The sequence below is a fragment of the Desulfosporosinus shakirovi genome (genome assembly GCF_020595055.1).
GTDB lineage: Bacteria > Bacillota > Desulfitobacteriia > Desulfitobacteriales > Desulfitobacteriaceae > Desulfosporosinus > Desulfosporosinus shakirovi.
Map to the genome: position 1 here is coordinate 1 of NZ_JAJDOO010000005.1, position 115,343 is coordinate 115,343.

Here is a 115,343-nt window from a genome sequence, read left to right on the forward strand (position 1 = left end):
CTCTTAACTTATATACAATTTTGGAGTTAAACGACAACTAACTTGACAAACGCCGTTAATGTAAAAATAACGTTAAAAATCCGACCCTTTTTTATTAAGGGGTCGGATATGCTTTTATAAATAATTAAGTTTTTGTTAAAGCTTAAATTTAACAACGGCATTCATCAGTCTTTCTCCAAGCTGAGCTAAGGCTTCTGCAGATTGACTTACTGATACCATTGTGGCAGCTTGTTCCTCTGAAGTTGCAGCAACCTCTTGTGTACTGGCAGCCGCTTGCTGAGCAGTAACACCAATGTTTTCGGCTGTTTTGACCGCTGCGGAGGTCCCACTGGCCATTTGATGTGAAGCTTCAGTAATCAGCTGAATTTGTTCAACAACTTTGTTAACTTCTTCTACAATGGTTCGGAAGGAATTCCCGGCTAAATTAACTGCTTCAACCCCTGCAGCAACTTCAACCTTCCCTTTATCCATCACTCCAACAGCATGTTCCGCCTCTCGCTGGATATTTTCAATGAGAGTTGCAATCTCAACAGTAGAAGCTGAGGACTGTTCCGCCAATTTACGCACTTCTTCAGCGACAACTGCAAATCCTCGTCCTTGGTCTCCCGCCCTAGCGGCCTCAATTGCTGCATTAAGAGCTAATAAATTAGTCTGATCGGCAATTCCTCTGATCACGTCAACAATTTGCCCAATTTGTTTTGATTCATCACCCAACCGAGAAATTACTTCGGCTGACTGAGCTGAAACCTCCCGAACTGCTTCTATTTTTTGCACTGCATTTTCCGATTGAAGCGCTCCCAATTCCGCCGCCTGAGCTGTCTTTTCGCTACTTTGACTAACCGTCTCAGCATTTTCTGCGACTTGTTGAGCATTAGCCGACAATTGGTCAATGACTTTTACAATATCCCCTATAGAAACCGCTGTATTCGTTGAACCCGCTGCAACTTGACCAAGCGTTTCAGCAACTTGCTCACTTGATGCTGTAGCTTGTTCTGAGGCAGCCGACAATTCCTCACTGGTTGCAGCCACACTCTCTGACTGTGTTAGAACTTCTCCAATAACTGCTCTTAAAGATTGCACCATCTCACCGACAGCGATAGATAATATACCGATTTCGTCTTTATTCTTAATCTCTGGAACCTCAACGTTCAAGTCCCCATCTGCTACAGATTGTGCAACCTGTGTCACTGCAACAAGAGGGCGGCTTATATGTCGGGCAAGCATAATTGCTAAAACTGCCCCAACAATTAAAGCAAGTATCACGAAAATCATAAGAAGCCTTACTACAGAGTTTTTCGTAGTCTGAGCATGATGAGTAGCTTCTGCCCCTCCATCGTCCATATAGACCATCTGAGCTTCCATATCTTTAAGCAACTGCTCAAAACTAGCCTTGCTTGTTTGAGTCAATATGGGTCTAGCCTCAACATCTTTACCTTCTTGAGTTAACATCCAAACCTTCTCAGCATCCTCTATGTAGGCATTAAATGATTTTCTCATTTTCTCACTGCTTGCTTTTCCATCAACAGATGTTACATAGTTATTATACTCAGCAAAATCCAACTCCCATTTCGCTTTCGCTATTACAAATTGGTTTTTATAGTCTAGAAAGGCTTGGGCTTCTGAACGCATCAGAAATCCCCCCATAAGATAGCGTCGGGTGTCTTCTGTATCCTCAATCACCACTGCTAAGGCACTAGTCGCTTTTAGCCAATGCCCCCCTAAATCTTCTGCTTCAAGATTGATCTTATAGACACCATAGTAACCCACGCCCCCTACAAGTAAGGTTAACAGTAAGACTACAAAAAAACCTGACAATAATTTAATTCGGACCCCATAGCTTATATTAGACTTTGGGTTGGCAAGCTTAGTATCCATATCATCGCCTCATTTTCCTTTTAATCTAGATTGTATTATATTTCAACAAAAAAGGATAATATCCTCTATTCTTAAGTAATTAAAACGGCTTTTTAAGTCTCTTAATTAACTTTATAATTATAATAGATAATAGTCTCTATTTCAGCGTTAGTACAATTACATAAAAAAGGTGATTCCCAGGGGAACCACACTTTAATTGATTGTCGGTGCATCCTTCTATCTCTCATCCATCTTAAGGTAACTTCGTCTGGGAGCTACACTTTTGTAAGCTGGTCTAATAATCTTTCCACTGTTAGCAATTTCTTCGATGCGATGCGCACTCCAACCAACGATTCTGGAAATTGCAAAAATCGGTGTAAACATTTCCAGTGGGATATTAAGCATTTTATATACAAAACCCGAGTAGAAATCAACATTGGCGCTTACAGTTTTATACATTGTATTGAATTTTGAAATAACCTGAGGCGCTAAGTTCTCAACCTTGGCATAGAGCTTAAATTCATCTTCCAGTCCCTTTTCTTGAGCCAGTTGAGAGACATACCCTTTAAGAATTACTGTCCTCGGATCCGATATTGAGTATACAGCATGTCCAATTCCATAGATTAAGCCAGTACGATCAAAGGCGTCCTTGGAGAGGATGCGGGTAAGGTATTGCTCTATCTCCTCGTCATCCTCCCAATCCTTCAATTTTTCTTTCATATCATCAAACATTTGAACAACTTTAATATTGGCTCCTCCATGTCGCGGCCCTTTAAGTGCTCCAATCGCTGCCGCCATAGTTGAATAGGTATCCGTGCCGGTAGAAGTAACAACATGAGTGACAAATGAAGAGTTATTCCCGCCACCATGCTCAGCATGAAGAACGAGTGCCAGATCCAGCAATGTTGCCTCTAACTGAGTATAACTGCTATCCGGTCTCAACATAGCCAGGATGTTCTCGGCAATGCTTAAATCGGCCCGGGGACTATGGATATAAAGACTTTGGCTTCCATGGTAATGGCTTAAGGCATGATATCCGTAAACTGCCAAGGATGGAAAACAAGCTACCAGCCTTAGGCATTGCTTTAAAACATTTTGCATAGATGTATCATCTGGATTTTCGTCAAAGGAATATAATGCTAATACACTTCTTGCCAGCGTGTTCATAATATCTTTGCTTGGTGCCTTTAGGATAACATCGCGAGTGAAATCTTCCGGAAGTCTTTGATACTGTGAAAGGAGTAGTTTAAATTCCTTTTGTGCGTTCAGATCTGGTAAATTTCCAAAAAGCAACAAGTAGGCTGTCTCTTCAAACCCATAGCGATTATCTTCAATAAAACCCCTTACGATATCTCTGATGTCTATACCTCGATATATTAAACGTCCTGGGACAGAAACCTTTTCCTCTTCATCCATAATATACGAATGGACCTCACCGATCTCTGTTAAGCCAACAAGTACCCCTTTTCCATCTAAATCACGCAACCCCCGCTTTACTTCGTATTTCCGATATAATTCAGGTTTAATAAAACCACTTTCTTCAGCCATTCTGCTTAACTTGGTCAAAGTATTCTCTTCAGACAGGTTCATGTTAACATAATTCATATAATCTCCCTTTCTAGAGTTATTTAATATCTTAAGTGCCTATCGTAATATAGTCATTGTGGATTCTGTATTATAATATACAAGGTTATCCTCAATGCCTATTCTAGCCCCTGAGCCGCTTGAACTATAACCCATTTATAGGTTCACGTAAACTCCGCATGTTAAGACAGCTTTCTTATTGGAAAGCAAATGAATTTTCCGCTTAATTAATTAATATATATTAACTAAATAACATGTTCAGACTAAGGGGGAAAGTATGTCTTGGAACTTTAAAAATTGGAATTGGTCAGGCTCCGTTGTCACAATATCCACTCTGATCTTTGCCTTCGTTTCTCTGATTTCTGTATATATTTCTGTTACGACCTGGAAAATACAGCGTGAAGCGGCACGTCCATATTTAACCTTTATCGAATCTCCTTCACTTCATTTTACAAAGGAATCAAGTTTTGAATTCGAATTCAAATTTAAGAACGTTGGAACCCATCCAGCAACAACTCTTTCAAGCAGGACCACAGTTTTTGAGCAACAGTTGTTACAAAAGCCCATTCTTATTGACGATTATACCGTTGTAAATGATATTCCCAGGGATACAACCACAAGTTTACTTCTCAGCCTCAAAGACAAAATATCAGACGAAACCAATATCCATCCCCATTTTATCATCATCAGCCTAAGCTATGCTGATCCTATTGTTCATAAATCCTATAAACAAACAATTTATCTTAAATGGGCCGGTGTTATTGCAGGAAGACAACAACCTCTAATTCACGTCGAAATTAGTGAGAAAGAAAACATTTTAAAGTATTTAAATACCCACCACTTACTTAAGTGACCTTAAATTAAGAAAAACCCCGACTATTGTCAAAGGTCCCAGCCAGTTAAACCTATAGATTGCAAAGCAAAGCTAGATCATGTCATTGTTTCCTCCCTTTCAACGCTTACGAAGTTAGCTGACGGATTCGGATTAAAAAGGAACCCTACCTTCGCAAATTTGAAAACACATCGCGAAGGATTCACTCAGGAATTGGTTTCTCCGCATCAATAATTGAATTAAGCGATAGAGAACTATATAGTTTCGATTTTCTTAGAATAAATTGAATTTTATCATACTTTATTCGATCTAGTCAATTGCAAGATTTAGATCTTCTGTCTATCTTTAGGCAGAAGATCTTACATCCCAAATGAATTGCGTAAAAGATCCGGACGTAAGACCCCAGCATGAAAAGAATGCCCACTATTCAAGTTACATAACCATACCTCGGCAGGGCTAAATACCAAGGGATCGATGTTATAGAAGTCCCCATATTCCTCAAATATTTCTATAAAAGGCCGTTCATATTCCCGAGAAAAACAGAACGGAATTTGGTTTACTAACGAATCTAAGGTTTCATCATTATCTTTAAGATTATAAAGTACTGTAGAACCATAAAAGATCCCATCATTTGACCTTCCCAAAGCATTGAGGTTACTGCGTGCAACAGGAGGAAGCGGACAAGTTCCCCAGCCGGAATCTATCCTTTCTGAATCATACCCCAGTACAGCAAGCTTAGATAAACCCGTTTCCAAGGCCCGTGCAGCTATCTGAACTGAACCCGCCAGAGACGCGGTTGGAGCTGCCAAAATATAGAGATCCTTAGGCTCACACCCTAATTCTTCTACTAAGTATTGGACTGTCTCCGCAGTTGGGAGCTCCTCACTTTCCAGACACATAACAGCCATCTTTGAATAATCTTCGTAACCAGTCCTGTCATACAGAATGCCCTGATGAATAATGGCACGCCCCGGTCCGGAACCCATCGCTGTTAAATCGCCATTTTGGATGGGCCAGCCAGCATATTGAGACGCCAAGCAAGCTTGAACCGGATGAGCTGTAACAACCTCAACCGTTGGCCAGCGAAACCCGCTAAAGTCTAACCAATGTATTTTAACCTGTGCCAACCCGCCGAGGCAGACTGCAGCAAACAAGACGCCAGCTTCCCAACTGCCTTGTACCTGAACTCCGCAGTCTATTACAGTTACCTCATTTTGCTTTTTGACCCCAACCCTTAGAAGTTTTCTCTTTTGGATGAATTTGTTAACTAAAGGAAATGCTTGCCGGTTTGGACTCAGTTTGGATTGTTGTATATTTGGAAACGACATGCTATTCTTCCTTTTCTATCATTCTCTTAACATGCCTTTATCTTATCCCTTTTTAGTACATTTTATATAAATTCACCCTCTCGAATTAGCGATTGATCTCCAATTATAAATGAAGGACTCTTAATAAAATACGTCAACTCATTCATTAAATCTATATAAATTTCTTTATCTGAATATTTCCCATTGCAATCAAACATAAGCCTCACAAGCGGACGCGTAGGGAAATTGGTCGGCACAGCAACAACTACACCCATTTCCCCAGTATTTAAGGTTACCAAAGTATCTTTAGGATAAAGATTTAAAGAATTACGAAATGCAGTGACCACTATTGGATTAAAATCGTTTTCCATGGTTAAAATCATTTCAAGAGCATGATAAGGTGGAAGTGCTTTACGGTAAGGTCGATCTGCCGTTAGAGCATCATAAACATCTGCTATCGCAATAATTTGGGCATCAAGAAGGATTCGTGATCCACTAATTCCATCGGGATATCCATTACCACTCCACCGTTCATGATGCAGTCTTACCGAATTTAATATAATTGGCGAAACATCTGTATTATGCAACATTTTCTCTCCCTCAATAGGATGCCGCTTAATAATGATCAATTCCTTTTTAGTTAATAACCCAGGTTTATTTAAAATTTCACAGGGTACTTTAATCTTCCCAATATCATGAAGGATTGCCCCCATTGCCAGATACCTTAGGCCTTGCCCCTGATAGCCTAATTTACTTGCAATTATTATAGAGAGGATAGCAACATTAACTGCATGTACAAAAGTACAGTAGTCATGTTCTTTTAAACTAGCCAAATCCACTCGCAGAGAATCATTATCTATGCACATCCATTTACCGTTTATTTCCCTAATAATCAACTCTATAAGAACCATCGTTTGGGCTATTTGCTCCGATGTAATGAGCCCAGTATCATGATAAATACTCCATATTGAACCTACAATGTCAAAATAAAGATCTCTTGAAAAAGTCTTTAACTCAGTACCGGATGAATTGACATGATCTTTCTCAGATATTAAAGTGTAAACCTCACTTCTTCCCAATCGTTCCCTGATCCTATCTGTTATTAGCTGCCCTCTTGTTAATAAAAGAAGACCACTGGTATCAAACAAATCCACAGGTGCCAGTTTCTGTAAAAATAATCCTGGTGGTAGTTTTTCAAGAACTACATTCATAGAATACCTCCAGATCCATGCAAAGCTACCTTAGAAACTAAAAATTATAACTTTCAGCCACAACATGCTATTAGTCCCTGCAATGTTGATCTATCCCAAGCTCGCTCCTGCTAAAGTTTCCTGAACAGTTTTAAGCAAAACATTTAAGTCCAGAGGCTTACTTATAAAATTTTGCACACCAAAACATCGCGCGAGGTCCTCCAAATCAGTTTCTGCACTTATCATAATTACTGGAATATCCTTAGCCAGATCATCCTGGCTAAGTTGAGATAATACTTGAAGCCCTGTCATTGCCGGCATTCTTTGATCTAATAGAATAAGAGATGGGCGGTTTAATGAGAGCGCAAGATTCAGACATTCCGAGCCACTAGCCACTGCTTTTACGTTATAGCCTGATTCCTCTAAAACCTTATGGATAAGAAGTCTGACCCCAAATTGGTCATCGACAACTAAAATATATCCCGACAATTTGCTTCCTCCTATCTATTAAATATTCATTCTTTAACTGCTGGACTTATTATCGCTACACATTACAGACTACTAATTTCATATTGTATAACTATATGTCGCCTTTTTCAACATAATTAAGTACACACAGTCGGTAAGATGTTTGTGGCGACTAACATAAAATTGGAGGGAGAGGTGATAGTGTGTCTAACAATATTCAAGAGGTTGCTGGAAAAAATATACGCTTATTCCGCCAGACAAAGGGCCTCACACAAGAAAAACTTGCTGAACTGGTTAACGTCAGTAGTTCCTATATAGGTTATCTGGAACGCGGTCTCCGAGCTCCTTCACTAGACCTATTAGCAAGAATAGGCATCGCCCTAGAAGTTGAGCCTACTGTTTTGCTCTATACTACTTCAGCTGATTCTGATCCAACACTCAAAAAGCTCAATGCTCTCTTGGCTGGGAAAAATCCTAAATCAATTAATTTTCTATATGAAGTAGCCATGGCCTATTTCGTTTCTACCAGTGAGTCGGCTTGAACACTTATGTTACCCTTTATCATAATCTCGTAATGTTAAAACCAAGTCACTTAGGTATTTATGCCTCCAGAAAGTATTGAACAATAGGAGGTGATACTTTTCTGACTAGTACACAAAAAAACCCCGGTTTTTCTAACCGGGGCCTCAATATCACGACTAATCACATTAAATTTTCAATTCACCATCAAAGGTTGAAATAGTTTTGTATAAATCAGGTCGACGATCTCGAAAAATCCCCCACTCAAGTCGTTGAATCTCTAGCTGTTCCAAATCAAATTCAGCAACAAGCACGGTTTCTTCTGTACGGCCAGCTTCAATAACTTTATTCCCTTGCGGACCCGCAATAAAGGAAGATCCATAGAACGTGATATTGGAATCATCGTCCTCCTCAACTCCGATTCTGTTAGAAGCAATTACTGGAATTAGGTTTGCTGCCGCATGCCCAAGCATACAGGTCTGCCAATGTTCTTTGGAGTCAATCAATCCATCTTGGGGCTCTGAACCAATAGCTGTCGGATAAAAAAGCAACTCAGCACCCATCAGAGCCATACATCGGGCAGCTTCAGGATACCATTGATCCCAACAGACTCCGACACCAATTTTGCCAAAACGCGTATTCCAGACTTTAAAACCTGTATCTCCTGGATTAAAATAGAACTTTTCTTCATACCCCGGGCCATCTGGAATATGACTCTTGCGATACTTTCCCAGCACCTCTCCATTAGCATCAATGACGGCCAGAGAGTTATAACGGGCATAGTTTTTTTTCTCATAGAAGCTGATCGGCAACACTACCTGAAGCTCTACAGCTACCTTTTTAAAGTGCTTTACCGCTTGATTCTGCTCTAGCTCTGTGGCATAGGTATAATACTTAGATTTTTCTTTTTGACAGAAATACGGGGTTTCAAACAACTCTTGCAACAAGATAATCTGAGCACCCTTTGCAGCAGCTTCCCTTACTAAGAGGTCCGCCTTAGCAATGTTTTCTTCGATACTCTCAGTACAACTCATCTGAGTAGCCGCAACTTTGACGTTTCTCACATTTGATTCCTCCTCGCTGGCATCTGTTGAGTTGCACAATGAACATTTCCGCCCTCTCGAATAAGCCCCATTCCATTAACTGGACGGATCCGCCTTTCAGGAAATGTTTGGCTCAACATTTGTACCGCTAACTCATCAGACACTTTTGCCTTTCCTCCGAAAATCGGCAGAATAATTCCTTCATTAACAAAGTAAAAGTTTAAATAACTCAAGGTTAAACGTTCATTAGAAACCGGATCATACATTTTAGGAGGTTGTTGAATAGGTATAATTTCAAAGGACCTTCCTTTGGCGTCCGTCTCCTTTTTTAATATTTCAAGGTTCTCCTTGGTGATCCTATAATTTTCATCCTTAGGATCATCACAAATCTGAAGCAGAATTTTACCCGGAGCTGCAAAGCAGGCAAGATTATCTACATGCCCATCAGTCTCATCCCCATCCAGTCCTTTTTTTAACCAGACCACTTTCTGGATATTGAGAAATCTCTTTAACTCAACTTCAATCTGTCCTCTTGTTAAGTCAGGGTTGCGATTTGGATTTAAGAGACACTGCTCAGTAGTCAGCAGTGTACCTTCTCCATCCACATGGAAGGAGCCTCCTTCCATAACCAGAGGGGCATCAAATCGTTTTACTCCGACATGATCTAAGATTTTCGTGGCTACAAGATCGTCTAAATCCCACGGGGAGTATTTGCCGCCCCAAGCATTAAACTTCCAATTAACCCCTGCCACATCCCCACCATCACTGACAAGAAATGTAGGTCCATTATCCCTCAGCCACGCATCATTATGCTCAATAGTCAAGAGTTCAATCTGTTCACCATGAAATATGCTTGAAAACTTCCCCAAATCCTCTGAACTCACCAAGACCGTTACCTGCTCAAATTCAGCTATTGCTTGAATAATCTCTATATAGCCCTTGCAAACAGCATCATAATCCTCAGGGTAACACATAGAGGCTTTTATTGGCCATGAAATAAAGGTACGCCCATGCTTGATCCACTCCGGCGGCATCTTATAGTTTAACTTAATTGGATACAACATTTATAATCCCTCATATTCTAAATTTGTAACTTTTAGCATTCTGCCTCAACACTATACTGAATATAGCCTTTACAACCCGGTTTTGGCAATACTATTTTCAGAATCATAATTTGTAATTCTTGCTGTTGTCTCAGTATCAGAAATATAATGAAGCTTCCTGTCAAAATTACGCATAGATCTTTATACATATTTCACTCATATCAAGCAATTTATTCGCATTTAAAAACTGTCAAGCATTATAAATACGAATTCAGTCACCTTTTGATACAAATGACAAACTCAAATCAAAAAAGCACCTACAGGCTAAACGCTCTTTTGAAGTGTCCAGTCTATAGGCACCGGTTAATATTCTTACGTACTCTCTTTATTCATGTGTATTGATCGTTCATTTACCAAGTCTCTTCTGAATCAATCATTCTTATCTTTGCAATGAATTTTCCGGTTTAACCTTTTTAGTTTCAGATTTATGATTAACTGAAAGAGTCATATAGCATAATCCATACCCTAAAACCGAAAAACAGATAGCAGTTAGCAGAAAATCTAATCCTTCCATACGAGCCCCTCTCTTTCAATTAACCATTTTTAAGACGGTAACGAAGCGTTTGATAACTTTGAGCAACAGCATGTACCACTGAACGGCAACGTCCACGTCTAGACTTACCGCTCAGTTATCCAACTATCGTCATGGATCAGGCCTTGATACCAGACTCGTTGGAACAACTCCCCCTTTTAAGGAAGTTCTCTCTATATATTCTAAACTAATTGTCTTGAATATATATAAACAATTTATTAACAAACTATAAACTATTTTCTCCTAATCAATGTTATATTTGTTTCCTAGTATATAGCAAAGAAATCCCCCATTGATTCATGCACTGCACAAATCAATGGGGGATTTCTTTGCTCAAATGACTTATAATCTTTCATACTCACCATTCGAAGTTAAATATTGGATATCAATACACCCATAGTACTCCCCATACATATCCAGCGGATCAAATCCACTCTTGCGAGTGCAATCATCTGAATATCCGATATAGTAGACTTCTTGATCGTGGTCTCGCATACGGAATATATACTGGGGTTCAGCTTCAAACTTCTTAACAAGCCGTTCAAATTCCTCTGTACCCTTTTTGGCCTCTGAGCTGAAGTACTCAGTAAAAATCTTCTTTTCAAGACAATTTTCAGTAATTTTGAACATATAAAAACAACCTCTCATTTATAATTCGATTAATTATATAATAACAAAATTTTCAGCCGCTTCCAACTCACTTTACATTTGATAACCCACTGACCGAAGCTCAGAAGTTGCTGCCCAATCCACACCTTCCTTAAATAGGACGACTCCATAATCCTGCTTGGCCTTGCTGGCAGAAATAACTCCATTTAAGAAATCTTGCCATACACTCTCAGGGGCTCTCCGCCAAGGATCTCCCCACCCTCCACCGCCTGAGGAAACTACTGTAAGTACGGTCCCCTTCGGCAACAAACGCGCACTCTCTTTACTTGCCAGAGAAATTTTTTCTCCGTCTAATGTTGCCAATTCAACACGGGTTAAACTTCCGGGTTGCCCTGAAGCTGTACCAAACGGAGGAACCTTCATCCCATCCCCAAACATCACAATATTTGTGGGTTCACCATTAAACTGTATGCTATAACGAATTCCTGGTCCCCCGCGCCACATGCCCGCTCCTGCGCTATCGATTTCGATTTCATGGCACAAGGTTAAATGCGGGTATTGGATTTCATTGGCTTCTATGTTTGGTGCACGAACTCCCCCATAGTTCGACAATGGAGCCATATAAGGATAACCATCCCTTCCCGCTATTCCCCCGCCTGAACCCAAGGCACAAAAAGCAAATCCCACATAAAATTCTTGATTGCGAGGGTCGATTCCATAAAACGATGGACCGCAATAACGTCCAAAACCAGCAGGCAATCGCTCACCTGCTACGGAGTCTAATGCTTGGAATATAGCACTAATAATTTCACTTGCCGGAGTCAGTGTACTTAACGTTACTGGCGCCGGATCATGAGGATTAACTAAACTGCCCTCAGGTAAAAGAACCTTTATCGCTCGAAAAGCTCCACTGTTTCGAGGAATATCAGGACCAAGCGCCCAAAGCGCACCAATCCAAGCGGCAGTTGTACTTGTTACCAATGCTGAGTTGACAAAGCCTTTGACTTGAGGATCAGTGCCCTCAAAATCCAGCATCATTTCCTCTCCTTTAATCTTAACTGTCACCTTGATTTTAATGGGATTTGTTTGAAATCCATCATCATCCACCCACTCTACGCCCGTATAATCACCATCTGGCATACCCTTAATTGCTTGACGCGTGAGTCTTTCGGCATGATCCAGAAGATATCCCACTGCCCCTTTTATCCGAGTAGGAGAGTAGTTAGAGAGCAACTCTCTTAAACGAACAACTCCAATCTTGTTAGCACCTATTTGGGCCCATAAATCATTTTGAAGCATGTGCGGATTTCTGACATTTTGAGTGATCAGATCCATAACCTCATTAAAGACCTGCCCTTTGCTTACAAGTTTAATCGGCGGAATACGCAGTCCCTCCTGAAAAATCTCAGTTGCTTTGGCATTATAACTACCAGCAACAGATCCTCCGATATCTCCGTGATGGGCCCTGCTGACACAGTAGAAAAGGACCTCTCCCTCCACAACTAACGGGGTAATAATACCAATATCCGGGAGATGGTTTCCTCCGTGATAAGGATCATTGATGATAAAGACATCTCCCTCTTCAACGTGCCCCGAGTATTTACGAATCACTTCTTTAATGCTAAACGTGCCAGCGGCAGCTAAAATCGGTATGCCATTAATCTGAGAGACTAAATCTCCATCCCCGTTACATATGCCACAGGCAAAATCACAAGCCTCCGCAAAGATAGGTGAACGAGACGACCGCTCTAAGGCGTAGCCCATTTCTTTAGTAATCGTATCCATACGGTTAGCAATCACTGCCCGTTCAATAACTTCATCCAACTTGGCATTCATAGTTAACGTCCATCCTTTCCTATCTCAATAATTAAATTTCTCACCTGATCAAGTTCAGCCTGCCAATTTTCGTCTATTAAAATCGTTGTATACTCTTTTATTATTATAGCGGGACCCTGCAAACGCATTCCCATCCCTAAATCTTGCCAACGAAAAATCTTAACATCCTGAAAAGCTCCCTGCAAATAGACTGAGTGTACTTCATTTGTTTTTGATAAGGTTGTACTCTTTTCATATATTTGAAGATCTTTAGTGTTGCCCCAACCAGCCCTTAGACTTAATCTGCTCTGAAGTGATCTCTCCTTCTCCTGAGCCAGCAACCGAAGATTAACCAGCATCAGAGACTTCTCAGGCTGACTGTAACCATATAGCCTCTGGTGAGCTTCATGAAACCCCTTATCTAACTGTTGCCAAACTTCTTGATCAGTTGCATCGCCCAGGATGGCAACGTTAATTTCATGATGTTGATCGGAGTACTTTAAGTCAGCCGACCAAACATAGTCGCGTTGATCTGCACTCACCCCTAACCGAGACAGCTCTTGATCCGCCTGAGATTGCAACTCTAGTATGCCTTGGTTCCAGCTTAGGATGGGCACTTCGCCTAACACTTCATAGAGGCTGCGCAAGACTTCAAGCTGAAAACGAGCGTGATGCAATCCTTGAGCACAAAAAACAGGCGCCAGTTCCGGAACCACAACTTGTTGTATCCCAACTCTCTCAGCTAAGGCAGTCGCAAATAGAGGTAACGCACCACCAACAGCCGCTAAAACAAAGGAACGAGGGTCATACCCCTTTTTAACAGTCATCAAGTACACAGCATCCGACATTAAAGAAAGTGCAACTTGATAAATAGCATAGGCTGCTTCTGAAACAGATAAACCTAAAGGGTGAGCAACCTTCTTTTCAACCGCCTCACAGGCTAATTCTTTATCCAATGACATACGTCCGCCTAAAAAATCCGAACCATCCAGTAACCCCATGATCAACGCTGCATCCGTAATCGTCGGCTCTTGACCACCTAGTCCGTAACAAGCAGGCCCGGGATTAGCACCTGCCGAATGGGGACCAACCCGAAGCATTCCTCCTTTGTCCAACCAAGCAATACTTCCCCCGCCTGCCCCAACAGTATGGATATCTAACATTGGAAGTTGGACAGGATATCCAGCGATCTCCGCCTGAGGAGTCACCTCCATTTTACCTTGCCTGATTAAGGAAACATCAAAACTGGTCCCTCCCATATCTCCCACCACTAATTCAGAAAATTCCTGTTCACGGGCCAGAGCCCACCCTCCCTTTACTCCTCCGGCCGGACCGGAAAAAAGAGTGTGCACGGCTCGCTTACTAGCTTGTAACAGATCAGTTAGACCACCATTATTTTGGGCAATTAAAATGGGTACTTGAAGACCCTTATCACGCAAATGAGACCTTAGATCTTGTAAATAGTTACTCAAGACAGGACTTAAACGTGCATTTAACACCGTCGTCGTGGTCCGTTCGTATTCTCCCAGTTGAGAAGAGAGTTCGGATGAAAGGGTAACGAAAACTTCAGGTGAAAACGCTTGCAAATCCTCTTTAAACATTAATTCATGTTCAGGATTACGACAAGCAAAGAGCAAACAAACTGCCACAGATTCTACTCCTTCTTGACGCAAAAACCCGGCAATTTCCTTTATTTGTGCTCTATCTGCTGCCTTAATCGACATCCCCAGGTAATCCATTCGTTCCCGCAAGCCAATACGCAGATGACGGGGAACTAGAACCGGAGACAGAGCAACGCGAAAATCCCATTGCTCTGCCAAACGAGAACGCCGCAATTCTAAAGCATCTCGAAACCCCTCCGTCGTTATTAGAGCAGTTTTAGCTCCCTGCCCCTGAAGCAAGGCGTTAATCCCAACCGTGGTTCCATGAATGAATTTATCCGTTAGCTCAAGGAATTCTTCTAGAGATAAGTCAAACCTCTTCGCCAACTCAGTCAAGCCCCGTATAATTGGCTCCAGAGGATTTTCATGACTTGAAGGAACCTTCGCAGTAAAAGTCGCTCCTTGTCGATCCCGAACAATAAAATCTGCAAAGGTTCCGCCTACGTCAACTGAAATTTCGAACATGGTATCCCTCTTCTTTCAATAACTTAAAGCTTATTATTAGAGTAAAATTGTCAATATCCCTCTCAGAAATGATTGTTCTGGGAAAGGACCTAATTCATCTTTACACCTTCTCTATAGCCCGAAAGCCCCCATGAAACGACGGATTTTCTGTTGCACTTCAGCCGACATTTCTACTGTAGGTGCAAACCCTTCAAGTGGCTTAGTTGCATCAATCCCCATCTTAGCAGTGCGACTTAAGTTATCACTTGAGGGATCAAGCGTGCATCCCATACCCATATGCTGAGGAATGATGGTCACGCCCCTGTCTGCTTGAAGTCGGGTTGCCATGGCCCATAGAACCTGTCGTTCATCGAAGACGTCTACGTCTTCATCCACCACGACCACCATTTTAAGATTATGGTCCACTGAAAAAGCAGTAAAGATAGCTTGCTGAGCCTGCCCCTCTGCAATCTTCTTCATAGAAATATAACAGTGAAATAATCCACAGGCAGAGATTGGCGCATGAACGCTCTTAACATTTGGAAGGGTTCTGTTCAAAGCATTTAGTACATCTCCCTCACGTTGCACTCCCACAATCGTAATATGTTCCGAACTCATACCGGGTGTAATGTCCTGAAACAGGGGCTTTGTACGATATTGAATCCCCTTAACTTTAAACACGTTTTCTGTACTGCGATAACATGCATAATTAGTGAACTCTGCAAAGGGACCTTCGGATTCTCGTTCTCCTGCTACAATTTCCCCTTCTATGACCACCTCAGCATAGGCCGGAACCATTAGATCCACGGTCTTACAGCGAGCAACCTCCAGAGGAGCCCCGAATAACCCCCCCATGGCTGCGAATTTACCCAGATCGTAGGGAATTAAGGCCATCGACCCCATAGAAATATTCGGATGAATACCCAGGACAATAGTCGCTTCCAGCGATTTTCCCAGTTCTTCTGAGCGGCGAAAATACTCCCATAAGCGTTGGCGAGAGTGGAGACTAATCCCCAACTTATCTTTCCCTTTAAGCTGCATCCGGTGATAACCTGCAGTATCTGCACCTGTCAAGGGATCTTTGGCAATGACCAATCCCGCAGTAATGTAGGGTCCGGCATCAATAGGAAAGTGCGTCAAGATAGGAAGTTTATACAAATCAACCTCTGAGCCTACAAAAGCATTCTCTCGAAACGGAGCTTCATCCACCTCCACTGGTTCAATCCGCTGATTAATTCGTTTGGAAAATTCAGCAGCCAGATCGTTAGGATGAACACCCATCGCTAAAGCCAAACGCTCGCGAGGAGCTAGAACATTTGTCACAACCGAAATTTCATGCCCTTTAACATTTTCGAAAATCGTTAACGGATAACGTCGGGCCTTCTCTAATTCCATAATCAAGGTGCTAATTTCATACATTGGGTCAATCTCTTCTTTGACATGAACAACCTCCAAGGGGTTTTGCTGCTTGACTCGTTCAATAAACGACCTCAAATCTTGCTCCAACATTTACGCCTCCTAAAAAATAATTGTCCCTTAATTTCACGGCCCTATTGAGTTAATCCACTTTTTCGCAATCCATCAACAAGCTTCAGTAAATAATGCAAGCTTATCGGACATCTGAGGATCTGTCTTCTGAATCGATAACACCTCCGAAACATAGTTCAAAAAATTAGTTCTAATCTTTGCAACCCCTTATAAAGAAAGCGTAATAAAGAAAAAAGACGATAGAAAAAGCCCACAGTCATATAGACTGGGGGCTTTGCCATCGTCCACCAAAGCCTGGTCAAAACAGGCTCATCTTAATTACAGGCAGGTCTTCTGGCTCAAAGATCATCATTACCGTACGCCTTCCCAGCCGAAACCAGTGGCCAATGTACGGAACTCCCTTCTTACAGTGGTGGGTCCGCTCAGGTTAAAACCTGATTCCCTATTCTCCCTATTGGGCACCTGTAATCGTTTTTACCAACCCGATTAATTATCAGGTTATAACATTTATAACCATTTCGACGTCTAATCTTTATTTCCTGCTAATTAACAAAATTTTTGTTATATTCCATGTCGATGTTTGTGTTTCTAACGTCCCATAAAATTCACAAGGCCTTTAGTCCTATTTATGATGAACCAAAGCTAAATTCATCAAATTCTGCTGATTTTTATGGTATAATCTACATAACTTCATAAAAGAAAGGGTGGACCTTCTGAAAAAGCTCATTTTATCTGTCATAACTTCGCTTGCATTTGCCTTATGCACGCCTTTTATAACCCAAGCAAGCCCCTTGGCTTTCTCAACTGAACGTATTGCCGGACAAGACAGAGTTGAAACTGCTCTTAAAATATCTCAAAAAGGATGGGACTCAGCTCTAACGGTTATTTTATGTGAATACAACGACTATCCAGATTCTATCGCAGCGACCCCTTTTGCCGTAAACTTAAATGCACCCATCTTACTTACTAAAGGAGACTCGATTGACCCACGCGTAGTCAAAGAACTGCAGCGATTATCGCCGGATAAAGTTATTCTTCTGGGAGGTACTGCTTGTCTACAGCCTGCAATTGAAAAAGAACTTGAAGGTCTGTCACTGCGATGGGATCGAATTGGGGGAATAGATCGTTATGAAACGTCGGTTCTTCTTGCCAAACAATTATATAGTGATTCTATGATTCTTGCCAATGGCGATAATTTCCCTGATGCTTTATCAGCAGCAACTTTTGCTGGTATAAAGCAAATCCCTATCATCCTTACATCAACCACTCTTCCTGCTTCTGTCATTCAATACTATCAAGAAACTGCACCAAAGCACTTGTTTGTTATCGGAGGCGAAGTCGTTGTTCCTACTAAAGAATTAACCGAGAATAACTTTACCATTGAAACCCGTTTAGGGGGCTACGATCGTTACGAGACAAACGCCAAAGTCGTTTCGTTTATGAAAGATACCTACCAGTCCAATGACCTTTTCTTAGCATCTGGCATCACATTTCCAGACGCTGTAGCCGGAACCGTTCTTGCTTCAAAGTCTAATGCACCCCTTTTACTTACAGAAAAAGACGATATTCCATCCGCGGTTTATAGCATCATGCGCGAACATATGAAAGTTGAACCCCCAACCCAGGACTCAAACTCAAGCAATGGTACTAATAGTTCTCTAAATCAAGGAAAAGTCACTGCTTCCGGGGGCTTAAACCTCAGAGAGACTCCCTCCTCCACGGGGAACGTGCTTATCACCATTCCGGCAGCGGCGACTATCGACCTAATCGAAAAGCAAGACCAATGGTATAAAACGACTTATCAATCGAAAACAGGTTGGGTTTCTGCTGATTATCTAACCGTAACATCGAAAATGGGAGTCATCAGCGCCTCAGGAGGCTTAAACCTAAGAGACACGCCCTCTTCCAGCGGAAGCATGCTTGTTACCATACCAAAAGATACATCCGTTGAGATTATTGATCAACAAGGTCAATGGTACAAAACAACCTATCAATCGAAAACAGGATGGATTTCTGCTGATTATGTAACACTTTCACTGACAAATGCCGAAAAACCTACACCTACTACACCTACTACGCCTGCTGCACCCATAGATTTAAGTGTCAATGGTCAAGTTTACATTTTAGGTGGAACAGGTATAATTAGCTCTTACGCTCAAACTATTATCGAAGGAAAAGTTTCATCAAACTATACGGAAAATCTTAAAGCCTTCCCTTCTCTCCCCTCAGAAATCAAACAACCAACTGATCCCTCACAGGGGGACGATGACATCACCCCTCCTGCTGATAATCCTCCCCCAGTGACAACCTATGATCCTTCAAAGGAAGTTCTCATCAATCCTTTTGAGGGAATCCCTGCTCAAGCATTATCGGGTAAAACGATTATGATAGATCCCGGACACGGCGGACCGGATAAGGGAGCAAGCGGCCCAACTCCAACTTACGAAAAAAACAACACCTTAGCTATAGCCATGGCCTTAAACGATACCTTAAAACAGGCTGGAGCAACCGTTATCTTCACCCGAGACAGGGATGTCTCTCTCTGTACAAACACTACCTACTCAGAAGTTGAGGACCTCCAAGGTCGAGTAAATTTAGCCAATCAATCGAAGGCAGACTTGTTTATAAGCATTCATAATGATGCGAGTCTTAACACAAATGTTCAAGGCACTTCAACTTATTATTCTGAAGATAATCCAAGGCACTATGAGAGTCAACATCTTGCAGTTAGCATTCAATCTGCTGTTATCGACACTATCAAAACAAACAACCGCGGACCGAAACAATCAGGTTTCTATGTTTTGCGCAATACGACTATGCCTTCAATCTTGCTTGAAACAGCCTTCATATCCAATCCCTATGAAGAAGCAAGATTACAAAATCCGACCTTCCAAAAAAATGTTGCCGGCGCCATCTTTATTGGTATCTATAACTATTATAAAAACCCCCTGCCTGAAGCTTAAGCTTCTAAATAATTTATAGACTCTTTCAACCAGACTTCCTGCCTCGAGGCTTCGGTGGCGAGAGCTTCTCGATTTCGTATATAACCTTATAAAAAGAACGTGGTGTCTCGCATCAACCTGCGTAACACCACGTTCTTTTTATTCTTCATGAGTAGACGCTATTCTTATGAACATTAGCTTGGGTTTACTCCATTGATCTTCTGCTTCAATGCACCGCATTACTTACTGATCTTTTGCCGGGACAGGCCCTCGCGAAAGAGCAATCTTACCAGTGCGGACTATTTCAATAATGCCATGATCATCTTCTAAGACTTGACAGAGGGCATCAATCTTTGTTTCATCCCCTGAAAGTTCGATAACCATCGTTTCCCTGTTAACATCAACGATACTTGCTCGAAAAATCTCCACTATATTAATGATATCTGAACGTGTCGCAGCACTTGCCTTGACCTTAATCAAGGCCAATTCTCGTTGAATAGACTCTACTGCTGTAAGGTCACTGATTTTTATGACATCTATTAATTTTGACAACTGATTAACTACTTGTTCCTGTTCGATTTCATTCCCCTCAACCACAATCGTAATCCTGGTGGTATCGGGTTCTTCAGTGTAACCAGCCGCGATACTTTCAATATTAAATGCTCTTCGGCTAATAAGTCCGGAAATATGAGTTAAAACTCCCGGTTTATTTTCTACTAATACAGCAAGTGTATGCTTCATTCCTCTGTTCCTCCCATCATCATCTGATCTAGACATGCACCTGCCGGAACCATAGGCAATACATCTAACACTTCCGGGATCCGAATGTCCACGACTACCGGACCAGGAATCGCCAACGCTTGTTCCAGAACTTTTTCCAGCTCCTCAGGCTTAGTCACTCTCAGACCAGCTACACCCATCGCTTCGGCCAATTTAACGAAATCAGTCGTTGACCCTTTCAAACTCGTATGCGAATAGCGTCCACCGTAAAACATTCTCTGCCATTGAGCAACCATTCCTAAACACTGATTATTAAAGATAAGGACTTTAACCGGGAAATTATACTCTGCAACAGCTGCTAACTCCTGACAATTCATCATGATTCCACCATCACCGACGAAGAGGATAACTGGTCTATCCGGCAAACTACATTGTGCACCTAAAGCAGCCGGCAGACCATAGCCCATTGTCCCAAGCCCGCCTGACGTGAGCAATGAGCGGGGATTTTTAAAGCCGTAGAATTGCGCAACCCACATCTGGTGTTGGCCTACGTCCGTAACAATTACAGCATCACCTTGAGTCAACTGACTAACCTTTTCGACCACTGCTTGCGGCATAACAACATCTGAGCCTTGTTCGTAGGTCAAAGGCTTTTCTTGATGCCAGTTACGCACTTTCTCCAGCCAAGGTCGAACTTGTTCTGTTAGGTCGGCAGAGACATTCTTAACTTGTTGAGACAGGGCAGGAATTGACCATCTCATATCCCCGACGACGCGCAAGTGTGCTAAAACATTTTTATTGATTTCGGCTGGATCGATGTCAAAATGGATAATTTTAGCTTTCGCAGCAAACTCACTAAGGAGCCCAGTCACTCTGTCATCAAAACGAACCCCAATTCCAATAAGCAAATCACATTCCGTTGTAGCCATATTCGCTGCATAAGTTCCATGCATTCCAACCATGCCTAAAAATTGAGGGTGTTCATTGGGTACACATCCTAAACCCATCAATGTGGAAATAACCGGAAACCCGCTCTGTTCGATTAAAGCTTTTAACTCCTCCGATGAATCAGATAGATTGACCCCGCCACCAACAAAAATCAGAGGCTTCCGTGCTAACTTCATTTCAGCAAAGACCTTATCGATCATTCCAGAATCGCCTTCACACATAGGGCGATAGCCACGCAACTTAACCTCATTGGGATATTGGTAATCAAAAGAAGCTGCAAAGACATCTTTAGCAATATCAACAACCACCGGCCCCGGTCTTCCTGTTCGCGCAATATGAAAGGCTTCTTTAAGTGCCCCCGGTAAATCCTCAACCTTCTTTACCAAATAATTGTGCTTAGTAATAGGGGTTGTGATCCCCCGAATATCTGCTTCTTGAAAGGAATCTCTACCAATCAGAGGAACTGAAACTTGACCCGTAATAGCCACTAAAGGAATAGAATCCATGTAGGCTGTGGCAATTCCTGTTATGAGATTTGTTGCCCCCGGTCCGGAGGTTGCGATAACAACCCCGACTTTACCGGTAGCCCTTGCATAGCCGTCAGCCGCATGGACCGATCCTTGCTCATGTTTAGTGAGTATATGCCTAAAGTCGGCTTGGTACAAAGCATCATAAAGCGTCAGCACTGCCCCGCCGGGATAGCCGAACACTACATCAACGTTTTCATTTTTTAGGGATTCTATAATTGCCTCTGCTCCTGTCATTCTCAAATCAGTAACCCTCACTTTCTTTTCCCATAACAAATCTATCAAATAATCGTCACCTTTGAACGATTTGACCAAACTATCCTTTCATCCAATCGTGAGACTCCCAATTCTGCAAGTTGGAGTGGTCTCCCACCCGAAGTCTCGATGTTCAACTTTAGTTGAATGAGTTCACTTAACATCAGTTGAATGTAAACACAAAACTACATTCCATTTTCAAGAGGAACAAACGCCTTAGAGTGCTACTTGGCAACTGCACCTATTCCCAATTATAGCATAAAAAGTTGCACTATAGAGAGGACTGCGACACGACCATTGTTATGATATTCATAATTTTTTAATTTAAATATTTGAGGCACGTAAATGTTTATACAACTACAACCCTTTGATTATTTATCTATTCCTAGATCTGTTTCAACATAGCGTGCGATGAAGGTGCCCATAACCAACGCCCATACCGGGGCACTAATATTAAAGATCGTAATATTAGATACGGCAATGACAAAAGTAAATGCAGCACTCAATTTCATCGTTGGTTTGGATAAACCTACGGATAAGCTGTTTCCAAATACACCAATTAGGGCGAAACCCACAAGTATAGAAACAAACGCTGAAGGCAAGGCCTGAATCCAAGGGACCAGCTTCCAGGCAAATAGTCCGAACAAAAGGATGATAATCCCTGAGACGACCGCTCCCATATAACGTTTCTTCTGCGGACCTGCCTCTTCATCCGAACAAATCGCTGTCATCATTCCGGCTACATTAGCCGATTGTCCTCCAAAGAAACTGGTAATAATCGAAAAAATACCACTTAAAGCTATAATACGATTTATGGGAGGGCGATAATCATTCTGTTCTAAGGCCCCAATCCCAACCGCCGCATCATTACTCAAAATAAGCAGAGCAAGGGGGATCGAAACGGAAAGGAAGCTTAAGGGTTCAAAAATCGGATATTGAGGCGTGGGAAAAATAAATGATGATGCCAAAGCACTACTATTCAACGGCTGTGTTATAAGCAACAAGGTAAATCCTGTAAAAATAGCTGCAACCATTGGCGGAATCCGCTTATTCCATTTGCTAAAGATAAGGAATGCTACAAGAGATACTCCGCCAACCAGTGGGAGTTGGTGGATAGAAGTTGCGAAAGTTACCATGTACTTTGTAATCATTCCCGCCAGCATCACAGAAATGATTTGTTTGGGGACATATTCGAGCAGTTTCGAAAAAACACCCAAATAGCCAATCATTAGCATCAACAGCCCTGCAAAAATATAGGAACCGATAAGCTGATGATATGTAAATTGGGTTGTTACGGTTGCTAGAAAGGCAACCCCAGTAATAGAGTGGGCACCAACAATCGGCATACGATAATACAGGGGGATCAGAATACTATAAAGCCCACCGAAGACATAGACAGAAAACATCCAAAGAATAGTCTGGTTCATTGTAAAGTTACCCTTAGATGCGGCTTCTAGAATAATGACTGGTGGACCAGTTATGGCTAAGAGACCGGATGCAATTCCTGCAACAAAATTTTTATAATTCAAATCTCCTAAAGTTCTCATGTATTAATCTCCTATTGTTTTTTCGACAATCATAAGGATTTTTTTAATTTCTCCACTAGGGGAATATCCGCAGGAGCAAACTCATATAAGTCTAATTCATACGAATGAGCCCAAGCGATTTGGCTGTGCACTTTCAGCGTGAAGTTTCCAGAAATCCACTTACACCAAAAAGCCATTAGTTTGATGCCTCCAGTTTGATACGTATAAATACTCTCACCAAAGAAATTCAAAACGTCTATCTCAACGTCTAATTCTTCGTTAATCTCACGTTTCAAGCATTCTTGCAGACTCTCACCAGGTTCAATTTTACCACCCGGGAACTCCCATTTGCCTGCTAATTTATCATTATCTGCCCGTTGAGCAATCAGGACCTGATCGTTCTCCACGATAATTGCTGCTGTTACTTCTCTCATGATCGTTGTCTCAACCTTTCTAATGTCTGACGATTGTCATCTAATCCTCAAGGAACTTGACCAGTAACAGATTAATTATACTATCTGACCAGACCTCCATTTGTATTTTCATCATGAAATACAAAAATCCTGCATCAATCGCACTAATCTTTACATTTATTGCATGTATTATTGTTTTCCTAAGGGAACTCGTCCGGCTAGGGCTGAACATCGAGTCTTCCGTGGCGGACTCTACCCCCTCCGAAGCAGAGCACGAGGACCCACTCCCACTTGAATAAGAGGGAGTCTTAGGATCGGATTCAATTCTCCCATCGAGTAAAACTTTATTCCAGTAAATAATAGTTGTCATGGCAACTTTTTAATAGTATATTTATTTTGTCAGTAAAACCATTATAGTTGTGCCAATTGTTAAGTTATTTCCGGAATAATAACCATGAGGAGGGGGCCCGATGCCTAGAGCTAATTCCCTGGCAAATGATCGTATATGGGATAAAACTTTCTTTCTAATTCTATCTGTGTCATTTCTAATGTTTCTGTCAATGTATATGCTGTTGCCAACCCTCCCTTTATATGCTCAAACCCTTGGGGGTAACGAAACAATAGCAGGAACAATCGTTGGAATCTTTACGCTTTCCGCAGTCTTAGTACGCCCATGGTTTGGAAATTTGCTTGACCGAAAGGGTCGAAGAATGATTCTTATCATTGGGGTTAGTATTTTCCTAATTTCCGTACTTGCCTACAACCTTGCCTTTACTATTATTAGTTTACTTGCACTAAGAGTAGTTCACGGCATTGGATGGGGTGCCTCCACTACCGCCACTGGAACAATGGCATCAGATGTTATACCGGCTTCCAGGCGAGCTGAAGGAATGGGTTATTACGGAATTGCTGCCACAATCGCCATGTCCCTCGGGCCGGCTTTAGGACTATACTTAATCAAGTACAGCAATTACTCCGTTTTATTCACAAGCTCAGCGATTTTGGCCGGCCTAGGATTAGTAGGTTCCTTTTTTATTAATTATGAATTACCCCGAATAAAAACTCAGTCAGAAAATAAATCACCCGTTGTAAAAGGTGTAATCTTAGAGAAAACCGCCTTGCCTCCAGCCTTAGTTTTGTTCTTTATCACCCTTACCTACGGTGGAATAATAACCTTTTTGCCTTTATATGCAGACTCCCGCGGAGTAAAGAACATCGGCATCTTCTTTACTGTCTACGCCTTGGTCTTATTATTCAGCCGCCCACTCATCGGAAAACTGGCAGATCGGTATGGTGTTCGTAAATTTCTGGTTCCTGGAATATTATTGATAGGTATCGCTTTACTTTTGTTAGTTAAGGCATCTTCCTTGCCGATGTTTCTACTGGTAGCTGTTTTTTACGGCCTTGGCTTTGGAACGGTACAGCCAATTTTAAACGCCTTGGTTATATCCTTATCCCCCCCCCAACGTAGAGGTGCCGCAAATGCAACATTTGCTGTAGCAATGGACTTGGGTATTGGGTTAGGTGCTGTCTCTCTCGGCTTCTTAGCACAAAAAACGAGCTACGTATACATGTATGGCAGCTCTGCGATTTTTGTACTGTTTGCACTAGTTATGTACTACGCCTTACTTCGAAAAAAATTGCCCTTATAACCAAGAAATAAGAACCTTCCCCTATATATGATCCCCTTAAGGATACAAGATTATAAAAAACTTCTTAAGGGGAGTATTTTCACGAGGATAAACTAAATTGCAAGATCCTGTCTCTCAAATACCTTTTTTGCGTAATACCAAAGGACTGCTGAACAAACATTTAGCCCAATAATCGGCCCTGTTGGGTTTGTAGTTCCTTCTAATATAGATTGGGGCTGAAACCACCGGAAAAGAGAGAGGTTTCTTAGCCAAGAGTATTTATCACTGAGTCCGCCTGCGATATCCAGACTGTAAAATAACAGGGTTAAACCCGCTGCATAAGTTACAGCACGTTCTTCTTCAACTAGCCATGCCGAGAAGAAGAGACTATAGAGTTCAATCAGCGTGAACAAAGCAAGCCCTAAGATTCCTAAGAGAATATAATTTCCATGGTTGATTGGAATTCCAAAACGAGAGGTACCGAAAAAGAGTCCCCCGATGGTGACAGCAACTAAAACAGCGCCTGAGCTAACCAACACTCCAGCCTGAGTTGATAAAATCTCGCCACGTGATACTGGTGTAGATAGAAAAAGTGCCAAAGAGCAATCGTCGATCATTTTGGCTAACAGGGCATTTGCAGTTTGAATTCCATGAAAAGCCATGAGCATAACCCAGATCCTTGAAAAAAACTGGCCCGAGATAAAGGCTTCAAATGTATCCGTGCGTGCATTTTCAGGAACTCCGAACACCGTCTTTACAGCGGATGGAATAGACTCTGCCACCTGTGCTACCGCCGGATTCCTAGCAACTACAGGGTAAACCCAGGTTAGAAGTCCCTCGTAGAGAAAAATCCCTGTGGAAATCGCAGCTATTTTCTTGCGGTGTTGTTTAAACATTGCCCGAAACAATGCTCTATTCATAGTCACCCCACCTTAAGTTGTAACTTTAGTTTCTCGTTATAAAAAACGCGAGAACTACCGATAAAAATCCATAAAGGCCTCTTCTAATTCCAAAGAACGTTGCCTAAAGCTTATTACATGAACCTGAGTCAGAGCCAGCCATAGTTTATCCATTTCACCCGTAATACGGATCATACAGGATTTCTCCTGAATATTGGCTAAATTTAGTTGCCTTTGTTTAAGAAACTCTAATTCTTCTTCATTCTCGACTTCAATTTCAAAGGTTTGATGCTCTGCATCTCTAAGCTGAGAGATACTCTGAATGGTTAAAAGTTCTCCCTCACGAATTATTCCAACGTGTTCACATGTGCGATCAATCTCCACAAATTGGTGGGAAGACATAAACAAAGTCTTTCCTCTTTTCTTTTCCCCCAGGATTAAATCAATAAATACTTTTTGCATTAAAGGGTCTAATCCGGAAGTCGGTTCGTCAAAAACAAGAACTTTCTTATCTAACATTAAGGCCGCAATTATCCCTAACTTCTGCTTCATCCCCTTAGACATCTTCCGAATGAGAATTTTTAGATCCAATTCCAGGGCACTTGCTAAATAATCTCGATTCCTCTTTATTTGCCGTTTATTGCCATGCATTCTGGCAATTAGATCTAAGAAGTCAAGGGCTGTTAAGCTCTCCATAAAATGAAGTTCACCCGGCAGGTAGCTGACGATCTTCTTAACTTCTGCTTTTTCTTTCCAGCAATCAATTTCATTTATGGTTACTCTTCCTGAATCCGGCTTTAAAAATCCCATTAGAAGACGAATGGTCGTTGTCTTCCCTGCCCCATTCGGTCCAAGAAACCCAAACGCTTTTCCAGCATCGACTTGAAAATTAAGATTCCTTACTCCTCGTCCTTCAGAATACAATTTGTTCAGTTCTTTAACCTCAATCATTTCTTCACTCTTCCTTAGTAAAACCTCTTCTTTAAGAACTTCAATTTCAAGATACTGAGTTGTTTTCACTCCAACGGCTTTCTGGCAAAGAAATAATGAGAGACTTTAAAAGGTAACGGAATCACTTCAATCTGACTAAAACCAGTTTGTTCTAAGAGATCTAGCATCTCTTCTTCCAAAGGTAATCCCTCAAAACCCTCATGACAGGCCAGAAAAAAACTCATTAAATTTTGCGGAATATGGGTTTTGAATATTTGAAAAGCTGGAGCTCCTCCGCGCAGAGCTGTTAAAATTCCGATTTGTCCGCCTGGTCTTAATAGTTTCATTAGCGAATTTAAAAGCTCCCTGCGTTTTTCACCGTTGAAATAGTAGATATTGTTGTTAAGCAGACAACAATCATACGTTCCCGGAGTATCTTTGAATTCCAAAACATCCATCGACTCGATTCGAATTCGCCCTTGATAAGATTCCGTTGCAACTCCAGCCCGATTAGCTACGGAGGAATTAATCTCAAGACCTACTCCTCTTAATCTCGGAAATTCTTCGGCCAATCTTTGTAGCAACACTGCTTCCCCGCAGCCTGCATCTAAAACCTTATGCCAACAATCCTTTTCACATTTCCCCTTAAGCACCGGCCAGACAAACAGTTCTGAAGATTTAGAGGCTCTAGAGATAAGCTCATTTTCCATTTCACTATCCATCTGTCCCCTAGGAATTTTGCTCTTAATTAAATCAGGCAATTGCGCGAAACAAGGCCCCCAATGAAGGGCAAACTCTTTATACATCGCTTCTAGGCCATAGTCACGGTAATCATGAATGGCTCTGCCTGTTTTACTCAGTTGGTATCTTCCATTAGTTAAAACTATGAGTTCTTGACTCTTAGCCTGTTCCAGCCAATGATCCAGTAAAAGAGCGTCCCAATTTTCGTTATCTGCCAGTATATTTTCTTTAGTCTCTTCTTTCAGAAGGCGTTCCCAAAGATTAAGTTCATACCCAGTATGAACAAGCCATAGAAAACCTAAATTTTCCATAAGCGAAACTGTTTTTCCGAGAAGCGCCAACATTCCTATTTGCATGAGTCCACCTCATCTAAAATATTTGATAGAAAATTCGGCTAGCGCCAGTCCTTCAGGCGCCAGCGCTAGTAAAGTTCTAATATACTTCTAAAAATCGTATTCTGACTGACAAAGTCACTTTATCATTTGTGCCTTAAAGCTTATTCTTGTTTGATCAGTGGTGCGCTTAAGTTGCCTGCTTTGCAACCTATCTATACTTCACTTTATGTTTATTACTTAACAGTAGTGTCTGTCTCTCTAGCCTCTCCGAAAAAAACAACCATATATTTCCAATCAACAACTTCTTCCAAATAAATTTTTGACTAATCGATTTAACTTGTTCAAGCAAGCTTATAGAAGGGTCTAACTCCAAACATACTGAAACTCCCCGTTTCTTTAGGCTACTTATATAGTAATGGAACTATTAGCCTAACGTGACAACAATTACGCTCCCTAAGTCTTTAACTCAACTTTAATAATCTAAATGAAAAACTGGAGAACAATTGTTGTTATCAATTTATTCTCCAGCTCATATTATGTTTTGTAATTACTTCTAATTCTTGTGAGACTATTGGGACTTTTAACGTGTTATCTTTATTAAACCCCAGTTAGCTAAGGATACCATAATTGACACAAGAAAGGCGACTCCAAACCCATGCACTGCAAATCCTGGGAATAGCGCACTGGTAAGCATGATCATCCAAGTATTAATCACAAGTGTGAAAACTCCTAAGGTTAATAGATTAAGCGGAATAGTCAATATAATCAGCAATGGACGAATAATTAAATTGACAAGACCCAGGACCATTCCCGCTCCGATAAAATGGAGTAGGGTTGACGCTTCTATAGGCAAAAACCGGGCTGCAACAAAAAACACAAGTGCATTGACCAGAAGACGATAGATTTGTCGTTTCAATCTCTTCCCTCCGTTCACCTTAAGCTAATTTTAACCTGAATATCTCCTGACTTAACATCGACGACATCCAGCCCTTTATATTTCCGTAAATCTTTGCTGACGGCATGGGCCACAGAGATAATTCCACTCGGAGAAAATGTTTTAACCCAATTCAAATGTTTTCGATCCTTCTCATCTCGAGGAAGTGGCATATGTTTTATAACTTTTTCCCCAACCAAAGCTAAATCGGTAAGCGCCATGAAGAACTCGTCTACAACCCAAACAGGTAACGGCAATGTAAATCTCCTATGCTTTTGAGTTTTAACTTGGACTATTAACAGCATGGCTGTTTTAGTCCACATACACTTCCACCTTGATTCTTCCCTCTACAGGATCAGCAACTTCCACGTCTACGATTTTACCATCAAGGCTTTCTTCAATTATACGTGCAAGTCCCTCCACATCTATGTCATGTAAATCAAGGCCCTTCATCTCCAACTCCGCGCGCTTGTCTGCTGGAATAAAACTCATTGCATAAACCACAAGTTTGGAAGCAGAATGTATCAGACTTAAAGGGACATTCACATTCACCTTCAACGTTTTCTCACCAACTACTCGAACCCGCAAGAAGCGTTCTCCTCCCAACAATATGTCTTTTTTAATAAACATATTCTCAGATATCTGCGAGGCCTCCTTATGGGAATTCCCCTCCTCAACCGCCTTAAGTAAATCCATACCTTCTGCGGCCGTCAGCTTCCCTTCTTGAATCATCTCGAGAATTTTCACCTTTTCACTATTCATTAACAACTCTCCTTTCAACACAATTGGGCTTTCAAAACTTACTATAGCCTTAAAGTGTTACTTATTACTTTCCCTCATCTGTCGTGTAGCTTCTTGGGCTGATATTTCTCCCCGCTCAAGAGCTTCTAGTATCTCCTGTCGGCGCAAACTCTCCTCAGAGGAGTTCCCTTTTCCATTCTCAGCGTCTTTTTCCTTATCTACTCCGTATCCAAGCGCCTCAATAACACTGTCCAAGCGACTGCGTACCGTCGGATAAGAAATACTCAACTCTTTTTCCACCTCTTTGATATTCCCTCGGCACTTAATAAATGCCTCCATAAAAATTAACTGTTCTCCAGGCAACCGACAAAACTTACACGAACTAAACTCCCCTTCGATTTTAGTAGAACAGTATGTACAAGTAAGCTTACTAATCTTCATTTCATGATTGCACACTGGACACTGATGGGGCATCTGATAAGACAAAGATATCACCTCTGCGTCATATTATTATTCCACTTCTCTCAATATAATAAATCAATATATTAATTATGTCAATTATTTATTTAATATATTTAATGTGTTGATTAATATTATTAATATTTAGGAGAGTTGTCCTCTATGCAGTATAATTGAGCATATCGTTCGAGTAATCATAATACAGCTGGGCTCCGGAGAGACTAGTGCATTATGATGAATCATCAAATATTATGGAGGGATTATAATGCCCCAAATTAAGATCCGTGGAATCGAGATAGACATGATACGGAAACTAAGCACCCGGCTGATCAATGAACTGACAATAGTGACACAATCTCCAAAGAACGACTTTACCCTTGAAATGATTCACTCAACCTTTGTCCTAGAGGGGGAAGTTGCAACAAGTTATCCTTTTGTCGAGATCGCTTGGTTTGACCGAGGGCAAGAGATTCAAGATCAAGTGGCTCAAAGCATCAGCAAATTAATCAATGAAGCTGGTTGCCCCAGCGTCGATATTATGTTCACGATCTTGGAGAAACCCCGCTATTATGAAAATGGAGAGCATTACTGATTTTTTTAGGTTATAACTTATAATTAATAATTAATATATCCCCAAAGCCAAAGACCTCCGCAATAGCTTCACCATAAAACGACATAAAAAACATGAGTAGTTTGATAAAATATTAAAGTGTCTGATTATTGCTAAAATTTTGCCCATTCAAGATGATTATTTCTAATGCTTGGCGTCAGGTAGATTGGGAACTCTTGCAGTGACAAGGTGAAAATGTAGTTAGCGCATGATGGTCTGGTATAAAAAGAGGCGCGGCCTGGCAAAAAATCGCCGGCCGCGTTGATGAGGAGCGGTTTAATTGATTTATGCTTTTGATGGTCATACTCCCCAAATCGGGACGGGAACATATGTAAGCGAAACTGCAATAGTGATCGGAAATGTCAAAATCGGAGAGAACTGTTATATTGGGCATGGTGCAATTCTGCGCGGGGATTATGGCAGGATCGAAATTGGCTCAGAGACTGCTGTCGAAGAAGGTGTCATAATCCACATTCGCCCCGAAGGGCTAAGCAAAATTGGAAACAGAGTTACGTTTGGCCATGGAGCAATCATTCATTCTGACGATATAGCTGATTGGGCCGTGATTGGGATGGGGGCAATTGTCAGTCTCGGAGCGAAAGTTGGTGCAAAATCTATTGTAGCAGAGGGTGCAGTCATAAAACAGAATCAGGTTATCCCTGAAAACGTCGTAGTTGCCGGCAATCCAGCCAAAGTGGTTAGGGAACTAGAAGATAAAGACCTTAAAATGTGGACATGGGGAAAACAGGTTTACGTCGATCTAGCTGCAAAATACTTAAAAATCGGAATGCAAAGAATACCGGATTAGCGGCTCTGAGGGCTCTAAAATAACGAGCAAAATTCCACTCGTCCTGATAGCATGGTTTGCAGTGATTTCGACAATATCTTTCGAACGCAATTTAATGCTTGGAAAAATTTCATAACATGTTGTTAATCTTTTGGGATACTTCATCATCACATATTACAAATAATTTCGCATCCGTTGGAATGGGTTCACTTAGCTTAGTGTTTATTGTCATATCACCCTTGTTTGATATTAAGGTGGCTCCTTGCTTAATAAGTGCCAAAAAAGCATCCTCATATGTTTTCCACTCGGGTCTTAGAGTTGTTTGATATACGTCAGCACCTCTTTGGCGACTTAATAATTGCGTGAAAATATCCAAGCTTCCTTCATTAAGTGCTGACCTTACAGCCAATCTTGATACAGCATCGTGGGAGAGAACGAAATCATTAACTTTAACATGTTTGAAGTTTTGAATATGTTTTTCCATCATAATTTCAACTGTGGTATGAACATTCGGAGCTAAACTCTCGATAGTTGAAGCTAAAAGCAATGATTTTCCATCAACAAGAGAAGGCTCATCAATTCTTGCATCGGCAAAAATGATTGCTGAACGAGCATTCTTAATCTCTGCTTGTTCAAGTATATCGAGGGAACTTGGGTCACCGCTAATAAAATAAACTTTGGGTTTATCGTAAGGATGTTTGTTAATCTCATCAATAATTACAACCTCAATATTCGAGTCCGTAGACAAAATTTCTTCTATCGCATATTGTGCCTTTTTACTCCAATTAATTACGATAATGTGGTTTTTACCTTGAAACTTCAATTGGCCTGCCTCCCTTCTCCTATGAAAATCTGCAACAGCATCAATAATCTTACCAATTACTAAACTTAACAAACCAATGCCAAATACATAAATGAAGATAGTAAGCACTTTTCCTGGAAATGTATTTGGAGAATAATCTCCGTAACCAACAGTCGACATCGTTGTTAAAACAAAATACAGTGAATTGAACCAAGTCTCAAATGTCTCAGGCTCAATCAAATAAGCAAATGTTGATACCGTCAGTACAAAAGCAAGAAATCCAAACGCAAGTGCTGTATTCTTCATTTTTAATAATTTTATTGATAAGCGAAGTAAAACAAAGTGCAAAGAGCTTTCCTCCTTCCAAATAAATTGTGATTTCAATTCTGTTGATAAGATTTTTTATTTTTTATTACAATCTAAGAAAGACTGAAAGATTGGATAAGCCTCAATCTTATTAAATCTGCATTTTTTTGTAAGTTTAGATCTTTCTCAACTCAAGAAACTAGGACTATAACTTCTACACAAGTTAATATTTCTCCTTTAATTCAGCGCTAACTGCCAGTGACTAATATAATAACCACCCACTTACTGAAATAGGTACGGAAAAGAGGGGAACAGTGTGATATTTAAAATACCACGACTGTCCCCTCTTTTCTGTACACGCCCCTGTAGGACCCTCTCAAAACCATTAAATTTAGCCTAAGCTAAGCACGCCATAATCTTAAGGTGAGACAGCGCAGACTTCCGCCACCAGCTAACAGAGCTTGGGGGTGAAATTCAATAATTTGGACTCCGCGCTCATGCAAGCTCTTTTTAGTCTGATTACTTAATGCTATATCATAGTGAATAATGACTTTTGGTTCTAAGGTAACGAAACTACAACCCCAATTTTGTTGCTCAACATCAGTTATTCCTATAAGTTCAATATTCTTCTTACCTAAATATTTCTGGATATCAATTTCTACACGTTTGTGTTTGGTAATCAAGTACGTCTGCAGAATAGCCGGAGGGAAAAATATTGCCAAATCCTCACTAACTCGATTTAAAATCATATCCGCATGCATGAATCGACGTTCCTGGGGTGCCTTAATATAAATAACTTCTTCAAAAATTTCCAGGGCTTTCGCCAAAAACCCTTCTATGGTACTAGCTTTAAGTCGTTCAGTATCCACAATGATCAATATTAGGGGAGACAAAGCCAAGCAACCTTCGAACTCTTCATTATCTTCAAACTCATGAAAAATTGGGATATTAAGGGCAATTAAAACTTCCTTCACTACCCTTTCCTCACCGGCTCTGGTACCTAGACACATTTTCGATAAAATAGCCCCTTTGCTCGTCACCACTGCAACATCATTAAGGTATGCTAAATTCGGGAGTTTAGGTAATAAGTCTTTTGTGTGTCGGACAAAGTTTTTAACTTCTAACACCTCTACATCATGCGCTTTTAACAACTGAGTATATTGTTCGTGCTCCTTTAAATACTGATCTACCTGCGGGACATTATTGAACAAATGATACTTATAATTCGATAGGGTAATAGAAGATAGGGACTCGGCCGGGTTATGCAACAAAACTTTCTTTAAGCGTGCCAGTTTTTCGCTTCCAAACTCTGATTTTATTTTTGTCATACTTTAACACCTATCCTAAGCTTTCTGTTAAAAGGCTTCAGAATCACCTTTTTAACTCTATTATTAATCTTTAGGTCTGGCATATTGTGCTTGATAGTTTCTCTGAATTGTCTATATAATAGTAATAACAGTCTATAACTTCACTCAGAACTAACCTCCTTAACAGAGCTTTCTATATATCATAAAGGTTATACAAAAGAACGTTTATCATACATACAATTTTAACCAACAAAGTCGCAACCTTTAAATTCTAGGGAATCAATTGTAATAATCGTCTATGATTTCAGAGAGGTGTAGAATTTGAATAACCTTGTAATCCAAAGATTATCACAGGCCCTTGAACAGCGTGAGGATGTCGCTCTCGTTATGATTACTAAAACAAAAGTCATTTTAATCCCCCTTCCTTCAGTTCTCTATCGAGTCAGAGGCTTATTATCTCTTTTTTCTCTCAAACTGACGGTTAAGATGTTTTGATGCAAGTTTAGCTCAAGAATGCAGACTAAAGCACTCTTTCGCTTTCACCATAGCCACTATGACTTCGTTTACAGGAACTTCGACCCCTGCTTCATGAGCAAGTTTTACGACTGCGCCATTCAGCGCCTCAATTTCAGTTCGGCGACCATTCTGAATATCTTGAAGCATCGAGGAATGGTGAGCATAGGTTGAAGGTATTAAGTTGCCATATAAATCTGTTAGATAAGTTTGAGCATCAGGCCAAAACATCACAATCTTTCTTGCTTGAAGTAAATCAAAGATCTCTTTGACGATCTTATTCATGAGCTCTTGAGTAACATGTTCTTCGGCTAACCTTCCATAACTCACCTCAAAAATTGCTCCTAAGGAATTTAGAGCTGCATTATAGATGATCTTTCCCCAGATATAGTTCATGATTTCTAAAGATGCTTTTGTTGGAATGAGTGCTTTGCTAAATACTTCGGCGAACTCCTCTAGCAACACAGGGTTAACGAGATTTTTGGGAGAACCAATCATCACATCATCGGCAATAACTGTCACCTTAGACTCTCCAAGTGCTAAGGTCTCTGCCCCAAAAATGACTCGGCCTAAAACAAGCTTGTCCTCCGCAATAGATTTGGCGGCTGTCTCAAAATTTCCATATCCATTCTGAAAGAGAAATACGTAGGTGTTATCTCCCACTAGCGGAACAATTTCTTGAACAATCTCTTCCGTAACAAATGATTTTACGGTGACAATTATAATTTCAAACTTCTGGCGCTTAAGTTCCGAGACTTTAGATACTGCGTTAAAGAGCTTCGCCTTATGCTCTCCCCAGATTCCAGAAATTTTTACTCCATCTGCCTTGATCTTTTCGATACTTGCTGGTCTGCTTAGCCCCGTCACCTCGTGGCCTGCTAAACTCAAAAGGCAAGAATACACGGTTCCCAAGGCCCCTAAGCCAATAACTAAAACTTTCACTTCTTTTCTCCAATCTTACATTGTTTAAGAGGATAATTAAGTGTCGCGGAGCCCATAGTATGACAGAGACTCCAAACATGTCTCTTCTTAATTATAGCTTCATTTATTAGAAATCAACAGCCACTATTCACTTAGTATATTCGGCACAGTATACAATTTTAATTAATTTTTTGAATAAGAGTCCTCACTTCCTATTTAAGAGAATTTTATTTATAATATAAAGAAAATAGTTCACACCTAATATTTCTTTCAAATAATAGAAGCATCAAAAAAGGAGAATTTATGCCACAAAATGCAGTATTGGAACTTACTAACTTAAGAAAAACAATTAAAGGCAAGGAAATTGTTAAAGGGGTAAACCTAACTCTTTATCCCTCCCAAATTTATGGTTTTCTAGGTCCTAATGGTGCAGGAAAAACGACAACGATTCGCATGATTGTCGGATTGATAAAACCGACGGAAGGATCAGTAAGAATCTGCGGCTATTCCGTAGCCCATGATTTTGTGAAAGCCCTGTCGAATGTCGGATGCATCATCGAGAGTCCTGACATGTACAAATACTTAACTGGCATGGAAAACTTGCTGCAATTTGCGGCCATGAATAAAACGATTAGTCAACAACGGATTAAAGATGTCGTCGAAATGGTAGGCCTCCAGCATCGAGTCAATGATAAAGTAAGTACCTATTCCTTGGGTATGCGACAACGTCTAGGGATCGCCCAGGCCATTATAGCCAAGCCTAAGCTTCTGATTCTCGATGAACCTACTAATGGACTCGACCCCGCAGGAATCACTGAGTTTAGAAATTTGATCCGCAAACTGGCCTATGAGGAAGGTATGACGGTCTTTGTATCAAGTCATTTACTGTTAGAAATCCAACAGATGTGCGATATCGTCTCTATTATTAAGCAGGGAAGTGTCATCAAAACAGCCACCGTTCAGGAAATCATTCAACATGACGATAAGGTCGAATGGCAGATAAATGATCCTGAGAAAGCAATCGCGCTTCTCATGGACCATTGGCAGATCAAAGCGACTCAGTTAAAAACGAATACTATCAGCGCTGAAATTGGTCAGCATCCCCTTGATAAACTTAATGAATTTTTCATTAGGGAAGGTCTGGGACTCACCTATTGCACAGCAAAACAAAATACCCTTGAAGATCTATTTTTAGGCCTTACGGAGGGGGATCAAATTGTTTAATCTAATTGAAAATGAAGTCCTCAAAATGATTTCTAAGAAACGACTCATGTTTGTCTTGGCAATTCTTGTCGTTCTGATCTCGATCTTTGCCTATGGGCAAAACCATACTGCAGAAAGAACAAAGGCCCAACTCGCTCAAAGGATGGGAATTACCGCAACAGATGACTGGCGCAGGCTGGCTGACCAGCAGTTAATCGATATGAAGAACAGGCTTGACAGCCCCTACAGGGATGAGAAAGATAAATCTTCACTCCGAGTAAGAATTGAACAACTTCAGTATAACCTTGACAATAACATTAACCCGCTGGAACAGTCTGCTGCAAAATTTACCACCAAATTCATGGAACAATCGATTTTCTTGTTCTTACCTCTTCTGATAATTATGTTGGCAGCAGATATGGTGTCTGGGGAATCCTCCAGCGGAACGATCAAACTGCTCCTAGTCAGGAACGTTCCCAGGTGGAGAATTCTACTCAGCAAATATTTAACCCTGATGATTCTGGAAATTATAGTTCTATTTTTTGCCTTTGTGTTATCCGTGATTATTTCTGGCCTCTTCTTTGGTCTCGGAGGTTGGCTAGCCCCGGTGGCCACAGGGTTTAAACTTGTGGCTGGAAAATTGGATACCTCTGCTGTCCTCAATGTCCCACAGTGGCGCTATACTCTTATGGTTTATTCCTTAGCTTATTTTGTAGCCGTGGTGGTAGGCAGCATCTCATTTATGATCTCAATCTTAGTTAAGAGTACGGCGGCCTCGATTGGCATTATAATGTCAACCCTCGTAGCGGGTAATTTTATCAGCTACTTTCTCTCAGATTGGAAGATTACACGCTACATGTTCATGGTGAATTTACGGCTCACAGATTATTTATCGGGATCGTTTCAGCCCATCGAAGGAATGACGATGCTTTTTTCAATCACTGTCCTGCTGGGATGGGCTGTCGCTTCGATCCTCGTCAGCTTTGTCTACTTTATTAAACAAGATATTTTGGTCTAAGGAGAAATTAAGGTGTTTAAAAAAAGCATGTGGTACTCTATTCTTGTGATCGCCTGCGCAGGCTTCATAGTTTTAGCCAGCGGTTTCTATCAGGCAATCATCGTCACAACTATGGTCGGCCCTCAGCCATCTAGAGAAACCCCAATGACTCAAACGACTGGAGATTCCACACTCTCGTCCAAGAATCCCAACTCCGTTCAATTACTGATCCTGGGCGACTCTGTTGCTAAAGGAACAGGAGATGAAAAGAGCAAGGGGTTTTCTGGTTATCTGCCGGATTATTTCAAAAACAACACCTCTAAAGAAATCGTCTTAGATAACGCTGGAATTGACGGACTAGAAAGCATGGGTCTTCTTGAGCAACTCCAAAGCAAGCGTCTTGATAAACTGATCTCAGATTCGGATATTATCTTAGTCTCTATCGGGGGAAATGATATCCGAAGCATCCTATCCTTGAACACTCTTGCTAAGGAAGATGAATTCAGAGTGAGACTAGACAGCTACCAGAGCAGTTTAAGGTTAATATTCAAAGAACTAAGAAACGCTAACCCAAATTCCATGATTATTTTTCTTGGTCTTTACAATCCTTATGAAAAAGCAACCGGTCTTGAAGATGCCAGACTTTTGACCACCTGGAACTATAATACCCAACAACTCGTTGAAGAAGATGGAAAGGCAATCTTCATTCCAACCCATGACCTACTGAAATTCAATGTGGGGAAATATATCGCCCAGGATGGCCTTCATCCAAATTCCGCAGGATATCAAGCGCTCTCCTATAGAATTAGTAAATCGGTAGAAACGATACTCACCGGATTATAGTTTCAAACAAAAGAGATGTGACAGACTTGGAAAACAAGTTCGTCACATCCCTGACTTATGGTCTAGCTACTGAAGTCTGTTTCACACAAAATATAAGTGAAAATATTCACACCTCCTTGACCGCCTCCACCCTTTTCTAGAACGACTCTTTGTATTTTCGGTAATTTCACATACCCATGAATTCCGGATAGGATTTTTATGTGTATAAATCCTTCGAGTACAGTACAGAGTATCATAAAGCGAATATTTATACGCAAACAACCTTGCTTGAAACAAAGATCCGGAAGGAATGATAGCCATTCAGAACGATATCGCCCCTACTTGGGAGATGGAAAACACTTACAAGCAACTAAGTCCTTTTGAACTCAAAGACAAATTAATTGACCTTGCCAATAAGCACGGAGATACAAGCATCTGGTCAATGTTAAATGCAGGGAGAGGCAACCCCAACTGGATTGCGGCAACCCCGCGAGAAGCGTTCTTTACACTGGGTCAATTTGCTATGGTAGAAACCCGCAACGTCTGGAAAGATATCGACTTGGCTGGCATGCCTAATACCAAAGGAATTGCAATACGTCTTAAGGCTTACCTAGAAAAACATCACCACGCTTCCGGAGTCGATTTGCTCAAGAAAAGCATTGATTATGGAACAATAAAGCTGGGATTTGACGCTGATGCCTGGGTTCATGAACTAGTGGATGGGATCATCGGCGATAACTATCCGGTTCCAGATCGTATGCTGGCACACCTTGAACAAATTATTCACGCTTATCTCATTCAGGAAATGTGTAATAACGAATCCCCACCTGGAGAATACGACCTCTTCGCGGTTGAAGGCGGAACCGCTGCCATGTGTTATATTTTTGACTCTCTGATTGCCAATAAGTTACTGTCAATTGGGGATAAGATTGCACTCATGGTACCTACCTTTACCCCATATCTAGAGATTCCACATTTAGCACGCTACAATTTCGAAATTATTCGAATTAACGCTCTGGAAATGGACGAGAGAGGGGTTCACACTTGGCAATATACAACAGCTGAGCTCGATAAGCTTGCTAATCCAAGTATAAAAGCCTTATATGTTGTTAACCCAAGCAACCCACCCTCAGTGGCCATCAGAAACGAGTCGAAAAAGCGCATTATAGAAACGGTAAAAATTTCCAATCCAAACTTAATGATTATCACAGATGATGTTTACGGAACATTTGTCGATAATTTCCGTTCCCTGATGGCAGAATTACCGTTTAATACCCTTGGGGTTTACTCGTTCTCGAAGTATTTTGGGGCTACAGGTTGGCGTCTTGGAGTCATCGCTATTCATAAAGACAATATCTTTGATCAATTGATAAAGGATCTCCCGCACAATAAAGCAACTGCGTTAGCGGAGCGTTATGGAACAATCACCTTACATCCTGAAAAACTTCGTTTTATTGATCGCATGGTTGCTGACAGTCGCCAAGTCGCCCTAAACCATACAGCAGGTTTATCTACGCCCCAGCAAGTTCAAATGGGACTATTTGCTCTTTTTGCGTTGCTTGACTATGAAAATCGTTACAAAGAGTTGACCCAGGAAATTTGTCGCCATCGCCAAAAATTATTATTCGAGGGCTTTGGACTTGAATTGAGCACTGATAGATTCAACGCTGCCTATTACAGTCAAATTGATTTATTGGTGTGGGCGAAAATTAAGTACGGTAAGGAATTCTGTGACTATTTAGAAGAAAACTATGAGCCCACTGACTTCCTTTTCCGTTTGGCTAAGGAATCTTCAATTGTGTTGCTTAACGGCATCGGGTTTGGCGGTCCAAAGTGGTCCATTCGTATATCTCTTGCCAATTTGAATGATGAGGCTTATAGGATAATCGGTGAAACTGTCCAAAAAACATTTGAAGACTATGCAATTTCTTGGAGAGCTTCCAAGGACTCAAAGAACCAAAAAAATTAAGTCTGAAGCACTATCGCTACAACATCTTGCTCCGAAAAGTTTTAACCTTTTAAACGTTTCACAAACGAGATCCTAATTCCAACATTTATTACATGGCAAAGGCTAGATCGATCATTTCACATCTAGCTTTGCTATGACAGTATCCGCCATCAGAGGAACAGGTCCTAACACGGATAAAGTATTTATTTTCCAAACCATTAACGAGAGCCACTTAGTAAACCAATTTCCAAGATCAATAAACAGCTACTTTGCCAAAGCAAAGTAGCTGTTTATTGTCTATTCCTCCGAATAAATGCGTTTATCCCCTTTAAGGTTTTGCATTTTTTGGATATCCTGAGTCACTTCAATTGTTCCGCGATAAGTCCCGTCAGGATCATGGAGAGCAAAGTATTGAATTAAGACGAACTTACCGTCCATGTGTATCCAGAATTCAGCGGAATTCCGTTTCCCGCTTTTAAAATCACCCACGATTTTATTGACAATGTGAACACTGTCAGGAGGGTGACAATCACTGACTTTTCGTCCGATAATAGCCTTGCTTCGTTGGAAAATACGTTCTTTGCCGTAAGAAAAATAACGCACGTTATGTTTCTCATCTACAAATGTAATATCAATCGGGAGATGGTTAAAAATCAGGCTAATCTGCTCAAGTGTCAAAGCACCGGTTGGAAATGGAAGGAGACTTTGGGAACCGTCATTTCTTAGTCCATAATTTGCCGGAAATGCTTTAGGATCGACAGGAGGTTCGGGGGGAACGGAAGAAATCCAGCCGAAGTCGGGTTGAATTAAGGCAAAGCCAATTTCTCCGCTCTGCTCTGAAACTGCAGCCCATTCCCCCTCAGTCAAGGTCTCCATGCTCATAGGAAACATTATGTTTTCTTCTTTGTAGATAAGATCTTCGATTGCCTGAAGAACAGGGATCGCAGTTTTTTGAATGAGTTCGGTCAGATCTAATAGTTTAACTTTTGGGAGCGAGAGCGCCTGAGAGACTTGCTTAAGTTGAGCCCGTATCTCATCTTGAATAGCCCACATAACCTTTGGAGGACCGCTTACGCCATGCTTTTCTAAATATGGAAAGAGGATGTTTTCCTTACGACTATAGTGCTTCTCTATTTCCAACAACTGTTGATGTAGAGATTGCCATTCCTTGAGCTCGTCCTCAAAGTTTGCATGTGGGTTCATAATTTGGAGTTGTTCCAGAAGAGGGCGAATTGCTTGGACTACACGCTCGATGGCTTGATTTTCTTTGCGAAACGTGTGGATCGGGTGTCCTCCTTGTTCTTGAGACTTAGGTTGGTTATCCAAACTATCTTTAAACACTGAAACATGGACATCACATAGACTTTTGATTTCTGTTTCCGGTAATCCTTCTTGAATTAACTCTTGTTCAAGGGCTGCAATTTCCGTAGCTCCGACATCAGATAAAAGCTCTCGGAATCGCTCCTTAAGCTCATGGGGATTAACATTTTGGTGAATGTCGCGGATAATTTGTTTAAGAGTCTCTCTGCGTTGTCTTCGATTGTCGATCAGTTCGCTCATAACAGATCTCCTTCAATTAAATAATAAAGTTTCCTTTATCATTAAAGGATGTACAATAGACAATTTATCATACATATTTCTAGCTTATCTTCCTCTGCGCTACTTTAATTCTCCTGTATTGGGAAACATAGAGCCAGCTTTCGGGTTCTAGTGAACTCGTTCAACTAAAGTTGAACATCGAGACTTCGGTGGGTGACTTTATCTCCTTCGCCGCCAAGTATTTCTATTGGGAAGGCGGCTCGGCGATACTCTCCACTGGAGAGTATCGTCACCGAAGCAAAGTACGGGAGCACTACTCCCACTTACAAGAAGTGGGAGTCTTAACGTTGGATAAATTCAGATTGACGACAGAGCCTGTTACACGTTATCCTAGACTTATTAGCAATAACTGTACTGGAAAGGAGTTCAAGATCAATGTTTGCTTCCGTAAGTTCAGATTGTATTGGCTGCGGTGCCTGTGAAGCTGTTTGTCCTCAAGTATTTAGAATGAATAGCTACGAGATTGCCGAAGCCTATACAAATCCTGTTCCTTACGATGCTGAAGCATCGACTAGAGCTGCCTTAAAAAGTTGCCCAACAGCAGCCATAATTTTAGAATAATCTATGATTCTCCACCTCTTCACCCTGCGTTCAGCCAGGGTTTTTCTTTTGCTTGAATTTCAGTAATATGGAGTATTCGAAAAAGAGGTTTTTAAAGCAAGATGTTGAAATAATATACATATTTCACAATATTATTACTCCCTAGAAAGTACAGTGATGGACTTGGGCCTATTGGGATGATACTTACACCTATCTTAACGGCACCTATCGCGAATATGTTGATGTTAACTTACAGGATAATACTTTGACTTCCGTACTAGAAATCAAAAGCTGTTCTAGAAAGCAGTTCGATCCTGACATGGTAGAACAGGTCTTGACCATATTGAGTGAGGATTCATCTGTTGATCAGAAACTATTCAATTCCTTACCAAGGCAAGAATGTTAAACGTCGATCCAAAATACAAATAATATAAAAACGTCTAAAAGCTAACTCCTTCGAGTTAGCTTTTAGACGTTTTTTTCATGTATCCCAGAGTTAAGAACAAACTCATTAGTTGGAAAATCCTATTCAATAATATAATCAATAAAAAGAGTTCGCTCATGCACAAGATTGTACTCAGTAACCTTTACTTGGTTAAGATTTACCTTCCCATCAAAAACCCGTACGATTGGACGAGTAGGCAACCCTTTGTTTTGACCGACAATAACTCCGGTTTCTCCATTATTAAGCTTAACTGTATACCCTGTAGGGTAGGCAGCAATATGTTGTAAAAAGATGTAAATCAACTCATGGCGGAAACGCACCCCAGCATTAGCCATCAGGATTTCGCAAGCTACATGGGGTAAAACACGAGGAACACCGGGTGAACCATGAATAAGACAATCGTAGAAGTCGGCTACAGCAACAATTTCTGCCAGAGGGTGAATAGAAGCACCCTTTAATTTTCGCGGATAGCCTTTGCCATTTGTCCATTCATGATGTTGATAAGCCATATGTGCAATGATAATACTAGTTTGTGATTTTTTGCGGACAATATCATAGCCCTCAGTGGTATGATTTTGATACACCTCTTTTTCTTCATTCGTGAGGGGACCTCTTTTATTAAGAATCTCAGAAGGCAAATTGACAATCCCCACGTCATGGAGCAACGCGCCTTGAGCAAGATCATTAAGCTTGTCTACCGGCAAGCTCAGTCCTTTGCCTAAAACGCAAGATAATACACAGACATTTACGGAATGAGCGTATACTCGATTATCAATGTTACGCATGTCCATGAGGCTAATCATTATTTCCTTTTGAAAGAGAATATCTTGTACGATATTGCTCACTGCTTCTTTTATGTTTATTTCTGTATTCTTTCCGTTTTGGATAGTTTTACATGATTTTTCTATGGCATTCATTGCATCAAAACGGTGTTTATCCGAAATAACATCTTCAATAATAATGTCACTTGTCAAATCATCCTCGATATAGATACTATGAATATCCAATTGCCTCAGTCGATTTATAAATTGAGGTTGGAGCACCACGCCTTTGCCAAGTAATATTTTTCCGTTTACAGAGTATATCTCCTTAGCCAGAACATCCCCTTCTTTAAGGCGCTGGACACTTACTTCTCGCACTTTGTTTCCTCTCTTCTTCGACTATATGTTTATATATAATTATCGACACGTTATATTAATTCCTATAATATTTCGACATAAATCCGTCATACCCTTTAACCTTTGATAGAATTATACCTACTTTGATATTAATTGCTTCTTTATCGCTTAACAAAAAATCCCCTTATCAACTACCTGCGGGGTTTTGCTAATTCCATAGTACACAATTCCCCACATATGCCCTCCATTTTTTAGGTAAATCTTTGTAAGGAATACTATAGGTGTAATATATTTTCTACCTTCTTAGGATGAAATCCTTCTAAAAACGGTCTAATTTATAAATTAGTGACAGAGATGTTCAGGAATGATAACCCCTTTAGTAATAACTGAACATCTCTGCTGAGCGTTGTCAAATCTTAAATAGAAATACTTTATTCAGTGACTCGAATAGCTCCCATCGGACAATATTTCACACATTTCTTGCAACTAATGCATTTTTCCGGATCAATAGTCGGGGCCTTAAATCCATTTTGACTTATCGCACCAACCGGACAAACTCGTATCGAAGGACAATGATGGTTTTGAGGACATCTATTTTGGCTAACTGTGATATTCATAAATACACCTTCTTCTAACATTATACTTTCAATATACCCCCGAGGGGTATATTGAAAGTATAATGTTTAAGGCCTAAATTGTCAATAGCACCCCTGGGATATCTCACAGCAATGAAATCTCTAAATGCAATTGCAAACCAGAAAAAGAAAAACCGCACAAAAATGTACGGCGTTTTGATGCAAATTGACATATCTATTTTTCTAAGATTGCTCCTTTATTAGCCTGTCCTACATTTCGGCTGTATAATCCTAAATACCCTTTAGTTACAGGGGGTTTAGGGGACGGAAGTCTGTTCAGTCGCTCAGCAATCCCAATCTCACTTAACTGGATATTAAGCATTTTGTTGGCAACATCAATCTCAATCAAGTCGCCATCTTTGACAATTGCAATCGGCCCGCCGACGAAGGCCTCAGGACAGACGTGACCAATACAGAATCCACGCGTCGCACCTGAGAACCGTCCATCCGTAATCATTGCCACACTGTCACCCAGACCCATACCCGTCAGCAAAGCCGCTGGAATGGACATTTCTCGCATTCCAGGACCACCCGCAGGTCCTTCATAGCGAATCACCAAGACATCCCCAGGTTTTATTTCTTTATTCATTATATGATCTATTAAATTTTCTTCAGATTCAAACACCTTCGCAACACCAATCTGATGCTTCGGTGCATCTTTGATGCCACTCACTTTAATGACTGCACCGTCAGGGGCCAGATTTCCTTTAAGAATGACAATCCCGCCCTGAGGCTGAAAGGGGTTATCTAAAGTTCGGATCGTCTCCCAATTCCTGACTTCTCGAGTATAGGAAGCAATCGATTGGCCAGTCACTGTGAGAACTTCTTGATGGAGCAATGGTGATATTATGCCAAGAATAGCTCCAACACCACCCGCTTGATAAAAATCCCAAAGTGTAAATTTACTTGATGGTTTGTATTTAGCAACTACCGGTGTCGTTGCCGATATGGCGTCTATTTGGTCGAGCGTTAAATCGAAACCCGCTTCATGGGCAATGGCTGGCAGATGAAGAATCAGATTGGTCGAGCCACCAATCGCCATTAGGAAGTGTATTCCGTTGTCGAGGGTTTCTTTAGTGAGTATCTGCTTAGGCAACAAATTTTCTTTGACCATTTCTACGATTCGTTCGCCCGTTTCTTTGGCCTGCCTCCTTTTTTCCGCATAGACAGAGGGAGTTGTGGCAGTTCCCGGCAGACTCATACCCAAGGCTTCAATTAAACAACCCATGGTGTTCCCAGTACCCATCATTCCACAAACACCAACTGTAGTACAGGTATCGGTTTCAATCGACTCAAAAAGTGCTTCATCAATAATTCCTTTTTTGAAAGCTCCCATTGCCTCTTTGATATCTGACATGACCCTTTGTTCACCTTTCTCATCATGATGAGAAAGCATGGGACCGGGAGGCAAAAAAATGGTGGGTATATTCAAACGAGCAGATGCCATAAGCATTCCAACCGGTGATTTGTCACAGGAAGGCAAGAACACTAATCCGTCAAATCCACTTGACCCGACCATGACTTCGATTTCCGCTGCCACAACTTCTCTGCTCGCTAACGAATAGTGCATCCCCATTCCTTGTGCGATGGCATCGCACACAGCAACGGTATGAAATTCAACAGGAGTTCCACCGGCCGCCCAGATACCGTTTTTAACAAATTGAGCCAATTCCTTGTTAGGGTAACTTCCCGGATGAAACTCTGAGAATGAACTCACTACACCGATAATCGGTTTGCTTAAATCCTTCTTGGTATACCCGACAGATTTAAACATGGCCCGCGGATAGGCCCCTTTGATTCCGTCGAACAACTCTTTCGAAGTTCTCATTTTACTGAAGTCTTTCATACTTGATCCCCACATTCTCTTTTCATTTTACTTAATATTTTTTAGATTTCCATTACCTGCTACACTTGAATATTTTCCACCTCGACTAAAGGGATATTTCCCCAATATCCCTGCTCCAAAAACTGCCCTATTTTAGGAAAGAGTATGCCGGCCTGCTGAATATCCCCCACAAAGATTAAGCCTAGAAGCTTTCCTTCCTTAATCAAAAGTTTTTGGTAAGACCCTGAAGCAGGATACATAAGAATCTTTTCTTCGACATCATCCGTGTTTTCTATTTGTCCCAATGACAGTACCGACAACCCAAACAACTGGAAGGAATTCATGGCCATGCTTCCTTTATACCTGTTTCTAACACCAGCCATATTGGCACCTGCAACCTTACCCTGTTGTACAGCACACGGCCACAAAGCTCTAAGCTTCTGCTCTCCGTTGTGCTGACAGAAAGCTTGAGCGACATCCCCTGCAGCATAGATATTTTCCAGATTAGTTTGCATGTACTCATTGACGAGAAGACCTTGTTCTAATTTCAAGGAGGTGTTTGAAGCCATTTCCAAGTTAGGCCTTATTCCAATACAAAAGAGAACCATATCAGCAGGAATTTCTTTTTCTCTCGTCCTAACGGCAGCAACCCCTCCATTCTCTGTTTCTAAAGACATGACTTCAGTATTTAGCAGAACTTCAATCTCATTTTGTTCTACTAACCTTACGAGCATCGAACTTGCTGTTTCATCAAGCTGTACAGGCATCAGGCGGTCCATTTTTTCTATGATCGTTACTCTTACTCCTTGGGCAGCCAAAGCACGAGCCGCCTGCAACCCGACCAATCCGCCCCCGACAATGACTGCGTTCTTAACCTCCGCGAGGTGAGAATTAATCTTTTCTGAATCGAGTTTATCCCAGAGAGTGAATACCCCTTTAGTATCTAAGTTAACCCATGAGGGAACTACAGGACGGGAGCCTGAAGCAATCAACAGCTGATCATAGATTAACATTTCATTGTTATCTAACACGACCATACTTTGCCCAGGCAGAATCTTTTTTACCACCCTGCCCAGAAAGGTCTCTACATTATACTCAGTATAGAAATCAATCCCTCGCCAAAAAAGATCTTTTTCCTCAACTTCAACCGTCATATACTCCGGAGTCATTATTCGGCTGTAGGGCGGATTATTTTCCTTGGAGACCAGAATAATCTTGCCCTGATCATCCAGCTGTCTAATACCTTCAATAGCGCTTACACCGGCAGGACCGTTGCCGATTATTAGATAGACCACTTCTCTCCCCCTCCCCTAGAACTCATCGTAGTACCAGATTTCAGTTAATTCCTCAAGTAATCGCTGGGCTCTCTTAGGATTGAATACCCCGCAGATACAGGGAGTTGCCAGGTGTTCGGCCGCTTGGCGGGAACTGAGAATTCCTCGCTTCATATCCAGTAACGTCTGACGGGCCAAATACTGAGAAACCATTCCATGTCCGCACATCGTGGTTATTTCTAGAATTTCAGCTTCGGGAAGTTTTGAGAGCTTACCGCGAACACCAACTGAATATTCTTGTTCACCTACTCCTGTAACCGTTACAGCTATTCCAAGGTTTGCTGCCGTTAGTTCTTTAACTGCTTTGACAACCTCTTCCTTATCGGTAAAATCAGCTTGGATGGTATCAGTATCTATTCCTCCAATCATGCTTGTTCGGTACTTACTGAGTATCCTTAATAATTCAGATGAAGCTTGCCTGGAGTCCTGCTCGTTAAAACCTTGAGCGGTCACAGTAAATTTCACTAAAGCCTGAGTTGAATTTCCCTCTGTTCCTTGACAATGCACAGCTTGCGGCATTTATTCACCCGCTCCTTTCACTTGGATTTGACTTGCAATGGGGTTAAGCTTTCTCTGCGATATCGAACCCTAGCTATACCACTATTCGAAGTTGAAGAGCATATTATAATTTTAATAATGCCAAACTCTGATTCACATAATCTGACGGAGTGCAGTAAATAATCAGCTTGTCTATTTCCTCTGTCATATTTTCACTACCTTCTAAGGGCAAGTTAATCGCAGTAAGTACCTTTACCCCTGCTCCTGCCAAAGTCAAAGCCGCTATAATATCCCGGGCAGTGGTTAACTCTGGAAAAAGGGCAACAATTTTTTGAGCCCCAATGGATTCTACTAAGTCAATTAGCTTAACAACATCTATTTCTGCACCCACACACTCTACCTGGGGAAACTTACCTTTGCCAACGAGAACTGAATCTCTGGGACTCGAATCCCTAAGATATCCATATTTCCCTAGCGTTACAGCAGTATTGCCATATGAGAGACATAAGACATCCTGTGAGGCGATAGTTGTCACGGCTTCACAGACTAAAGCATCCTGGGTGACTTTGAGATTGGTCCCGCCTCCCAAAATACAGATTCCTTTAATCTCTCCATTTTCCAGGTTTGTTTTAATCTGTTCCTTATCAAGGCCAATAAGTTCAACCTCGTTGATCTCCTCGGAGGGAAAAATCTTATCTTTATCCCGTTTGGTATAGGCAACTGCAGCTTGAAGCAACCAATCTTTCACTTTGATTTTACTTGCCCCATAGTCTGCTTCAGCATAGATCGTATGGTAGTGAGGAACTACATTTTTGCCCAGTCCTAATCCGTTTGGTCCTACAACATATAAATCAAGCAAGCCGGTAAGGACTGCGAATTCTACCCCTCCAGTGTTACTCACAGAGGCAAACGGAAAAGCAGGGGCAATATCTCCGGCGATTACAACATTAAAGCCCTTCGCTCCGCGGCTGATTGCCTCTTCTGACAGGTCTTGGGTTAAGGTCTGGACCATCTTCATAACCACAGGGGATACCTCTTCAAGGCAAAGGTTAATATAATCCTGTTTGAGTACTCCCAGCCCTATCTGTCTGGTAATTCCCGAAACTTGACGTGAAGCACAAGCTGTTTTCATTTTTTCGATCTGGCCTCTCGCTAGACCTAAAAGGCCCGTATTGTTCTCCAAGGCGTGAACCAAGTCTTCCTGATTAAGCTTAAATTCGCTATTATCCAAAAATCGACAGAGCCCCTTAAAAACCAGTTCCTCGCGTGTTCTACCACAAATCGTGCGTTCTTCCTCCCTGCTAAAGGGATTTAAGCGACACGGCCCTTGCAAACAGTCAAAGCAAGTTAAGCCTAACCTGCCAAATCCGTCTTGCGGCAACATTTTCTCGAATCTGTTCCAAGATAATCTAATCCCTTCTTCTTTTGCCTTTAGCAAATACTTTCGAACAGAAGGATCAACTGTTTTTCTTCTTACTTGGCGCATGACTTCTTTCCTCCTATATCAATTTGACTTTTTTAGAGCTTCACCGGTCAAAGGACTGGCCTTAATTATCTTGAGTATGGCAGTTTTTCTCTTCTTTTTTCTTGTAAATGTTGTTCGATCTCATTAGCAGACAGTAGCTGCAGAGCCCCTGTCGGGCAAGATGCTAAACAGTAGGGCTGAAGCATTTGAAAACATTGGTCACATTTATCAGCTGCCTGCTTCTCAATGGCCGGTGCTATAACCCCATAAGGGCAAACCATGATACACATCCAGCAGGAAATACATTGTTTGGCTTGAATATATACACATCCGCTTTCTTCATCTCGTCTCATGGCACCGGTTGAACAGATCTCCAGACACGGTGCATCTGCACAATGACGACATTGGATGGGCATTGATTTCTCCTGTTGCCATTGGACATAGAGCCGAGGCCTGGGGAGTACATCCTCACATACAGCCCCGGCCAGCGTTTTACTAAGCGAAGATCTTTCTACAGAACAACTCAGTTCACAGGTTTTGCATCCTAGGCAGAGACTGTCATCTACAAATAGACGCTTTTTAGGATCGTTTTGTTTTGTCATTAAATTTGCCCCCCTTGGCTCTGAGCTTTATTCCTCATTTTTAATCAGTGAACGTTCTTACGGAAAAGCCGCCTAAATTATGGTTTTAGGCGGCTTCGAAGTATCTTTCAGCCTAATTATGTGAACACTCTCTCGGTTTGATCCAATCGCGCGACTTCTCTTCTATAAAATGAGAGTGATCCTTCAACTTTAGTTGAAGGAGTTTATTAGTCACAAAGATATTCATTGAACTTGCCACGTTTAGTATACTGAGTATGAAGCAAATCCTGAGCCCTCCGGCCGTTTGGTTCTTTTAGAAACTCTTTATAGAGCTTAGTTACACCCTCGTTTTGGTGAGCTTTCCTGAATGGTTTAACTTCATCTTCCAGATAAATCGCTTGCAGACGTTTTTGAAGGGTTTCAGACGTTGCAGGTCTTGGCTGACCTCCACCGCTAATACAGCCGCCCGGGCATCCCATTACTTCGATAAAGGAATAAGGAGATTCTTGCTTAGTGATTTGATCCATCAGAAACCCAGCACCCCGAAGCCCGCTTGCAACCGCAACTTTAATAGTAATCCCTGCCATGTATTGATAGGCTTCCAGAGGATCATCAAATCTCAGCTCGACATCTTTAACCTGATCGCATTCTTCCAGAGGAGCAGCATGAAGTTTGTCAATGGCAAGCTCTCGTCCGGTAACCATTTCATGAACCGTACGCAGAGTGGCCTCCATAACTCCGCCGCTCAATCCAAACAGTTCTGCCGCACCGGAAGACAGCTCAAATGGTTGATCAAATTGGCTTTTTCCAACCTTACGGAGATCAACCCCAGCTTCCTGCATCATCCTGGCAATTTCTCTAGTTGTCAGAACGGCATCAACATTGGCCAGACCATTGTTTGTCATTTCCGGTCTGGATATTTCAAATTTCTTGGCAGTACAAGGCATGATAGAAACGACTGCCATATTTTTCGGCTCAACCTTAAGTATTTCAGCATAGTAGGATTTAGCTAAAGCACCCAACATGGTATGCGGTGACTTACAGGTGGATAGATGACCAAGCTTTTCGGGATAAGTATGTTCTACATACTTAATCCAGGCCGGGCTGCAGCTGCTCATCATTGGCAAAGGTGTTTCCATGCCCCCTAACGAATATTTCATTCTGGTCAAGAATTCTGAGCTTGCTTCGATGACCGTCAGGTCAGCCGCAAAATTCGTGTCGAAAACAACATCAAACCCTACTTCTCGGAGAGCGGCGATTAATTGTGCCGTAACCTGAGTACCTGGTTCATATCCAAACTCTTCCCCAATTGCGGCTCTTACCGCTGGGTCAACCTGAACAACAACCCGCTTGCACTTATCGCTGATGGCACCCCAGACATTTTGGATGGCATCAGTCTCTTTGAGCGCTCCCACCGGACATACTGCCACACATTGGCCGCAGAAGGTGCAATTTACGGTATTGATTGGCAGATCCAGCGCTGTGCCAACAACGGTCTTGAATCCACTGTTCTGGGCGTTAAGAATTCCAACCTTCTGAATATCGTTACAGGCAGTAATACATCTGCGACAAAGAATACATTTGACCATATCACGGGAAATGGCAGGAGAAATATCCACGATTCCACCGGAAGTCTGTCCTGTGTAACGAGCCTCGGTAACCCCTAACCTTTTTCCCATATTCTGCAGTTCGCAACTCAGGCTGCGTTGACATTTCAGGCAATCCTGAGGGTGATTGGAAAGCATAAGTTCAAAGAGATTCTTTCTGACTTTACGAACTTTATCTGTATTGGTATGAACGACCATCCCGTCCCTTACTTGAACCATACATGAAGCTTGCAGGTTTTTATCCCCTTCAACTTCTACGACACATAATCTGCAGGATCCAAATTTATGAACTCCATCCAGGTTACAAAGGTTTGGAATATCAATTTTATTATGCTTAGCTGCTTCTAGTATGGTTGATCCTTCCGGAACAGAAACGAGTTTATTGTTAATGCTTAGGTTTATCATAGTTGACCTACCTCCTGTCACAGCGCAAACACCGCATTGATTCGGCAATTGCTTTAAGCTTGTGATAACCTTTTCCAATTTCTGCAAAGGTGTTTTTCCGCGTCTCCGGTGCAAGAATTTCCATGGCATATCTCTCATGATCCAAAAGGTCAGCATCATCCGTAGGCGCTGGAAAGTTAACGACTTCCCCTTTATTGAGGACTCCTTTACCGCCCAGGAAAATATCTATCGATACAGCTGCTTTCTTACCATCGGCGATCGCTGTGATGGCAACATCAGACCCTCTCGCAACGTCACCGCCGACAAATACGCCTGGCAGAGCAGTCATCAGACTATCCTTAGCTGTAATCAGAGTACTCCATTCCCTAATACCGACTTGATTAGGATCGACAAACTGCAAGTCGGCTGATTGGCTGACTGCCGGAATCACTGTATCGACTTGGATCGTGAAGTTGGATCCTTCTTTGACGACAGGTTTCCTTCTTCCCCCTGAATCAAATAATCCGAGCTCCATCCTGACACATTCGAGTTCACTTACCTTATCCACACCAATAAACTTAACCGGGGCAGCCAGAGGCATGATTTCTATCCCTTCTTCGATAGCCTCATGGATTTCTCTAAGATCAGCAGGCATATCTTCAAGCGTTCTTCTATAGAGCACTTTAACTTTAGCGCCCATTCTCAGAGCTGTTCTCGCTGCATCAAGCGCCGTATTTCCGCCGCCAATTACGGCAACAGATTTCCCTAGTTGAACTTCACGACCCAGGTTTACCTTGCGTAAAAAGTCAAGCCCAGGAATTACTCCAGGCAAATCCTCGCCGGGGAGATTAATCTTGTTAGCGATCTGATTTCCAGATGCAATATAGATTGCGTCATGCTTCTCCCTTAACTCTGTAAACGAAATAGTTTGTCCGACTTCCGTATTGAGGTGAATCTTAACCCCAACCTGTTCAATCAAGTTGATCTCATAGGCCAAAATCTTATTTGGCAACCTATATTCGGGAATTCCAAAAGCTAGGACTCCACCAGCAAGTGACTGTGCTTCGTAAACATCTACCTCGTAGCCAAGTCTCGCCAGATAGTTTCCACAGGTCAGACCAGATGGACCTGCTCCAATAATCCCTATACTTTTCCCGTTTTTGGGAAGTGCGCTCGCATTATTGACAGTAACCCCCTGATCAAAGGCATAATCCGAAACAAATCTCTTCAAATCAGCAATCGCAATCGGCTCATCAAGTTGACCTCTTCGACATTTGCTCTCACAAGGGCGGGTGCAGATTCTGCCGCAAACCGCCGGGAAGGGGTTTTCTCGCTTAATCAGATCATAGGCCTCTCTATATCTTCCAACTGAAATCAAAGCAAGATATCCCGGAACGTTAATCCCTGCAGGGCAAGCATTCTCACAAGGGGAAACAAAGAGATCAGTGCAGACCCCGGCGCGGCATACCTTAGCTTGAACATGCTCATTGTATTCCTCACGAAAATTCCGAATAGTACTCAGAAAGGAATTCGCAGCAATTTGACCTAGAGAGCACATAGCCGATAGTCGAATAGAATCGCCGAGTTCTTCCAGGAGTTCAATGTCCCCTTCTTGACCTGCGCCCTTTATGATGCGTTCAACAATTTCCAGCATCCTTTTGCTTCCTACACGACAAGGCAGACATTTTCCGCAAGATTGATCCTGAATGAATTCCATGAGCTTTCTTCCCATGTCAACCATACAGGTATCCTGGTTCATTACCTGAAGTTCGCCTGAACCTATCATGGCACCAAGCTTAGACAAGGCCACATCATCCAGGGGGGTGTTTAAAAACTCCTTGGAAATGCATCCTCCCGAAGGACCTCCCACCTGGACTGCTTTAAAAAGCTTGCCATCCGGAACTCCTCCGCCCAATTTAAAGAGAATGTCTCCCAGGCTAATCCCCATTGGCACTTCCACGATGCCCCGATTGACTACATCTCCGGTCAGAACCACAACTTTGGTGCCTTTACAAGTGTTTGTGCCCTTTTGGGTATACCAGTCCGCACCCTGAAGCACAATTTGAGGAACATGTGAGAAGAGCTCAACGTTATGGACAATCGTCGGCTTATTAAATAGTCCTTCCTCAAAGGAAAAGGGCGGCTGTTCTTTGGGCTCCCCTCGTTTACCTGCCATTGAGGCCAGCAGTGAGGTCTCTTCTCCGCCCGCAAAAACACCTGCACCTAGGTATATTTCAAGGTCAAAACTAAAACCCGTCCCCATAATGTTTTCACCCAATAATCCGCAGCGTCGTACTTCTTCAATTGCCGCTCCAAGACGCTCGGCTGCTAAGGGATACTCGACATTCATATTGATATACCCAAAGGCAGCACCCATAGCATAGCCTGCCAGAAGCATTCCCTCAATTACACAGTGAGGATCCCCTTCCAAAATACTTCTGTCGATAATCGCTTTCGGGTCTCCGTCGGCGGCATTACAGACAATATACTTTTGGTCACACTTCGCGTTCCTAACAGCTTCCCAGCGAATACCTGCCAGAAATCCGTCTCCACATTCTCTTAGTCCAGATCTTCTAACTTCTTCAGTCACTTGCTTGCCGCTCATACTATGTATTGCTTTGCTAACAGCTGAATAGCCATCCTGAGCAATGTAAGCCTCTAGGGAAGCATGATCAATCCGTCCGCAGTTCTTCAAGGCGATCTTTATCTGGTCTTTAAAGAAACTAATTTCACTTATTTTGGGAACATACTGATCCAAGGCCTGATCGAAGAAGGTATACTCTTCTTTAACCTTTCCCTCAATAATGTGAGAGGAGAATATTTCAGCCATTTTGCCAGGATTTACTTCCGTATAGAGAATCTCATCCGGCAGGATCAGCAGAACAGGTCCAACAGCGCAGATTCCCATACATCCTGTCTCAATCACAGCTACTTGGTTTTGCAACTGATGATCAGCGACTAACTTGAGAAGGGCTTCTTTTACTGCACCACATTGAGATGAAATACAGCCTGTACCGCCACAAACCAGCACCTGGTATTGATAGTTAGAAAGTTCTTCTCTATATCGTCTTTTAATTCCGTCAAGATCCGCAAGGCTTATAAGACCAGTCATACTACATCTTCACCCCTATACTTTTCTTAGTACTTAGCCAAAATGGAGTTTAATTTATCAGGCTTCACCTGTTTGTAAATTGTCTCATCAATCATCATGGCAGGCGCCAGACCACAGGCACCGAGACAACGCACAACTTCCAAGTTGTATTTCCTGTCTTCTGAAGTCTCTCCGACTTGAATGCCAAGCAGGTTTTCCAATCGGTCCACAAGCTTCTTGCCTCCTCTTACATAGCAGGCCGTACCCATGCAAACCTTAATCGTGTGCTTTCCTCTGGGTTGCATCGAAAAGACAGGATAGAAGGTACTAACCCCTGAAACCTCAGAGAGAGGTATATCCATTCTTTTGGCAATGAATTTGAGCAGTTCCATTGGCAAGTAGCCATAAACAGTTTGTGCCACATGAAGAACTTGGATAAGGCTGCCCTCTCTGTTTTTATATTGGTCAATAATTTCGGCAATTTTATCGTACTTTTGTTGATCTGTTTCTTCACCACAGCAACATTGGCTTTTTGTCGTTTCACAGTTCATCTTCTAATCCTCCTTTTATAATCAAGCCTTCCAGCATCGCTTTCTCTGTGAGCTGATTATTTCAGCATTATTTCTAAGTTTAAACTTTCCGCTATTAAGGAGTACTGCTCCAGCAACTCCGAATCCAGGGAAAGGCCTTGGGCAAAGACAGCTTGTTCTCTTTCCCATTCCCTTTCGCCCGGTAAGTGAATCTTCTCAAATCCAGGTGCCAGAGACAGGTTTCTAAGCTCTGAAATGAAAGTTTCTGTCCGTTCTTCATATTCACGCCCTTCAATAAAACTATCCGCTTTGATGATCACCATAAAATGACCTACATTAGCAGGCTCTTCGCTTGGACCGTATTGCCAAGCAACCCCTTTGCCATAACCGGCTCCGGTAAGTACTCCTGCCAAGAATTCAATCGCAAGACTTAAGGCTGATCCTTTTGGCCCGGCTATAGAAAGCAACACCCCTTCGAGAGCAGCCTTAGCATCCGTAGTCGGATAACCGTCCTTATCTAAAGCCCAGCCTTCCGGTATCGGCTCGTTTCTCTGAGCTGCTCTAATGATTTTTCCTCGAGCTGCTACGCTTGTCGCCATATCGACAATAATATGAGGCCTGTTCTTTCTGGGCATTCCAAAGGCGATCGGATTTGTGCCAAAATACGGTTCCTTACCGCCAAAGGGAGGGGTTGCCGGCGGAGCGTTGGAAAGGAGGATAGAAATAAATCCGTGATCGGCCGCTTTTTCACAATAATACGTAGAGATTCCAAAGTGGTTGCTGTGCCTGACTCCTAAGGCACAAACCCCATTCTCCTCGGCGACTGCCATACCTTCCTTCAACCCCTGGAGCATTACTACAGACCCCAATCCATTATCCCCGTCGATAGCAAGCACTCCCGGCAATACCCGCTTGCAGGTTATCTGGGGTTTTGGATTCACTAACCCTTTTTGGATACGCTTCAGATAGACAGGGAAACGGCTCAGACCATGGCTTGCGATCCCTTTCAACTCTGCAGTGACGAGATTCTCAGTTACGATTTCAGAGTCTTGCTCAGGAACCCCGCTTAGAGAAAAGGCTGTCCTCATAAATTTTTTTAGTTCAGCAACTGCAATTGTCCTTGAAGATTGCATATGATTCTCTCCTTCTATCTGCGTATTATTTTTTCGACTTATTTATCAGTTCAAGGAAACTCCCACTTCAGCTTTAGCTGAACGAGTTCACTCAGCCTAAGTCAGCAAAACGGCAATAATCGGTATACTCAGGATAATCGTTAATACCCGCACCAATTGCATAATGCTTATTTTTAGCATGTCCGCTTCCATTTCTTCCCCAACCACCAGCATCTGACTTAGTCCTCCCGGAGCCGAGCCCAGAATGCATGTGATGGTATCCCAATGAGTCATATAACGTATGAACCAGCCAACCATCAGATTACCCAGTACAACAATCAAAGAATATCCAGCGACGGGCAGCATCATCTCCTGAATCTTTTGAATCATTGCGGGGGAAAACTCAAGTCCAATGGTAACCCCTACGCCGATCAGCGCAAATTTCATTACCTTGCCGGGGAATTTATATTCCTCACACAAAAGGACATTTACAAATCCCACGGCTAGCATCGCGCCAATCACTCCCCCTCCGGGAAAACCTACAGCAAGCAGAATCACTCCTCCCGCGATCCCAGCAATGTAGATCAAGATTCTTCGCAAAGTATACTCTGATTTCGCGACTGTCAAAACCTGTGGACCATCTATTTCCGAAGGAGTGTGTTTACCCTTTACAAATTTTGCAATCACAGGAATAAGACTGACAATTACAATCAGACGTACAAATTGGAATGTAGATACGATTGCCACTTCAGAATCATAAGAAAGCGCCATCACGGTCATTTCAGTAATTCCACCGGGAGCCGCTGAGAAAAGAGCCGTTGCAAAATCGTTGGTAAAGCCCCGTATCAAAAAGGTAAAAACTGCAGTCGACGCCAAAGTATAGACAGCAATCATTAAGGAGACTTTCCAAATATTTTTGATGTCTCGAACATTCTTATGATTAATCTTTGCTCCAACAGATAAACCGATGATGATCTGAAAACCATTAATCAAGCTCATCGGCAATTCGTGCAGCCCTGCGCCCAGTATCTGGCAAGCACCAATTACGACCATTGGACCTATAATGGCAGGAGCAGGAAGATGAAGCATGGTAAACAGCCAATAACTTACCAGTGCCAAACCAATAATCATACTTACTTGCGCAATTAGATTCATTCTTTTTATAATCCTTCTTCCTGAAAAACCATGATCTATGTATTTCGCGCATTAGCACATCAGATTTTCTAATTATTTAACCGTTACCGTGAACCCCGAGAGAGATATTCACCGAATGTGGTTTTAGCCCTACTTCCTGACAAATACCTAGGACATTATCAATAAGGCCGGTCACAACTACGGACAGCCCTACTTCTTCTTCCTTAAGACGCGTCAAAACATTGACCACCTTTTGCCGTTCGTTGAAACAACACATGACCGGAGAGTTATCTTCAGTTTTTGCTATCATCTTTTGAGGATCAAGACCCATTGTCATATTCTCTTGAGTAGTGAGTGAGCCTAAATTGGTCGGACCCTCTTCAAAAATTATTTCCAAGGTGCGCCGGATTTTCGGACTACACCCCACATGGTTTATACCCATGGCAGGTCTGGAAATCAGAACATAATCATCCTGGAAAGTTTCTTCTGACCCGATACGGTGAAGTGAATGAGTCATTTCTAGTCCTCCCTTAATGGCCGTCCCAGTCCAACATTAACTTTCATATTCCGGGAAGGCTTAATGCCTATTTTCTTTAATCTCTCAATGACCGACAGTTTACCGTCTGGTTCAAAACGGGAAATCAATGCCCAAGAGAAAATACAATTGGCTTTACCAGCACTCTCATATATTTTCGTACAGACTTGCTCGAGATTCTCCTGGGGAATGACGAACTCTACAATCCCCGAGAGAACCTTTTCGTTTCTGACGTCTGCTTTTATAATCCCAGTCCGCACATCTTCCATGAGGAAAGTAAGTGGGTTAGCTGCTTCAAATGCAATCCCTTCTTCTGCTAACACCTTGGTAATTACTTCCACATCCCCAAGGCGAGTTCCCACCCCAGGACGGCCAAACTCTAAGGCGATACCAAAGAATCCACGTTTGAAACGTGCTGTCACATCATTGCTCTTTACTTCTTCTGTGCCTCTCCCTCGAACCCCCGTGTTCTCATGTTTGGACGTGGGATCACTGAATACTTTCCTTACTGAACGCGGCCACTCCATGGTCTCTTTCGGTTCATAAATTGCGTTGACCGGGCATTTAACCTGTCGAATACAGATTCCGCATTCTACACATTCATCCCAATTTATTTGGGAAGTATCTTTTCTCCTCTCTATTGCCCCCATAGGACAATAGGGCAGACATTGTCCACACCCGACACATAATTCCTGGTTGATTTTCATTTAGGTCCTCCTCAATTGACGATTGACTTCTTTAAATAATCCCTTCGCAAAGCTATTAGTATTGTTAATAGCCTTAATGAGTGCAATATCCATGCCAATTGTTTGAAAATATTAAAACAGAGAAAATATTTTATTTAAAGATTGCCTCCTGACTCAGGAATAATTTGCTATAAAAAATAAAACTCTGAAAATCAGGAAAGGATTACGAAACGAGTGAAACGTTTAAGGAACTTTAAAACACAAATTTTGTTTCAATTTGTTCCATACGTTTCTTTCATAAGTGTCAGTAAACTCGTTCAACTAAAGGTGACGTATCACCTGCGCTCACGTCCACGAAAATTTGAGATCCAAAATTCATATCTGTATTGTATGGCAGGTGTACTAATATGTATAATAGCTTTATGTCATAAGAAAGCATTCCAAAATTTCATGAGGCAGTACGCCATCAACTCAAATCTTGTTGAACACGTAATACTTGTACGCTGTCATAACAAGTTAAATAATAAAACGTGTTGCAATCAAGAATATCTTAACGATTTTCTCCAGATTTCAACACGTTCATTTTATATCTTGCCTTTAAACCAAGAATGTCTTAAATCATTGGTTCGATTTGGACATTCTCCACAAGGTAGTACGGCTTACACCCAGCATTTCAGCCGTCTCTTTACGTGTTAGCCTTTTTGTCTTTTCAGCCAGCTCGCTCCCATTGTCAGGTTTTACTGTCTGATTGCGAAGCAAACTATGAAATATTTCTTTTACATTCAAGCCGGTTATTTGATTATTGGTAGACAATACACTCAATCTCTCACAAATATTTCTTAATTCCCTGATATTTCCTGGCCAGTCGTGTTTTATGAGCTCAATAATCGCGTCATCAGTCATGTTAATACGGAGTTGATCGTGATCTTCATAGTCAGATAGAAATACTTTGGTAATTTCTTTAATATCATTCTTGCGATAGCGCAGCGGCGGAATATTAAGCCTCAGAATATCTAACCGATATAAGAGGTCTTGCCTAAACTTATTGTCTTCTACCTTTTGCTGAAGATCCACATTAGATGCCGCAATGATTCTTACATCAACGGGGATGATCTTATCATCCCCTAATTTTCGTATTTCTTGTTCCTGTAGCACCCTTAAAAGCTTTGCTTGGAGACCCATTGGAAGCTCAGCTATTTCATCGAGAAAAAGAGTCCCTTTATGCGCTAACTCGAATAGCCCCGCCTTCCCTCCTTTAGTTGCTCCTGTAAAAGCCCCTTCTACATAACCAAAAAGCTCACTTTCTAATAATTGTTCCGGTAAGGCTGCACAATTAATCGCCACGAAGGGCTGATTTTTTCTTTTGCTTCTTTTATGAATACTTTGAGCAAAAAGTTCCTTCCCTGTACCAGTTTCGCCAATAATCAGAACATTAGGATTGGCATCAGCATACTTTTTGGCGATGGTAATGGTTTTCATTATTCCGTCACTGTTGCCTAAGATATCTTCAAAATCGTATTTCGCCACAAGTCCTTTTTTAGAAAGTTTTTGACGTATCTCAATCTCAGTCTTTTGTAATTTATCGACATTCTGAATCAGCAAAACTGTACCTAGAATTTTCTCATCTACCTTGATGGGCCTAGTATTGATTACTATCATTTTACTATCGATATCTTTTAAAATATTTACTTCTCGGTATTCATCTGACACAAATTCAAATTCATTAAATTTTGGAGAAACTGCGGAAATACAATTCCCTTTTAGGATTGTATCGGCGGGGATATTGAGGATTTTAAAGACTGCCTCGTTATGAGCTGAGATGATCCCCTTGTTATCCACCGCTAAGATTCCGTCATTGGCATTCTCCAAAATGATTTTGAATAGTTCACTTTTCTTACGTTCTTCAATAATGGCATTGGCTACACTAAATGCTTCGTAAATTGCAATCTTATGCGCTTCGTAACCCACGGTAATCCCTAAACAATTAATCCCGTCTCGAACAGCATGTCGATACACTGTCAGTCCACCTAAGATAGCATCAATTTCCCTCTTATTGATGTTATTAAAAATTTCTGTTACATGGGCATGATCCCTAACCCCAAATACCGTAAGCTTAACCTTTAAGATGTTTTCAATAAATTCTTTCTCGACCACAATACTTTGCGATACCATGACAGCAATATTTTCAGCATTGAATTTATTCTTGCATTCCTCTATTCCACGCATGATATCATAACCCGTGACTGCCAGTTCGATAGCGCGGCCATGTTTAAATTTTTTACTCAGTGTTGCATAGCTTATGCCACGGGCAATGACAATATTATTTTCGAAGTCAGACTCAATCAAGTGCTGAATATCTACCTTCTCAACCAATTCAAAGGTAACATCCTTATTTGCTTTAGTTTTTACAATTCGATCAACTGTTCCATGATTTTCAGGGACAGCATAAATGATATTAATCATACAAGTTCCTCCATTGGCAATATTCTTAATTACATTATAGCAAAGAAGGAAACTCTAACCCATATTCTATACGAGCTTTTCGGCGAACTCGCTTTAGCTTAAAGCAGAACATCGTAGCTTCGGTGACGAAAGTCCCCAATACGATAGTCTCCAATGGAGACTATCGCCGAAGCACACAGCCCGTAACGAATACTATTGTGCTGAGGATAGACTGGGTCTTCTTAGAATTTGATTAATCATAAAAATAAGACCCCGAATCACTATTCCAGTAGTTCGAGGTTGATAATCTATTATGTTCATTAATGGACTGCAGTCTTCTGCAGTCTGCTATGGAAAAAATTACGCCGAAACAAGGTTTTTAGCCTTTTCCAAAATAACAGCCAATTCTTTTCTTTCTTGTTCTCCTAAAGACAGCAATGGCCTGCGAAGTTCTCCGCCATAGAGTCCCTGCATTTCGAGTGCAGCCTTTAAACCTGCAACACCCCAACGTGTTGTTACTGCTTGATTGATATCCAGCAGTCTGAGCTGGAGTCCCTTAGCTTGATGATGCTTTCCAGCCAGCACAAGTTCATGAATTTCCGCACATTCATTGGGTAATACGTTAGCTAAAGCAAGAGTTCCTCCTGCAGCTCCCAGTGCTAAGCTGGGATAAAGAAAACTTGCAGACCCGGCAAAAACAGCAAACTCAGAAGAAGTAGCATTAATGATCTCTGCAATCTGCACAATATTGCCGCCAGAATCCTTAATCCCGATAATATTGGGATGTTTGGCTAACTCAGCGACTAGTTTGGAGGAAAGATTAATTCCAGAGTTCCCTGGCATATTGTACAGAATAATGGGGATGGGACTCTCATCAGCCACTTCAATGTAGAATTTCTTGTTCAATTCATCTGTCATAGCTCTTTTATAATAATTTGGACTTAAGACTAAGGCTGCTGCAGCTCCAGCTTGCGCAGCATATTTCGTCGATTCGATGGTTTCTTTAGTCGATTCACATCCGGTTCCAGCTATGACGGGTTTTCTACCCTTGGATAATTTACAAACAGCGCTGATTGACTTTCTTTTTTCCTCAGGACTCAAGACTATAAATTCTCCGTTAGAACCCAAAACTACAATTCCAGACAATTTAGACTCCAGCCAAAACGTCATATTATCTGCTAATTTACCTAAAGCTAGTTCATCATTTTGAAAGACCGACGGGATAGGAGCATATATTCCCTGCAGATTAAACAAAACTAACCCCCCCTAATAAATATAGTAATTTTACAGTTACGCCATTCTACTCTTCTGGTAGGACTGAATTGCCTTCTTAATTAACGGATAAAAAATTGCTAAAATAGAAATACCTAAAATGCTTCCGGAGACTGGTCTCGTGAAAAAGATCATGGGATTTCCGCCGGAGATAATCATAGACTGTCTGAGGGAAGTTTCCAGGAGAATCCCAAGGACTAAGGCTAAGACCATCGGTGCCGCAGGATAGTCCATCTTCTTCATGAAAAAACCTAAGGCTCCAAACCCTATGGTTAAACCGACATCAAACATGCTGTTATTCAAGCTGTAAGACCCAATCAAAATAAAGCTCATCACAGTTGCATTTAAAATCGGTCTCGGAACATTGAGAATCTTGATAAACAAGGGGACAGCAAGAATCGCTAATATTAACAGAAAGATGTTCCCAATATACATACTGCCAATAAGACCCCAGACAAAGTCCGGATTATGTTCAAAAAGCATAGGACCGGGTCTTAAGCCGAACATCATCAATGCCCCAAGCATAATGGCCGTGCTTCCTGAGCCAGGAACACCCAATGTCAGCATCGGTACCAGCGCGCCAATGGAAGCAGCATTATTCGATGCTTCAGGTGCAGCCACCCCTTCGATCACACCTTTTCCGAACTCTTCGCCGCGTTTTGAAGTCTTCTTAGCTACCCCATATGAGATAAAGGAAGAAATCGTAGCACCGGCACCGGGAAGCATCCCAATAAAAAAGCCAATGCCTGTGCTTCTGAAAATATGGGCCAAAGAATATTTCCAGTCTTCTTTAGAAGGGAGGAGTTTACGCCAGGTAACATCCTTCTTCTCAATCTTAATGGCACACTCATCTGTTTTACAGGTAAGAATCTCCGCAATACCGAAAAGACCCATCGCCACAGGAATAAAGTCCAACCCTTCATATAAATGCACGGAGCCAAAAGTAAAGCGGGGAATACCTTGCATCAAATCCAGACCCACTGTCGCAAAGAACAGGCCTACCAAGGCGGATATAAATCCTTTGGAAGGATACTTGCCTGTCATACCTGCTATAGTTGTAAGACCTAAGATCATCAGGGCAAAGTATTCGGGCGGACCAAACCTAATGGCAAAGATGGCTAGTGCTGGGGCTAAGAACATAAAGGCTATAACAGAGATTGTTCCACCTATAATGGAAGCAAAGGCAGCCATACCTAAAGCCTGAGCAGCTCTTCCTTTTTTCGCTAGGGGGTAACCATCAAGAGTTGTCATGACTGCTGCAGAATCACCAGGTGTGTTAATGAGAATTGAGGTAATAGATCCCCCATACATTGCTCCATAGTAGATTCCAGTCAGCATAATAATTCCTGAGATTGGATTAGCTCCAAAGGTTAAGGGGAGAAGTACGGCGATTCCTGCCGCAGGCCCCAAGCCGGGAAGCGCTCCCACAAGTGTGCCGAAAAGAACTCCAACCAGACAATATAATAAATTCATAGGATCATTGGCTACGGACAGACCATAGAGTAGATTTTGTAGTGTTTCCATCTTGCCGCCTCCTTAAAATCCAAATATACCTTTAGGCAATGGAACGCTGAGAATCTTAACGAAAATTCCGAACAATAAAACCGGAGTAAAAACTGTTAATCCGATCACTGTCTTCCAACTCTGCGTTCCCATAAGTTTTGCAATGACGCCTACCATTAAACCTAAGGCTACAAGAAGTCCTGTAACCGGAGTTACAATCACTACCAAAGTGGCACTCCCGATGACGATGAGGAAGTTCTTAAAATCACCGGACTGAAAGGGATTAGCCAGTTTGCTCGCAAATTTCGTAAATGTTTTCACAGCTGGGATGAGTGCAACCAGCGCTATGCTGATCCCTAACCAAAAAGGCAAAAAACCAGGTCCTGGAGTTCCATCAACCATATAGTCAAATTTGGATGATTGAAATGATAAGAAAAGCCCAGCTGCAATAATTAAAATACTAACAATACGATTGGCAATACGCATTTGACCTAACAACCTCCTTACTTATCCAACTATTTGTTAGGAACACATTTTTCAAATAATTTTTCTGCCCGTTCGGTATTATATATACCGCATATACAAAGGGGACTGATTATCACGGTTGCTTGCTGTGCAGATATTTTACCTTGTTTAACTTTATCCATTGTTTCTTCAATTAAAGTTCTCGAAACTAAGCCATGTCCGCACATGGTCATCAATTCCAGAACCTCTTCAGCAGGCAACTTATCTTTCCTGCCCCAAACATCCAACGATAAGTTTATGGAGTGTGGTTTAATTCCGAATTCTTTACACATCCCCAAAGTATCTTCGATGGGACCGGAAAGAGTCACTGACATTCCTGTGTCTAATTCCTGCATCTTTTTAATGGCTGCAAATGCTTTTTCTTTGCTGGAAAAGTTACACCGTATACGTGGAACTTTCGTGAATCTTGAGCGGATTTGCTCCAGAGTTACGCCTGAAAGAGTGGTACCTGTTTCATTTGAGCCGATATTAGTTGGACCTATCTCCCATACCGCATCTAGAATTTTACTCATCCCCTCCCTTGATCCGATATGGTTGATACCGGATGCAGCAGTGACCAGCAAGGTAAAATCATTTTTTAGGTATTCATCGTTTCCTCTCCGATGTAATGAATGCGTCATATAATTACACCCCCTGAGCCTCTCTAGTTATCACTAAAGGCCTGCCCATTCCCAAATTTATTTTTGCGTTCGCCCTGTGGGCCATTCCTATCTTTTGAAGTCTAGGAAGAACAGGAATTGTTCCATCTTCATCAAAACAACATATGAGATCAAGAGAAAACACCGTGTCTAAATCCTTGGCAACTTCTTTAGCTGCTTCCAAGATTTTTTCCATATTTTCAATTTTAGTGCGACACTCAACAATCGCCGAAATCACTCTCTCTTGTTTGTACTCTTCTTTAAAAGTCCCTTTTGTGCGATCCTCCATCAGATGGGTGAGCGGGTTGCCTTCTTCATATTCAACCCCAAGTTTCGCCAAGGCCATCGTGACTTTTTCAACCTCAATGAAATCAGTGCCGAGACATGGTCTGCCCATTTCAATCGCAATACCAATTTCGCCGCGACAAATCCTGCCGGTAACATCATTCGTTTTGACTTCTTCAGTTCCACGGCCAGGCACACCTGTGAGGTGGTGTGAGGTGGCAGGGTTACTGAAAAACCGTCGAACTTCTCTGGGGGTTCCCTCTATCTGTTCTAATGGCTCATAGATCGCGTTATTAGGGCATTTATGAACTCTTTTATAAGATCCTTTTAGGATCACTGAATCTGATGATGCTTTATAAACAGCCTTATCTGCGCATTTTGCAAACCTTTGACGGATACAGTTACCACATTCTACACAGAGGACTTGATCAATAACCGCAACTTCATTAACCATACTTATTGCATTATAGGGGCAACAGGGCAAGCAACTGCCGCAACCGCTACATTTTTCCTTATCAATCAACATCTCTTACTTCCCCCTAGATCAAGTTTAGACATTCTCATACTATCCTCTGTACGCCGGAATATAAGGTGAATAATAGAGGAGAGGAGTCGCCACGAGAATCGGCTCCTCTTCTAAATACAGAACTATTTTCCCACCACGCTAAGGTATTTCTCAAACATCGTACTCATAGTTTCACTCTCTTTGGTGAATTCTTCGGACATCATAATTGTTTCTTCCATGAAGTTGTCAGCAACGAATTTCTTCCATTCCGGGGTTGCTGCAGCTTTCGCAAACATATCTTCTAAATACTTAACATTATCAGCAGAAAGACCCGAAGGTGCCACAATTCCTCGAGTTTGCGCCATTACAATGTCATAACCCAATTCTTTCAAAGTCGGAATATCTTTCAGTTCACCGCTTACGCGTTTTTCTGTAGTAACCGCCAAAGGTCTTAATTTTCCTGCTTCAATTTGAGCAGCAGCTTCACTGGGTCCTAAGAAGCCGAAAGTGGTATGTTGTCCCATGATCGCGGTCATCACTTCTCCACCGCCGCCGAAGGGTACATACTTCATCTTGGTATCACTTTTTTCTTGGAGCGAATAGAATGTGATGGCATCGACGGAAAGGCCGCTTGAACCTGCAGCACTAATCTTTTCAGGGTTAGCTTTTGCATCTGCCAGTAACTCTGCCAAGGTTTGATACTTGGAATCTGCACTCACCAGCAATAGATTGGGATCAACGCATAAGGCTATAATATGAGTAAAATCTTTATAAGATACAGGCGATTGTCCAGACAAAGGGCCAGTATAGAAACTAGAGCTAACCGTACTCAACTCATAGGGATCTCCCTTATGATCATTGGCTACATATGACCAACCAATAGATCCTGAACCGCCTGGTTTGTTCACGACAACTATGGGCTTTGGAGAAAGTTTGTTATCCGCAATAACTTTTGTCAGGGTCCGGATAAAAACATCACTGCCGCCCCCGGCACCCATAGGTACGATCATTTCAAAAGGTTTTTCGGGATAATTTGCTTGAGCTTGAGGTGCGTCAGCTTTACCGCTGCAACCAACTACGGTGGTGAGTGCGAATAGACAAGCCATTACCATTGCCATCCAACGAGTATTTCTTTTCATCTCTCCAACTCCTCTAGTTCTTTTTTAATTCGTCACCAGAAAATGTTTTATTCCGAAATAACTCTTCCTTCCTTATAGGACTTATTTTAAAATAGTGGTTAGCACTCCCCCTTTTCTTTGATTACCAATAATTCAAAATTGGTCAATTATCCACAATAACAAATTTGTGTTATTTGACGTTGAAATTATAGAGCTTAACCTAACCTAACCTTCTTTTATAAGCCAATTCACGTAATCAAATGATGCCTTTGCAGCACTGTAACAATCGGGTAACTGGTCAATCTCCATGGAGATATAACGATTATACCCTAAAGCTTTAAGGACCCTTACAGCATCGACGAAATCAATTTTACTTGTTCCCGGCACTCCCCGATTGTTATCTGCAAAATGCATATGAAAATTATAATCTTTAGCCTCAATAAAACTTGCCGCCTGGGACTTGTCCTCAATATTCATATGAAAAACATCCATCATGATAAACAGATTAGAGAGTTGCTGTTGCTTAACCCAGACTAAGGCTTCCTGAGTGGAGTTGAGATTGTCGATCGCAAATCGGCACTGAGGTTCCAAAGTGATCGTTACATTCTTCAATGCCGCATATTGACATACTATTTTAAAAGCTTGGTCTCTCCATTCTTCAGCTTGAATTTGATCTCCTTGCTTGACATTCCCACGCAATTTGCCTATGTTAACCTGAGCTCCAAGCCTTGCAGCAAAGTCAACTGCTGCCTTTGTCCGTTCAACCGCCTCGTTTCTTACACCTTCGTCTGACGATGTAAAGAAAATCTTGTCCTCTGCAACGATTGGTCCCGTTCCCACAGCAGCTAACTCCAGATCATAACTCATAAGCATCCGGCAAAATTCATCTTGGTCCATCTCCCTGGGATCACGGACGAAAGCTTCTACTCCCTGGTAGCCTATGCCCTTGAGGGAAGCAAACATTTCCTTAAGTTCTCCCCGATAGGCCAAGTACTTACCTTTTGTGTCAGGTGTGCAAATAGTGTAGGCTAGCTTCATACTTTTTCTCCCTGTCTTTGTTATTTAAAGTCAAATCATCTCTCAACTTCTGTAGCTGACTTCAAGTAAGTCCTCAAAGACCGCGATCATACTGCCTTTGTCTTTCTCGCCATGACCCTTCAATAAGGCCATCTGGTATGTGGTAGTCGCCGCACTCAATACCGGCATGGGAATACAAAGGTTGGCTCCAATCTCCGCAGCGCTGATTAAGTCTTTATAAGCGTTTTTCAAAGGATATCCATCGACAAAACTATCCTTCAAAATGCGGGGAATGAAAAACTCGGAGGCATAACTTTTCCCAGTTCCACTGTTTACCACCTCACCGACATTCTCCGGATCCAACCCCATCTTTACAGACATGGGAAGAACTTCTGCCAGTGCGGCGACGTTTATATCAAACAATAGCTGGTTAATCAGTTTGGTAAGTTGACCACTTCCGGTGTCACCCATGTAAAGAATTTTAGTGCCCATACATTCTAAATAAGGTATCATCTCAGCATAAACTTCTTTTTTCCCTCCACACATTACTGTGAGGGTACCTTCCATGGCACGGGCTTCCATGCCTGAAACAGGTGCATCAAGAAATTTAACACCTTTCTCTTCCAGACTTTTAGCAATTTCTAAGGTTGTCGTGTACTTAATCGTACTAAAGTCAACTATGATCTGACCTTTTCTGAGATGATGGATAATCCCATTTTCGCCCAGCAGCACTTTATGTACTACATTACTGTCAGGAAGACAAAGAAAAATAATATCGGCTGGAACGATTTCCAACAAATTCGTGCTTGTTTTAGCTCCCCTTTTTTCAAATTCAAGAAAGCTGTCTGCTCTAGTGTCAATGACCGTGAGCTCCGCACCACTCTTAAGCAGATTCAATGCTATGTGCTTACCCATCTGTCCTAGACCAATAAAACCAATCTTCATCATATATCACTCCTCAAAGAACGATTAATTCATTCGCGCCTGTTTATTCTATCGATACCGGCCATTTTAGCAGCCAGAATGTAGGCATTTTCCCACGCACCAGGATTTGCAATTCCCTTTCCGGCAACATCAAATGCTGTGCCATGGGAACAGGTTGTGACTGGATGGGGTAACCCAGCCATGACTGTTACTCCATTATCAAAACCCTTTAATTTCATCGCAATTTGTCCTTGATCATGGAACATCGTGACGGCAACATCAAATTCACCCTTGAATAATTTGATAAAGAGCGTATCCGCAGGAAAAGGACCCTGAGCATTAATTCCAGCCTGTTTTAACTGCTCGACGGCAGGATTGATAATTTCAACCTCTTCAAGTCCGCAGGTGCCACCTTCTCCTCCATGAGGATTTAAAGCCGCAACTGCGATGCGCGGATTGTCAATTCCGGCTCGCTTAAGTGTCTTATGAACAAGATCAATGGAATTCAGTATACCCTCTATCGTAAGATTCTGGCTTACATCCTTGATAGGGATATGACTGGTTATCCTGGACGTCCAAAAAACGTGATCCAAGACATTCAGTTCACCTCGATAACCTTTGAATTCAAAAAAATTTGAAAGAAGGTCAATCGCGCCGTTTAAAGTAAAGCCTGCTAATTTCATCGCCTTTTTATTATTGGGACCAAAACATATTCCTTCAATCAGACCCTGTTTGCAAAATTCCACACACGTACCGACATTAGATGCAGAATCCTTACCGCACACAGAATTGACTTCACCTAGTTGAACACTGTAGGCATCGATACTCCCAGTATCCAAAAGTACTAATCCACTCAGCTTAACAGCCTCTTCTATACCGGAAGCAACTTTATAGTCGAAAGATACCTTGGCAATTTCCATGCCTCTTTTTAAGACCCGTTCATCTCCCACGATGATCGGTTGACCATACTGTTGCAATACCCCTTTGGCAGCAGTTTTGACAACAATTTCCGGGCCTACCCCTGCTGCATCCCCTAAAGTTACGCCAATCATCGGTTTACTATGCAAGTAATTCTCTGTCATTTCTACCTCCGTTAAATCTAAAATTATTATTAATGATGATATTATCTATAAAGTGCAATAATCATGCCAATAATTTGAAAATATTAAAACAGAGAAAATATTTTGTGCAGAGATTGCATTCTTCCTTAATAATAATTTTTAAAAAACGAAATCTTGAGAAAAGCGGGTTGATTATCAAGGAACGAGTGAAACGTTTAAACAACTTTAAAACACTTCATTCGTTACAAATTGTTTCATATGTTTCATTTCTAGCTTTCAGATTCTATAGAAAATATTGAACAAACTAAATTCTACCTCACTTCAGAAAAAACTTCTCCTGTTTTCCCCTCAGGGTCCAAAGGACAGAATTTGCAGGTTCCTGTACCATATCATAAGTGATGACACTCTCAGCTTTAATGTCCACTTTTAATTTATTTCCATTAAGCAGATGGGCTGGGATGGGATTACTTCCAGATTTTCTTGCTGCCGGTACAATAAACGATGACATATTCTGGTCCCTGTCGTTGCCACAAGTAGTACCAGCCGGAAGGTCCCTGACTGCTCTTCGGACAAGATCAAAGCTGTGCTTGTATTGTCTGGCTCCGGTGTCCACGCCGAGCATTGCCGCGCTCATCAGCGATGTAGACGACTCCACCCCGCACAAATGATACGGATGACAAATAACTGCTACCGAATTATCATAATTTCCAATCAAGCCTTTTGAAGTTAAGATGTTCTGAGAATAAGCATTATTGCTTCTCACTACAAGGTAAACTCCGCCACCCATACTGGCTTCCTCTCTGCGACGAAGACAGGTAATAATATCAATTCTGCCCTCTCCCGCAAATATGCCGCCGTTTTCTGCACTGCAATAAACTATAGGGACTTCATTCACCCTTAGACTTCCCTGATGCAGCTTTTCCACATCCGGAACTAGCCCTGTGGCGTTGGCTATCATTACAATCTCACAATAGTCGAATCCTGCAGTTTGAGGAAGTGCACTCAGGATTTCCCTTCTCTTCTGTAAATACTCCTTCCCCTTGCCTTCAGGGATAAATTCAAGGTACTTGGCATCTTCCTGTGAAATCTTTACAACGACTGGTTCCACAATACCTTTTTTCACATCCGCCGGGTGAGTTACTGTTCCTTCTCTCTCATCATAAATATATTCTCCGTCACGTGATTTTCCGGCGCTCACAATCTCTAGGCCAATAAGCCGTGCCCATTCCACCAGTTGCATTAAAAGAGCTGGTTGATCGCCATCTACAGGTGTATATACTAAACCCTTTTGTTTGAACATCTCGTGTAAGACAGGACCAATCACGGAGTCAGTCTCTTTGGTAATCATGACCATATGTTTCATATTCTCCAGTGCCAACTTAGCATGATGGGCGCCTGCTTCCGGATTTCCCGTTGCTTCAGCGACTACATCTATTTCTAACTGAAAAATAATATCTGGCGAACTGGTAACAACATATTTCCCTTGTTCTATGGCTGCTTTGGCTGCAGATACAGTATTGCAGAAGCATATCTCTTCATCAGGAATGTTTGCTTCCCGATATGAATTTTTAGCATTTTCAATGTTTTGATCTGCAACAATATTGACGGTAAGATATTTGTTAAATAAGGATTGTGTTACAATTGCCGTGCCATAATTTCCACCTCCGATTAACCCAACTTTCACATGACTTTGCTTTGCAAACTTTTCGAAAAGATGATGATAGAACATTTTTCAAGTCTCCTTTGTGGTTCATATCTACTATGAGCTAAATCCATGTCCACGGAATTTTCAGAACCTTATGCTTATGTGTATTGTATTGTAGGTGCACTTATATGTATAATAGCTTTATGTCATAAGAAACCATTCCAAAATTTCATGCAGATTGACTGATTAACAATTATTCGCAATAACTTCACGCTCGTGCGTATCATAGAGGAACGTTAATGCAGGGCTTTAAGCGAAGGAGCGTTTCTATGAAAGATAGTGATTGGGCAATTCTCGATACGTTATATCGCGAACCGAATATTACCAAGGCTGCTGATCTATTATTTATGACGCAACCAAGCCTGACAAAACGTTTGCAACAAATTGAGAAGGAATTTACCACAACCATTGCAATCCGTAACCCGAAAGGTATTGTCCTTACTGCACAAGGAGAGTATTTAGCCATTAAGGCTGGAGAGATGCTAAGGAAGTTTAAAGAAATTCAACAAGAAATTATGGAAATGAATGATGGCAATAAGGGAACTCTAAAATTAGGTGTCAACAATTCTTATGGCCGCTTTCGACTTCCATCTTTGTTAAATCAATACAAATCTATGTATCCTAATATTAATTTCGAGATTGCCAATGGTTTAAGCAGTGACGTTTTGAAAATGGTTAATCTTAAAGAAATTAACATCGGATTTATACGAGGGGATCACGAGTTCGACGGTATGAAACAGCTAATCTCGGTTGATCCCAGCTACATCGTTTCCAAAAAGGAGATCCCCTTTGAAGATTTGCCGTATATTCCCCGCATTGAATATCAAGTAGACCCTTTAACCGTTAAATTGTTAGATCACTGGTGGAATGAGCATTTTACTGTTCCACCGCTCAAAGGATTGGTAGTAAATCACGGCGACACCTGTCGTGAGATGATTGCCAATGGATTGGGCTACGGAATTTTTCTAGTACCCGAATTCATTGAGGGGGCTGTTAGTCTCTATAAACAACCCATGCACACTAAGGACAAAAGGCCTTTTACGCGAAATACGTGGATGATCTATAACAAGGATTCAAGCAAAATACCTTTCGTCAGAAATTTTATAGATTTTGTGTCTTCCCAAACCGATTCGTTAAAATGAAACCCATAAAACAATCCAGCTTAAGGTTCAGACACTGCCTGAATCATAAGCTGGATTGTTTTATACTAGTCGAAATTAAAACTTCTCGCTGCATACTTTCGACTAGTATAAGTGCACCAAAGGTTATCTTCTGCAGCCTTTCTCACCATACGAAACTTGCCGCCATGACATAGCGGTGTTCTAATCTATACATTCTTGTTCAAGTCATGCGATGCTCTACCCTCAAACATCCTCATCCGAATTATGGTAGTGCTCTACCCGAACATCCTGTTCGTTCTTGTCCATAGCTAGAGGCATGGCACCAGCCATTCTTACTGGATCTTCGGCATTTTCTTTTACGCAAGGCTTACTTATTTCGACTGTGAATTTGTTAATATTCCCCTTAAGATTACTGGCCAATTTAGCTAAATCTTTAGAGCTCTCAGCCATATATTCCACGATTGAAGTCTGCTCTTCAGTCGTAGCGGCGATTTCTTCTGAGGATGATGCGGATTCTTGGATTAAATCCGCTATACTCTGGGTCAGGCTTAATACCTCAAACGAACCCTTGTCTAACTCTTCAAAAATCTTGCTAATATGCAGTGCATCGGATTCTGTTCGTTTAACATGCTCGACAATCTTCCCTAATGACCCTCCACTAATCTTAATTAAAGACACTTGTTCTACAACAGACTTTTTATTATTCTGCATGAGATGCATGCTAGCTTTAGATGATGTCTGAATTCTTTCTACTAAATTAACGATCTTATTCGATGCTTCTTTCGACTCTTCTGCCAATTTTCTAACTTCATCCGCCACAACAGCAAAACCACGTCCCGCTTCCCCAGCGCGGGCTGCTTCAATGGCAGCATTGAGAGCTAATAAGTTAGTTTGGTTAGATATTTCAGTAATCAAGGTGATAATTTCACTGATTTGGTTAGATTGATTACCTAAATCATCAATTAATTCGGATGCTTTTGCTACAGATTCAGCTATGATATTAAGATGCTCAATTGCCTTATTAGTTGCCTCCTGACCTTCAATAGCAACGATTGTAGAATTATTAGCTTCGTTAACTGTCGCAGTTGCTTCCTGATATCCGATTTCCACTTGAGATCTGGTCTCTTTCATCATCTTAACGATGAGCCCACTTGATTCAGTTTGTTCAGTAGCACCGTTAGCAAAATCACTCATTGTCATAGCGATTTGATTTGTTGAATTCGCGATTTGGCCCGATGCATCAGCAAGTTCTTTTGAAAAAACCAAAATCTTGTCTGAACTGCCGGAAACCTCATTGATAATAGTTCGTAGATAATCTTTCATCTTATTCATGGCAATATTTAAAGTATTTATCTCATTCTTGCTATGATTCGTTTCGATTTGCTCCAACTTTAATTGTCCGTTACTTATTTCGTTGGCAATGGCGACAACCTTATTCAACGGTTTAGAAATAGAATTTATAATTAACCAGCCAATAATTATACAGAGAATGATGGAAGAAATAAGCAAACTGATCATAATCTTCGAGGCAAAATCCGAGTTTATTTGTATCTGATTTTTTAACGCCTCGGCATTCTCCGAACTATGATTTGCTAAACTGAGCAAATCACTATCTAATCCATCATAAATCATATTTCCAGAATTAAAAGTGACAAATGTTGTGATTGTGTCATTTGCTTGAGCAACTTGCGTGACTAACATTTGAAAAGAATCAAAGGCCTGTAAATTACCATTAAAAGCTGTAAGTTGAGCACTTTGAAATTCATCTAAATTCAGACCTTGATACAGAGATACAAGTTCAAGAATCTTCTTCTTGTTTTCCTCGATCTCGGATAAGAATTGGTTCTGCTTTTCTTTAGAAGATAAAATAAATAACAATAAAGCAGCTTGATTGTCACTGTTTAGTTTGCGAAGATCACTGATCGTCTCAATTTGCTTTAACTCTTTGTTATACATCGTATCCACATAATTGGTTGTTTTAGTTAATTGATAGTAGCTCGTCAGGTTGCTTATTAATAGAAACAGAGAAGAACAAAGGATAAGAATTGCTATTTTAGATGAAACTTTTAATCCGCTAAATAACTTCACGCCCTCCCTTCTAATAACAGACTGCGGAAGACAATATCTCCGTAAGCAGCCCCCCATTAATTGCACCCTTTTAATTATGTTCTTTGCTTTGCTTAACACTCTGATCCCTCCTCCCTAATATGTAATATGCAAGACTTATGCCATAATTTTGTATATTACATATTCTTCAGTGCACATGTAATGCATAAGACGAAGGTAGCGTGATCCTAATATTGGTTTCGACTGCCTTATAAAGCTACTCACAACAATAAATCCATAATTTAAGCTTACTTGCCGTGCAACTTGCCAAGTTAATCCTGCATGTGTTTTTTTCATGGATATTTGTAAATTCCACAATTGTACCTTGACTCTCCGTGATATAGTTGCCATTATTATAAGATACTTTATAATGAAGTCGTTTTTGCTATCTGTAAATCGAAGACAATGATTTCTCCTCTTCAGGGTTGCAATTATAAAGGTGAGGTGATCGTAAAAATGAGGCCTAAGCTATGTCTCCTCGCTCCCAATGAAACAATTGCCAATGTCGCAAAGGAGGTTATTAATGAGAACATAATTAACAGTGATGTTTTATTTATCATTGGCAACTTAACAAACCAAGGAGTTGAACTTGCTAAACAAGCGCTCAAAGAAGGTGCTGAAGCAATAATCAGTCGGGGCGGAACATTCTTGCGAATTAAGGAAGAAATTACCGAAATTCCTTGCGTGCAAATTAATGTCTCGACAATCGACTTATTAGAGGCCTTGTATCAAGCCTCTAATTTCAGTAACAAAGTTGGCGTTGTCGGTTATCCTAATACAATTTATCAAGCCTCATCCATTGGCAAGTTTCTAAGATTGGAAATTATAGAAATCGCCATTGAAGATCCTACTGTTTTCCCTGAGCGGTTAATTGAGGAAATTGGCAAAGGCTTAAAAGTTATCGTAGGGGATACTATATCCACCGATTTTGCCTCAAGTCTTGGTATCCACAGTATCTTAATTTCCTCAGGAAAGCGGGCTATTTATGAGGCCTTGTCCCAAGCGCAAGACTTAGCTGTATTACGGCGAAAAGAAGCCATCTCTCAGCAAAGGCTCTATATGATCCTAAACAACTTATCCGAGGGGATTCTGGCAACGGATAGTGAACACAGGGTGACTCACAGCAATCCTGCAACTGAAAGGTACCTGGGGTTGTCTGTATCGGAAATGTTGGGGCAACATGTTAAAGCTATTCTTCCTGGAAAGCATCACAACGATGAATTAATCACTATTCGCGATCAACAATACATATTAAATCTTGAACCCATCGAAAACCGCGGTGTCATGAACGGCGAAGTTTTCACGTTCAAACCTATAAAGGAAATACAAGACTTAGAAACAAAACTAAGAAAAAAATTACATAGCCGGGGCTTGGTGACTAAGTTTTCTTTTAAAAACATTATTGGAAATAGCCAAACTCTGTCAACGTGTATTCAAAAAGCTAAGCGGATTAGCAAGTCTAATGCTACTGTTCTTATTACAGGGCAAACTGGAGTTGGCAAGGAAATGTTTGCTCAGAGTATTCATAACGAAAGTCCGCGTGCCCTCGGACCTTTCGTCGCAGTTAATTGTGCATCTTTTCCTGAATCCATTCTTGAGAGCGAATTATTCGGGTATGTAGAGGGCAGTTTTACGAATGCCCGTAAAGGTGGGAAAATGGGCCTGTTTGAACTTTCTCACAAGGGTACTATTTTTCTCGACGAAATTGGCGATATGAGTTTATCAGTACAGGCCAAGGTGTTAAGAGTTATTCAAGAAAAGGAAGTTGTTCGCCTAGGGGATGACAGTGTTATTCCAGTTGATATTCGAGTTATTGCGGCTACAAATGTTGATTTGTGGAGTGCCGTTAACGATGGGCGTTTCCGCCAAGATCTTTACTACCGAATTAACGTTTTAAGATTAGAGATTCCGCCATTATATGAAAGAGACCAAGATTTAATACTTTTAGCTGAGAAGTTTTTAAATCAGTTAGCACCTAACATCGAAGTTCAAGAAGGAGCATTTACTCCTCTGTTAGACCATAATTGGCCGGGGAATGTTCGGGAATTGTATAATTTTATTGAGCAATTGGCTGTTTTGCATGAAGGCGATAGATTGGATGAAGGCCACATTCGTAGATTTCTATCTTCAAACACGAGGAGCAAGGAGATTTCAGCCATTGAAAATCTAAGGAATTTTTCTGGCAGGCTTACTGACGCAGAAATTTTCGAAGTTCTAGAACTGTGTCATGGCAACCAAACTGCTGCCTGTGAGATTTTAGGAATAAATCGTTCCACGCTTTGGCGACGCTTAAAGAAAATCGAGAATAAATGATCGGATTGACTAGGGATTTTCCGAAGTGTTGAAAGGCTGTTGCATAAAACGTTGCATTCGTTGCATTTGTACTCTATTTTGAAGGTTAAAAACAATAAACCCCTTGAAATTCGAGGGGTTTATTGTTTTGATTTTTGGCATATTTCTTGCAACTCAAATAATTCAATTCTCACATATTTAAGTTTATGCTCATGAATTGGAGGGTTTTGATTTTAGGGGAGAAATAGCAGAGATTATGGATACCGCAATCACTAATTAAAGAGGGGGAATTATTCAAGTGTTTAAAAAATCGTTATGGAAAAAAGCCGTCATATCCGGACTAGCTGTGTCGCTCATGCTGACAATGACCGCATGTGGAACGCCAAACCAACCTGCAGGTACATCGAAAGTGGAATCAGATTATCCCAATAAACCCATCACTGTTTTGCAAGGATTTGCAGCAGGTGGGGGGAGTGACCAACTTGCCATGTTAACCGGGCCATATTTACAAAAAGAACTAGGCAACACTTTAGTTAACCAGTATATTCCTGGAGCAACAGGGGCTATCGCTTGGACACAATTAACCAAGCAAACGGCAGCAGACGGGTACACGCTTAGTATTACGAACACTCCTATGCTGATGACCAACTATTTGATGAACACTGAAATCAAGTACACTATTGACGAATTAACTCCTATCGCCAATGTGGTTACTGACCCTGGTATCCTTGTGGTTTCTAAAGACAGTCCATTCAAAACGTATCAGGATTATATAAATTATGTTAAAGCCAACCCGGGACAGCTTACGATCGCCAACTCCGGAACAGGCGGTGACGACTTTTTCACGATTTTACAATGGCAAAAAGCCACGGGTTTGAGTGTTAAAATGATTCCTTTCACAGGGGACGGCCCATCTTGGCAAGCTGCTGCCGGCAATAAAGTTCAAGCCAGCTCCACTAACCTAGGAGTTGTTTACAGCCAAGTAAAGGCTGGGAATTTAAGGGCTTTAGCCATTTATTCTGAGAAGAGAAGTGACCTCTTACCGGATGTTCCAACTGCAAAAGAGTTAGGTGTAGATTTGGTTGCTGGATCTTCTCGCGGCTACAGTGCCCCTAAGGGGATTCCCGAAAATGCGAAGAAGAAATTGATTGATTCTTTTACAGCAATAGCTAAAGATCCTGCATTCTTAAAAGGATTACAAGATGCCGCACTCCCTATCGATCTAAAAGTAGGAGATGAGTATGCAAAATATCTCAAAGATCAGGAAACTGAATTTAAGTCCATCTGGGATTCAGTGAACGATACAATTCAAAAGTAAATCTCTTTGAATTTAAAGGGAGAGGCAAAACCCTCTCCTTTCTAATGGTGAAACGGAGGTCATTTTATGAACAATTTGGCAAAGCATGGGCTCGCTTCCGCAATTACCTTGATCCTTGCGATCGTTCTCTATGTTGATTCCTTCAACTTGCCTCCTGCGGCTGCTAACCTTCCCCGGGCTCTAGCCTGGATTATTATCGTCTTGTCTTTAGCAATGTTTGCCGAGGCCCTGTATAAGGAACGAAAGAAAGCCCAAGAGAACCAGGAGCCCAAGGAACCCATTCTCGTTTTCCGGGTGTTTGTTTTTGCTGCTATGATCGCTTTATATGTAGCTTTGATCAAACCTCTGGGCTATTTTCTTGTGACACCCTTGTTTCTCATCACTGCATTGGCCTACCTTGAAGCCACCCGTCTTTGGAAAGCGGTCCTAATTGCGCTCAGTTTCACAGTCTTTTGTTACTTGCTCTTTGTTATGTTCCTGCACTTGCCAATTCCTATGGGTCTATTCTCTTAAAGGAGTGACATAAATGAACGATATTATGATGGGGCTTTTAAATGTAGTATCACCCTTCAATTTGTTGGTGATTGCGGCTGGTACGGGGCTAGGCATATTTGTAGGTGCCATGCCTGGACTCTCTGCAACCATGGCCATTGCTCTACTCCTTCCAATAACATTTGGCATGGATCCGGCCAGTGGAATAAGCATGTTAGCGTCACTATACTTGGGAGCCATGTACGGAGGGTCGATTTCTGCCATTCTTCTTAGGACACCTGGAACTCCGGCTGCGGCCGCAACTGTCTTGGATGGATATCCTATGGCTCAACAAGGACGGGCTGGTAAAGCATTGGGGGTATCTTTGACCGCTTCCCTAATCGGTGGGATTATTAGCAGTATCGCTCTCTTAACAATAGCACCTGCGCTCGGTAAGGTGGCGCTTTCGTTCGGTCCAGTCGAATTATTTGCGATTGCAGTACTAGGAATTACGATTATTGGTTCCTTATCTTCCGGTTCTCCGATCAAGGGGATCCTTTCCGGAGTTGTTGGCTTGATGATTGCCCTGGTAGGGATGGACCCCATCTCTGGAACGCCACGCTTCACCTTCGGACAGATTTATTTATTTAATGGTATATCCTTCATTATTGCTTTAATTGGCCTCTTCTCCATTCCCCAAGCTCTTCGTCTTGTGGAGAAAGATGATGGTCTTCAGAAAGTTGCCAGCTCTATTAAGGATAAGATGTTGCCAACCTTTAAAGAACTAAAGTCAATGACAGTGACCATGTTACGTTCTAGTGTTATTGGCGTATTTACGGGTTTAATTCCGGGAACAGGCGGAGATACAGCGTGTTGGTTCGGCTACAACGAAGCAAAGCGCTTCTCAAAAGAAAAAGAAAAGTTTGGAACAGGGCATCCGGAAGGAGTTGCAGCCGCAGAGGCAGCAAATAATGCTGTTGTCGGCGGAGCTTTGATCCCGACGATCACCTTGGGAATCCCAGGCAGCGCCGCAACAGCAGTTCTCTTAGGCGGCTTAATGGTGCACGGCATCATGCCCGGACCAACCCTTATGACAGAACATTCTTTGATTACCTATACCTTAATATGGGCTGTGATGCTTGCTAACATATTCATGTTCCTTGAAGGTCTCGTTTTGACCCGGGCTGCAGTTTCGGTAACTAAGATACCCAATAAGGTTATTGCCCCTGTCATTGTAATCCTATGTGTCATAGGGTCCTTTACTATCAATAACAGTATCGTCGACGTGTTTGTTATGTTTACCTTTGGAATTATTGGATATTTCATGGATAAGATCAACATTCCCACAGCACCAATGGTTGTCGGTATGATCTTGGGCATGATGTTGGACAATAGCATGAATCAGTCACTGCTTATGAGTGACGGAAGTTGGATGATTTTCCTCCGAACCCCTGTTTCGGCAATTCTGCTCTTAATTGCTTTGATTTCAGTTTTGCAAGCCACACCCCTTTTTGGTTTTATCAAAAATCGGTTTAAGAAAACCACTATTTAGAAGAGGAGAATACAACAAATGAGTGCCATTGATCAACTTTTGGATTCTATACCCATTCCCAGAATGGTGAGAGTTAAACAAGCTTTTGAGCGCCCGATAATTGACAATGTTGAGCTTGATCTTCTCGCTAAACTTAAGGGTAAAAATTCGAAACTCTTGATTTCACCTGGACAATCTGTGGCTGTAGCAATCGGCAGTCGTGGCATCTCCGCCCTGCCTGAAATGGTTAAAACCCTTATCCAGTTTATTAGGGATCAGGATGGAATACCGTTTATTGTCCCTGCCATGGGGAGCCACGGCGGAGCAACCGCCGAAGGGCAAAAGGAGATGCTCCGCGGACTTGGTGTCACAGAAGAGTATGTAGGTGCACCTATTCGAGCGACGATGGAAACATTAAGAATTGGAGTTGCCGAAAATGGACTCCCAGTATTTATCGATAAATATGCTTATGAAGCAGATGCCATTGTCATAATCAACCGAATCAAACCCCATATTGCCTTCCGAGGGGAATATGAAAGTGGCTTAATGAAAATGATCACCATCGGTCTAGGTAAACAAAAAGGGGCCGATATATGTCACGAGTTAGGCTTTGGCAGAATGACGGAAAACATTCCTGCCATTGCCCGAGTAATTTTGGAGAAGACAAACTTGGTTTTTGGCGTCGCAGTGCTTGAAAATGCTTATCACGAATTATGCCAGATCGAAGTTCTTAAGAATGGTGAAATTGAAGCCGGAGAACCGGCCTTACTCAAAGAAGCCAAACGCTTATCCCCTAAGCTTTATTTTGATTCTTTAGATGTTTTGGTTATTGATGAGATCGGAAAAAACATTAGCGGCACTGGATTCGATAACAATGTGGTTGGCCGCTATCATACCCCCTACGCAAGTGGTGGCCCGACTATTTCAAAAATTGCTGCTCTTGACATAACAGATGTCTCCCACGGAAATGGCAATGGTTTAGGAATTCTTGATTTCACAACGAGACGAGCGTTTAACAAGTTCAGCTTTGAACACACCTATCCGAATGCGCTCACCTCCACGGTACCACTTAGCGTGAAAATTCCGATGGTCTTAAAAAATGATAAACAGGCTATTCAGGCCGCTATCAAGACTTGTAATATCCTAGATAAAACGAAGGTCAGAATGGTGAGAGTAAAAAACACCTTGTGTCTCGGAGAAATTGAAGTATCAGAAAACCTTATTGAAGAAGTTAAACAAAATCCCAATCTAGAAATTGTGAGTTCTGCATTTGACCTGGCTTTAAGCGAACAAGGGAGCCTCTTTGAGTGAAGTCTACTCGTTTGTTGTAAGTCTATTGTTGCAACTGTTGCAATTGTTGCATTAGAAACGTCTATAAACAACCCTTAAATCAAGATGCAAAGCATAATACCCCGCTTTTATAAGGCGTAAGAAAAAAGCATGCTAGGCATACTTCTTGCAATAAAAACAGTTGAAGCAGGTTGATGTATGAATTAAATGCACTAGAAACAAGGGTTGAATCAGGTTTAGATGAGGGGGAAATACGTTGAAGAAGATGTTACGTGGCTCACAAGAGTTATTCGAAGGAATTAAAGGAGCTTATCCCCGGGCCATGTTTAAATCAGTGGGCTATACGAAGGAAGACTTAAGGAAACCTATCATTGGAGTCGTAAGCGCTTGGTCTGAATTGCATCCCGGAAGTTACAGCAATAAGGAATTGGCTCAATTTGTTAAAGCTGGGATTTGGGCCGCAGGTGGCACTCCAGTGGAGTTCCATACCATAGCAGTCTGCGATGCCATCGCTCAAGGCTTGGGTATGCATTATTCTTTACCAAGCAGAGAAGTTATGGCAGCCGAAATTGAAGTAATGGTGGGATCCGGTGGTTTTGACGGATTAGTCTTATTACCGTCTTGTGATAAGTCCCCGGTCGCTATGCTCATGGCTGCGGCCAGACTCAACATCCCAACCATCTTTTTGCCGCCTGGCCCTATGCTCTCTCATTTCGATGAGAATGGAGAGCAACGGATCATGTCTGATATTAAGGAAGCCATGGGGGCTATTAAAAAGCAGCTGATCACAGATGAACAGTTTGAGGATGTTGAGAGCGATACCTGCGCAACGGTTGGAGTCTGCGGCATGATGGGTACAGGAAATACTATGGGTTGCCTCATTGAAGCTCTGGGTATGAGTTTACCGGAGACCGCGACGACTCCGACAGTCTACGCTGAAAAGCGCCGTCAGGCTAAAAAGACTGGTGAACGTATCGTAGAAATGATTCGTGAAAATCTGAGGCCGAGACAAATCTTAACGCCTGCTAATCTGGATAATGCTATTCGCTTTCTTATGGCCATGGGAGGCTCGACCAATGTAATCCTGCACTTGCCCGCTCTTGCTCGGGAAGCAGGTTTCGAATTGAGCCTTGATCGTATCGATGAACTGTCTGGTGCAACCCCCTGCGTTGCTAAATTTAAACCATCTAGCAAGTTTACTCTGTGGGACTTTTTCCAAGCCGGGGGAGTTGGTGCCATACTTGGTATTCTAGAGCCACTTATCCAAAAGGATGTTCTTACAGTGACTGGAGAAACTATCTCTGCCTATAGTAGAAAAGTAAGAAACTCAGATGCAATCCGTTCCTTGAATGACCCGTATCACCCACAAGGCGGAATTGTTATCCTTAAGGGCAATCTTGCACCCGATGGTGCCGTTATTAAAGTGAGCGGGATTAAGAATCCTCCAAACCGCCAAGTAGGTACAGCGAAAACCTTCGATTCAGAAGAAGATTTGATGGACCACATTATGAATAAAGAAATCAAACCTGGGGACGTCTTAGTGATACGGTATGAAGGTCCTGCAGGAGGCCCAGGAATGAGAGAATTGTCTATTCCGGCTGCCCTGCTTACAGGGATGGGCCTGGGTGACAGTGTAGCCATGATTACCGATGGCCGCTTTTCAGGCGCCACGAAAGGTTTCTGTATAGGCCACGTAACTCCTGAGGCCCATGTTAGAGGGCCTATCGCAATCGTCCATGACGGTGATTCAATCGAAATTAATCTTGAACAAAAACAGCTAAATCTGCTGATTAGTCCAGAAGAAATGGTTGAGCGCTTTGCAAAACTGCCCCCTCGGAAGCCTCCTATGGATACCGGGTTCCTTGGGTTATACAGTCGTAATGTTGGGCAAGCGAATCACGGAGCCCTATTATAAAAAATAAAATTCAACAAGTTAGGAGAATACAAAAATGCTTACGGCTTTATGCATCGATCCTCGTGACAATGTGGCCGTTCTACTCAGAGAGGTTCGTAAGGGAGAAGATGTTCTCGTAAATATGAAAACAGGCACCGTCCATTTAAAGGCCCAGAGTGATATTCCTTTTGGACATAAAATTGCGGTAACCACCCTTTCCGTAAGTGAACCTATTATCAAATACGGTGAAGAGATCGGAAATGCCAAAACCCTCATCCAACCTGGAGAATGGGTTCATCTGAAAAATGTCATTTGCGAACGGGGCCGTGAGGACTGATTCAACTATATATAAATTTAGACAGGGAGAGGAATTAAAGACACATGCATACATTTTATGGATATCGACGGCCACAGGGGTTACCTGGGGTAAGGAATTTGGTAGCCATTATTCCATCCGTTTTTTGTGCCAATACAGTAGTGAAGCGGATTGTCCAGCAAGTGGCAGGAACGATTGAGCTCACCCATCCAGTCGGTTGCAGTCAAGTTGGGTTAGATTTGGAACTTACCGCTAAAGCATTAAAGGGAGTTAGCAGACACCCGAATTTCTACGGAGTTGTAGTGGTGGGTCTTGGGTGTGAACGATTTCGGGCTAAAGAATTAGCTGACAGTATTGCCGCAACGGGTAAACCAGTAGAAATGCTTGTAATTCAAGAAGAAGGTGATACTCAACAAGCAATAGTCAAAGGAGTACTTCTGGCACAAAAGTTAGTAAAGCAAGCGGCTAAACAACAAAAAGAGGAGTTTCCCCTATCCGAGCTATGTTTAGGCCTTAAATGCGGTGGAACAGACGCTACATCGGGAATTGCCGCCAATCCAGTCCTTGGATGGGTCACAGACCAAATCGTTGCCGAAGGTGGCAGTGCCATGTTGACAGAAGTCACAGAACTGATTGGGGCTGAGCATGTTCTTGCCCGACGAGCGGTAACACCACAAGTCGGAGAAAAGATCCTGGAAACCGTCCATAATATGGAAAATAAGTTGAAGGTCGGAACAGCCCATTGCGATCTCCAAAATCGGTCAGCATTGATCTCACCAGGCAATGAGGACGGCGGAGTAACAACGGTGGTTGAGAAAGCTTTGGGGGGAATTCACAAAGGGGGAACCGGGCCAATCACTGGAGTACTTGCTTACGGGGAGCCTCTAGTGGAGCATGGCTTATATATCTTAGATTGCCCTGGTCATGATGGAGAAGCTGTGACGGGGCTCGCGGCCTCCGGTTGCCAAGTCGTCGTTTTTACCACAGGAAGAGGAACCCCTACAGGTTTCCCCGGAGTACCTGTGATTAAAATCACAGGAAACGCTTCAACCTATGAGCGTATGAAATTCAACCTTGATTTCAACGCTGGGGAGATAATTGACAAAGGCTTAAGCATCCCTAAAGTTGGGGCAGGACTCTTGAAGACGGTCATAGAAACTGCCTCAGGTGTACCAACGAAAGCAGAAATTGGCTTGCATGATGAGCTGTTTTGTATTACCCGCAGTTACGGTGGTTAAACAAGAAGCCGCAGCCATCCATAAATTTGATAAATTAATATAGGGAGGTTCAAGTATGTCGTTTGAATTGAAGGGGGTATATGCTCCTATTCCAACACCATTTGTCGACGGCGAAATCGCCTACGATAAATTGGAGAGAAACTTAGAATATTGGCTTGACTCCAAGCTCGAGGGCCTTGTTGTGTTAGGGTCTAATGGTGAGTTTGTACTATTGAGTTCTGAAGAAAAAATCCAGCTTATTAAGTTTGTCTGTCAAAAAGCTAAGGGCCGAAAATCGGTCATTGCCGGAACAGGTGCAGAGTCCACTGCAGAAACTATTTTTTCAAGTCAACAGGCTGCTGCCGTCGGGGCTGACGCTGTTTTGGTGGTAACACCTAATTACTATAAAGGGGCTATGTCGGACAAGGCTCTGATCCGATTCTATCTGGATGTGGCCGAGGCTAGCACCGCCCCTGTTATTTTGTACAATATGCCGGGTAATACGGGCATTAATTTATCCCCTAAAGTCGTGGCTGAATTAGCACAACATCCTAACATCATAGGTATCAAGGATAGCGGAGGAAATATTGTTCAAATTACTGAGGTGATTCGCAACACCCCTTCTGATTTTTCAGTGTTTGCGGGTTCTGCAAGTTTTCTCTACGCCAGTTTAGCTTTAGGGGCCAAAGGCGGAACGTTAGCCCTGGCTAATGTATTCCCTAATGAGTGTGCCGAGGTTCAAGCATTATTTGAAGCAGGCAAATGGGAAGAGTCTAAGGCTTTGCAGCTTAAGCTTATGGAGAGCAATACCGCTGTGACTGCTCGCTTTGGGATTGCCGGACTTAAAGCTGCTCTGGATATGCTCGGCTATTTTGGAGGAGATCCTCGTCTGCCTCTTCTGCCTATAGGGGGAGTGGAAAAAGCAGATCTTAAAGAAATCTTAAAACGCACACAATTCGTTGCTAATATTAACTAATAATCGCTTTCCCCTCCTTCTTATAAAAGAGTCGCTCTCATTGCGGCTCTTTCTGATTAAGGACTAAGCATAAATTCATTGAAATTGTTTGCGTACATTGAAAACCAACTGCTTGTCTGCCCCTGCGTTTCTAATTTATAATATAATAAACTATGAGTAAGGGAGAATATGATGAAGCCAAAAGTATTTCTTGCTAGGAAAGTTCCTAAAGAAGTGGAAGATTATATTGCTCAACATTGTGACATTGAAAAATGGAATGGTCCAGGAATTATTCCTCGTCATGAACTCCTAAAGCTTTTAGGGGATTCAGAGGGACTTTTAATTAACAGAGAATTAATAGATCCTGAATTACTGGATTCTGCTCCAAAATTAAGAGTTGTCAGTAATAACTCAGTTGGATACAACAATTTTAATATAGAAGCCATGAAGTCTAGAGGGATCATTGGAACAAATACTCCGTCTGTTTTAGACGAGACTGTAGCTGATCTTGTACTAGGCTTGATTTTAACAACTGCACGTCGAATTTCCGAACTGGATCGATATGTAAAGACAGGTCAGTGGCAAGGTATTATTGGAAATGAACTGTTTGGGACTGATGTTCATCATGCGACAATCGGGATCATAGGAATGGGCAGAATTGGAGAATGCATTGCGGAAAGAGCAAAATTCGGGTTTAAAATGCGTGTCCTCTATTGTAATCGTAAGCAGAGAGCTGAGGCAGAAGAAAGATTGGGTGCCGAGCGCAGTTCCCTGGAACAGTTACTTCAGGAGTCAGATTTTGTAGTTCTTATGACCCCCCTTACACCTCAAACGGTTAATATTATGAGTGATAGAGAATTTGGCTTAATGAAACGGACAGCGATCTTTATTAATGCTTCTCGCGGAGAGACGGTCAACGAAAATGCTCTCATTAAAGTACTCGAGGAGGGGAAAATTCGCGGAGCCGGCCTGGACGTTTTTGACAAAGAACCCGTAGACACTAATAATCCGCTATTAAAGATGCAAAATGTTGTAACACTCCCTCATATCGGATCAGCGACGGCCAAGACGCGTTTTGATATGGCGATGCTTGCAGGCCAGAATCTCGTCAAAGCACTTTTAGAAAATGAACCTGCAAATTTAGTCCCTGAATTAAAGAATAGTTAAGTCCCCTCTACCCAGGTGAATAAACGTCTTTTTTGGGGACAGTGAACTCGTTCAGCTAAAGCTGAACATCGAGACTTCGGTGACGTAAGTCTCCGGTGGACAGTATCGTCACCGAAGTTGAATAAGGAACACCACTTGAAGAAGTGGGTGTCTCGGAATTGATTAATCACAAAAACAGGGTTGTAAAAATACAACCCCGCACTCATCCTTAGCTCTGGCTAAGGAATTTTTTATTTCGAAAGCTTAATAATGCAGTTCCCTAACTCTTTATCTGCTAATTTACATACAAAACGATCCCCGTCTAGAACCGGCCCAACTCCCGCCGGAGTACCTGTAAAAATGATATCCCCTCGATCCAGTCCCAGGTGTCTAGCCGTATACTCAATAATTGTCGGCAAGTCAAATATAACATTCTTCATATTGCCACGTTGGACCTCTTGTCCATTTTTTTCTAAAGAAAAGTCAAGTTCCGTCAATGCCTTAAGTCCAACAAAAGGCTTCCAAGAGGTGATTACAGCCGAGTTCATAAACCCTTTGGCAAGTACCCAAGGATAGCCCTTCCCTTTCAACTCTGTCTGCACATCACGCAATGTAAAGTCGATACCTATAGCCATTTGGTCTACAAGGTCATCTACCTTAATTCCCGGCTCATATCGTCTGTTAAGATGAAATACAAGCTCTGCTTCATATTGAATTTCGCCCCGATCTCCCGGGAAAATTATCTCACTTCCATTAGCCTCAGCTAAAGAATGGGTTGGCTTAGTAAACAATAACGGGACTTGTGGTACGGCATTGTTAAGTTCATGAGCATGTTGTACATAATTTCGACCAACGCAAATTATGTTTTTAATAGATTCTAACATGAGTTGCCTCCTAAACGATTTTTAGAGTAATCTTTTCTCGACTCCTAAGTCCTAGGAAATAATACATACTTAAAAAATACCCTTTACAATATAACACACGCCCTTATCGCGAACAAACCTTAACCTGATATAATACAGTATTTTTAAAAAGGAAGCATACAGGAAGAATACTACCTTAATATTCGACATCTCTTAAGCATAACCCTTTTGCTTGGGCTAAAGGTCCCGCTTCCCATCGCTTCTTTTCATTCAATATCTTTTCAACATCGGTTGGTTTTAGATTACCCTTACCTGCTTCAATAAGAGTCCCGACAATAATTCTTACCATATTCCACAGGAATCCATTGCCATTAACTTCAATTACTAAAAGGCCCTCTTTTTCATCAATGTTGATATAATTAATCGTTCTAATTGTCGATTTATCACTATTTCTTAAGTTTGTAAAGCTCTGAAAGTCATGAGTGCCAATTAAGATCTGAGAAGCATATCTCATCTTCATCAAATTTAGTTTATCGGCAAGATGATAAGTATACTTCCTGTTAAAAACATCTCTAAACTTATTGTTGTTTATCCTATAAAGATATGTTTTCGATTTAACATTATATCTTGCATGAAATCGCTCAGCTACTTCTTCAATAGATTTGATCCCTATATCTTCAGGTAAATATTCATATAAATAATCCAACATAGTGTCTGTACTCAAAGCACATTTCGTATGAAAATTTGCGATGTAATTTTCAGCATGGACCCCTGAATCTGTTCTTCCACACCCTACTAATTGAACAGCTTCTTCTGTCATTTTAGATAATACAGCTTCTATTTTACCTTGTATCGTAAGATCAGTATCCTTTTGTTTTTGCCACCCTTTGTATTTAAAACCATCATAGCTAATCTTCATTTTTATATTTCGCATAAGTTCCGCCTTTTGAATTTATTTTCTTTTATCATTTTCCCATTTACTTTTTGGTTATACAGTATTTGCTCATTTACGGACTTTAGACAACAGCTGTGATCGCTTATCGGACTTAGCCTTTTCATATTGACTCTTAGTCATATCAATAATATCGACCGAAAGATGATTAGCAATCAACTCTGCCTGCATTCCGTTTAATGTACCGTAAAATTGGCTGTCGACGTTAGACTCAAGCATGGTTGCAGCTTGCATATATTTTTGAATTAGCTCTGATCGATTTAATGTGCCAGCTTTATTGCGTTGGCTATACTCCTGAATTGCTGCTGAATACAAAGTATCCAAACGGCTCAAGGCTGTATTCTGCAGGTTATTAAACTTAGGCTTATACTTAGCACTAATTTGGTTTTCCGTGATTCTTTTCACGATATTTTCATTGGCAGGAGTTGAATTGCTCAATACATCGCTTTCTTCATATTCCACTGACTTTGAGTTATTATTCGTTTGTAAATTATTGGGAACTTCTAAGGAATTAGCACCCTCCACTGTATCAGCGTCCTCTAAAGTTTTGGCAACATTAGCATCATTAAACGAAGTAAAAAATTCCGCTCCAAATTGACTATTAAGTTGTTGTTGGATTTGCGGGTTCGGTTTGAAATATTTGTTGTATCCCCAAAAACATATTAAAGCAATAAATAAAAGCATAACACCGGTAAATATCAAAAACGTTTTTTTCATAAATCTCTCCATACACTTAAATTAATATCATTAAATTTATTGTTGGTTTGTTTTTCTTTATATGAATATATTCAATGAAGCATGGACAAATCCCTTTTCTATGGTTGCCAGTTTTTCAAGAACAAGACGAGATAATTAACTAAACAAAAAAACCCCGAGAATAAATAATTCCCAAGGGTATACAATCATCCGAACAATAGTTGTTCTCCTTAGCCCTCTGAACCACAAAAGCAGATTTGTCCTTCCTCTGCTAAATCATCTGTAATATTTCCTTCATTAATTACAGCATGGCTAAAATCTGGTGTCCCGTCTGCGAATATTGTCTCAAAAGCATCCTTAATGTTTAGCATAATATTTGTAATGGCCGTGATAACTTCGGAGATGGAGTTCAATCTTTCTATCCACTGAAAGCAGTAAAAATGGGTAACTGGATGACGTGATCCATCCTCAGCGGGTGTAGCGTACCATAGTGTATAGCTGTACCCTTCATAGGACTCATCCTTACAGCGATTAAACGTAGCAGTGTCAGGAATTAAGATCTTATTTCTCCCTATTGGTATCGCCACATTCTGCGTTGCTGAAGCTTTCTCAATATTAATATTCTTTTTCAAGAAATCAATGACCGCAGCATCTGCAAGAGTGCTGGTATCCCCCATGGCCCGGCCCTCAGCTATATCCTTTAGGAGACGTCTCATTATTTTCCCACTGCGGGTCTTAGGTAATTCGTCTGTTAAAAAAATATCATCAGGTCTTGCAAGGGCTCCAATTTTCAGAACAACATGCGCTTTTAATTCAGCAATTAGCTCGTCATGGATTACTATTCCTTCTTTTAAACTTACAAAGGCAAAAACCGCTTGTCCCTTTACTTCGTGAGTTCTACCCACGCAGGCTGCTTCAGCTACCAAGGGATGATCAACCAAAGCACTTTCTACTTCTGCCGTCCCAATCCGATGCCCAGAAACATTTATGACATCATCGACTCGACCAATCACCCAAAAATAACCATCATCATCCCATTTTGCTTCGTCCCCTGTAAAATACACACCATCAAACTGTCTCCAATATGTCTCCACATAGCGTTTGTCATCGCCATAGACTGTTTTTAGCATCGCTGGCCAGGGGCCACGAACTACTAAATAACCGCTCTCACCTTTAGGTACCGGTTTACCCAATGGATCGACTATATCTATATGGACACCGGGGAATGGAATCGTGCATGATCCTGCCTTGAGAGGAGTAATCCCCGGTACTGGTGTCATCATTATCATACCTGTCTCCGTTTGCCACCAGGTATCCACTATAGGGCAACGTTCTTCCCCAATGTGTTTGTAGTACCACATCCACGCATCTGGGTTAATTGGTTCTCCGACCGAACCTAGAAGCCGTAAACTTGAAAGATCCCTACCCAGCGGATAGCTTTCTCCCCATTTCATAAATGTGCGAATTGCAGTGGGCGCAGTATATAAAATTGTTACCTTATATTTTTCGACAATCTCCCAATACCGATCCTTTTCAGGATAATCCGGTGCTCCTTCATACATTAAAATTGTTGCACCATTAGATAATGGCCCGTATACCAAGTAACTATGTCCTGTTATCCAGCCAACATCCGCAGTACACCAATAAACATCTTCATCTTTAAGGTCAAAAACCCATTCGTGCGTTGTTGACACTCCAACCATGTAACCTCCAACAGTATGAACAATACCTTTAGGCTTACCGGTTGTTCCACTCGTGTAAAGAATGAAAAGCATATCATCTGCGTCCATATGTTCGGCTGGGCTGACTAATGAGACATTCTTGATAACCTCGTGATACCAAACATCCCGTTCTTCTTGTATTTCTACAGGCTGACCTGTCCGTTGAACAACGATTACTTTTTCAACACAAGTTACAGTGCGCAGAGCTTGATCCACATTTTCTTTCAAAGGGATAATGTTTCCGCGGCGATAACTTCCATCTGATGTAACTATAACCTTTGCCTGAGCATCTAAAACTCTGTCTCTCAAAGCTTCATAGCTGAATCCGCCAAATACAACAATGTGTGGTGCGCCAATCCTGGCACAAGCGAGCATTGCGATCACAGTCTCAGGGATCATGGGCATATAAATTGTCACTCGATCCCCTTTTTCTACACCATAAGATTTAAGAACATTCGCAAACTGGGATACCTCTCGATAAAGATCCTGATAGGTTAAGACTCTTCGATCTCCCAGCTCTCCTTCAAATATAAGAGCTGCTTTATTGCGGCGTGCCCCATTTAAATGCCGATCTAAGCAATTATACGCTGCATTTAATTTTCCGCCAGCATACCATTTTGCAAAAGGATGCTCCCATTCCAGCACTTTGTCCCACGGTTTAAACCAGTCCAACCGATTTCCCTGTTCACCCCAAAACTTTGTCCTGTCCTGCCCAAGTTTATAGATCTCAGAGTTTTGAATAACAGCATTTGAACTAAACCCTGCAGGAGGGAAAAACAGCCTGCTTTCCTCAATTAATCCCTCACGGTGTTTCTCTTCCATATAACAATCCCCCTATTTGCTATTTGTTGTAACTTTAATGCTATTCTTTACAGCCAAGATCACCATGACAGACAGAGTTATTTAAGTTTAATTAGGCTCTTTTGGTACAACATATTGAAAGAATCTAAACGGCCAGCTATTGTTCCATATAATGAAATCCAGTTTCACAGTTATAGCGCAGATTATTTGCTTCGATCTCCTTTTTAACCTTGACTTTGAAATCATTGGTGTAATTTGAGTTGACCGCATTTCCAGGCCCCTCATTTGGGAGCTCTTCTGCAGTTGTTGATATTTGGTCAGGTCTAACCTGCTCCTTTTTATTTACACCAGGACCACAATTCATATCAGTCACCCCTTTCAAGTATTAAAAAATAAATCATTGTTCTATATAATGAAACCCAGTTTCATAATTATAGCATAGATTAATTGCTTCAATAGCTTTCTTAACATTCGCTTGAAGCTTTGCGTGATCTGCCTTAGTTGCACTTCCTCGCTCCTCATTTAACAACTCCGCCGAGGTTGGCGATGGACGATTCGGTCCTATAAAAACCTGCTCTCTTTGCTTTTCAACATTATTAACAGCCATGTTAAACACCACCTTAAAGGATATTTGATAATAACTTTAAAAAAACCTCAGGGATTTGTTTCGCATTATAAAACACGGTTTCACAAATATATTATGAATATATACTACCACATTCTATTCTATCCATCAACAATTTTTTTTATTTTCTAACAATACATTAAAATAAAGACAGGCCCCCTTACCTCTGTCTCTGCCTGTCAATTTTACTAATATTTTTTACATTTACCGATTTTTATAATTCTCGAAACTCTAAAATAATTGTGTACTTTTATCTTCTCCGTCTGCAATCCATCATGACGTTATGATTAAAGACCTTTTCAGAAAGTTCTTGTCGCGAAATAGCTATGTCTCCATCGGATAAGTTTAAATCGGCTAATTTAGAAGGTTTAAAATCATTCTGCCTTTTGTTGGTTTGATCCAGATAACCTGAACTTTTCAGGACAATATACGCCGATCTAAGCTTTCGAGGTAAGAAGTAAAGCCCCTCAATCTTTAATGGTTTCCCTGCCCCAGGAAGGTTTTTAAAATCACCCCTGACTATAGCCTCCTGAATTCTCCGTTCAGTGAGAATACTAAAGGTATCTTTCATATTGCTCTCTCCTCACATTACAAATAGTTGTTTTCGTATTATATGACGAAGAACAGCAAGTGTTCAGCTCTCTTTCGGTTCACCTAATTGATTCAAGTGGACCTTTCTGGCATTTAGATATTCTTTACATTTTTCCAAGAAATTTATTATGCTTTTTTCTTCAATCAACTTTTTATCAATGGTCATATCTCCTCTTCCTAACCTGTCGCATAAGCCAAGAAGTGCCACCTCGTCAATAGAAACCTCGGAAGCCATTCTTCGAATATCCGCAAAGGGTAATCCTTTTGTAACAAAGAGTATTTGCATATGCCACCTTACCATTTTGGAAACTTGATTAATAAATTTTTGATCATCCGTAAGCTCCTTGAGAAATTTAAACGATAGCCTCTCTCCCAATTTATCATGGTCATAAGAAGTTATTCTTCCCTTCATAATCTTTGTTGCAGGTGCTTTACCCAAATCGTGAAGCAACGCAGACCACATGAGCTCCTTAGGATTTTGGCTGAGATGTTTTCTTTCTCCAGCATTATCCAGCACTAACAACGTGTGATTCCAAACACTGCCTTCAGGGTGATGTTTGGGAGATTGGGGTACTTTCATCAATTCTCCCAGTAACGTGTAAGGATATTCTACTTCGAATAATCCAGTCTTACTTAATTCAATAAGATAGCTGGAAGGTTTTCTATCATTCATCAAATGTTCATCGATTTCAATATATGTTTGCATATAACTTGCTCCAATTAAAGTAATACTTTATATCTATGCTTTCCCAAACCTCCTTAATTTAATGCACTCAGCTTAGCCCGTAACCGCACTTTCATCACAAACATGTCAACAGTTCAAATTGCTTATCGATTACATCATCACTTTGTCACTTTGGAAAAATCCTGCCTAAAATCTTGCCTACAAAAGGGATTCTTACAATATCACTCCCATTAATCACCTTTAAAAAAACCAATAGCAACATATAGATAAATATAGAAAATACTATTCCTGTCAACAGGATCAATGTTGCTCCCCTTTGGGATGTTAAATTATTGAGATTCATAAAAAGCCTTCCGATGTATCCCATCGCTATTCCTGCTATTAAAATCTTGATTATATTGGGGATATCCAGCGCGTACCCAATTGATTTTACAACGGAAGAGTAATGTAAACTAGTTTCTAAAATGACGCCAACGCTAATGGCTAAGATTACGCCATTGATTCCCAGTAACGGATTAGATGCCAAGGGGTAAATTAGAGCAACATTAGTACATCTTGCTAGGATATTGTTAAACATCGCGGTCTTAGCTTGCCCCATTCCGACCAAAACAGACTGAAGTGGAGATTGAAGATAATTCAATAAAAAAAACGGTGCAATCAATTTTAGTAATGGGGCCGCAGTCGGCGCCTGGTATACTGCCGTCATTAATTCAAGGGCATAGAGATATAGCAATAAAGTGCTGGGTACGCCAACAATTAGGGCGACCCTAATTGCTTGATTTAACCTGCGTTTGATTAATCGGAGATTGTTTTGAGCATTTGCCTCGCTAATAGCCGGAACTAAAGTAGCCCCCAGCGACTGGTTAATAAAACCAGGGAGAAACAGAAGAGGCATAACGAAACCGGTCAACATCCCATATTGTTTAGAAATCAGGGCGGAGCTAACGCCTGCCATAGCCAGACTTTTAGTTATCACAATTGGTTGTATAGCCCGCGTGATTGAAATAACAAAACCATTGCCTGTTGTAGGCAATCCTGTCTGTAGAAGTTCAGTCAGTACCTTTTTACCTCGACAAGCTTGACTCCAACTAGGACATGAAATCTTCATTTTTCTATGATGTGAGATTTTGAACATAACGATAAAGAAAATCAAGGAACAGGCTTCCCCCAACACACTGCAAAGCACCGCTCCCGCCGCGGCATATTCAATACCCAACGGAACCAAACGCTGTACCAAAATATAAGTTAGACAAACCCGCACAATTTGCTCCAACACCTGCGCAAAGGCGATCGGATTCATAGTTTGCCTTCCCCGAAAGTAACCCTTGAGTACTCCTGAAACCGCCCCAATTGGAATAATCGGGATCATAGCCATGAAGGAGTTATAAGACCGCGGATCGGTCAAAAAGAAGCTGGATAAATACCTCCCACTAAAAATCGAAAGAAATACAACGAAGATACTTAAACTCCCCGTTATGACCAAAGATATAACGAGTATCTTTTTAACCTTTCCCCTATTTCCTTGAGCATCTGCTTCCGCCACTAAACGCGAAATAGCTACTGGCAACCCGATAGTCGTCAAGGTCATCATCAAGCCCATAAATGGCATGACCATCTTTTTTAATCCAATTCCCTCGGGACCTAAAACTCTGGATAGAACAATGGAATTACTAAAGACCAATACCTTTGTTATAAAAGCAGCTAACGTTAAAACAAAGGCTCCTTTGACCAAACTTTGTTTCTTCATGCGGCTAACCTTTCTTAAACAATGTTTGATCTATGTCTATGTCAGCTCAGAGCATTTCAAAACCCCTTCTCCGTTTTAAGGACTTATTAGAAAATTGTAATATATTTAATTTTCATCCATACAATGCTATAAAGCACTATCGCCAGCCAGCTCAGGATTCCTCTCTGATAAGATAGAATCGCAAGTAAGTACGTATGCAGTTGCAACGCTTGGCAGGAATTAACTGGACTGATTCATGGGGGTGAAATTATTATAACTAATTCAAGGCGCATCTTAGCCTCTGTTAATTCGTTTAACAATAACTACTGGGATAAACTCTCCTTCGTCGCCACATTGAAAGAACTCACTTACATGAAAAAGGTCCTCTTTACCTGTATCGGCACGGATCGAGCAACAGGTGACTGTCTGGGACCACTAGTCGGTACAAATTTAAAGCGTCTAGGTTATTCAGCATTGGGGACACTGGATGAACCTCTGCACGCACAAAACCTGATTCAAGAACTTAAAAGGGTTTCGACCATACATAATCCTGATATAGTTGTTGCGATTGATGCCTGCCTGGGAAAATCGGACGAAGTCGGTAAGATCACCTTGTCTAACTCTCCTTTAACACCAGGAGCAGCCTTAAACAAGGAGTTGCCCGCTGTGGGAGATATCTCGATCATGGGAATTGTTAATATGGGAGGCTTTCTTGAGCTTCAGGTTCTCCAGTGCACCCGTCTCCATACAGTGATGAAGCTTGCTTCAGATATCACACATCTAATTTGGCAGGCAGTACCTGCCTCTCGGAAGGAGATTCAACTCCTTAAAAAACAGAGTCAATGCTCCTAAGAATAGATTGCTGATACGCTCCGCGACGAAGATTCATCCGCCATCTGAGCAATTCGGGGAAAACTGGGTAAGGGCAAAGTTTCTCCTGTTGGAGCACAATCAATAATCAACGTCAAACGTATTTTGTTTGTAATACTGCAAGATCCTCAATAGACTTAATAGATCTTGGTATAAAAAACTATAATAATTAATCCCCACCTAATATAATAGGTGAGGATTAATTGCAACAGCTTAGATACTAAATGAAATGATGGGTTTAAACATTGAAGTTAATTTCTAATACTTTATGAATTTTGTTCCCGAAGTACCACAGATAAAACATTTTTCAGGCAAAACCTTCTCAAGGTTTCCGCAAATAGGACAAAGATAGTAAAATACTTCTTCCTCTTGTTCCAGGTTATCCAGTGCTTCTTTATATAGTCTTGCATGGACCTCTTCCGCCTTTAGAGCGTATGTAAAAGTTCTTACTGCAGCTTGATTTCCTTCTTCTTGAGCCACTTTAAGAAATTCTGGGTACATGCTTTGATATTCATGATTCTCTCCATTTACGGCATCGTTTAAGTTTTCCACAGTTGACATGATCTTACCCGCAACCTCGAAATGCTTTTGGGCATGAATGGTTTCGGCATCTGAAGCTGCCTTGAAAAGTTTTGCAGCATTTTTTTTGCCTTCAGCCTCAGCTTTTTTTGAGTAAGCGATATATTTCCGATTAGCTTGTGATTCCCCAGCAAATGCTTCCATTAAGTTCTCTAATGTTTTTTTGTTATTCATAATGTTCCCTCCCATATAGTTCTCAATCTAATCATTATGCAGGATCTGTCATCATTTCTTGCCTAATATTTATAGAAAGGATATTTCAGGACTGCATAATAATTAAACTATAATTGATAAATATAATATACCACAAAGGAACTTTATAGACTAATTACTGCGAACCCCTTTATTCCTGAAACATCGATTTAGGATGAGCATTAATCTTTTTAATCTAAAGAGACGGAAAGATTGATTTACTTAGATCAGTATAATAGGTAGTAAATTTTTTATAAGAATGACTAACCATCATGAATCAGGATACTTTAGCTCCCACGGAACTCTCTAACTCAATAATTTTTACATTTAAAACAATGAGATCAAAAAAATTTAAGCTAATAAGGCGATAATTCAGGATGACAGACTTCTTTCATATGAATGAATGATTGGTTGGAGAGTGCGATGGTAATCTAGATCCTATTATATAATTAACAAAGATATGAGTCGTGAAAACTAAATGGACCCTGTGATCTTTCCTTCAGATCACAGGGTTTTTCTTCGATAACTTTCTCTGTCTCTATCATTAACACAGAAAACTATGCATATTATAAAAGTTAAGTATTTACCACTTTGGAATAATATGGTAAAATTAACCAATACGTATTTGAGAAAGGGGTTGTTGTTATATGGCTAAACATTCTAAAGTTGCTAATAATGCTAATATCACAAATAATGTTAAAACTGCACGGATAATTTCTGTTGCCTCACAAAAAGGCGGGGTTGGCAAGACTGCAACTGTCACAAACATGGCTGTAGGACTGGTTAGTCTTGGATATAAGACCGCTGTCATCGACATGGATGCTCAAGGTCATATCGCACTTTCGTTTGGGATCGAAAAGAGTAACTTAAAGAAAACGATTTATGATGTTTTAATTGGTGAAGTAAAAATGAGAGACATAAAGCAAACTGCATTTGGGGTGGATCTATACTTATCAAACAATTCTCTTTCTGATCTCAGTCCGAAAGTAATGGCTCAGCTTAACTCCAAGCAATTCCCTACTCCTAAATACCTTTTGAGAAATGCGATAGGTCAGATAAGAACCCGGTACGATTACATTCTCATTGATACCTCTCCAAGCAATGACATTCCCACAATGAATTCCCTGTTAGCGTCTACAGACATTATCATTCCGGTCCTTCCGGAAGGACTGTCCATTGATGGGATCTTCGACACACTAATATTAATCAAGAATATCCAGGAACAAGGTGCAAAGGTCAATGTTTTAGGGATATTGCCTACGATGGTCCAAGACCATACTAACCTTCATCATGTGATGCTTCAAGATCTCCGGAAACGTTTTGCAGAGACCCCAGACATAAAGGTTTTTGATACTGTAATCAAACGAGCCATACGGCATGGACTAGCCCAGACCCACGGTGAACCGGACATTAAAAAAGCCCCCGAGTACCTTTCTTTTGTAAAGGAATTACTTGCCATCGCATGAGAAAAACTGAACATCCTTATGATTCAAAATCAGGTAAAGGCGTTAAAGCCTTTACCTGATTTTTTTACATCGAATTTCATCTAAAAATACATCAAACTTTAAAATTTACCACAAGTTCTGCAAATCTCACGCTACTATCTTGACATGGTCTGTTTGTCGTAATTCTAGCAGAGAGAGGGCATTCTTCAAATTTAACACTTAACAATTTGGGTTCTAGACCCCGTGGGTTCGATGTACTCTGTCGTTGCGTGGAGCAATGCCAATAATTCGTATAAAGTAAAGACGCTCTCTAAAATATAGAACAAAGAATTGGGAATAATAAGAATGAATCTTAAAGGAGGTATTGTGATGGCTGAAAATAAGTCAAAAGAAAAGTTCTTAGCAAACCCAATTGAAAAGCATGACACGGCCGCTTGGCGGGGGCATATCGAAAGTGTTAAACCCCAATCGAATGTACCTATCCCCAGCGAAGAATCCGTGCATAATGCCAAGGAATGGGTCGATACAAATTCCTTGTCATAACAAATAGCGTATCCTAAATGAAATGACTCCCGTACTATAGTTGTACGGGAGTCATTTCATTTAGGATGTTTAGCACGAGCTAATAATTTTTAGATTTTTGACAAATATCTTGACATAACACCATATAATACTATAATACTTAACATGTTTTGATATTCTAGTATTAATTAAGAATGAGGGTACGATAACTGTGGAAAAGGTTGAAATACTTATTATAGGAGCCGGAGTTATCGGCTTAGCAATTGCCGCAGAACTTTCTAAACAATTTGATGATGGTTCAGTAGTTTTACTGGAAAGGCATAGTAAATTTGGACAAGAAACCTCCAGCCGCAACAGCGAAGTAATCCATGCCGGTATTTATTATCCAACAGGAAGCCTAAAGGCACAATTGTGTGTTGAAGGTAACCAAAAACTATATCAGTTTTGTCATGAATGGGAAATACCACATAAACGTATCGGAAAATTAATTATTGCTCGCAATGAGGAAGAAATCCCAGCATTAGAATCAATTTTGGCTCAGGGTCGCAAGAACGGGGTTAATGATCTAGAACTATTGGATAAAGATCAAATTACAAAATTAGAACCAAATATTAGAGCCGCTGCCGGACTATTCTCTCCCTCAACCGGGATTATTGATTCACATAAGTTAATGTTAAGACTTGAATGGCTAGCTTTAGCACAAGGTTCTATCGTTGCCTACAATCACAAAGTAATTGGAATTAATCCAAAAGGTCATGGATATCATGTGACTTACCATAATCCCGCAGGCCAACTTGAATCGATTCATTGTCGCTGGTTAATCAATTGCGCTGGATTAAACTCAGATCAAATCTTTTCATTCTTGGGAATTAACATAGATGACATTGGTTACCGCATCTACCCTTGTAAGGGGGAATATTTTTCCGTTTCAAATACCAAGTCAGCTTTAGTGTCACGGCTTATCTATCCACCTCCATTAAAGGATCTGAAGGGCTTAGGCATTCATGCTACCAAAGCATTGGATGGCCGGTTGAGGTTTGGTCCAAATGCAATCTATACAGAAACGTTGCATTACGATGTAAATGAAGATCATGCCCAAGAGTTCTATAACGCGGTCAATACCTACATGCCATTTTTAAAACCTACAGATTTCCATCCGGATATGGCAGGTATAAGACCTAAAATTCAGGCCCCAGGTGCTCCCATCCGTGATTTTATTGTCTGTCACGAAGTTGAACGCGGATTTGAGGGATTAATTAATCTGATTGGCATCGAATCTCCTGGCTTAACCTCGTCATTAACTTTAGCCGAGATGGTTAAAGACTTAATTCATTGATTACACTCTCTACCCGGCTGAGGGTACAACAAATTAACTGATAGAACTAACAAATTTGGGTTGAGGAGTTTTTATGCTTAATGTTTGTCTATTGGGAACAGGAGGTATGATGCCGCTGCCAAGCAGATGGCTGACATCCCTTCTGATAAAGTATAACGGAAGAATGCTTCTAATAGATTGTGGTGAAGGAACTCAAATCCCGATGAAGATGGTTAAATGGGGTTTCAAATCTATTGATGCCATTCTATTTACCCATTATCATTCAGATCATATAGCAGGATTACCCGGACTGCTTCTTACTATAGGCAATGCAGGAAGGAAAGAACCGTTAACTTTAATGGGGCCTCCTGGCATAAGTACCAAAACACTCCTAAGCAATATTGAAATTAAGAGTATCCCCGTTGATCATACTCTACCTTGCTTATCATATTCTATTGAACTGCTAAATAAAAAGAGGGAGCTGTTTAGCACCCTCTTTTATTCCGTAATAACCAGTTACTAACTTTTTCGTTGTTCCTTTTTAGTTTGCCCTAATCGTTCTATTTTTGGTTCATAAGCTTGTTTCTTTAATTCTTGAAAATGCTGATCCATCTCAGGAAATTTATCTGCTAAAACTTCTCTTCTATATTCATCTTTATTGCACATTAATTTAAAACCTCCTTAAAATTCAACTTGTAACCTTAACAGTATTTCCTTAATTGAAGGAAAGATGTTGGGATTTTTTATGAATTAATTCATCTTCTGCATCTCTTTGAATATAGTTTAATCAATCAAGCTAACGTTCTTGACAAATTACACCTTTTATAACAGGAGCTCCGCTCTAGTCTTAAATCCTATTTCGGGAATAGATTCTTTATAAATTCGGATTACCCTCAATTCTTTTTATTGCCTCTCGAATTACTAAGGGTATTAGTTCTGTTTCAGATTTCTTATTATTGTACATGACAAGAACGCCTTCCCCAAAAGCCACTTCTCCGAGTTTTTCACTCACTATTAGATACTCCATGACAAAGCTTGACTGACTCATCGATTTTACTCTTGCGCCTACGACTATCTGATCCGGAAATCTCAACGATTTTAGATATTTGCAAGTAGTCTCAGCCAATACAGTCCCTGTACCCGTTATATTTCTCATCTGCATTAGCCCAATTTCTTGGAAATACTGAATTCGTGCATTTTCAAAGTATCTAAAATAGTTAATGTTATTTATATGACCTTGGGCGTCCATTTCACCCCATGCAATGGACATTTTTAAATGAACGGGAAAATCATGCAAATCCATCTTACCAAAGAGGCCACCTTTCTTCTCAAAACTGCTTCTGCGTTTGAAACAAACTCTCAAACTTCGTCAGAAGACCTTAAACGTTCAGCAACACCTTTTCCATCAAGAACACCGGGCAGAGGAAAGATGCCCTGTTTCTCCAAGAGCTTGCGCAGTTTTTCTGTTTCTCGAACAATCACGACAGTAGTACTGTATAATCCGAGCACATACTCCCGGTATTTACGAGCCGAAGCAATAGAAGCCGCTTGTTCCGGTGTGGTGCATTCCAAGAGGCTAAGTTGAACGAAGGTGACTTGACCAAAGGACTCACCCCATTGTCGGAGAGTAAGGACAAGGTTCTCGGGCAAAGTATATGCGCTTAGTTTTGTAAGCAAGTCCAGCACTTCAGAGGCAGGCACTCCTCGTTTCAGAGCGTTCATGAAGTAATTCTTGTCTAAGCGGTATTTAAGCATCTGGTCCTGCTGTACTAGCAGGGCGAATTGACTTAGTTGCCAACGAGTCGACCAAGATGCAGAGTGGGGAAGTAATATTTCATAGTTCGGTTGGACATATGCCGTATCCGGTCCACTCGTTGGATAGACCTGATCGATGAGACACTTGATCTCAGCAGTATAATCCTCTACTTTTTGCCGTTTTAATAATTTCGGGATAAGAAACTGTCCCAATGGAGTAAGCCTCACTAAAATATCTTCCTGATATTCGCCCCAATCCAGTAAACCAAGGAAACGCATTGGGTCCAACAAGCTAATTATTCTATCCCTTGGAAACAAGGCACGTGAAAAGTCCGCTGGAATCAACTTACTCGCCTTTTGAGTCCAGCTTGTCCATGCAGTACAGTTGACCAATAATGGCAACATCAGAAAAAATCCTTTATTAGGAATAGTATTCAGGTGAGAAGGACAAATCTGGCAAAGTAAATCTTCTACTGTAATCTGCTCTGTTAATTCTCTTCCCAATGCAGTTAGCGCTAACCGATCTCCTTTTGGTGAAATCAATTTGAAAAAATTCACTACTCCTAAAAGCCAGAAAAAATAGCTCTCTATAGTAAAAAGTTTATCAGGCCGAGCAGGCTCAGTCAAAGCGGCCAGCACACGCTTTAAAGAGTTTTTGTTGACCTCACGAGCACGTGTGATCGAAACTTCGCCTTGCTCAACCATCACTAGAAAATTAAAAATGTTATCTAAAGTACCTGACAAGTCGGCAGTATAGGATCGCACCGGCTCGAGCTTAAGTAACTCCGGGTAAACTTGATCATCGATAAACCGCCAAAACGCTTCAGTTACCCCTTTTTCAAGAGAAAGCAAATTCGAATAACGTCCTTCAACCATGAGACCGACTTTCTTCCATTTGCTGATTATCCTCATCGCTTCAGGATAATCAGGACCCAAAAGATCCCTGTCTAAATAACGAAAGCTATCATAGTTATAACTATAAAACCGGTCAATGCTCACGTCCTTAGGTTGTCTATAGACCGTGAAGGCAAGTAGAATTCGCTCCAGCGGATCCATCTTGGCAAGATAGTCGGGCCAAGACTCTGGCTTAAGCTTCTTTTGAGGAACTGCATTAGGTTTAGCCACTGATTTGATGCTTGTTTTAGGGTTCCGTTTATTGCTCGGCTCCAAAGGCCTGCCCGAAACTGCGTTTGTAGAAGAATTGTTTTCTGAAGGCTGATCCTCTTTATGAATAGGCGGCTTAAAACCAGGAGGCAATTTTTCTCCGAAAACCGGACGCCATTTGGGAGTTTTAGACATGGTTCAAATCCTCCTCATTCAAGATCTTCCTCGATCATGATCTTGTATGCATACCCTTGTTCGGTGAGAAAAAGCTGACGGTGCATAGCAAATTCCTGTTCCTTGGTATCCTTTGTAACTAAGCTGTAGAAATAAGCTTTGCTCTCTCCTTGCTTAGGCCGTAATATTCGGCCTAACCTTTGCGCCTCTTCCTGCCGGGATCCAAAGGTACCGGAGACCTGAATGGCTACATTGGCATCCGGTAAATCGATGGCAAAATTGGCCACTTTAGATACCACTAAACGACGCAAGCGGCCGCTTCGAAATTCTTCGTAGAGACGGTCACGTTCCCGTTGCGGAGTTTTACCCGTAATTAAGGGCGCATCCAGCTCACGGGCCAGCATTTCCAACTGCCGGATATACTGTCCAATCACCAACACTAAGTCATCACGATGTCGCTCTATCAACTCAGACACCTTGTCCGACTTGAGAGGATTCTCCGCCGCCAACCGGAATTTCTCTTTTTCCTCCGCTAAGGCATAGTCCATCCGGCGAGCTTTACTCATTGGGATTCTCCACTCCATGCACTCAGCCGTGGCTATCCATCCTTGAGCTTCCAAAATCTTCCACGGGACATCCATTTTCTTCGGACCGATCAAAGTAAAAACTTCATCCTCCCTGCCATCTTCCCGCACTAAGGTTGCCGTCAATCCAAGGCGTCGTTTGGCCTGCAAATCGGCTGTGGCACGAAAAACTGGTGCAGGTAACAGATGCACCTCATCATAGATAATCAGTCCCCAGTTCTTTTCATTAAATACGTGAAAGTGACTAAAGTTCCCTTCAACACGAGAGCGATGGGTAAGAATTTGGTACGTAGCTACAGTGACCGGGCAGATCTCTTTTTTCCCACCTGTATATTCCCCTATCTGGGAAATATCCAGGGTGGTTTTATTCGCCAATTCGCCCAGCCATTGCTTGACAGCACTCGTATTTGTCGTCAAGATCAGAGTCTCACACTGCAATTCCATCATCACACCCATGCCGATCACCGTCTTACCCGCACCGCATGGCAACACTAAAACTCCACTTCCACCATGCACCGAACCTTGCTGATGAAAGGTTGCGACAGCTTCTTGCTGGTATGACCGCAGGGCAAAGGGTTCACTCTCAGAATTGTCGGTACGCCAGGCCATCGGCAAAGGGGTACCTGCCATATAACCCGCCAAGTCTTCGACTGGATAAAACAGCTTCATCAGGAGTTGTTTCAATTGCCCGCGTGCTTCTGGATTGATCTCTGCTCGGGTAGAGGAACTTAGGGAATCGCCGTTCCTGTCACCGTCTCCAAGCAAGGGCTTGACCTCTTTATGACGGACGATTTCCAAGATAATCAACGGGTCCTCCGCAGTCAGAAAAAGTTTATTATCCTCTCGAACAAGTTTTACTAAGCCGTAGCGACCCATAAGCTGCTGAATTTCTGTACATACCGAGTCAGGCAGAGGGAATTTACTGTAGCGCTCCAGACCATTTAAGACATCAGCAACAGAAACTCCGCTAGAGGCTGCGTTCCATAACGATAACGGAGTAATCCGGTAAGTATGGATATACTCCGGGCTTTTTTCCAATTCTGCAAAGATTGCTAATGTATCGCGGGCTTCTTCATATAGAGGATTATGTACTTCCAACAGAACCGATCGATCGCTTTGGATGATCACAGGGTTGGTTGCAGATGGCATTAGGGTCTCCTTCTTCCGATTAAATTCGTCATAATTATAGCATAAAAAAAGAGCACTTCGAAGAGTGCTCTTTTACAAATGCCAGTTTATACAGTCTTTCCTTTTACTGCGCTCTAACGTATTAGGCAGTACTCCTTATTTTGAAGCCTAAACGTGTCTAAGTGCATCTATTGGATTCAATCTGCTGGCTTTTCTTGCCGGAGCCAAGCCAAAGATAGTCCCTACCGCTGCCGAAAAACCTACTGCAAGTATAATTGTCCAAGCTGTAATAGTAAACGTAAAGTCCATTATAACAGCTGCGGATAAGGCGATTATTATCCCAAGGATCAACCCAAGTATACCTCCAAATAAGGAAATAAAGATGGACTCAATGAGAAACTGCAATTGAATTTGGGCAGGTTCTGCTCCTAGGGCCTTCCTAAGTCCAATTTCCGTGGTGCGTTCAGTAACGGATACTAACATCATGTTCATAATTCCAATTCCGCCTACAAGCAAGGAAATTGAGGCGATACCAGCAAGCAAAAGCGTCAGCATACCTGTTATATTACCGATAACATCAATTATATTCTGCATATTAAGCACACTGAAAGTGTTTTCGCGGTAGTTAAAAGCAGAATTTAAAATTGTAGTCAGATCATTGGTAATACTCTCTGACTCGTTGGCATCGCTCATATACACATCGACGCTTGTAATGTTTCTCACGCCCAGTGTTTTCATCGCCGAGGTGTAGGGCATAATGACCGTATTGTTGGTTGAAGCCAAGATCGAACCGCTAGATTCTTTTAAAACTCCAACCAAGGTAACCGTGTTACCATTGATCAATATTTTTTGACCAACAGGCTCAGTCCCGAAAAACAGCTCTTTTGCGAGATCGCTGCCTATTACAGCGATTGAATTTTTGTTGTTAACATCAAGAATATTTACCCCTCTGCCTCTTGCTAAAATATCCGATTCTTTTTTGAAGTAAACTTCATTTTTACCTTCCACCGAAACCCCTGTTTTAACATTACGGTCATATACGAACGAGGTCTTACCCGAAACAGTTGGCGAAACCCCACTGACATTATTAACCTGTGAAAGCTGCACTAAATCATTTTCATTCAGTCCTTGCTTTAAACGTGTTCCCATGGCTTGAATGGTAATTTTATCAGCACCCAACGATGATATCTGGCTTGTAATGCTGCCAGTTGCCCCCTGTACTATGGTAATCAACGCAATGATTGAGGAGACCCCTATCAACACACCCAGTACGGTTAAAAAGGAACGCATTTTATTATGAATTATATTGCTCCAAGCCATTTTCATAGATTCTTTCAACATTAGCTCACAGCCCCCTCACTTAAGCATCCGTCAAGGATATTTACGATTCTTTTGGAATATCTTGCAATGTTGGTATCATGAGTAATCATAATAATGGTTCTTCCCTCATCATTTAGTTCTTTAAAGAGTTGCATTATCTGCTGTCCGGTCTTCTGGTCAAGTGCACCGGTCGGCTCGTCTGCAAGCAGGATCGTCGGTTCAGTCACTACAGAACGGGCAATAGCAACACGTTGTTGTTGTCCGCCTGAAAGCTGGTTTGGGTAATTGTTCATTTTATCTGTCAGACCTACACGCCCAAGAATTTCAGCCGCCCTTTTATGGCGATTTTCCGGAGATACTCCAGCATAAATCATCGGAAGTTCTACGTTTTCAAGGGCAGTCAATCTTTGCAGAAGCTGAAAGCTCTGAAAAACAAAACCAATTTCTCGATTGCGTATTCGTGCCAATTCCTTTTCGTCTAAATCTTCAACATCGTTATTGGCCAGAATATATTTTCCACTCGTCGGAACGTCAAGACAACCAATAATATTCATAAGGGTAGATTTACCAGACCCGGAGGGCCCTAGAATAGATACAAACTCCCCTTCATTGATTTTTAGGTTAATTTTATTAAGTACCACAAGCTCTTCAGCATCTAGGAAGTAGCATTTGACAATGTCCAGCATATTTAAGATTTCGCTCATTGACCCATACCACCTTCAACGCCGCCTTTAGTTGATTCGTCCCTGTCTTGCCCCATTTGTGCACCCGGACCAAAATCAGCAGCCTTAGCAGTTGGCGGCACTAATACAATATCGTTGGCAGTCACTCCACTTTTAATTTCTGCAAGTACACCATCATTGATACCTAGAGTCAACTCAACAGTTTTAGGCAAATTGTTGCTGTCTTTTATCAACACATACGGGGTGTTTTGAGCGTCAAACTGTATTGCAGACATTGGCATCAGCACGGCATTTGTGACACTTTGATTGATAACCTTGGCCTCTGCCGACATACCTGTACGGAGGTTGTTATCCTTAGCAAGTGAAATAGTCGCTGTAAAATTTGTAACCCCGTTTGCATATTCTCCTTCTTTAGATACATCCTTAATCTTTCCGCTAATATCTTTCTTCAATGAATGAATAGTAACGATAGCATCCTTGTCTTTAGAAACAGCTGACAGGTCGTACTCATCAACCTGTACTTTCAGTTGCAAATCTGTATAGTCCACAATATCAATCAACTTTGCGCCAGGCATAAGCTGTGCATTTTCTTCTGCATAAATGCCAGAGACTTCTCCCGCGATCTTAGACTTTATTTCTCCGCCCCCAACTGTCGTCATTAACACAAGATCATTTGTAACTTCTTCCTCCTCTTTAACCTTAATCTCCTTAATTTGCATCGCCTTATCCGCAAAAACAGTCTGTCTGTTTTTGGCTTCAACGCTGCCTGAGAAGCTGTAATTAGTAGTTAAATTACCGATGGTCGGTCTGAACTCAGTATAGTCTATTTTTTTGGGCCTAAGATATAAGGCAATAGCTGAAGCCAAAACTAATACTCCTATAAGTGACCATATAATGACTTTTCTATTGCCCGTTTTTTTGTTTTTCATCAAACTTACCTCATCTTTCCCATTTCTTTTTTAGCAGTTTGCCTATTAATTGCGGTAATATACCCTATCCATAATACTTCAGTAAACTCGTTTATCTTAAGATCAAACGCAATAAAAGAATCCCCACCTAGTTAAACAGGTGAAGATTCTTAAAATCACTTCTGCCAGTTGCCTACTCATGAAAACTGGCAACTCCAACGCAGACCCCTTTCCTATAAAATGGTGGAGGTTCAATCAATATTGCATTTCCGCAAAACGCTTTAAGGTCTGATATTTTTCTCGAGCGTGCCCTTCAGCCGCATCGAACATCTCTTGAGCGACATCTGGGAATACGTTCATGAGAGAAGAGTAACGGATTTCGCCTTTTAAGAAATCCTGGAAAGAAGCAGTGGGTTCCTTCGAGTCAAGAACAAACGGATTCTTGCCTTGATCTTTAAGACGAGGGTCATGTCTCCAGAGATGCCAGTACCCTGCTTCAACTGCCTTTTTCTGTTCAACGATACTCGTGCCCATACCGGATTTGATCCCATGATTGACACAAGTAGCGTAGGCAATTATGATAGACGGCCCACGATAACTTTCTGCTTCAGCAATCGCTTTAATTGTTTGATTCATATTAGCTCCCATAGCAATTTGAGCAACATAGACATAGCCATAGGTCGTGGCCATTAGTCCAAGATCCTTTTTACGAACCTTTTTCCCTGAAGCTGCAAATTTTGCGATGGCTGCCGTCTGAGTTGCCTTTGAGGCTTGTCCCCCCGTATTGGAGTAAACTTCAGTATCCATTATTAGGATATTAACATCATCCCCGCTCGCGATGACATGGTCTATTCCATTATAACCAATATCATAAGCAAAACCGTCCCCACCAAAAATCCAAACAGAAGGTTTAATGAGATAATCCTTCTTCTCCTTGATTTCAAGAAGAAGCGGATTGCCAGCAACATCTTCGTTTTTCATCGCTTCAAGTACTCGGCTCGATGCTCTCTTTGACCCTTCTCCATCCTCCATGTTTTCCAGCCATTCCCGGAAGGTTTCTTTAATGTTTTCGTTTAAAGAACTCTCCAAGCCTTGTTGCATCAGCTGAGCTATTTTAGCTCGAATTTGCTTGGAACCCAGATATATTCCATAGCCAAATTCAGCATTATCCTCAAAGAGCGGACTCATCCAGGCGGGTCCTTTCCCTTCAGCATTAACCGTATACGGAATAGAGGGTGCGCTTCCGCCCCAGATGGAGGAACAACCCGTGGCGTTGGCAATTACCATACGGTCACCATACAACTGTGTAATAAGCCGGGCATAAGGTGTCTCACCACAGCCCGGACAAGCTCCATTGAACTCAAGCAATGGTTGGGCAAATTGACTTCCTTTTAAGGTCTTGACATCCATGAGATGTCGTTTTTCAGTCACGTTTTTAATCGCATATTCCCAGTTCTCTGATTCCATTTCAATCTCATGATCAGCAGGTCTCATAATAATCGCTTTCCCTGGTGCAGGACAAACGTCGGCACAGTTTGAACACCCTGTGCAATCAAGGGGTGTAACCTGAATTCGATAGTGGTAACCTTCCAGTCCTTTGCCAATTGGCTTCTTTGTTTTGAAGGTATCCGGTGCTTTTTCAAGCTCCCTGTCATCCAAGAGGAAGGGCCGAATGGTGGCATGAGGACAGACATAGGAACACTGATTACACTGAATACATTTATCTATTTGCCATTCGGGTATATAAACTGCAATCCCCCGTTTTTCATATCGAGTTGTGCTTAGCGGGAAAGTACCGTCTTCAACCCCAACAAAAGCACTGGTCGGCAGGTCTTCTCCCTCATGACGGGCCATAGGCCGTTGAATGTTTTTAATAAAGTCTGGCTCGCTCTTAATTGGCATATCCTCATTAGGAACCTCAGCCCATGAAGCTAGGACCTCAACTTTATGTAAGGCATTAATTCCGCGGTCGACAGCCTTATAATTCATCTCTACAATATTTGACCCCTTCTTGCCGTAGACTTTCTGAATAGAGTCTTTCAGGTATTGAATAGCATCCTCGACAGGAATTACCTTCGCTAACTTAAAGAAAGCAGCCTGCATAACCATGTTGATGCGTCCGCCAAGCCCGATTTCCCCTGCAATGGAAATGGCATCAATGATATAGAAATTAATATTTTTTTTTGCAATATGACGTTTTAGTGAAGCTGGCAGATGAACTTCCAGTTCATCTGCTCGCCAAGGACAGTTCAGAACAAAGGTTCCGCCTTTTTTTAGGCCTCTCAGGAGATCATAGTGATAAATAAATGACTTATTATGGCAAGCAATATAATCCGCATCAAAGACCAGATAAGAGGATTTGATAGGTTGCTTGCCAAAGCGCAGGTGTGATATCGTAGTCCCTCCTGATTTCTTACTGTCATATTCAAAGTAACCTTGAACATTAAGGTCGGTATTATCTCCGATAATTTTTATTGCGCTTTTATTCGCACCAACCGTACCGTCAGAGCCAAGTCCCCAGAACTTACATCGAATTGTCCCTTCCGGCGAAGCGTCAATGGTCTCCTCTATTGGTAAGGAAGTGTGGCTTACGTCATCAACAATGCCGACCGTAAAGTGATCTTTGGGCTGAGCCTTCTTCAGATTTTGGTAAGTGGCCAGAATTTGGGAAGGAGTAGTATCTCTAGAACCTAATCCATACCTTCCCCCTACGATGATTGGCCTTATAGTCTCATGGTTAAACATTTGTAAAACATCAAGATATAAAGGTTCACCTGTCGAGCCTGGTTCCTTCGTTCGGTCAAGGACGGAGATCTTCTTAACAGATTTAGGCAGGACATCAAAGAAGTATTTTTTAGAAAATGGCCGATATAGATGAACTTTAATCAGGCCAACCTTTTCTCCCCTTTGCGCCATGAAGTCAATGGTTTCTTCAATAGTATTGCAAACTGAGCCCATAGCTACAATGAGGTTTTCGGCCTCAGGGTCGCCATAATACTGGAAGGGATGGTACTCTCGTCCGGTAATTTTCTTGATCTCTTTGAAGTAATCTTCGACGATATCCGGTACAGCGTCAAAGAAGGGGTTTGAAACTTCTCGCCCTTGAAAATAAATGTCAGGATTTTGGGCAGTACCTCTAAGTACTGGATGGTTTGGATTTAAAGCCCGGTCCCTAAATTCCTGAATTTTTTCATAATCCACCAGCTCAGCAATTTCATCATAACTTGTCGTCTCGATTTTTTGTACTTCATGTGAGGTTCTGAACCCATCAAAAAAGTGTAAAACCGGAACCCGTGACTTAATAGCAGAAAGGTGTGAAACAAAACCTAAGTCCATCGCTTCTTGAACATTGTTAGTGCAAATCATCGTAAAACCGGTTTGCCGAGCAGCATTGATATCTTGATGATCGCCAAAAATTGACAAAGCATGTGTTGATAAAGCCCTGGCGGTGACATGGAATACTGCCGGCACTAAATTTCCAACCAATTTATACATTTCAGGAATCATAAGCAGTAAGCCTTGAGAAGCCGTATAGGTTGTCGTTAAGGCTCCGGCTTGGAGTGAGCCGTGCAGTGCGGCTGAAGCTCCAGACTCAGATTGCATCTCTACAACTCTTACCGGTTGGTCAAATAAATTCATTTTACCATGTGCTGCCCATTCGTCGACTCCCTCAGCCATCGGAGAAGAAGGCGTAATCGGGAAGATGGTTGCAACCTCAGTCAGAGCATAAGATGCTTCTGCTGCGGCTTGGTTCCCATCCATTGTTTTCATTTTCTTGGCCACACTAAGTACCTCCTCAAATAAACTTTAAATCGTAAGCTTGAATTAGTATTCGTAACTGGATGACTCTCATACATTTTTTTAATAAAAATATAAAAGTTTTTAAAAATAAGTATGCCGATCACCTCATGTACTTAAATCGGATTATTATAAGATATAATAAGAAAAAGAAGTTTTAGATTTAAAGGTGGAGAATTCTAGAATGATTGATCTTAAGAACAACTCACGGCAAGCTATAATCGGCTGGTTTCTCCTTATTGCATTAGCAGCGACTTTTGCCTATTTATATCTTTGGTCAGCCATCTTTCCAGGACCTATAGATCCTTCAGTGAGTGAGTTTTTTTCACTAGAAATAGCTAATAAGGCTAGAATATACAATTCAACACCGCGTATCCTTTATATAATAAAGTTCTTCTTCCAGACCATCCTTTTATTTTATCTGCTCTTAAGTTCAGTGGGACAGACTTTCTTTGAGCGCCTTCGGAAGATTAGCAGGAATTATTGGTTAGTCTCTACATTATCCATCCTGAGCATTTGGACTCTGATCAAAATTTCATCCCTACCCTTTTCATATTATGCCGGATACCACTGGCAAAAAATCTGGGGTTTCAGTACTCAAAATCAGAGTGCTTGGTGGATTGACTATATTAAAAATGCCGGAATCGAGCTCCTTATTTCGATTGCGGGAGGGCTCATTTTTTTCTGGCTGGTCAACAGGTTAACTCGCTATTGGTGGTTGGTCTGTGCTGTTCTATTTAGTCTCTGGCTCGTTATAGCGCATCTTTGTTGGCCTATTTTTATATCTCCGCTCTTCAACCATTTTGAACCCTTACCCGATTCCGCTGTCGTTACCATGGTAGATGATCTGGCTCAACAGGCCGGACTGGACATTAGTGAAGTTCTGGTGATGGACGCCAGCAAGCAGACAACTTTAGCCAACGCTTATTTTGCCGGAGTGGGAACTACTAAACGAATTGTCATATACGATACCCTTTTAGATAATTATTCTTTACCTGAGGTCAAAGCCGTTATTGCTCACGAGATGGGACATTGGCGACATAACGATATCATCTTTGGGCTTTTCTACGGAATCATTGGAGGTTTCATTGTCTTCGGTTTATTAGCTGCCCTGTTAAAACCGTGGTTGCCAAAAAGCAGCACAAAACCGCCTCAACTCTGGGCAGCGTTACAACTGGCTCTTCTCCTTCTTCTCTTTGTAAGCAGTCCTCTCCAAAATACAATATCAAGAGAAATGGAAGAAAGTGCGGATCGTTTTTCTCTCGAACTCACAGGAGACCTCAATGCAGAAATCCAGTTGCAACAAAACCTGGCCCGCACGAGTTTATCCGATTTATCTCCTCCCCGCTTTATCGTCTGGTTCAGCTACAGCCATCCACCAGCGTTAGCCAGAATAAACGCCTTAGAAGAGGAATAAGGATTCACACTGCCTAACAATCCCTGACAATTCGGAAATCCAAGAGATTTAATAACTATCGGATTAGGTGACGGTTTTAGCGGCAAAAAGAAGGGAGTGTCAAACTACTTTAAAAAGTGGTCTGACACTCCCTTCTTCTTTCCCTGCAGAAAACTATATCAAGTAACCGCTTAACGGGCTACTTCTTTGCCCTTTCCTGATGAAAAAGATTAAGCATTTATTCAGTCAGCCTTCAGCCATATTTCAGCAAGGCTTTATATACTTACTACAGATCAAATTGTATCCTTGGAAACGCCAAGAGATTCAAAAAAGGAGCCGTGAACAAAATGGCGATAACCGCTTTTAAACGCTACGAAATGAAATTTATGCTTACACAAGCACAGTTAGATACTCTGATTCCCAAACTGTTAGAGTACATGAACCCTGATGATCATTGCCAAAACGGAAAGGAG

General features: G+C 41.5%; 99 protein-coding genes, 1 pseudogene and 2 riboswitches (1 of these 102 running past the window's edge). Of the genes and pseudogenes, 30 read left to right on the forward strand and 70 right to left on the reverse strand.

From position 1 onward, the window contains the following. Window positions 1-135: 135 nt before the first annotated feature. Together LJE72_RS05935 and LJE72_RS05940 are read right to left on the reverse strand one after the other, a co-directional pair. A complete protein-coding gene (locus LJE72_RS05935; protein ID WP_229246707.1) occupies window positions 136-1,875 on the reverse strand; it encodes a methyl-accepting chemotaxis protein in 1,740 nt (579 codons plus the stop codon). A 216-nt stretch (window positions 1,876-2,091) separates the two neighbouring features. Then, window positions 2,092-3,459 (reverse strand): citrate/2-methylcitrate synthase, encoded by a 1,368-nt coding sequence (locus LJE72_RS05940; RefSeq protein WP_229246708.1) that lies wholly within the window; start codon window positions 3,457-3,459, stop codon window positions 2,092-2,094. A 256-nt stretch (window positions 3,460-3,715) separates the two neighbouring features. On the opposite strand from LJE72_RS05940, the gene LJE72_RS05945 reads away from it, so the two are divergent. Beyond that, entirely contained in the window at window positions 3,716-4,291 is a 576-nt protein-coding gene (locus LJE72_RS05945; protein WP_229246709.1) for a hypothetical protein, read from the forward strand. 87 nt (window positions 4,292-4,378) lie between these two features. After that, window positions 4,379-4,526, reverse strand: a riboswitch (cyclic di-AMP (ydaO/yuaA leader). Window positions 4,527-4,629: 103 nt separating this feature from the next. Here the strand turns inward: LJE72_RS05945 and mch are convergent. From mch to LJE72_RS05960, 3 genes are all read right to left on the reverse strand, one after another. Then, window positions 4,630-5,598, reverse strand: a complete 969-nt coding sequence (mch, locus tag LJE72_RS05950) for a methenyltetrahydromethanopterin cyclohydrolase (protein ID WP_229246710.1) — start codon at window positions 5,596-5,598, stop codon at window positions 4,630-4,632. Window positions 5,599-5,660: 62 nt separating this feature from the next. Next, window positions 5,661-6,788 (reverse strand): HD-GYP domain-containing protein, encoded by a 1,128-nt coding sequence (locus LJE72_RS05955; protein WP_229246711.1) that lies wholly within the window; start codon window positions 6,786-6,788, stop codon window positions 5,661-5,663. A 90-nt stretch (window positions 6,789-6,878) separates the two neighbouring features. Then, the gene (locus LJE72_RS05960; RefSeq protein WP_229246712.1) at window positions 6,879-7,256 is read right to left on the reverse strand and encodes a response regulator; all 378 of its coding nucleotides are present in this window, start codon (window positions 7,254-7,256) and stop codon (window positions 6,879-6,881) included. 182 nt (window positions 7,257-7,438) lie between these two features. Here LJE72_RS05960 and LJE72_RS05965 point away from each other — a divergent pair, with 182 nt between their 5' ends. Next, entirely contained in the window at window positions 7,439-7,777 is a 339-nt protein-coding gene (locus LJE72_RS05965; protein WP_229246713.1) for a helix-turn-helix domain-containing protein, read from the forward strand. Between the two features lie 165 nt (window positions 7,778-7,942). Here LJE72_RS05965 and aguB read toward each other — a convergent pair whose 3' ends face one another. The 6 genes from aguB to LJE72_RS05995 all read right to left on the reverse strand — a co-directional run bounded on the left by aguB (window position 7,943) and on the right by LJE72_RS05995 (window position 16,470). Beyond that, window positions 7,943-8,818 carry an N-carbamoylputrescine amidase gene (aguB, locus tag LJE72_RS05970; RefSeq protein ID WP_229246714.1) on the reverse strand — a complete coding sequence of 292 codons (876 nt, stop codon included), beginning with the start codon at window positions 8,816-8,818 and terminating at the stop codon, window positions 7,943-7,945. Then, window positions 8,815-9,858, reverse strand: coding sequence for an agmatine deiminase family protein (locus tag LJE72_RS05975; RefSeq protein WP_229246856.1), 1,044 nt, complete (start codon window positions 9,856-9,858; stop codon window positions 8,815-8,817). Before LJE72_RS05975 ends, aguB begins: the two co-directional genes overlap by 4 nt. A 916-nt stretch (window positions 9,859-10,774) precedes the next feature. Next, window positions 10,775-11,062: a hypothetical protein gene (locus tag LJE72_RS05980; protein ID WP_229246715.1), complete on the reverse strand. Its 288-nt coding sequence runs from the start codon at window positions 11,060-11,062 to the stop codon at window positions 10,775-10,777. 72 nt (window positions 11,063-11,134) lie between these two features. After that, window positions 11,135-12,877: a hydantoinase B/oxoprolinase family protein gene (locus LJE72_RS05985; RefSeq protein WP_229246716.1), complete on the reverse strand. Its 1,743-nt coding sequence runs from the start codon at window positions 12,875-12,877 to the stop codon at window positions 11,135-11,137. 2 nt (window positions 12,878-12,879) lie between these two features. After that, window positions 12,880-14,982 (reverse strand): hydantoinase/oxoprolinase family protein, encoded by a 2,103-nt coding sequence (locus tag LJE72_RS05990; RefSeq protein ID WP_229246717.1) that lies wholly within the window; start codon window positions 14,980-14,982, stop codon window positions 12,880-12,882. Window positions 14,983-15,093: 111 nt separating this feature from the next. Beyond that, a complete protein-coding gene (locus LJE72_RS05995; protein WP_229246718.1) occupies window positions 15,094-16,470 on the reverse strand; it encodes a UbiD family decarboxylase in 1,377 nt (458 codons plus the stop codon). Between the two features lie 285 nt (window positions 16,471-16,755). Beyond that, window positions 16,756-16,930: riboswitch (cobalamin riboswitch) on the reverse strand. Window positions 16,931-17,162: 232 nt separating this feature from the next. Here LJE72_RS05995 and LJE72_RS06000 point away from each other — a divergent pair. Then, entirely contained in the window at window positions 17,163-19,412 is a 2,250-nt protein-coding gene (locus LJE72_RS06000) for a cell wall-binding repeat-containing protein (RefSeq protein WP_248286240.1), read from the forward strand. Window positions 19,413-19,634: 222 nt separating this feature from the next. On the opposite strand, the gene ilvN is transcribed toward LJE72_RS06000, so the two are convergent. The 4 genes from ilvN to LJE72_RS06020 form a co-directional block, all read right to left on the reverse strand. Then, window positions 19,635-20,132, reverse strand: a complete 498-nt coding sequence (ilvN, locus tag LJE72_RS06005; RefSeq protein ID WP_073030902.1) for an acetolactate synthase small subunit — start codon at window positions 20,130-20,132, stop codon at window positions 19,635-19,637. Then, window positions 20,129-21,829, reverse strand: a complete 1,701-nt coding sequence (gene ilvB, locus LJE72_RS06010; protein ID WP_229246857.1) for a biosynthetic-type acetolactate synthase large subunit — start codon at window positions 21,827-21,829, stop codon at window positions 20,129-20,131. Before ilvB ends, ilvN begins: the two co-directional genes overlap by 4 nt. A 383-nt stretch (window positions 21,830-22,212) precedes the next feature. After that, window positions 22,213-23,388 (reverse strand): benzoate/H(+) symporter BenE family transporter, encoded by a 1,176-nt coding sequence (locus tag LJE72_RS06015; RefSeq protein WP_229246720.1) that lies wholly within the window; start codon window positions 23,386-23,388, stop codon window positions 22,213-22,215. Between the two features lie 29 nt (window positions 23,389-23,417). Then, window positions 23,418-23,801 (reverse strand): (deoxy)nucleoside triphosphate pyrophosphohydrolase, encoded by a 384-nt coding sequence (locus tag LJE72_RS06020; RefSeq protein WP_229246721.1) that lies wholly within the window; start codon window positions 23,799-23,801, stop codon window positions 23,418-23,420. A gap of 449 nt (window positions 23,802-24,250) precedes the next feature. Between LJE72_RS06020 and LJE72_RS06025 the strand changes: the two genes are divergently transcribed. After that, the gene (locus LJE72_RS06025; protein WP_229246722.1) at window positions 24,251-25,432 is read left to right on the forward strand and encodes an MFS transporter; all 1,182 of its coding nucleotides are present in this window, start codon (window positions 24,251-24,253) and stop codon (window positions 25,430-25,432) included. Window positions 25,433-25,524: 92 nt separating this feature from the next. On the opposite strand, the gene LJE72_RS06030 is transcribed toward LJE72_RS06025, so the two are convergent. The 7 genes from LJE72_RS06030 to LJE72_RS06060 all read right to left on the reverse strand — a co-directional run bounded on the left by LJE72_RS06030 (window position 25,525) and on the right by LJE72_RS06060 (window position 30,477). After that, window positions 25,525-26,331 (reverse strand): ABC transporter permease subunit, encoded by an 807-nt coding sequence (locus LJE72_RS06030; protein ID WP_229246723.1) that lies wholly within the window; start codon window positions 26,329-26,331, stop codon window positions 25,525-25,527. A gap of 54 nt (window positions 26,332-26,385) precedes the next feature. Further along, window positions 26,386-27,261, reverse strand: a complete 876-nt coding sequence (locus LJE72_RS06035) for an ABC transporter ATP-binding protein (RefSeq protein WP_229246858.1) — start codon at window positions 27,259-27,261, stop codon at window positions 26,386-26,388. A gap of 65 nt (window positions 27,262-27,326) precedes the next feature. Continuing rightward, a complete protein-coding gene (locus LJE72_RS06040) occupies window positions 27,327-28,337 on the reverse strand; it encodes a class I SAM-dependent methyltransferase (protein WP_229246724.1) in 1,011 nt (336 codons plus the stop codon). A gap of 559 nt (window positions 28,338-28,896) precedes the next feature. After that, entirely contained in the window at window positions 28,897-29,232 is a 336-nt protein-coding gene (locus tag LJE72_RS06045) for a phage holin family protein (RefSeq protein ID WP_229246725.1), read from the reverse strand. Between the two features lie 14 nt (window positions 29,233-29,246). Continuing rightward, complete coding sequence (locus LJE72_RS06050; protein ID WP_229246726.1) at window positions 29,247-29,573, reverse strand: hypothetical protein; 327 nt, start codon at window positions 29,571-29,573, stop codon at window positions 29,247-29,249. After that, a complete protein-coding gene (locus LJE72_RS06055; protein ID WP_229246727.1) occupies window positions 29,563-30,012 on the reverse strand; it encodes an SHOCT-like domain-containing protein in 450 nt (149 codons plus the stop codon). The genes LJE72_RS06050 and LJE72_RS06055 overlap by 11 nt, the downstream gene beginning before the upstream one ends. 57 nt (window positions 30,013-30,069) lie before the next feature. Continuing rightward, entirely contained in the window at window positions 30,070-30,477 is a 408-nt protein-coding gene (locus tag LJE72_RS06060) for a DUF2089 domain-containing protein (RefSeq protein ID WP_229246728.1), read from the reverse strand. A gap of 238 nt (window positions 30,478-30,715) precedes the next feature. Here LJE72_RS06060 and LJE72_RS06065 point away from each other — a divergent pair, with 238 nt between their 5' ends. After that, window positions 30,716-31,042 (forward strand): DUF1904 family protein, encoded by a 327-nt coding sequence (locus LJE72_RS06065; protein ID WP_229246729.1) that lies wholly within the window; start codon window positions 30,716-30,718, stop codon window positions 31,040-31,042. A gap of 298 nt (window positions 31,043-31,340) precedes the next feature. Further along, window positions 31,341-31,868, forward strand: coding sequence for a gamma carbonic anhydrase family protein (locus LJE72_RS06070; protein ID WP_229246730.1), 528 nt, complete (start codon window positions 31,341-31,343; stop codon window positions 31,866-31,868). Between the two features lie 109 nt (window positions 31,869-31,977). Here the strand turns inward: LJE72_RS06070 and LJE72_RS06075 are convergent, their stop codons facing one another. Beyond that, the gene (locus LJE72_RS06075) at window positions 31,978-32,997 is read right to left on the reverse strand and encodes a potassium channel protein (protein ID WP_229246731.1); all 1,020 of its coding nucleotides are present in this window, start codon (window positions 32,995-32,997) and stop codon (window positions 31,978-31,980) included. Window positions 32,998-33,356: 359 nt separating this feature from the next. Further along, window positions 33,357-34,283: an arginine deiminase family protein gene (locus tag LJE72_RS06080; protein WP_229246732.1), complete on the reverse strand. Its 927-nt coding sequence runs from the start codon at window positions 34,281-34,283 to the stop codon at window positions 33,357-33,359. A 300-nt stretch (window positions 34,284-34,583) separates the two neighbouring features. Between LJE72_RS06080 and LJE72_RS06085 the strand changes: the two genes are divergently transcribed. Next, on the forward strand, window positions 34,584-34,757 hold the full coding sequence (locus tag LJE72_RS06085) for a hypothetical protein (RefSeq protein WP_229246733.1): 174 nt from the start codon (window positions 34,584-34,586) through the stop codon (window positions 34,755-34,757). Between the two features lie 12 nt (window positions 34,758-34,769). On the opposite strand, the gene LJE72_RS06090 is transcribed toward LJE72_RS06085, so the two are convergent. Continuing rightward, window positions 34,770-35,717: a ketopantoate reductase family protein gene (locus LJE72_RS06090; protein ID WP_229246734.1), complete on the reverse strand. Its 948-nt coding sequence runs from the start codon at window positions 35,715-35,717 to the stop codon at window positions 34,770-34,772. Between the two features lie 282 nt (window positions 35,718-35,999). Here LJE72_RS06090 and LJE72_RS06095 point away from each other — a divergent pair, with 282 nt between their 5' ends. From LJE72_RS06095 to aspD, 4 genes are all read left to right on the forward strand, one after another. Further along, on the forward strand, window positions 36,000-36,920 hold the full coding sequence (locus LJE72_RS06095; protein ID WP_229246735.1) for an ABC transporter ATP-binding protein: 921 nt from the start codon (window positions 36,000-36,002) through the stop codon (window positions 36,918-36,920). Continuing rightward, a complete protein-coding gene (locus LJE72_RS06100; RefSeq protein WP_229246736.1) occupies window positions 36,913-37,917 on the forward strand; it encodes an ABC transporter permease in 1,005 nt (334 codons plus the stop codon). The genes LJE72_RS06095 and LJE72_RS06100 overlap by 8 nt, the downstream gene beginning before the upstream one ends. 12 nt (window positions 37,918-37,929) lie before the next feature. Beyond that, the gene (locus tag LJE72_RS06105) at window positions 37,930-38,739 is read left to right on the forward strand and encodes a GDSL-type esterase/lipase family protein (protein WP_229246737.1); all 810 of its coding nucleotides are present in this window, start codon (window positions 37,930-37,932) and stop codon (window positions 38,737-38,739) included. 289 nt (window positions 38,740-39,028) lie between these two features. Beyond that, a complete protein-coding gene (gene aspD, locus LJE72_RS06110) occupies window positions 39,029-40,687 on the forward strand; it encodes an aspartate 4-decarboxylase (RefSeq protein ID WP_229246738.1) in 1,659 nt (552 codons plus the stop codon). A gap of 276 nt (window positions 40,688-40,963) precedes the next feature. Here the strand turns inward: aspD and LJE72_RS06115 are convergent, their stop codons facing one another. Continuing rightward, entirely contained in the window at window positions 40,964-42,226 is a 1,263-nt protein-coding gene (locus tag LJE72_RS06115; protein WP_229246739.1) for a DUF438 domain-containing protein, read from the reverse strand. 414 nt (window positions 42,227-42,640) lie between these two features. Here LJE72_RS06115 and LJE72_RS06120 point away from each other — a divergent pair, with 414 nt between their 5' ends. Beyond that, complete coding sequence (locus LJE72_RS06120; RefSeq protein ID WP_229246740.1) at window positions 42,641-42,826, forward strand: ferredoxin; 186 nt, start codon at window positions 42,641-42,643, stop codon at window positions 42,824-42,826. Between the two features lie 504 nt (window positions 42,827-43,330). Here LJE72_RS06120 and LJE72_RS06125 read toward each other — a convergent pair. The 25 genes from LJE72_RS06125 to LJE72_RS06245 form a co-directional block, all read right to left on the reverse strand. Beyond that, window positions 43,331-44,389 carry an HD-GYP domain-containing protein gene (locus LJE72_RS06125; RefSeq protein WP_229246741.1) on the reverse strand — a complete coding sequence of 353 codons (1,059 nt, stop codon included), beginning with the start codon at window positions 44,387-44,389 and terminating at the stop codon, window positions 43,331-43,333. Window positions 44,390-44,799: 410 nt separating this feature from the next. Beyond that, a complete protein-coding gene (locus tag LJE72_RS06130; protein WP_229246742.1) occupies window positions 44,800-44,985 on the reverse strand; it encodes a 4Fe-4S binding protein in 186 nt (61 codons plus the stop codon). Between the two features lie 193 nt (window positions 44,986-45,178). Beyond that, complete coding sequence (ilvD, locus tag LJE72_RS06135) at window positions 45,179-46,849, reverse strand: dihydroxy-acid dehydratase (protein WP_229246743.1); 1,671 nt, start codon at window positions 46,847-46,849, stop codon at window positions 45,179-45,181. A gap of 59 nt (window positions 46,850-46,908) precedes the next feature. Beyond that, window positions 46,909-48,123, reverse strand: a complete 1,215-nt coding sequence (locus tag LJE72_RS06140; protein ID WP_229246744.1) for an NAD(P)/FAD-dependent oxidoreductase — start codon at window positions 48,121-48,123, stop codon at window positions 46,909-46,911. A gap of 15 nt (window positions 48,124-48,138) precedes the next feature. Then, window positions 48,139-48,681: a Rossmann-fold NAD(P)-binding domain-containing protein gene (locus tag LJE72_RS06145; protein WP_229246745.1), complete on the reverse strand. Its 543-nt coding sequence runs from the start codon at window positions 48,679-48,681 to the stop codon at window positions 48,139-48,141. A gap of 103 nt (window positions 48,682-48,784) precedes the next feature. Continuing rightward, window positions 48,785-50,146 carry an anaerobic carbon-monoxide dehydrogenase catalytic subunit gene (locus tag LJE72_RS06150; RefSeq protein ID WP_229246746.1) on the reverse strand — a complete coding sequence of 454 codons (1,362 nt, stop codon included), beginning with the start codon at window positions 50,144-50,146 and terminating at the stop codon, window positions 48,785-48,787. Window positions 50,147-50,211: 65 nt separating this feature from the next. Further along, the gene (locus tag LJE72_RS06155) at window positions 50,212-50,727 is read right to left on the reverse strand and encodes a 4Fe-4S dicluster domain-containing protein (RefSeq protein ID WP_229246747.1); all 516 of its coding nucleotides are present in this window, start codon (window positions 50,725-50,727) and stop codon (window positions 50,212-50,214) included. Window positions 50,728-50,933: 206 nt separating this feature from the next. Continuing rightward, the gene (locus LJE72_RS06160) at window positions 50,934-52,718 is read right to left on the reverse strand and encodes an NADH-dependent [FeFe] hydrogenase, group A6 (protein WP_229246748.1); all 1,785 of its coding nucleotides are present in this window, start codon (window positions 52,716-52,718) and stop codon (window positions 50,934-50,936) included. A gap of 7 nt (window positions 52,719-52,725) precedes the next feature. Further along, window positions 52,726-55,809, reverse strand: a complete 3,084-nt coding sequence (locus tag LJE72_RS06165; RefSeq protein WP_229246749.1) for an NADH-ubiquinone oxidoreductase-F iron-sulfur binding region domain-containing protein — start codon at window positions 55,807-55,809, stop codon at window positions 52,726-52,728. A 26-nt stretch (window positions 55,810-55,835) separates the two neighbouring features. Continuing rightward, window positions 55,836-56,339, reverse strand: a complete 504-nt coding sequence (nuoE, locus tag LJE72_RS06170) for an NADH-quinone oxidoreductase subunit NuoE (protein ID WP_229246750.1) — start codon at window positions 56,337-56,339, stop codon at window positions 55,836-55,838. 56 nt (window positions 56,340-56,395) lie between these two features. Then, window positions 56,396-57,451, reverse strand: a complete 1,056-nt coding sequence (locus LJE72_RS06175; RefSeq protein ID WP_229246751.1) for an Ldh family oxidoreductase — start codon at window positions 57,449-57,451, stop codon at window positions 56,396-56,398. A 96-nt stretch (window positions 57,452-57,547) separates the two neighbouring features. Beyond that, window positions 57,548-58,585 (reverse strand): AbrB family transcriptional regulator, encoded by a 1,038-nt coding sequence (locus LJE72_RS06180; protein WP_229246752.1) that lies wholly within the window; start codon window positions 58,583-58,585, stop codon window positions 57,548-57,550. A 76-nt stretch (window positions 58,586-58,661) separates the two neighbouring features. Then, entirely contained in the window at window positions 58,662-59,081 is a 420-nt protein-coding gene (locus LJE72_RS06185) for a hypothetical protein (RefSeq protein ID WP_229246753.1), read from the reverse strand. 2 nt (window positions 59,082-59,083) lie between these two features. Further along, complete coding sequence (locus tag LJE72_RS06190) at window positions 59,084-59,806, reverse strand: DUF362 domain-containing protein (RefSeq protein ID WP_229246754.1); 723 nt, start codon at window positions 59,804-59,806, stop codon at window positions 59,084-59,086. Between the two features lie 597 nt (window positions 59,807-60,403). Then, window positions 60,404-62,248 (reverse strand): sigma 54-interacting transcriptional regulator, encoded by a 1,845-nt coding sequence (locus LJE72_RS06195; RefSeq protein WP_229246755.1) that lies wholly within the window; start codon window positions 62,246-62,248, stop codon window positions 60,404-60,406. Between the two features lie 339 nt (window positions 62,249-62,587). Beyond that, window positions 62,588-63,481 (reverse strand): dihydrodipicolinate synthase family protein, encoded by an 894-nt coding sequence (locus LJE72_RS06200; RefSeq protein WP_229246756.1) that lies wholly within the window; start codon window positions 63,479-63,481, stop codon window positions 62,588-62,590. A 36-nt stretch (window positions 63,482-63,517) separates the two neighbouring features. Then, complete coding sequence (locus LJE72_RS06205) at window positions 63,518-65,023, reverse strand: tripartite tricarboxylate transporter permease (protein WP_229246757.1); 1,506 nt, start codon at window positions 65,021-65,023, stop codon at window positions 63,518-63,520. Window positions 65,024-65,035: 12 nt separating this feature from the next. Next, window positions 65,036-65,488, reverse strand: coding sequence for a tripartite tricarboxylate transporter TctB family protein (locus tag LJE72_RS06210; protein WP_229246758.1), 453 nt, complete (start codon window positions 65,486-65,488; stop codon window positions 65,036-65,038). A 29-nt stretch (window positions 65,489-65,517) separates the two neighbouring features. Then, window positions 65,518-66,147, reverse strand: a complete 630-nt coding sequence (locus LJE72_RS06215; protein WP_229246759.1) for a hypothetical protein — start codon at window positions 66,145-66,147, stop codon at window positions 65,518-65,520. Between the two features lie 4 nt (window positions 66,148-66,151). After that, a complete protein-coding gene (locus LJE72_RS06220) occupies window positions 66,152-66,976 on the reverse strand; it encodes a DUF362 domain-containing protein (protein WP_229246760.1) in 825 nt (274 codons plus the stop codon). Between the two features lie 122 nt (window positions 66,977-67,098). Continuing rightward, window positions 67,099-68,094 carry a tripartite tricarboxylate transporter substrate binding protein gene (locus tag LJE72_RS06225; RefSeq protein ID WP_229246761.1) on the reverse strand — a complete coding sequence of 332 codons (996 nt, stop codon included), beginning with the start codon at window positions 68,092-68,094 and terminating at the stop codon, window positions 67,099-67,101. 204 nt (window positions 68,095-68,298) lie between these two features. Next, window positions 68,299-69,111: a sugar phosphate isomerase/epimerase family protein gene (locus tag LJE72_RS06230; RefSeq protein ID WP_229246762.1), complete on the reverse strand. Its 813-nt coding sequence runs from the start codon at window positions 69,109-69,111 to the stop codon at window positions 68,299-68,301. Window positions 69,112-69,153: 42 nt separating this feature from the next. Next, the gene (locus LJE72_RS06235) at window positions 69,154-70,038 is read right to left on the reverse strand and encodes an NAD(P)-dependent oxidoreductase (RefSeq protein ID WP_229246763.1); all 885 of its coding nucleotides are present in this window, start codon (window positions 70,036-70,038) and stop codon (window positions 69,154-69,156) included. A gap of 26 nt (window positions 70,039-70,064) precedes the next feature. Continuing rightward, window positions 70,065-71,096, reverse strand: a complete 1,032-nt coding sequence (locus LJE72_RS06240) for a 4-hydroxythreonine-4-phosphate dehydrogenase PdxA (RefSeq protein ID WP_229246764.1) — start codon at window positions 71,094-71,096, stop codon at window positions 70,065-70,067. Between the two features lie 295 nt (window positions 71,097-71,391). Next, window positions 71,392-72,804: an NAD(P)H-dependent oxidoreductase gene (locus LJE72_RS06245; RefSeq protein WP_229246765.1), complete on the reverse strand. Its 1,413-nt coding sequence runs from the start codon at window positions 72,802-72,804 to the stop codon at window positions 71,392-71,394. 245 nt (window positions 72,805-73,049) lie between these two features. Here LJE72_RS06245 and LJE72_RS06250 point away from each other — a divergent pair, with 245 nt between their 5' ends. Beyond that, a complete protein-coding gene (locus LJE72_RS06250; protein WP_229246766.1) occupies window positions 73,050-73,922 on the forward strand; it encodes a LysR family transcriptional regulator in 873 nt (290 codons plus the stop codon). Between the two features lie 222 nt (window positions 73,923-74,144). Here LJE72_RS06250 and LJE72_RS06255 read toward each other — a convergent pair whose 3' ends face one another. After that, entirely contained in the window at window positions 74,145-76,088 is a 1,944-nt protein-coding gene (locus LJE72_RS06255; RefSeq protein WP_229246767.1) for a methyl-accepting chemotaxis protein, read from the reverse strand. A gap of 375 nt (window positions 76,089-76,463) precedes the next feature. On the opposite strand from LJE72_RS06255, the gene LJE72_RS06260 reads away from it, so the two are divergent. The 10 genes from LJE72_RS06260 to LJE72_RS06305 all read left to right on the forward strand — a co-directional run bounded on the left by LJE72_RS06260 (window position 76,464) and on the right by LJE72_RS06305 (window position 88,458). After that, on the forward strand, window positions 76,464-78,320 hold the full coding sequence (locus LJE72_RS06260; protein WP_229246768.1) for a sigma 54-interacting transcriptional regulator: 1,857 nt from the start codon (window positions 76,464-76,466) through the stop codon (window positions 78,318-78,320). Between the two features lie 277 nt (window positions 78,321-78,597). Continuing rightward, a complete protein-coding gene (locus tag LJE72_RS06265) occupies window positions 78,598-79,617 on the forward strand; it encodes a tripartite tricarboxylate transporter substrate binding protein (RefSeq protein ID WP_229246769.1) in 1,020 nt (339 codons plus the stop codon). A 66-nt stretch (window positions 79,618-79,683) separates the two neighbouring features. Next, window positions 79,684-80,130, forward strand: a complete 447-nt coding sequence (locus LJE72_RS06270; protein ID WP_229246770.1) for a tripartite tricarboxylate transporter TctB family protein — start codon at window positions 79,684-79,686, stop codon at window positions 80,128-80,130. Between the two features lie 13 nt (window positions 80,131-80,143). Continuing rightward, window positions 80,144-81,640 carry a tripartite tricarboxylate transporter permease gene (locus LJE72_RS06275; RefSeq protein ID WP_229246771.1) on the forward strand — a complete coding sequence of 499 codons (1,497 nt, stop codon included), beginning with the start codon at window positions 80,144-80,146 and terminating at the stop codon, window positions 81,638-81,640. An 18-nt stretch (window positions 81,641-81,658) separates the two neighbouring features. Continuing rightward, window positions 81,659-82,930 carry a lactate racemase domain-containing protein gene (locus tag LJE72_RS06280; protein WP_229246772.1) on the forward strand — a complete coding sequence of 424 codons (1,272 nt, stop codon included), beginning with the start codon at window positions 81,659-81,661 and terminating at the stop codon, window positions 82,928-82,930. 244 nt (window positions 82,931-83,174) lie between these two features. Continuing rightward, the gene (gene ilvD, locus LJE72_RS06285) at window positions 83,175-84,824 is read left to right on the forward strand and encodes a dihydroxy-acid dehydratase (RefSeq protein WP_229246859.1); all 1,650 of its coding nucleotides are present in this window, start codon (window positions 83,175-83,177) and stop codon (window positions 84,822-84,824) included. A gap of 34 nt (window positions 84,825-84,858) precedes the next feature. Beyond that, complete coding sequence (locus LJE72_RS06290; RefSeq protein ID WP_229246773.1) at window positions 84,859-85,140, forward strand: UxaA family hydrolase; 282 nt, start codon at window positions 84,859-84,861, stop codon at window positions 85,138-85,140. Between the two features lie 44 nt (window positions 85,141-85,184). After that, window positions 85,185-86,357, forward strand: a complete 1,173-nt coding sequence (locus tag LJE72_RS06295) for a UxaA family hydrolase (RefSeq protein WP_229246774.1) — start codon at window positions 85,185-85,187, stop codon at window positions 86,355-86,357. Between the two features lie 55 nt (window positions 86,358-86,412). Then, complete coding sequence (gene dapA / locus LJE72_RS06300; RefSeq protein ID WP_229246775.1) at window positions 86,413-87,312, forward strand: 4-hydroxy-tetrahydrodipicolinate synthase; 900 nt, start codon at window positions 86,413-86,415, stop codon at window positions 87,310-87,312. A 168-nt stretch (window positions 87,313-87,480) separates the two neighbouring features. Beyond that, window positions 87,481-88,458 (forward strand): 2-hydroxyacid dehydrogenase, encoded by a 978-nt coding sequence (locus tag LJE72_RS06305; protein ID WP_229246776.1) that lies wholly within the window; start codon window positions 87,481-87,483, stop codon window positions 88,456-88,458. Window positions 88,459-88,688: 230 nt separating this feature from the next. On the opposite strand, the gene LJE72_RS06310 is transcribed toward LJE72_RS06305, so the two are convergent. The 9 genes from LJE72_RS06310 to spoVB all read right to left on the reverse strand — a co-directional run bounded on the left by LJE72_RS06310 (window position 88,689) and on the right by spoVB (window position 97,118). Next, window positions 88,689-89,321, reverse strand: coding sequence for a fumarylacetoacetate hydrolase family protein (locus tag LJE72_RS06310; RefSeq protein ID WP_229246777.1), 633 nt, complete (start codon window positions 89,319-89,321; stop codon window positions 88,689-88,691). A gap of 175 nt (window positions 89,322-89,496) precedes the next feature. Further along, on the reverse strand, window positions 89,497-90,234 hold the full coding sequence (gene truA, locus LJE72_RS06315) for a tRNA pseudouridine(38-40) synthase TruA (RefSeq protein ID WP_229246778.1): 738 nt from the start codon (window positions 90,232-90,234) through the stop codon (window positions 89,497-89,499). A 69-nt stretch (window positions 90,235-90,303) separates the two neighbouring features. Beyond that, entirely contained in the window at window positions 90,304-90,969 is a 666-nt protein-coding gene (locus tag LJE72_RS06320) for a hypothetical protein (protein ID WP_229246779.1), read from the reverse strand. A gap of 209 nt (window positions 90,970-91,178) precedes the next feature. Then, a complete protein-coding gene (gene acs / locus LJE72_RS06325) occupies window positions 91,179-93,491 on the reverse strand; it encodes an acetate--CoA ligase (RefSeq protein ID WP_229246780.1) in 2,313 nt (770 codons plus the stop codon). Window positions 93,492-93,627: 136 nt separating this feature from the next. Beyond that, on the reverse strand, window positions 93,628-93,834 hold the full coding sequence (locus LJE72_RS06330; protein ID WP_229246781.1) for a hypothetical protein: 207 nt from the start codon (window positions 93,832-93,834) through the stop codon (window positions 93,628-93,630). Window positions 93,835-93,867: 33 nt separating this feature from the next. Continuing rightward, window positions 93,868-94,077 carry a hypothetical protein gene (locus LJE72_RS06335; protein ID WP_229246782.1) on the reverse strand — a complete coding sequence of 70 codons (210 nt, stop codon included), beginning with the start codon at window positions 94,075-94,077 and terminating at the stop codon, window positions 93,868-93,870. 268 nt (window positions 94,078-94,345) lie between these two features. Beyond that, on the reverse strand, window positions 94,346-94,666 hold the full coding sequence (locus tag LJE72_RS06340; protein ID WP_229246783.1) for a DnaJ family domain-containing protein: 321 nt from the start codon (window positions 94,664-94,666) through the stop codon (window positions 94,346-94,348). Between the two features lie 63 nt (window positions 94,667-94,729). Next, window positions 94,730-95,392, reverse strand: coding sequence for an HD domain-containing protein (locus LJE72_RS06345; protein WP_229246784.1), 663 nt, complete (start codon window positions 95,390-95,392; stop codon window positions 94,730-94,732). 145 nt (window positions 95,393-95,537) lie between these two features. Continuing rightward, window positions 95,538-97,118, reverse strand: a complete 1,581-nt coding sequence (spoVB, locus tag LJE72_RS06350; protein WP_229246785.1) for a stage V sporulation protein B — start codon at window positions 97,116-97,118, stop codon at window positions 95,538-95,540. 333 nt (window positions 97,119-97,451) lie between these two features. On the opposite strand from spoVB, the gene yyaC reads away from it, so the two are divergent. Continuing rightward, the gene (yyaC, locus tag LJE72_RS06355) at window positions 97,452-97,949 is read left to right on the forward strand and encodes a spore protease YyaC (RefSeq protein ID WP_282437848.1); all 498 of its coding nucleotides are present in this window, start codon (window positions 97,452-97,454) and stop codon (window positions 97,947-97,949) included. Window positions 97,950-98,225: 276 nt separating this feature from the next. Here yyaC and LJE72_RS06360 read toward each other — a convergent pair whose 3' ends face one another. After that, window positions 98,226-98,720: a rubrerythrin family protein gene (locus tag LJE72_RS06360; RefSeq protein WP_229246787.1), complete on the reverse strand. Its 495-nt coding sequence runs from the start codon at window positions 98,718-98,720 to the stop codon at window positions 98,226-98,228. Window positions 98,721-99,385: 665 nt separating this feature from the next. Between LJE72_RS06360 and LJE72_RS06365 the strand changes: the two genes are divergently transcribed. The 4 genes and pseudogenes from LJE72_RS06365 to LJE72_RS06380 form a co-directional block, all read left to right on the forward strand. Continuing rightward, on the forward strand, window positions 99,386-100,204 hold the full coding sequence (locus LJE72_RS06365) for a ParA family protein (RefSeq protein ID WP_229246788.1): 819 nt from the start codon (window positions 99,386-99,388) through the stop codon (window positions 100,202-100,204). Window positions 100,205-100,552: 348 nt separating this feature from the next. Beyond that, window positions 100,553-100,726, forward strand: a complete 174-nt coding sequence (locus LJE72_RS06370; RefSeq protein ID WP_229246789.1) for a CDIF630_02480 family spore surface protein — start codon at window positions 100,553-100,555, stop codon at window positions 100,724-100,726. Window positions 100,727-100,916: 190 nt separating this feature from the next. Next, entirely contained in the window at window positions 100,917-102,041 is a 1,125-nt protein-coding gene (locus tag LJE72_RS06375) for an NAD(P)/FAD-dependent oxidoreductase (protein ID WP_229246790.1), read from the forward strand. Window positions 102,042-102,114: 73 nt separating this feature from the next. After that, window positions 102,115-102,480 (forward strand): annotated as a pseudogene (locus tag LJE72_RS06380) (MBL fold metallo-hydrolase); the annotation flags it as partial. A 59-nt stretch (window positions 102,481-102,539) separates the two neighbouring features. Here the strand turns inward: LJE72_RS06380 and LJE72_RS06385 are convergent. The 8 genes from LJE72_RS06385 to nifJ form a co-directional block, all read right to left on the reverse strand. Next, complete coding sequence (locus LJE72_RS06385; protein WP_229246791.1) at window positions 102,540-102,686, reverse strand: hypothetical protein; 147 nt, start codon at window positions 102,684-102,686, stop codon at window positions 102,540-102,542. Between the two features lie 208 nt (window positions 102,687-102,894). Then, complete coding sequence (locus LJE72_RS06390) at window positions 102,895-103,323, reverse strand: acyl-CoA thioesterase (RefSeq protein ID WP_229246792.1); 429 nt, start codon at window positions 103,321-103,323, stop codon at window positions 102,895-102,897. Between the two features lie 56 nt (window positions 103,324-103,379). Then, on the reverse strand, window positions 103,380-105,074 hold the full coding sequence (locus LJE72_RS06395; RefSeq protein ID WP_229246793.1) for a helicase-associated domain-containing protein: 1,695 nt from the start codon (window positions 105,072-105,074) through the stop codon (window positions 103,380-103,382). A gap of 14 nt (window positions 105,075-105,088) precedes the next feature. After that, window positions 105,089-106,786, reverse strand: coding sequence for a DNA repair helicase XPB (locus LJE72_RS06400; RefSeq protein ID WP_229246794.1), 1,698 nt, complete (start codon window positions 106,784-106,786; stop codon window positions 105,089-105,091). A 147-nt stretch (window positions 106,787-106,933) separates the two neighbouring features. After that, window positions 106,934-108,106, reverse strand: a complete 1,173-nt coding sequence (locus LJE72_RS06405) for an ABC transporter permease (protein WP_229246795.1) — start codon at window positions 108,104-108,106, stop codon at window positions 106,934-106,936. Continuing rightward, a complete protein-coding gene (locus tag LJE72_RS06410) occupies window positions 108,106-108,789 on the reverse strand; it encodes an ABC transporter ATP-binding protein (RefSeq protein ID WP_282437849.1) in 684 nt (227 codons plus the stop codon). The genes LJE72_RS06405 and LJE72_RS06410 overlap by 1 nt, the downstream gene beginning before the upstream one ends. Beyond that, a complete protein-coding gene (locus LJE72_RS06415; protein ID WP_229246796.1) occupies window positions 108,786-109,697 on the reverse strand; it encodes an efflux RND transporter periplasmic adaptor subunit in 912 nt (303 codons plus the stop codon). Before LJE72_RS06415 ends, LJE72_RS06410 begins: the two co-directional genes overlap by 4 nt. Window positions 109,698-109,931: 234 nt before the next feature. After that, window positions 109,932-113,459, reverse strand: a complete 3,528-nt coding sequence (gene nifJ, locus LJE72_RS06420) for a pyruvate:ferredoxin (flavodoxin) oxidoreductase (RefSeq protein ID WP_229246797.1) — start codon at window positions 113,457-113,459, stop codon at window positions 109,932-109,934. Between the two features lie 199 nt (window positions 113,460-113,658). Here nifJ and LJE72_RS06425 point away from each other — a divergent pair, with 199 nt between their 5' ends. After that, the gene (locus LJE72_RS06425) at window positions 113,659-114,891 is read left to right on the forward strand and encodes a M48 family metallopeptidase (RefSeq protein WP_229246799.1); all 1,233 of its coding nucleotides are present in this window, start codon (window positions 113,659-113,661) and stop codon (window positions 114,889-114,891) included. A gap of 326 nt (window positions 114,892-115,217) precedes the next feature. Beyond that, window positions 115,218-115,343: the beginning of a polyphosphate polymerase domain-containing protein gene (locus LJE72_RS06430; RefSeq protein ID WP_229246800.1), read on the forward strand. 615 nt of this gene lie beyond the right edge of the window; the window shows 126 of its 741 coding nt (coding positions 1-126); it begins with the start codon at window positions 115,218-115,220; its stop codon lies beyond the right edge, outside the window.

What these genes read in the sequence shown, in the direction of transcription:
- LJE72_RS06225 (WP_229246761.1), bottom strand. Translation starts at nt 68,094, where the DNA reads ATGAAAAGAAATACTCGTTGGATGGCAATGGTAATGGCTTGTCTATTC.
- LJE72_RS06290 (WP_229246773.1), top strand. Translation starts at nt 84,859, where the DNA reads ATGCTTACGGCTTTATGCATCGATCCTCGTGACAATGTGGCCGTTCTA.
- LJE72_RS06235 (WP_229246763.1), bottom strand. Translation starts at nt 70,038, where the DNA reads ATGATGAAGATTGGTTTTATTGGTCTAGGACAGATGGGTAAGCACATA.
- LJE72_RS06015 (WP_229246720.1), bottom strand. Translation starts at nt 23,388, where the DNA reads ATGAGAACTTTAGGAGATTTGAATTATAAAAATTTTGTTGCAGGAATT.
- dapA (WP_229246775.1), top strand. Translation starts at nt 86,413, where the DNA reads ATGTCGTTTGAATTGAAGGGGGTATATGCTCCTATTCCAACACCATTT.
- LJE72_RS06425 (WP_229246799.1), top strand. Translation starts at nt 113,659, where the DNA reads ATGATTGATCTTAAGAACAACTCACGGCAAGCTATAATCGGCTGGTTT.
- LJE72_RS06050 (WP_229246726.1), bottom strand. Translation starts at nt 29,573, where the DNA reads ATGTGGACTAAAACAGCCATGCTGTTAATAGTCCAAGTTAAAACTCAA.
- LJE72_RS05995 (WP_229246718.1), bottom strand. Translation starts at nt 16,470, where the DNA reads ATGTTGGAGCAAGATTTGAGGTCGTTTATTGAACGAGTCAAGCAGCAA.
- LJE72_RS06220 (WP_229246760.1), bottom strand. Translation starts at nt 66,976, where the DNA reads ATGTTGATTGATAAGGAAAAATGTAGCGGTTGCGGCAGTTGCTTGCCC.
- LJE72_RS06270 (WP_229246770.1), top strand. Translation starts at nt 79,684, where the DNA reads ATGAACAATTTGGCAAAGCATGGGCTCGCTTCCGCAATTACCTTGATC.
- LJE72_RS05955 (WP_229246711.1), bottom strand. Translation starts at nt 6,788, where the DNA reads ATGAATGTAGTTCTTGAAAAACTACCACCAGGATTATTTTTACAGAAA.
- LJE72_RS05945 (WP_229246709.1), top strand. Translation starts at nt 3,716, where the DNA reads ATGTCTTGGAACTTTAAAAATTGGAATTGGTCAGGCTCCGTTGTCACA.
- LJE72_RS06080 (WP_229246732.1), bottom strand. Translation starts at nt 34,283, where the DNA reads ATGACAAAAATAAAATCAGAGTTTGGAAGCGAAAAACTGGCACGCTTA.
- LJE72_RS06030 (WP_229246723.1), bottom strand. Translation starts at nt 26,331, where the DNA reads ATGAATAGAGCATTGTTTCGGGCAATGTTTAAACAACACCGCAAGAAA.
- LJE72_RS06175 (WP_229246751.1), bottom strand. Translation starts at nt 57,451, where the DNA reads ATGCAATCTTCAAGGACAATTGCAGTTGCTGAACTAAAAAAATTTATG.
- LJE72_RS06385 (WP_229246791.1), bottom strand. Translation starts at nt 102,686, where the DNA reads ATGTGCAATAAAGATGAATATAGAAGAGAAGTTTTAGCAGATAAATTT.
- LJE72_RS05935 (WP_229246707.1), bottom strand. Translation starts at nt 1,875, where the DNA reads ATGGATACTAAGCTTGCCAACCCAAAGTCTAATATAAGCTATGGGGTC.
- LJE72_RS06335 (WP_229246782.1), bottom strand. Translation starts at nt 94,077, where the DNA reads ATGGCTGTTAATAATGTTGAAAAGCAAAGAGAGCAGGTTTTTATAGGA.
- LJE72_RS06340 (WP_229246783.1), bottom strand. Translation starts at nt 94,666, where the DNA reads ATGAAAGATACCTTTAGTATTCTCACTGAACGGAGAATTCAGGAGGCT.
- mch (WP_229246710.1), bottom strand. Translation starts at nt 5,598, where the DNA reads ATGTCGTTTCCAAATATACAACAATCCAAACTGAGTCCAAACCGGCAA.
- LJE72_RS05990 (WP_229246717.1), bottom strand. Translation starts at nt 14,982, where the DNA reads ATGTTCGAAATTTCAGTTGACGTAGGCGGAACCTTTGCAGATTTTATT.
- LJE72_RS06055 (WP_229246727.1), bottom strand. Translation starts at nt 30,012, where the DNA reads ATGAATAGTGAAAAGGTGAAAATTCTCGAGATGATTCAAGAAGGGAAG.
- LJE72_RS06120 (WP_229246740.1), top strand. Translation starts at nt 42,641, where the DNA reads ATGTTTGCTTCCGTAAGTTCAGATTGTATTGGCTGCGGTGCCTGTGAA.
- spoVB (WP_229246785.1), bottom strand. Translation starts at nt 97,118, where the DNA reads ATGAAGAAACAAAGTTTGGTCAAAGGAGCCTTTGTTTTAACGTTAGCT.
- LJE72_RS06390 (WP_229246792.1), bottom strand. Translation starts at nt 103,323, where the DNA reads ATGGATTTGCATGATTTTCCCGTTCATTTAAAAATGTCCATTGCATGG.
- LJE72_RS06415 (WP_229246796.1), bottom strand. Translation starts at nt 109,697, where the DNA reads ATGAAAAACAAAAAAACGGGCAATAGAAAAGTCATTATATGGTCACTT.
- LJE72_RS06395 (WP_229246793.1), bottom strand. Translation starts at nt 105,074, where the DNA reads ATGTCTAAAACTCCCAAATGGCGTCCGGTTTTCGGAGAAAAATTGCCT.
- LJE72_RS06195 (WP_229246755.1), bottom strand. Translation starts at nt 62,248, where the DNA reads ATGATTAATATCATTTATGCTGTCCCTGAAAATCATGGAACAGTTGAT.
- LJE72_RS06295 (WP_229246774.1), top strand. Translation starts at nt 85,185, where the DNA reads ATGCATACATTTTATGGATATCGACGGCCACAGGGGTTACCTGGGGTA.
- ilvD (WP_229246743.1), bottom strand. Translation starts at nt 46,849, where the DNA reads ATGAAAGACTTCAGTAAAATGAGAACTTCGAAAGAGTTGTTCGACGGA.
- LJE72_RS06040 (WP_229246724.1), bottom strand. Translation starts at nt 28,337, where the DNA reads ATGCAAATAGGAATGTTGGCGCTTCTCGGAAAAACAGTTTCGCTTATG.
- LJE72_RS06020 (WP_229246721.1), bottom strand. Translation starts at nt 23,801, where the DNA reads ATGAGAGAAGTAACAGCAGCAATTATCGTGGAGAACGATCAGGTCCTG.
- LJE72_RS06065 (WP_229246729.1), top strand. Translation starts at nt 30,716, where the DNA reads ATGCCCCAAATTAAGATCCGTGGAATCGAGATAGACATGATACGGAAA.
- LJE72_RS06365 (WP_229246788.1), top strand. Translation starts at nt 99,386, where the DNA reads ATGGCTAAACATTCTAAAGTTGCTAATAATGCTAATATCACAAATAAT.
- LJE72_RS06155 (WP_229246747.1), bottom strand. Translation starts at nt 50,727, where the DNA reads ATGACAAAACAAAACGATCCTAAAAAGCGTCTATTTGTAGATGACAGT.
- LJE72_RS06160 (WP_229246748.1), bottom strand. Translation starts at nt 52,718, where the DNA reads ATGATAAACCTAAGCATTAACAATAAACTCGTTTCTGTTCCGGAAGGA.
- LJE72_RS06240 (WP_229246764.1), bottom strand. Translation starts at nt 71,096, where the DNA reads ATGACAGAGAATTACTTGCATAGTAAACCGATGATTGGCGTAACTTTA.
- LJE72_RS05940 (WP_229246708.1), bottom strand. Translation starts at nt 3,459, where the DNA reads ATGAATTATGTTAACATGAACCTGTCTGAAGAGAATACTTTGACCAAG.
- truA (WP_229246778.1), bottom strand. Translation starts at nt 90,234, where the DNA reads ATGCGAAATATAAAAATGAAGATTAGCTATGATGGTTTTAAATACAAA.
- LJE72_RS06035 (WP_229246858.1), bottom strand. Translation starts at nt 27,261, where the DNA reads ATGATTGAGGTTAAAGAACTGAACAAATTGTATTCTGAAGGACGAGGA.
- ilvD (WP_229246859.1), top strand. Translation starts at nt 83,175, where the DNA reads ATGTTACGTGGCTCACAAGAGTTATTCGAAGGAATTAAAGGAGCTTAT.
- LJE72_RS06370 (WP_229246789.1), top strand. Translation starts at nt 100,553, where the DNA reads ATGGCTGAAAATAAGTCAAAAGAAAAGTTCTTAGCAAACCCAATTGAA.
- LJE72_RS06115 (WP_229246739.1), bottom strand. Translation starts at nt 42,226, where the DNA reads ATGAGCGAACTGATCGACAATCGAAGACAACGCAGAGAGACTCTTAAA.
- LJE72_RS06205 (WP_229246757.1), bottom strand. Translation starts at nt 65,023, where the DNA reads ATGGAAACACTACAAAATCTACTCTATGGTCTGTCCGTAGCCAATGAT.
- LJE72_RS06345 (WP_229246784.1), bottom strand. Translation starts at nt 95,392, where the DNA reads ATGCAAACATATATTGAAATCGATGAACATTTGATGAATGATAGAAAA.
- LJE72_RS06180 (WP_229246752.1), bottom strand. Translation starts at nt 58,585, where the DNA reads ATGAATCTAATTGCGCAAGTAAGTATGATTATTGGTTTGGCACTGGTA.
- LJE72_RS06165 (WP_229246749.1), bottom strand. Translation starts at nt 55,809, where the DNA reads ATGACTGGTCTTATAAGCCTTGCGGATCTTGACGGAATTAAAAGACGA.
- LJE72_RS06130 (WP_229246742.1), bottom strand. Translation starts at nt 44,985, where the DNA reads ATGAATATCACAGTTAGCCAAAATAGATGTCCTCAAAACCATCATTGT.
- LJE72_RS06400 (WP_229246794.1), bottom strand. Translation starts at nt 106,786, where the DNA reads ATGCCATCTGCAACCAACCCTGTGATCATCCAAAGCGATCGATCGGTT.
- LJE72_RS06310 (WP_229246777.1), bottom strand. Translation starts at nt 89,321, where the DNA reads ATGTTAGAATCTATTAAAAACATAATTTGCGTTGGTCGAAATTATGTA.
- LJE72_RS06250 (WP_229246766.1), top strand. Translation starts at nt 73,050, where the DNA reads ATGAAAGATAGTGATTGGGCAATTCTCGATACGTTATATCGCGAACCG.
- LJE72_RS06150 (WP_229246746.1), bottom strand. Translation starts at nt 50,146, where the DNA reads ATGCGCCAAGTAAGAAGAAAAACAGTTGATCCTTCTGTTCGAAAGTAT.
- LJE72_RS06330 (WP_229246781.1), bottom strand. Translation starts at nt 93,834, where the DNA reads ATGAATTGTGGTCCTGGTGTAAATAAAAAGGAGCAGGTTAGACCTGAC.
- LJE72_RS06410 (WP_282437849.1), bottom strand. Translation starts at nt 108,789, where the DNA reads ATGAGCGAAATCTTAAATATGCTGGACATTGTCAAATGCTACTTCCTA.
- LJE72_RS06210 (WP_229246758.1), bottom strand. Translation starts at nt 65,488, where the DNA reads ATGCGTATTGCCAATCGTATTGTTAGTATTTTAATTATTGCAGCTGGG.
- ilvN (WP_073030902.1), bottom strand. Translation starts at nt 20,132, where the DNA reads ATGAAGCATACACTTGCTGTATTAGTAGAAAATAAACCGGGAGTTTTA.
- nuoE (WP_229246750.1), bottom strand. Translation starts at nt 56,339, where the DNA reads ATGAACTGTGAAACGACAAAAAGCCAATGTTGCTGTGGTGAAGAAACA.
- LJE72_RS06025 (WP_229246722.1), top strand. Translation starts at nt 24,251, where the DNA reads ATGCCTAGAGCTAATTCCCTGGCAAATGATCGTATATGGGATAAAACT.
- LJE72_RS06145 (WP_229246745.1), bottom strand. Translation starts at nt 48,681, where the DNA reads ATGCCGCAAGCTGTGCATTGTCAAGGAACAGAGGGAAATTCAACTCAG.
- LJE72_RS06245 (WP_229246765.1), bottom strand. Translation starts at nt 72,804, where the DNA reads ATGTTCTATCATCATCTTTTCGAAAAGTTTGCAAAGCAAAGTCATGTG.
- LJE72_RS06320 (WP_229246779.1), bottom strand. Translation starts at nt 90,969, where the DNA reads ATGAAAAAAACGTTTTTGATATTTACCGGTGTTATGCTTTTATTTATT.
- LJE72_RS06280 (WP_229246772.1), top strand. Translation starts at nt 81,659, where the DNA reads ATGAGTGCCATTGATCAACTTTTGGATTCTATACCCATTCCCAGAATG.
- LJE72_RS05980 (WP_229246715.1), bottom strand. Translation starts at nt 11,062, where the DNA reads ATGTTCAAAATTACTGAAAATTGTCTTGAAAAGAAGATTTTTACTGAG.
- acs (WP_229246780.1), bottom strand. Translation starts at nt 93,491, where the DNA reads ATGGAAGAGAAACACCGTGAGGGATTAATTGAGGAAAGCAGGCTGTTT.
- LJE72_RS06260 (WP_229246768.1), top strand. Translation starts at nt 76,464, where the DNA reads ATGAGGCCTAAGCTATGTCTCCTCGCTCCCAATGAAACAATTGCCAAT.
- LJE72_RS06215 (WP_229246759.1), bottom strand. Translation starts at nt 66,147, where the DNA reads ATGACGCATTCATTACATCGGAGAGGAAACGATGAATACCTAAAAAAT.
- LJE72_RS06230 (WP_229246762.1), bottom strand. Translation starts at nt 69,111, where the DNA reads ATGAAGCTAGCCTACACTATTTGCACACCTGACACAAAAGGTAAGTAC.
- aspD (WP_229246738.1), top strand. Translation starts at nt 39,029, where the DNA reads ATGATAGCCATTCAGAACGATATCGCCCCTACTTGGGAGATGGAAAAC.
- LJE72_RS06305 (WP_229246776.1), top strand. Translation starts at nt 87,481, where the DNA reads ATGATGAAGCCAAAAGTATTTCTTGCTAGGAAAGTTCCTAAAGAAGTG.
- LJE72_RS06405 (WP_229246795.1), bottom strand. Translation starts at nt 108,106, where the DNA reads ATGTTGAAAGAATCTATGAAAATGGCTTGGAGCAATATAATTCATAAT.
- LJE72_RS06185 (WP_229246753.1), bottom strand. Translation starts at nt 59,081, where the DNA reads ATGACTCATTCACTTCACCGTATCGGGTCAGAAGAAACTTTCCAGGAT.
- LJE72_RS06275 (WP_229246771.1), top strand. Translation starts at nt 80,144, where the DNA reads ATGAACGATATTATGATGGGGCTTTTAAATGTAGTATCACCCTTCAAT.
- LJE72_RS06360 (WP_229246787.1), bottom strand. Translation starts at nt 98,720, where the DNA reads ATGAATAACAAAAAAACATTAGAGAACTTAATGGAAGCATTTGCTGGG.
- LJE72_RS06190 (WP_229246754.1), bottom strand. Translation starts at nt 59,806, where the DNA reads ATGAAAATCAACCAGGAATTATGTGTCGGGTGTGGACAATGTCTGCCC.
- LJE72_RS06095 (WP_229246735.1), top strand. Translation starts at nt 36,000, where the DNA reads ATGCCACAAAATGCAGTATTGGAACTTACTAACTTAAGAAAAACAATT.
- LJE72_RS05985 (WP_229246716.1), bottom strand. Translation starts at nt 12,877, where the DNA reads ATGAATGCCAAGTTGGATGAAGTTATTGAACGGGCAGTGATTGCTAAC.